This window comes from Rhodococcus yunnanensis NBRC 103083 (assembly GCF_001895005.1).
GTDB lineage: Bacteria > Actinomycetota > Actinomycetes > Mycobacteriales > Mycobacteriaceae > Rhodococcoides > Rhodococcoides yunnanense.
The window spans coordinates 1-114,784 of sequence record NZ_BCXH01000013.1 but is presented as its reverse complement, the minus strand read 5'-3'; the positions used below and the strand labels follow the sequence as shown (position 1 = coordinate 114,784).

Below are 114,784 nucleotides of genomic sequence, written 5' to 3'. Positions count from 1 at the left end.
ATTGCAACGGCAAGACCGACGAGAGCGTCAATTCCGACGGCGCACGGACCTCGCCGCTCGAGATCGGATCCGTCTACCAAGAGATTCGAGACCTCGCGGCGATCTTCGACGTCCGTGACCGAGGCGAGCAGTTCATCGGCGAACTCCAGAATCGGTTCGAGAAGGCATCGTCGGCGGTCGAGGCGTCCGGTACCTCGCTCGTGTACTGGTTCGCCGACACGGCCACGCCGTACATGGCAGGCTGCTGCGGTTCGTCGGGCATCATCACCGACTCGGTCGGTGCCGAGAACATCTACTCCGACACCACCGACGAGTGGCCGCAGGTGAGCTGGGAGTCCGTCGCGGACCGCAACCCGACCGCGTTCGTGCTGGCCGATCTGAGCCGTCGCACACTGGCAGGGGACGCGCTCGAGAGCAAGATCGAGTTTCTAGAGAACAATCCGGTGACGCAGCGTCTGCAGGCAGTGGTGGACAAGCGCTACATCGTCGTCAACGGCGCCGATCTGAACCCGTCCATCAGGACCATCGACGGAGTGGAGAAGGTGGCGGCAGCGCTGCAGGGTTGGGATACGGCCAATTGAGTGCAGGTATCACCACCAGGGGCAGCATCCTTGCGCCGCTGTTGATCTTCGGGACGATCGTACTGACGCTGTCCATCGCGGTGGCGATCACGATCGGCCCGGCAGATCTGTCGGTGCCGGATGTGTACCGGGTGATACTCGAGCACCTCGGGTTGGGAAGTTCGGGTGTCAGCAGGATCGAAGACGGCATAGTGTGGGAGTTGCGTCTCCCTCGCACGCTTCTGGCCGCGATCTGCGGTGCCGGGCTGGCGCTGTGTGGAGCGATCATGCAGTCGCTGCTGCGCAATCCACTGGCGGATCCGTTCGTACTCGGAATTTCCTCGGGTGCTTCGACGGGTGCAGTGCTGGTGGCGGTACTCGGCATCGGTGGCGGGTTGTACTCGTTGTCGACCGGTGCGTTCGTCGGTGCAGTGCTGTCGTTCGTGTTGGTGATGTTGCTCGCAGCAGGAGCGGGTGGCGGCACCGATCGTGTAGTTCTTGCCGGAGTGGCTGGGACACAGTTATTTTCGGCGCTGACGTCGTTCATCGTTATCTCCTCGGCGGATGCAGAACAGACTCGAGGGGTTCTGTTCTGGCTGCTGGGGTCGCTCGGTGGTGCCGACTGGGCCGATGTCGCGCTGTGTGGATTCATCTGCGGCATCGGCATAGTCGTGTGCCTGCTGTACTCCTCGGCGCTCGACGCGTTCACATTCGGCAACGACGCCGCGGCCTCGCTCGGTGTCTCGGTGAAGTGGATCCGACTTCTTCTTCTCGTGATCACCGCACTCATCACCGCGACGCTCGTCAGTGCCGCAGGCGCAATCGGATTCGTCGGGCTCGTGCTGCCGCACGCAGCCCGGTTTCTCGTCGGATCACGCCACCGACGCCTGCTCCCGACGACGGTACTGGTCGGTGCGATCTTCATGGTGTGGGTCGACGCCGTCGCTCGAACGGTGTTCGCGCCGCAGGAAATACCGGTGGGCGTCGTGACCGCACTGATCGGTGTTCCGGCGTTCGCGGTGATTCTGTTTCGGATGCGGAGGACTCGATGACCATCCACGCCAACGGGATTCGATGGTCGAGGGGATCGACGTCGATTCTCGACGGGGTCGACTTCGAGCCCACGCCAGGGGAGACGGTCGGTTTGATCGGCCCGAACGGCTCGGGCAAGTCGTCGTTGCTGCGCATTCTCGCCGGCATCGTCGCCCCCGATGCGGGCACGGTGACGCTCGACGAGGTGCCCATGGCATCGATGCGTCGGCGCCGGATCGCGCGTCGCGTGGCCATGGTCGACCAGCATTCGGACACCGAGGTCGACATCTCGGTGCGCGACGTCGTTCGACTGGGCCGAATCCCGCACCAGGGCATGTTCGGCGGTGACTCGGGCGCCGACGACCGCGCGGTGTTGCGAGCACTGGGCGACACCGGGATGAGCACCAAATCGCATCGGATGTGGCACACGCTGTCCGGCGGCGAGCGTCAACGCACCCAGATCGCGCGGGCGCTGGCGCAGGAACCGACGGAACTGTTGCTCGACGAGCCGACCAACCACCTCGATATCGCGCACCAGCTCGACATCCTCGCGCTGGTCGCGGAGCTGCCGATGACCAGTTTCATCGCGCTGCACGATCTCAACCTCGCGTCGATGTTCTGCGATCGGATCGTGGTGCTGCGCGCCGGACTGGTCGTGGCAACCGGGACGCCTGCGGACGTGATCACCGAGGATCTCGTCAGAGTCGTCTACAACGTGCACGCCGACGTCGTACTGGACGAGACCGGTTCCTATCCGCAGGTGACGTACCGTCGGACCCGAACCGGTATCCCCAGTCCCAGTCCTCGGTAGTGCTAGTCCTGGGTGGTCCTAGTGCGGGGTAGTGCTAGTCCTCGGTCCGGCGCTGCTGGCGGCCCACCCGGCGCTGTTCCTCGGCGCGCGCGCGGCACTGACGGAGGAATTCTTCGTCGGAATCCGGGTTGGTCGCGACAGCTCGGCCGGGCCTGACGTCGTACTCGGGGTAGGCGGAGTTGCTGCGCCGCGGTGCGCCTGCACCGCCCCAGATACCGCCCCCGATGGGACGTCCGACCAGAAGCCAGACGATCGACCCGGCCAGGGGCACGAAGATCACCAGCAGCAGCCACAGCATCTTCGGCAGATGCCGGATTCCCGATTCATCCGCCGTGATGACGTCGATCAGGCAGAACACCCAGAGAATCATGATGATCAAACCCAGATACGGCACTTGCCTGTCCTCCCCAGTAAAGACCGGTCGGTCCTTTGCCTGGGAAACTTTACTGGTCGATCACGATTTCGCACAGTTCGGCCGGGTCGGCAGCCCGGCGAACCGATCGCGCATGAACGCCAGCCCGACGCCGAAATCGGCTGCCGCAGGCGCGAGGTGATTGATGCCGAACCCCCCGGGAATCGGTGGAATCTCGTCGACGTACAGCGACACGTCGGCGCCGCGCCCGCACCAGTCGGCGACCAGACGGCGGGACTGCTCGGTGGGGATGAAATCGTCGTTGGTGGCCGTGTTCACCAGCACCGGAGCATTCGGGGTTCGGTTGCCGATGCGTTGGTCGTCGAAGATGCGGCGGACGATCGGATCGGCACCGATCGCGTCGGCGAGCGTGCGCCCGTCCCTGGTCCACTCTGCTGTCGTCGTGCCTCCGAATTCCCGACGCGCCTCGATGAGGCACTGGCCGGACACACGAGCGAGAACCTCGCGTCCTCGGTCGTTCGCGGCCTCGTCGACGACGGCACGAAGCTCAGGGTAGCGAGCCAGGAAGCCGTTGATCGCGAATCCGATCGCCGCGGTCAGCCCGGTGCCGTCGATGTGCCGCAGCACCGCGTCCAGAGCGGCGGGCGGCGCGCTGGCGTACGTGCCCGCGACGTCGAGTTCCGGCGCGTACTCCCCGGCGAGTTCTGCCGCCGACGCGGCTGCACCGCCGCCCTGCGAATGCCCCCAGAAGCCGACGGGACCGTCCGATCCGGAGATCGCGAGAGCCGCACGGGCCCCGTCGATCATCGCGTGCCCCTCCTCGACCCGGTTCACGTACGTGTGAATCCCCGGTGTGCCGAGCCCGATGTAATCGGTCACGAACACGCGTATGCCCTGGGTCAGAAATGCAACCGCGAAGGCACCCTCGTAGTTGATCGACGTGCTGCCGGTAGCGGGGTCGTACTGTCCGCCGGTCGGGAACTGGCGCGAGGGCGCACACTGATCGCCCTGACCCTGGGTGCCGGGCCCGATCACGACGGTCGGCGTCGGGCCGCCTGCGTAGGGAACCGCTGGCTCCAGAAAGGTTCCCGTGACAGCGGCAGGTGATCCGTCGCCGAGCGTCGAGCTGTACTTCACGCGTTGGGCGGTGCCCGGCAGCGCGCCGACCTGGCCGAGAAACGAGATCGGTTCGGATGCGATGACCACACCCGGTTCCGCTGGGACAGAAGATGGTTCGGCATAGAAATCGGGTGAGGCCTGTGCAGGCACAGCGACGGTGGCCATCACCACCCCGATCCCCAGTGCAATCCGAAAACGCATGTGTCCCCCTACTTCTCGATCACCCGTGCCAAGAACTCGATCAACATTCTCGCGCTGACATCACGCGGAAGCAGTTCGACGCCCGCGAGTATCGACGCCATGTCCAACTCGCCGTCACCGGTGACGCCTGCAGCCTGCAACGCCGAGTAGATGTCCTCGGACGGTAGCGATACCGCCTGCTCGGGCGTGAGAACACCGTCGCCGAACAGGCGTGCGAGCTCGGCGAGTGCGGCAGGTGGTTCGGCAGGGGCCAGACCACGAACCTCGTCTGCCGCGGAGACGAGGGCCGCGACCAGTTCGCCTTGAACAACGGCAGTGGCCGGGGTGACGGTCAGATGCGTCGTGCGGGGCAGTGTCGTCCCGTCGGGTTGCTGCAACGACGGTTGCGCCTGCAGCGAGAAGCCGCGTCGTGCAACGGCATTGAGCCAGAGATGCGGATCGACCGGCTCGGGTGCGTCGGCGTCTGCTGCGACGGCCAGCAATGGCCCTGCCGGAGCCCCGACGACGCGGAGGCCGGGAATCGCACGGACCGCGGCGATCAGAGCCGTCGTGGAATCGTGCATCCGGCCGGTCAGTTCGGCGAATCCTGCCTCGCCGAGATACGTCACGATCGCCCATGCCGCAGCCATCGACGTGATGGATCTGGAGCCGAGGAGCGTCGGATTGACGACGGGATAACCCGGCCAGTCCGTCGTCCCGAAGTACTGATGCCGATGCCGGTCACGGCCACGCACGAGCAGCACCGACGCGCCCTTGGGTGCGTACCCGTACTTGTGCAGGTCGGCGGAGATGCTGGTGACGCCGGGAACGGCGAAGTCCCACGCGGGTAACTCGCCCCACCAGGGAAGTGCGAAGCCGCCGATGCACGCGTCGACGTGGAACGCGATGCCGCGGTCCGAGGTGATCGCAGCGATGTCGGCGATCGGGTCGAGTGTCGCGAACGGATAGCTGGGAGCCGATGCCACGACGAGCACGGTGTCGTCTCGAACGGCATCGGCGACACCGTGTGGACTCGGCAGCCCGGACACTGGATCGACCGGAACGACAATCGCTTCCAGGCCGAGGAGATGTGCGGCCTTGCGGAACGCTGCGTGCGCGGTGATCGGAAAGACGATCGACCCTGCCTTGGACGAACCCGCCGTCCCCGAGGCCGCATCTCGCGCGCCGAGCACGGCCAGGATGCAGCTCTCGGTGCCACCGGTGGTCACGTTGCCGACGACGGAGCCGTCCCCGTGAAAGAGGGTGCGCGCGAACTGGACCAGCTCACTCTCGATGACCCCGGCCGACGGGAACACGGTCGGGTCGAGGCCGTTGACCGCGTGGACCTCGCGTGCTGCTTGGGCGGCGAGTTCGTCCAGTTCGGCGACACCGCTGTCGTAGACGTAGGACAGGACCCTGCCACCGTGGGTCGGCGCGTCACCGGCACGCAGCGCGCGAAGCCGGGCCAGGATCTCCTTCGAGCGGGTCTTCACGTACCGACCTCCATCATGCGACTACCTGCTGTGGCACGCGAAATCCTCGCAGCAGCGCGATGCCGAGCACCACGAGAGCTGCGGGGACGATCGAGCATCCGAGGACGATACCCGGCACCACCGAATCGGGTTGCAGCACAGTGTCGTCGTCGGTGCTGGATCGGAAACCGACGCCGGCGAGAACGAGCAGGAAGATCGCTGGGCCGAGTGCCTGGCCACCAGTCTCCGCTGCGGTCCACACTCCGCTCAACGCGCCGGCTCGGGAACGGCCCGACAGTGCAGCGTCGTGTTCGATGGTGTCGGGGAGCAGTGCCAGAGGAAAAGCCTGCATGCCTGCGTACCCGATGCCCGCTAGTGCCGCAGACAGGTACACCCACGCGCCGGGGCTCCACAGCGCGCCGACGAACGAGAGTGCAGCGCACGCGAACACCCACGAGGACACCCGGAACCCGCGTGTTCGTCCGTACCGAAGTCCGAAGCGGTACCAGAGGGGCATGACCACGAGAGCCGGTCCGACGACGGCCGCGAACAGACCCGTCAGTGCAGCTTCGTTGCCGAGGACGTACGTCGCGAGATACTGGGCTCCGGCGAGCAGGATCGCGACGGCGAGTGCCTGAACGACGAAGACGCCGAGCAGGATTCGAAACGACGGCGTCGAGCGGAGGGCGCCGAGTCCTTCGCGGTACTGGGACCACACATCGCCTGCCGCGGCATCGGCTCGCGCGACGGACCTGCCGTGGGTGCCCCACACCGTCAGCACCATCCCGACGCACATGACGGTGGCAGCCGCGACCGCCATCACCAGATAACCGCGCGGTCCACCGCCCGCTGCGTCTCTGACCGCCGGGCCACCGCCGCCCACCAAAAGAATGGCTGCGGCGAGCACGGCGATGCGCACGGAGACGAGCTTGGTTCGAGCCTTCGGTTCGGAGTAGAGCTCGGTCGGCAGCGCGATGTACGGCACCTGGAAGAAGCTGTAGGCGGTGGCGCAGAGCAGGAAGAACACCAGCACCCACCACGCGGGCGAGACAGGCGGCGGGGTGAAGGTGAGTACGAACAGCACTGGCATCGCGAGTGCACCGAAGATCATCCCTGCGCTACGCGAACCGGTTCTGGCCGAGCGTCGATCGCTCAGCGCACCGACCAGCGGCCCCAACAGCACGTCCCAGATCTTCGGCACGACGAGAACCAACGACGCAACTCCTGCCGCGACACCGAGAGTGTCGGTCAGGTAATACGCCAGAACGAGCCCGGGCAGTGCGGCGAAACCGCCGGTGCCGATGCTGCCTGCGCCGTATCCGGCAATCACGGCTCGATCGGTCACTCGGTCAGACTAGAGGCAGATCACAGCTCTACCCACAGTTTCGATCACTGTGAATCATCCGATGCGGCCGAGAGCTCGTTCGATCGCGTCGACGCCTCGGTCGAGGTCGGCCTCGGTGACGGTCAGCGCGGGGCGGAAGCGGACGGCGCTGGTGCCGCAGCCGAGAACGAGTACGTGCTCGACGCCGCGGAGGTCCTCGACGAGACGATCCCGGGTGGCCGCGTCGGGAAGTGTGAAGGCGCACATCAGGCCACGTCCGCGAACCTCGGTGACAGCGCCGTGGCGAGATGCCATGTCGGTCAGCCGGTTCAGCAGATGGTCTCCGAGTGCGGACGCGCGTTCGATCAAGTCGTCCGACTCGACGATCTCGAGGATGCGTCGTGCACGCACCATGTCCGTGAGATTCCCACCCCAGGTGGAGTTGATCCGAGAGGAGACCGCGAAGACGTTGTCGCCCACCTCGTCGACTCGTCCGCCCGCCATGATCCCGCACACCTGGACCTTCTTGCCGAATGCGACGACGTCGGGCTCGAGGCCGAGTTGCTGGTAGGCCCACGTGGTTCCGGTCATGCCTGCACCGGTCTGCACTTCGTCGACGACGAACAGCGCGTCGAACGAATGACACAGATCCTGAAGCCGCTGCAGGAACTGTGGGCGGAAGTGATTGTCACCACCCTCGCCCTGGATCGGCTCCACGACGACGCACGCGATGTCGTGGACATCGGCTTCGAACGCGAGCCGTGCCGCGGCCAGCGCATCGGCCTCGAGTGCCTCCATGTCGGCGCCGCTGCGGATGAACGGCGAGGGGATGCGCGGCCAGTCGAACTTGGGGAATCGAGCCACCTTGTTCGGGTCGGTGTTGGTGAGCGACATCGTGTATCCGGTGCGGCCGTGGAAAGCGTGCTCGAGGTGCATGACCTGGGTGCCGAGATCCTGCGAGATGCCGTGCGCCTGGTTGAAGCGGCTCTTCCAGTCGAAGGCGACCTTGAGTGCGTTCTCCACCGCGAGGCCGCCGCCTTCGACGAAGAACAGGTGGGGCAGACGGGCGTCGCCGAGAACGCGGGCGAACGTGTCGACGAAGCGTGCCATCGCGACGGTGTAGATGTCGGAGTTGCTCGGCTTGTTCATCGCTGCCTGCAGCAGATCTGCGCGGAATCGTGTGTCGCCGCGCAGGCCCGGGTGGTTCATCCCGAGGGCCGAGGACGCGAAGAACGTGAAGAGATCGAGGTACTCGGTGCCGTCTCGGGCGTCGACCAGCGTGCTCCCGTGCGAGGCGTCGAGATCGAGGACCATCTCGAAGCCGTCGGCGAGCATGTGGCGACCGATGGTGGCGTGCACGTCGTCGGCGCAGAAGTCCGCGCGCTGCAATACCTGGGTCATGAATCTCAAGATACGCGAGAATATTCCGTAATCAAGCGGCGAATGCAGGAAAATTTACTGTGTTGTGTTGCTTGGACTAGATTGAATGCGTCGTCCCCCTGGCTTCGAAAGGTGCTGATCATGTCTTCCCCCGTCACGCACGACGAGTTGAGCGTCAGAACTCGCGCGATACTGGGACGCCTCGGTGTCGGTGCGGATCTCGACGTCCCACGGTCGACGCTTCCGATCGTGGCGCGCTCGCCCATCACCGGCGGGAATCTGGCGTCGCTGTATGCCGCGGACGCCTCCGACGTCGGCGCAGTGGTCGCCGACGCGAAGGCCGCGTTCACGGCATGGTCCGCGGTGCCTGCGCCGGTGCGCGGTGGGTTGATTCGCGAACTCGGCGAATTGCTGCGCGAACACAAGGACGATCTCGGAGCGCTGGTCTCGATCGAGGCGGGCAAGATCGTGTCCGAGGGCCTCGGCGAGGTGCAGGAAATGATCGACATCTGCGATTTCGGTGTCGGACTGTCGCGTCAGCTGTACGGCAACACCATCGCCACCGAGCGGCCCGGCCACCGGATGATGGAGCAGTGGCACCCCCTCGGCGTCGTCGGAGTCGTCACGGCATTCAATTTCCCTGTCGCAGTGTGGTCGTGGAACACCGTGCTCGCCTTGGTCGCGGGTGACACCGTGGTGTGGAAGCCGTCGGAGAAGACGCCGTTGACGGCACTCGGGGTGCAGGCGCTGTTCGAGCGTGCAGCCTCCAAGGCGGGAGTCGATCCGAAGGTCGCGCAGCTCGTCATCGGCGACCGGGTGGCAGGGGAAGCGCTCGTCGACGACCCGCGGGTCGCGTTGCTGTCGGCCACCGGTTCGACGCGGATGGGACGCACCGTCGCACCACGCGTCGCCGAGCGGTTCGGGCGCGTGTTGCTCGAGCTCGGCGGCAACAACGCCGCCATCGTGACCCCGTCCGCCGATCTGGATCTGACCACCCGCGGCATCGTGTTCTCGGCGGCAGGCACTGCCGGGCAACGATGTACCTCCTTGCGGCGCGTCATCGCGCACTCGTCCATCGCCGAGGAGCTCGTCGAGCGGATCTCGCGTGCATACGAATCCATGTCCATCGGTTCACCTCTCGATCCCGGAACGCTCGTGGGCCCTCTCATCGATGCGCCCGCATTCACCGGCTTCCAGAAGGCTCTCGATGCGGCGGTAGCCGACGGTGGCACGGTCCGAGCGGGAGGCGCCCGTGTCGACACCTTCGGTGAATACGCCTACTACGTCCAGCCGACCGTCGTCACGATGCCCGCGCAGACCGACATCGTCCGTCACGAGACGTTCGCGCCGATCCTCTACGTGCTCACCTACGACACCCTCGACGAGGCCATCTCCCTGCACAACGATGTGCCGCAGGGCCTTTCGTCGTCGATCTTCACCACCGACCTTCGCGAGGCCGAGAAGTTCCTGTCGGCCGCCGGCTCGGACTGCGGTATCGCCAACGTCAACATCGGGCCATCCGGCGCCGAGATCGGCGGCGCATTCGGTGGTGAGAAGGAAACCGGGGGCGGGCGTGAATCCGGTTCGGACGCATGGAAGTCCTACATGCGCCGGGCGACCAACACGATCAACTACTCGAACGAACTCCCGTTGGCTCAGGGAGTGAAGTTCACCTGACGAGCGGCTCGGAGGCACAGCACACCGAGCACTGAACGGAGGCAATCGTGCGTGAACTGGTCTACTACGTCGCTGTCAGTCTCGACGGCTACATCGCCGCACCGGACGACACGTTCGACGCCTTTCCCGTGGAGGGCGATCACATCGAGATGATCCTGCGCGACTACACGGACGCGCTGCCCACTCCGGGATTGGAGGCGCTCGGACTGACACCGGACCTGAGCCGGTTCGACACAGTGCTGATGGGCGCGAACACCTATGCGGCCGGCCTGCCCCACGGTGCCGTCAGTCCATACGCCCATCTGCGGCAATACGTGTTCTCGGGAACGCACACCGTCGCCGATCCCTCGGTGACGGTGACGAACGAGGACCCTGTCGGTCTGGTTCGTGAGCTGAAAAAGCACGCCGGAAGCGGCATCTACCTCTGCGGGGGCGGCATGCTCGCGTCGTCGCTCGTCGGGGAGATCGACCGACTGATCCTCAAGGTCAATCCGGTACTTCTCGGGTCGGGCAAGAAGTTGTTCGCCGAACGCGAGTACGCCCCGATCCGCACGCGATTGGTCGCAAGCACCCCGTACGAGTCGGGCATCGTCATCAACGAGTACACCGTCGAGCACTGACCGGTCAGTCGATCCGAATGCTGTGTGCTGCCAGGTCCTCGACGATGTCAGGAGTAGGCCACGACGACGCATGGAATCGGGCGGGGTCGAGCCCGAACACCGGCGCGATCCCGGTGATCCGGGCGACGTCCTCGAACTGGACGTAGAACGGTTCCGACGCGTGCCCGCAGAACGCGACGAGATCGGTTCGCGGCAGCACGGAATCGATCCCCTGGTCCCAGATGGTCACGGTGCGCGGACCGAACGGCGTCGTCTTCACCGACACCGTGCCGACCGTGCTGCGGACACCGTCGAGGTCGTATTGGTTTCGTAGCCAACCGGATTGGGCGTCGTACTCCCGTGCAATGTGCACGCACCGCGCTCGCTCGGTGCCGGGGTTCTCGGGGTGCAGAGTGTCGAAGGTGACGACTGTGCCATCGTCGTCGACGGTGTACGCCTGCGGCGACAGCCCGCGCGCAGTGTGCGTGTACTGCCGCTCGACGAGTTCGAAATGATGGGCCAGTACGCCCGGGTCATCGCTCGGAACCACGAAGACGGTATCGACGTCGGGAACGAAAGCGACCGGTGCGCAACCGAATCGACCTCGGTGCGAGGCGAGCCAACCCGGGTCGAGGAGCCAGGACGTGAAGTAGCTGCTGCCGCTGTCGACGAGCCGTTGCACTGCACGACCTTTCGACGGATCGGCGTGCACGGTGATGGTCGCGAGATTCGACCGGGCGGCGGAGAACACGGTCGCCGGGTCGACGCCCCAGGCAGCGATCGTTTCCCAGGACACCACCGTGCGTCTGCCGGGCGAGTCGACGGCGACCAGTTCGTCGACGAGCGGAAAGATTCGCCGCGAGACCAGCAGGCCCGACGGCGGCGCGCCGATCGTGTACGTCGACGGTTTCAGTATCGGGCGCAGACGAGGGAGCGCGGCGTCCCAGCTGCCGGGGTCGTCGTTGGCGGCGATGGTCGTGGCGACGAAATGTTCGACGTGCGCTGCCAGTTCGGTTTCGTCGCAGCCCGCTGTTTCCTCGAACAAATTGTCGAGGAACAGAACGTCGTCGTCGCCGTAGCGGACCGAGAAGTTCGCGGAGTCGTACACCGGGTCCGGTCCGCTTTCGATCCGAAGGCGTTCGAGGACGAGGTACGCAAGGCTCGTTCTCGGATCCACTTCGTTTGCCCCCATCCGGGAGATCGTAGCGGGCAGGAGTGGAGCCTGCGGAATGACCGGGAAATGCAGGAGTGGAGCCTGCGGAATGACCGGGATATGCAGGAGTGGAGCCTGCGGAATGACCGGGATATGCAGGAGTGGAACGTGCGCGTGGTCGGGGTTTGGTCCGACCACGCGCACGACGGGCGTCAGCTCAGGACTTTGTCCTGCTGGATCCAGCCGGCGAGGTCGGTCATGTAGGAGGCCTGGGAGGCGTAGTCCATCGGTGCCTGGTTGTACGGGTGGACCTGGCCTGCGTTCAGGGCGAGGTTTCCGGCGAGGGTGCGCTGGGCTTTGAGGTCGTCGACCTGGTAGCCGTCCTTGGCGAGCAGGATGACGTCGCCGCTGACTTCGGTGGCGTTCTCCCAGCTGTAGATACCCCAGTAGTAACCTTCCGGGGTCGGTTCGAAGAAGTTCACGCCGAAGGTCTTGTACAGCTGGAGTGTCGGTTCGTCGTCGGCCTTGTAGGTGTAGAGCCCGTCGGTGTCGGCGTAGATCGGGGTGACGACGAGTTCGCTGTTCGCGGCGGCGGTCTTCAGGGTTTCGCCCGCTGTGTCGAAGTCTTTCTTCGCTGCGTCGACGGTTCCCGAGTCGGCGCCGAGGGCGGTGCTGAGCTCGGCGATGCGGTCGAGGACCTTCTGGCCTTCGCCGCCGACGTAGATGGTGATGATCGGGGCGATCTTCTCCAGCTGCTCCTGCTGCGCGAGGTCCTTGAGGCCGTACCGCAGATTCCCCTCGGGCAGTGTGCCGTTCTCGTCCATCGGGTAGATGGTGGTGAGAATGACGTCGGGCTTGGCCAGTGCGAGCTCGTCGAGGTTTATCTCTCCGTACGACGTGCCGACCTCGGTGATGCCGGAGGTGTCGAAGTCGTCGAAGCGGCCGTCTTCTTCGAGTGAGAAGAACCCGAACGACGCGATGGGCGATGCGCCGTATTCCATCAGTGGGGCAAGCAGGTCGTTCTGACCGGCGATGGCCTCGGGAGTGTGATCGAGGGTGATCGTCTCACCGAGGTCGTCGGTGAAGGACCAGGATCGGTCGGCGGAGGTGTCGCTGTCGGTGGACGAACAGCCGGCGAGGACGACGGCGCTCGTTGCAGCGAGAGCGATCAACGCCCGCAGTGCAACTGGGGCGGCCTGGGACCGCGATCTGGTGAACATGATGTGCCTCACTGTGTGGTGGTGGAGAACTCGTCGTCCTCCTCGGGTACTACGAGGGGGGTGCCGGTGACCGGGTCGTCGATCACGCGGGCACGGAGGTCGAACGCCGCGTGCAGCAGTTGCGGCGTCAGAACGTCCGGGGGAGTGCCGTCGGCGAGTATCTTTCCGTCGGTCGACAGCACGACGAGCCGGTCGGAGAAGCGAGCAGCCAGCGAGATATCGTGCAGCACAAGCAGAACAGTGTTGCCCTGCCGACGGTTGAGTCGACGCAGCAGTCTCAGTACTTCGAGCTGGTGGTTGAGGTCGAGGAAGGTCGTGGGTTCGTCCAGCAACAGCGTGTCGGCCTGCTGTGCGACGATGAGCGCGATCCATGCACGTTGACGCTGGCCGCCGGAGAGCGTGAGGACGTCGCGATCGGCGACGTCGGTCAAACCCGTTGCAGCGATGGCAGCTTCGGCGATGTCCGCATCCTCGGACGACCATGGCCTCGCCCAACTCTGGTGCGGATTGCGTCCACGCATGACGAGATCGAATACCGTGGTTCCCGACGGCGCTACCGGATTCTGCGGCAGAATGGCGAGTTTCTTGGCGACGTCGCGGCCGTGCAGCGTGCGGATCGGTGTGCCGTCGAGCAGGACGACACCGTCGCTCGGGGTGAGTATTCGCCCGAATGCCTTGAGCAGCGTCGACTTTCCGCAACCGTTGGCGCCCAGCAGCGTCGTGATCGTTCCGGCGTGGATCTGCAGGTCGAGGCCGTCGAGGATGGTGCGTTTGTCGTAGGCCAAGCGCAGGCCTCGTGCCTCGAGAACCGGTGCCTCGAGAACCGGTGCCTCGAGAACCGGTGCTTGGTGGGCTTGTGCGTCAGGGGCTTGGGCTTTGCGGGCTTGGGCGTTCATGGTCTACGCGAGTTCCTTACGGTGCCGGACGAGAAGCCAGATGAGGTACGGCGCTCCCACCACGATGGTGATGATGCCGACGGGTACCTCCCACGGAAAGAGCGTGCGTGCGGCGGTGTCGCTCGCCAGAACCAGTGCCGCGCCGACGAGCCCCGACAGCAGCAGCGGTGGCCGATTTGTTCCTGCAAGGCGGACCGCGATCTGTGGAACGACGAACGCGACGAACCCGACCGGCCCGGCGGCTGCCACCGCGGCAGCGGTGAAGGCAACGGCGAGAGCGATGACGACGACGCGGTGTACCTGAATTCCCAGCCCCACGCCGCGTGCGACGTCGTCCCCGAGTTGCCCGACGGCCAGTGCTGAGGACACCGCCAGCGACAGTGGCAGTGCGATCGCAACCACCGTCAGCAGCGGAGTGACGCTCGACCAGGACACGGAGGACAGGCTCCCGACGAGCCATTGCGATGCGGCTGCTGCCTGCGAGATCTGTGCGCGGACCAGCATGTAACTGGTGACGGCGTCGAGTGTGGCACCGACGCCGATGCCGACGAGAATGATGCGGTAACTCTGGATCCCGCCGCGCCACCCGAGGCCGTAGACCACCGCGGCAGCGATGACGGCGCCGAGTGCGGCACACGCCGGAAGTCCCAGCGTCAGTAGGCCGTTGCCGACGGTGTAGCTGCCGCCGCCGATCACGATCGCGGTGACGGCTCCGACGGATGCACCCGACGTGACGCCCAGAATGTCCGGTGTGGCAAGGGGATTGCGAGCAAATGTCTGTGTCAGTGCACCTGCGATGCCCAGTGCCAGGCCGACGAGTGCGCCGACCAGTGTGCGAGGCAGACGCAGTTCGACGACGACGAATCGCTCGGGCGAGTCGCCGAGTCCCGCGAGTGCACGGACGACGGTCGCCGGTCCGAGTCCTCCCGCACCGATCGTGGTGCTGAACACGAAGAGTACGAGAACGACGACCAGCGCGGCCACGGTGGCGATCAGAGCGCGGGGCTTCCAGGACACTCCGAGGGGGCCGACGCGGACTCCGGCCGCCCATGGCTTGTCTGCGATCGAGGTTTTCACAACGTCACCAGGGACCTGCGGCGGGCGATCATGACGAACACCGGTCCGCCGAGAACCGCGAGGACGATGCCGACCTCGACTTCGGCGAAGCCGCCGATCAGTCGGCCGATGACGTCGGCCGCCAGGACGAGACTTGCCCCGATCAGCGCCGATGCTGGAAGGACAAGTCGGTGTCCCGAGCCGACGAACGCGCGCGCGACGTGCGGAACCGTCAGGCCGACGAAACCGATGGGCCCGGCAGCTGCGGTCGCTGCCGCGGTGAGCAGCGTGATCGCACCCAATCCGACGATTCGGGACCACACGATGTTCTCGCCGAGTCCCTGTGCCATCTCGGTGCCGAGCGAGAGGTTGTCGAGTGCGCGGGTGTTCACCGCCGCGAGCACGAACCCGACGATGGCGAACGGCAGTACCGCATAGACGATGTCGAGTTGGCGTCCGGTGAGCGATCCGACAACCCAGAGCCGGTAGGCCTCCAACGAACTGCGGTCGGTCAGAACGATGAACGACGTGCATGCGACGAGCAGGGCAGATACCGCGGACCCGGCGAGAGCGAGCGGAACCGGGCTGGCGGTGCCGCTGCCCGCGACGGTGATCGAGAAGACCGCGATCGTCGCCAGGAATGCCCCGACCAGGGAGAACCAGACGTAGCTGCTGGGATTGACGACACCGAACGCCGATACCCCCAGTACGACGAGGAAGCCTGCGCCCGCGGAGACTCCGAAGAGGCCGGGGTCGGCGAGCGGATTTCGGGTGTGACCCTGCATGAGCGCGCCTGCCACACCGAGGCAGGCACCGACCAGAAGTCCGACGACGGTACGCGGTACCCGCGACCCCCACACGACCGAGCCCTGGGTGGTGTCACCGCCGGTGAACAATCCGTCGAGGACGGCGTCGATGCTCAGACGGTTGCTACCCAGCAGCAGGCTGGCGACGCAGACAGCGACCAGCGCCAGCGTGAGCCCGAGTAGTACGCCTGAACCGCGAACGGTCGGGCGTGGGCGAGAGGGCGATGGCACTCGCAAGACTATAGGACATGCTTACCTAAATCACGTATTCTGTGGGGTTGCTGTGAGCTGCTACCTGCGACGTCACCCAGCCAGGGAATCGACGAACTCCGCGATGACCGTGTTGACCAGACTGGTCCGCTGTTCCATCAAACCGTGGCCTGCGCCCGGCACGACACAGAGTTGGCCCGACGGAATCGACGTCGCTATCAGCCTGCTGTGTTCGGCGCGGATCACATCACGGTCGCCGGCGATGACCAGCGTCGGAGCCGTGATCGCAGCCAGTGCCGACGGGTCGATGTCCGGTTCGCTCGTCCACAGGACCCGAAGCTTCTCGACGACGACATCCGCGTGCTCGGGCCCGTCGGGGGAGAAGGCTTCGTAGTGCGCGCGGGTGGAGTCGGTGTCCGGGGCGTCGGGATCGGGCGGCCAGTTGTCGGTGTCGTCGCCCACGAATCCCGACGGGTGAAGGTTCGCGCTGATCGCCACCAACGAGCGAATGCGTTCGGGGTAGTGCATCGCGATGAGCAGGCCGATGATGGCGCCGTCGCTGTACCCGACGACGTGCGCGTCCTTCAGGCCGACCGCGTCCATGTACGCGAGGGTGTCCGCCACGCTGGTGGTGTAGCCGAAGGGTTCATCGGTGTCGGGTGTGCGGCCGTGGCCGGGTCGCTCGGGGCCGTGCACCTGGTATCGCGGTGCGAGCGAATCGATCTGGGGACGCATCTGCTCTAGCGAGCAGAATCCGCCGTGGAGCAGCAGCACGGGTTCACCGGCGCCGTGTACCTCGTGATAGATCTCGGCGCCGTTGGCGTGGACTGTGGGCATGAGGGGTGACGATAGCGTGTGCGCCCGACAGTACTGTCGGGCAACCACGACACCGTGACTACTGCATGCTCACGATCTGGATCAGGTTGCCGCAGGTGTCGTCGAAGGTCGCGAGCGTCATCGTTCCCATGTCGGTCGGCTGTTGGGTGAATACGACTCCGAGGCCCGTGAGTCGCTCGTGTTCGGCGTTGACGTCGTCGACCATGAACGAGGTTGCCGGGATGCCGTCCTCCGTCAGGGCGTCCTTGAACGGCTTGACGGCGGGGTGTATATCGGGTTCCAGTGACACCTCGGGCCCGTCGGGATTCTCCGCGCTGACGATGGTGAGCCACTTGTACTCCCCCATGGGAATCTCGTGCTTGACCACGAAACCCAAAGTGTTGGTGTAGAAGTCGAGCGCCTTGTCCTGGTCGGGGACGAAGAGAGACGAGATGTAGATCTTCATGTGGACTCCTCGGAGGTGGGCCAGCGCTGCTGGATTCGGGAGAGCGGGCGTGTATCGACGTAGAGGAATTTGTAGCGGCCCTCGCGTTGCGCGCGAACGAGCTGCGCTGCGGCCAAGACATCGAGATGCTGTGAAATAGCTTGCCGTGACGAAGAATTGCCGTGGTTCATGATCAGGCGAGTGCACAATTCGAACAACGTCTGACCGTCACGCAGCACCAACTCGTCGAGAATGGTCCGACGGGTCGGGTCTGCGATCGCTTTGAACAGCTCGGCGTCGTCCGGCTGCTCCGTCACTCGTTCACGATAGGCAAGTCCGCACTTGCATGTCAATCGTCGAAGAACAGTTCAGCCCCCACCCGAGAAACTGGGTGGGGGCTGAATGTGGAGCGGGATCTAGCGAGCAGGCGCAACCGTCGTCGTCGGGGCCACTGCCGTCGGGGCAACTGCCGTCGTGACGGGCGCAGCGGTTGCCTGAGTGCTCGCGGCCGCCGAACCGGCAACCGAACCGTCTACCGGAGCGCCATCGACTGGAACGCCTTCGACTGGAACGCCGTCGACCGGTGCACCCTCGATGACGGCACCGTCCACCAGCACCTGGGGGGCGCCCTCTATCGGTGCCGGCGGCGCAGCGAGCGGCGCGACCTGGGCGGGTACCACAGGAGCAACCGCGACGGGGGATGTGGCCGTCGAGGTGGCAACCGCGGCGGTGGACGTGGTGGTCGCCGACTGCGCGACCAGGCGAGCCTGTTGCTGCACCTCGGCCGACTTGATCGGCTTACCTGCCTCGGCGTCCTTGGCCAACTGGGTCAACCATGCCGCGGCGTACTGCGCGGAGGTCAACGGCTTGCCGTTCGAGGCGTCCGAGTCGCGCCAGTAGTCGAAGTGCGCTCCCGAGCCGGGGCCGAGAGTCTGACCGTACGGATCGTTCATCAGCACGGGCACGGTGTCGGTGTTGGAACCGATGAACCCGATGATCTCCTTGGCGATCTTCGACGGAAGGTAGGCAAGGTTGACGGCACTCTCGGCGGGGAGAGGCTCGGTCTCGGTGCCGTCGTCGGTCTTCGCTGCGACCTTGGTCGTCGGATCGGCCGGGGTGTAGCCGGGCTCGGAGACCTTGATCAGAACCTGGAGGAAGGTTTCGTCACCGGCCAGCCAGTTGTCCTGCGAGGCGATGTCGTTGAACGCTGCCACGGCGATGCGTCCCAGAACGAGCGCCATCTCGGCACCGGTGGCAGGCGTCAGTGTGTTGTCGCGCTGGATGGCGTCGACGTCGAGCTGACGGCCGACATTGGCGGCCAGATGCAGCAGCGACGTGTTCTGCGGCATCGCGCAGGTCAGGTCCTTCTGCGAGCAGAACGAGGCGACCTTGCCGTCGAGTGCGCCGAAGCTCCCCGACGTCGCCGGGAGTGCGCCCGCGCCGGAGGGGCCGTTCGCGCTGTTCTGATATTTGGTGTCGAAGTTGTCGGGGTTGGTGCCGGACTGCGATCCGGGAAATGCGCTCTCACCCTCGGTGCGGCCCGCGTCGGCGAGGATCACGACGCCGACCACCTGCGAGGGGTCGACGATTGCATACTTGCCGTTGGCATCCGCGGTCTGATTACCGATTTCCATCGCGGCACGACGGGTGACGTCGGCGCCTTCGCTGTATCCGACGATCGCGAAGCGTGTGTCGGGGCACGAGGCGATGATGGCCTTCATGACGGTCTGGGAGTTGTCGACGCCGGTCTGCACGGCCGTCTCGTACGTATCCAGATTTGCCGGGTAATCGATGTAGACAGCCGCGTAGGAGCCCTGCTGCACTGCGCTGTTGGGTGCGCCGACCATCTGGTCGATCCAGTCGCTCTCGAAGTCGCCGGCAAGTGCGGCCGGAAGCGGCGTGCCGTCGGGGGTCGTGAGCATCTTCGTCGCGCTGTTGCTCGGGGTGTCACCGCGTCCGCCGATGGCGATGCTGACCATGTCGTAGCAGGTCGCCGTCGATGCGAGCTCGACCTGGGCATCGGAGGTGGACAATTTCGAGGTCGTCACTGCGGCGGCACCGATTGCCAGTGCTCCGAGCGAAACGAAGGCGACTGCGCTCGTGACGAGTCGTCGTGTGTTCGCAGGCCTGCGAGGCGAAACGCGAAAAGGCATGGTTCTTCCCAATCAATTGTCCCCGAACCGATTACCCGTCCGGCACTTCGCCGCGGGCTACTTGGGTTTCGCCTCGGGAACACCGCGCGTTACACCGTGATCGGATCGTGACGACCCCATACCCTAGGGGGGTATGGTAGAAACGAGAGAGGAAAGAGGTGCAGGACATTGGCGACATCGGTCAAGCTCGCAGGATTCGTGCTCGGAATAACAATGGTGTTCTTTGCTGCGTATTTCATCGGCACCGCGGTGGGGCCAACGGGTGAACCACCTGCTCAGACGTACGAGCACGCCCACACGAGCCAACAATGAGCACACAGACCGAACTGGTACTGGGCGGCATGACATGCGCGTCGTGCGCCAACCGAATCGAGCGCAAGCTCAACAAACTCGACGGTGTCAGCGCGACGGTCAATTACGCGACGGAAAAAGCGCGCGTGACGAGTGACGGTGTGCCTACCGAGACTCTGATCAAGGCCGTCGAGGACGCGGGTTACACGGCGACGCTTCCGGCCGAGGAACCTCCGGACGCCCTGGAAGCCGATCCGATGAAGCAGCGTCTGCTGATCTCGGCGGTCCTGTCGGTCCCGGTGATCGCGATGGCGATGGTTCCGGCGTTGCAGTTCACGAACTGGCAGTGGCTGTCCTTGACATTGGCTGCTCCCGTCGTCGTCTGGGGTGCGTGGCCGTTCCACAAGGCTGCCTGGACGAACCTGCGGCACGGTACGTCGACGATGGACACGCTCGTATCGATGGGCACGCTCGCCGCGCTCGGTTGGTCGCTGTACGCATTGTTCTTCGGCACCGCGGGCACCCCGGGAATGAAGCATCCGTTCGAGCTGACGATCGCCCGGATGGACGGGTCGTCGAACATCTATCTCGAGGCCGCGGCAGGGGTGACGACCTTCATCCTCGCCGGGCGGTACTTCGAGTCCCGATCCAAGCGCCGGGCAGGCGCCGCACTTCGCGCGCTGCTCGATCTCGGGGCCAAGGACGTCACCGCGTTGCGCGACGGCGTCGAGACGCAGATTCCGATCGCAGATCTCGCGGTCGGGGACCTGTTTCTCGTGCGACCAGGGGAGAAGATCGCGACGGACGGCGTCGTGCGCTCCGGTGCTTCCGCCGTCGACGCGTCGATGTTGACGGGGGAATCCGTTCCCGTGGAGGTGTCCGAGGGCGATACGGTCGTCGGCGCCACGGTCAACGTCGGGGGCCGGCTCGTCGTCGAGGCAACACGTATCGGCTCCGACACCCAACTCGCGCAGATGGCCAAGCTCGTCGAGGACGCGCAGACCGGTAAAGCGCAGGCACAGAAGCTCGCCGACCGAATCTCCGGCATCTTCGTTCCGGTCGTCATCGCGATCGCTGTCGCGACTCTCGGGTTCTGGCTCGGCACAGGTGGTTCCGTCGCTGCGGCATTCACCGCTGCGGTCGCCGTGCTGATCATCGCCTGCCCGTGCGCGCTCGGGTTGGCGACGCCGACCGCTCTGATGGTCGGGACCGGCCGGGCCGCGCAACTCGGGATTCTGATCAAGGGACCCGAAATGCTCGAGTCGACGCGGCGCATCGACACCGTCGTCCTCGACAAGACCGGCACCGTCACCACCGGCGTGATGAGTCTGCTCGACGTTCATGCCGCCCCCGGCGAGGATGTCGACGAGGTCCTGCAGGTGGCCGGCTCGATCGAGGCCGGATCCGAGCATCCCATCGCACGGGCGATAGCTGACGGGGCAACGAACAAGCTGCCTGTCGACGAGTTCGCCAGCCAGGCGGGACTCGGGGTCACCGGAATGGTCGACGGGCGGGCCGTCGTGCTGGGCAGGGCGTCCTTGCTGGCCGATTGGTCGTTGGATCTCCCTGCGGAACTGGCGCGGGCGATATTCGACGCCGAACTGGGCGGCCGTACCGCGGTCGCCATCGGATGGGACGGACGAGCCCGCGGCGTGCTCGTCGTCGCCGACACGATCAAGCCGACGTCCAGGCAAGCCGTCGCCGAACTGCGTGAGCTCGGACTGACGCCCGTGATGCTGACCGGGGACAACGAGGCGGCGGCGAAGAAGATCGCCGCCGAGGTAGGAATCGACGACGTCATCGCGGGTGTCCTGCCGCAGGGAAAGGTCGACGCGATCGCCCGGCTCCAATCGGAGGGCAAGGTGGTCGCGATGGTCGGTGACGGCATCAACGACGCGGCCGCGTTAGCCACGGCCGATCTGGGCCTCTCGATGGGAACCGGCACCGACGTGGCGATCGAGGCCAGTGACCTGACCCTCGTGCGCGGTGATCTGCGGGCTGTCGGTGACGCGATCCGGTTGTCCCGGCGGACGCTGACGACTATCAAGGGCAACCTGTTCTGGGCGTTCGCCTACAACGTCGCGGCTATACCCCTCGCTGCCGCCGGTCTGCTCAATCCGATGCTGGCGGGCGCGGCGATGGCGTTCTCGTCGGTGTTCGTCGTCAGCAACAGCCTGCGCCTACGGCGTTTTCAGGCCTCGTAGTACAAGATGGAGGCATGGCTGATGTAGTGGATGTTCCTATCCGTGACGAATCGATCCGACTGGGGCAGTTCCTCAAGCTCGCGAATCTCATCGAGTCCGGCGCGGAGGCGAAGGTTTTCATCGCCGACGGTCAGGTCAGTGTCAACGGTGAGGTCGACGTCCGGCGTGGTCGGCAGCTGCATCAGGGCGATGTCGTCTCGATCGAAGGCGGTCCGTCCGCGCGCGTGGCCGGCGAGTCCGAGCTGTGAGCAAGTACGGCCTTCCTCGGTCCGAGGTTCCCAGCGCATTCGATCAGGACGCGACGTCCTACGACCGGCTTGTCGGGGCAAACCCCGGATACCATGATCACCTCGCCAAATCGGCAGAGCGGCTACGGCTTCCCGGTCTCGGTGACGGACTGGTTCTGCTCGACATCGGTTGTGGCACAGGCGCATCGACGGCAGCTCTGCTTGCAGCGGCACCGCATGCGCAGATCATCGCGGCCGACGCGTCATCGGAGATGCTCGAGGTCGCACGGAGCAAGAAGTGGCCGTCGAACGTGACGTTCGTGCACAGCCGCGTCGAGGACCTGGCTGCGAACGGCGTCGACGGTCCGTTCGACGCGATCCTCGCGGCGTATCTCATCAGGAACGTCGCCGACCCGGACAAGGAACTGGCCTCGCTGCTGTCGCTGCTGAAGCCCGGATCGTCGATCGCATTCCACGAGTACTCCGTCAGGGATTCGCTGCGGACAAGGGCGGTGTGGACCTCGGTGTGCTGGGCGATCATCATTCCGCTCGGCTACGTCGTCACGCGTGACATCACTCTCTACAAGCATTTGTGGCGCAGCGTCGCCAGTTTCGATGGCGTGAAAGCATTTTCGAGGCGCATGCAGCGTGCTGGCTTCACCTCGCTCGACACCGAAACGATGACGGGATGGCAGAACGGCGTCGCACACACCTTCCTCGGAGCGCGACCGAATGGGTGATCGGCGGCGCGTCGTACACAGCGCCTCTCCGGGATATGCGGACGTTTTTTCGCTGGCTTCGGTCCCCCGGGTCGCCGTCATCGGCGGCGGGATCGCCGGGCTTTCTGCGGCAACGGCTTTGGCGGAGCGGGGTGTGTCCGTCACGGTCTTCGAGAAGGAGTCGTACCTGGGTGGCCGCGTCGGTGGTTGGTCGACGACGCTGGACGACGGCTCGACGGCAACCATGAGCCGCGGGTTCCACGCGTTCTTCCGGCAGTACTACAACCTACGAAATCTATTGCGGCGTACCGATCCCGCGTTGGCGCGGTTGCACGAGGTCGAGGACTATCCGCTCATCGACGGCGACGGCCGCGTCGACGGCTTCAAGGGTTTGCCATCGACGCCTGGTTTGAATGCATTCGCATTCGTCGGTCGAAGTCCGACATTCAAGGTCCGGGACCTGTTCAAGCTGAACGGTATTGCGGCGCTGCCGCTGATGACGGTCAGTGTTCCGGGCATCTACGACCAGCTCGACGACGTCCCTGCCGCGGAGTTCCTGCGGCGTATCAACTTTCCCGAGCCCGCGCGCCATCTCGCGTTCGGTGTCTTCTCGCGTAGCTTCTTCGCCGATCCGGAGGAAATGTCCGCAGCCGAGCTCGCGATGATGTTCCACCTGTACTTCCTCGGGTCGTCGGAGGGGCTGGTATTCGACGTGCCCGTCGGTCCGTACCCGCAGACGCTGTGGGATCCGTTGGGAGAGTACTTGACCGGGCTCGGAGTCGATCTTCGATTGGGTGTTGCGGTCAAGGACATTTCGCCGGGATTCTCCGTCGACGGTGAAAAGTTCGACGCCGTGGTGCTGGCATGCGATGTTGCGGGGTTGCAGCGGCTGACGGGATCGCTGGGTACTGCGGAGTGGCGCTCGCAGGTGTCAGATCTGCAGAACACACCGCCGTTCCTCGTGCACCGAGCGTGGCTCGATAAGCCCGTGAACGCCGACCGTCCCGCCTTCATCGGCACCGGCGGAATGCCGCCGATCGACAACATCAGCGTGCTGGAGAGGTTCGAGGACGAGGCTTTTTCCTGGTCTCAGCGTACCGGCGGCTCGGTTGTCGAGTTGCATGCTTATGCGGCAACGGAATCCGAGGACGTCACTCGGGAGCAGTTGATTGCGCGGATGCACCAGATCTATCCGGAAACTCGGGCTGCTGCTGTAGTGGCGGAGCGTTCGGAATGGCGGAACGACTGCCCCATGTTCGGTCTCGGGCATTTCGCCTCACGCCCGACCGTGCGCACCCCGGAACCGGGTCTCGTGCTCGCGGGCGACGGCATTCGCATCGACCTGCCCGTCGCACTAATGGAACGTGCCGCGACGACAGGCCTTTCGGCTGCCAACACCCTTCTGGCCGGCTGGGGTGTCGCGGGTCATGACATCGAGACCGTCCCTGTCCGCGGGAGGTACCGGGTGTTCGATAAGCTCGCCAGCCTCCGCCGCTAGCCCACGCTAGCCCGACGCTAGCCCCCACCCCGCACCCCGCCCTCTACGCAAACGCACGTGCGTTTGCGTGGGGTGGGGTGGTTGGCCTGGGGTTGTGCCCGCCCATCTCGCAAATGCACGTGCGTTTGCGTGGGGTGGGGTGGTTGGCCTGGGGTTGTGCCCGCCCATCTCGCAAATGCACGTGCGTTTGCGTGGGGTGGGGTGGTTGGCCTGGGGTTGTGTCCGCCGGTCCCGCAAATGCACGTGCGTTTGCGTGGGGTGGGGTGGTTGGCCTGCAGTTTTGCCCGCCCATCTCGCAAATGCACGTGCGTTTGCGTGGGGTGGGGTGGTTGGCCTGGGGTTTTGCCCGCCCATCTCGCAAATGCACGTGCGTTTGCGTGGGGTGGGGTGGAATATGTCACTCAATGGTTGAAGCGACTGGTCGGTTTCGTTACCGTTGATTTCGTTACGCAACGAAAGGATCGAAAAGGCACCATCACATTGGGGGGGTAACTAATGCGAAAACTGCTGACAACAATTGCAGGTATTGCTCTGACCGGCGCAGCGGCGGCATTGATTGGATCGGGAACCGCACACGCCGGGGAAGCGGAGTTCTCGCCACCGGAGCCTCCGGCTTTTTCCGGAGCGCCTATCGCGAGCCCAGCGGCACCACTTTTGCGCTTGGTGGGGTGGCAAGACTGCGTGAACGGAATCGGAGGGGGAATCGGCAAAGGCGCATTAACCGGTGGAGTGGCTAGCATCGAGGCCGGAGGTGCTGGTGCCCTGCCAGGAGGTATAGCCGGCGGTATTATTGGTGGTATCGACAATTGCTAGCCGGATCAACGAAGAGGAGGCGCAGTATGAATTCAACAGCCAGGGCAGCTCTGAGCCCGGTAGTCGGAATAATTGTTGCACTCGCGTTGGTTTGGGGATTGGCAGCGGATATGCCGCTGTGGAAGATAGTTTTAACTGCGGTGGTTGGCGCTGTGGTCACGTTCGGATTGAACTACTTATGGGAATCAAATCCGTGGGTTGATCGATCTTCATCCGAGCACCACGAACCGGAGTCATAGCCGAATCTCGCGGTCGGATGGGTTCCCTGCTCGGGTCGAGCGGGGGATTTATCTATTGCCGCGTCTACCCAGAAGCGATTTCTCACCACAATCAATTCGGCCCGCTACTCGACCGTAGGTGAGCAGACCACGTGGATGCACTCTTGTCACGCAAGTTCGGTTGGAAGCCGACAGCGGCGCCAGTCAATTCGGGTGCATTTCTTGCAGACTGCGAATTCTGTCCGCCCACTACACAAACGCACGTGCGTTTGCGTGGGGTGGGGGGGGTTGGCCTGGGGTTGTGTCCGCCGGTCCCGCAAATGCACGTGCGTTTGCGTGGGGTGGGGGGTGCGGGGGCTGGGGGCGGTGGCGCTAGAGCCCCTTCGACCGCAGGTGGTACCGGCGCTCGGCGTAGTCGAGGTCGTCCTTCCACAACCGTGCTGCCGTCCATCCCATCGGCGGGCGCAAGAGCGGCGCGACGCGTCGGGCAATCTTGAATCCCTTGCGATCGGAACTCGCGACTGTTGCCTCGATGACCGCGGTACGCGGCTTGCCGTCGGGACCGAGGCCGAGCGGCGTCGCATGGGTTTCGACGACGCTACCCGCGCCCTCGCCTTCGAGGATGCGCATGATGATCGTGCGTGGGCCCGGGCAAACGAATTCCGCTCGCACCGGCACGCCGGCGCCGCGGCTGACGCGGAAGGTGACGTCGACGAGGAAGCGGTCGTCCTCCTCGGGGACGTCGATGTCGGTGGGTGCGTCGACGACTTTCAGCCGCGCGAACGAGTACGGGTGAAACCACGCGCCGTGCCACGGGTCGAGGCGGTTGGCGACGACGTCGTCGGTCTCGCAGATGCCGGTCAGGGTGATGACGGCGTCGATACTCGTCGCGGCGGGAGGCCGGAGAGGGACGATCGGAACCTCCGTGGGTTCCTCGCCGCCGAGGTCGTCGAGTCGAACCCACACCAGAATTCCGTCGTCGAACGCGGGAAGAGGTCGCCACCCCGGCCTGCCGGTGGGGCCGAGCGGCATGCCGTGCCACAGGCAGATGAGGGTGTCGCATTCGATCTTCGCTTTGTCGAGGGGTGCCCCGAGGTGAGGGCACGAGCCGGGGGCGATGTGAATGCCGCCGTCCTCACCGCGCCACGCGACGAGTTCGAGACCGCCGATGTCTCGGCCGAACGGTGTGTCGTGGCCGATGTCTCGGCTGGCGGCGAAGACGAACCAGTTCCCGGTGGGTCTGGTTTTCGCTCGTTTGAGGGCGGATTCGATGACCTGCGGGTTGGCGCCCTTCCAGGTCGGCTCCTGCTTGGCCCACGACTCGGACGGTAACGGCTGCAGTGGAAGGCTCTTGGGCCAGCGACGGCGAAGTGCATCGAGTGAAGCCATGGGTCCAGTATGCGGAAATTGCAGCGGAGCCGCACTTAGGTTCGCCTAACCGAACCGGTATGCTGCCCCGGTGAGCTATCCGACGAAGGACGTGCCGGTGGGCCGGGCCGTGCCGCTGCCGTTCTCGATGACGACGTCGACGATCTGCCGTCAGGACGCTCGCTTCTACGGACTCCACACCCACGAGGAGCACAACCTGCTGTGGGGCGCGACGGGAGATCTGCGTGCGATCGTCGACGGCGTCCGGTGGCTCGTGCCGCCGACCGTAGGGTTGTGGATACCGGCGGGTGCCGTCCACGAGGTGACAGCGGGGCCGAGCACGGAATTCTTCTCCACTTACTTCCGACCGGAGGTCTTCCCTCATCCCTGGGCCGAGGCGGGCTTTCTCGCGGTCAGCGGTGTACTCCGCGAAGTGATACTCCATCTGCATCGCCGCGCCATGCCCGAGGCGGCGAGGTTACGCGCAGAGCAGGTGGTGTTCGACACCCTCACCCCGCTCGATGTCGTTGCCATCGACATTCCGATGCCCGAGGACGCGCGTGCTCTCGTCGTCGCGCAGGCACTGGTCGCCAACCCGGCCGATCCGCGGAGTCTGTCCGAATGGGCGCAGACCGTCGGTGGCAGCGTTCGAACACTCACCCGGGTGTTCGCGCAAGGTACCGGAATGTCGTTTGCGCAGTTCCGAATTCACGTTCGCGTGCGAGCGTCCATGACCTATCTGGCTGCGGGCGTTCCCGTTGCAGTGGTGAGCAGGCGTGTCGGCTACGACGCACCGAGTGCCTTCGTCGCCGTGTTCCGTCGTGTCACCGGACGCACCCCTGCCAGCTACTTTGCCGTTGCACCGGACCTCGCGGATCCGGCGTGGTCACTCACCGACTCTGCCTGACGCGTCCCACCGACCACGCCTCCCACAGCGCGGCATACGTGCCGCCCATGGCGAGAAGGTCTGTGTGCGAACCCTGCTCGACGAGACGGCCGGCTTCCATGACGACGATCAGCTCGGCGCGCTCGGCCTGCGACAGGCGATGAGCGATGGTGACGGTGGTCCTGCCGGTCGCGAGCCGCGTGGCCGCGTCGTCCAAGTCCTGTGCACCTGCGCTTCCGGCTTCGGCGGTGGCCTCGTCGAGCAGCAGTATGTCCGGGTCGAGAAGAGCCACTCGCGCCAATGCCAACTGCTGCGCCGCGGCCGACGTCAGTGCATGCCCACCGGAGCCGACGACGGTGTCGAGCCCGTGCGGCAGTGCCTCGACCCAATCGAGCGCGCCCGCCGTGGCAAGCGCGTCGAGCACTCGACTGTCGTCGGCATCGGGATCGACGAGCCGGAGGTCCTGGCGGACCGTACCGGCGAACACGTGCACTTCCTGGGTGACCAACGCGATGGACAGGTTCGAGGGTGAAATGTTTTCTCGCGCAACGCCGCCGATGCGTATGGTCCCGGCCTGCGGGTCGTGCACGCCTGCCACCAGCCTCGCGAGCGTCGATTTTCCGGCACCACTGGAGCCGACGATCGCCACGTGCGAACCGGCAGGAATGGACAAGGTGACCTTCTCGACTGCACGGGTGTCGTCGTAACCGAACGAGACATCGTCGAATGTGATCGAACTGTCCGACGGTGTCATGGGATCCGCGGTCGGGGCAGGTCGGGGAATCTGGGTCACCCCGACCAGGCGCGCCAGACCGATCCCGCCTTCCTGCAGTTGGTCGAAGACACCGAGAACCGCGCCGATGGGATCGAAGAGGCGATAGAAGTACAGTGCTGCCGCCGTCGCTGCGCCGAGCGATACTTCCCCGCGCCTGACGAGAACGAAGGCGACGACGAGGACCGCCGACAACCCGACGAACTCGGCGAGATTCAGTCTGCCGAAGAAGCGTGTCCGTAACCGGGTCGCGAGCAGGCTCAACCGGGCCGCGGCGAGGGATCTCTCCTCGATGTGGCCGAGATGTGCTGCGCTGAGCCGGAACGCGAAGACGGTGTCGCTGTTGCCGATCGAGTCGATCGTCTGCTGAGCACGTTCTCCTTCGGCTTCGCGTTCCTGACGGTAGATCGGTTCGGACCTCTTCAAGTACCACTGCAGCCCGCGAATCTGGATGGGAGCTGCGATCAGCGCGGCCACCGCGAACCGCCAATCCAACGCGCCGAGACCGACAATGGTCAGCGCTATCGTCAACGCGGCACTCGCGAAGACCGGAATCGCCTCGCCGACAGCGCGAGTCACGAGTCTGACGTCGCTCGTGATCCGCGAGACGATATCGCCGCGGCCGGAGCGTTCCAGCATGGACTGGGGTAGGTCGAGAGCGCGATGCATCACGCGTTCGCGCAGATCGGCCACGGTGGATTCACCGACCTGGGCGACGAAGAAGTTGCTCACCGCCCCGAGAACCGACTGGCCGACGGCGACGCCGACCAGTACCAGCGCCAGAATCGTGACGCGGCGCTGGGCGTCACCGCCGCCGTCGGTGACGACGTTCACCATCGCCCCGAGCACTGCCGGGGTTGCCAGGCCCACCGTCGTCGACGCCACGAGAGCGAGAACGGCGCCAAGAGTGGCCCACCGTCTCGTCGAAATCAATCCTGCTGCAGCTCTTCGTGTTTCCGGCCAGCTGGCGGTGGGAAGTAGTTCGGCACTTGTCACAGGGTCACTACCTTCGTGCACGTGGCGAGCAACGTCGGGTTCGATGTGATCAGAACGGTGATGCGGCCGAATCGAACATCGGCGATACCCGACGCGATGGCCGCTTCGGTGACGGAGTCGACTGCTGTCGTCGGATCGTGCAGGACGAGGACGTCGGGGTCGGCGGCGAGTGCCCGCGCCAACGCTATTCGTTGTCGTTGGCCGCCGGAGAGCGACAGCCCGTCCTGGGTCACGCGGGTGTCGAGGCCGTGGGGCAGCGTCGCGACGACCTCGTCCGCCGCACTCGCGACCAACGCACGTTCGATGCGCGGCCCTGGCACGTTGTCCCGAATCGAGCCGAGGAACAACACACTGTCGTGGGGCACGACGAGCATGACCCGTCGCAGACTGTCGAGCGCGATGGTGTCGATATCTCTGCCGTTCACGAGAACCGACCCGTTCGACGCGGTTCTTCGCGCCAGAAGGTTCATCAGCTCGAGGCTGTCGGCCGGGCCCGCGTGCACTCCGAGTATCTCGCCGGGGTGGACGGTCTCGCCCCGAATCTCGAGTACGTCCGCTGCGCGGATCTCGCCGGTCGGATCGTCGACGGCGAGAGGCGAGCCGAGAAACGCTGCGATCCGGCCGCCGGACGCACGCGCCCAGGCGAGGCCCTCACCGAAGTACACGATGTCGATCAACGGTCCGCTCAGAAACTGCGCGAGCCCGACGACCGCAATCAGTTCGCCGACGGTGATCGACCCCGACACCGCGAGGGTGGCTCCCACGCCGGCGATGACGGCAAGGAATCCTCGGGTCATCAGCACGTTCAGGGCCGAGTACAGCACCTGATATCGCTCGGCTCGCATCGTCGCGTCCAGCGACGATCGACTGGCCGTCGTATATCGGGTCCGTGCGTTCGATTGGGCTCCGATCCCGCCCAGTACTCGTAGACCGGACAGCAGATCCGTGGCCAGTGCGCCGGCGAGAGCCGCCTGGTGTTGATCGGCCTCACGTCTTCGCTCCAGCGGCCGTCCGAGCCGCAACATGATCGCCAACACCGGTGGCGTCCCCAGCACCACCAGCAGACCGAGTGGGATCGAGATGACGAACAACGCGGTCGCGGCGGTCAACACCCCGAACACGGCAGCGAGTTTGGTGGACAGCGTACGAGCGAAGTTCGATACCCCGCCCGCATCGGCGGTCGCGATCGAGTACAACTCACCTGGCATCCGGCGGGTCGCGAGACCGCGGGGATCCAGGGCGAGCCGGACCACGGACATCCGCAGCGCATGCGCGCCGTACTCGACGACCGATTCGCACAGCCGCGCGCCGACGCGCCAGCTGAGCAGGAGGCCGGTGAAGACGAGACCGAGGATCAGGATCCAACGCCCCAGTGCCGCGGAGTCACCCGTCGCGACGGCTCTGTCGATGACGGCCCCGATCACGACGGGTACCAGCGCCTCACCGATCTGGTGGCCGGTGAAGCCGGCCGCGGCGAAGGAGAGGCGTCGGCCGCGGCCGTCGGCAGCTATGGCGTACTCGACGACGGAACGGGTCGTTGGTGTGCTGTGGTCCACCACGAGACCGTACGGTCCGGAGTAGTCGTTGCGGGAGTGCGACTTCGGCCAACTCGTGTGCCGTTCGCGCCATGGCCGAATCGATCGATCTGTTGGCCGTTTCGGTGAACCCGCGCCCGCAGCCGTCCGATAATCTCAGGTGAGCCTTGCCTACGTAGAGGCTGGCAGAGATCGGAGAAACGAATACCCATGTCCATCATTGCATCGGATGTCAGTCGTCGACGCTTCGGATTCGGTTTGGCCGCAGCCGGTCTCGGCGCAGCCTTGGCCGCCTGTTCCACCGATGAGGCGTCCTCGGCGCCTGACATCGACGACCGATTCGCGTTCGGATACAGCCAGGACTCCGTCGACATCCCGCGAGATCCGCAGCGTGTCGTCTCCATCCAGGGCCGCGCAGATCTGGAGTTCGGCCTGCTCGCCGGGTATCCGATGGTGGCCAGTGGCGCATCGTTCCTGCCCACCGAGCCCGTCGGGGTGCAGTTCGGTTCGCTCGTGCGCGAGGAACTTCCGCGTCTGGGTCTCGGGGATGGCACCGAGGTCGACTACGAGCAGCTCCTGAAGCTCGAACCCGATCTGATTCTGGTGCCGAGTTACGGATACGAGGTGGACTGGTACGGCAACGATCGCCTGCGGCAGATCGCGCCGATTGCCCCGATCTCGGACAACTTCATCGGCTGGCGCGAGGATCTCACCGCTCAGCTCGCCACCCTCGGACGCCCAGGGGTCGGTCCCGAGCTCTTCGCCGAGTACAACGCCGACGTCACGTCCATTCGCAGTGAGCTCTCCGGTGTGTTGAGCGGTAAGCGACTGGCGATCGCTGCGGCAGGCGACGGCTTCCTCGGATTGCAGCACAACGGTATTCAGGTCAGTACCGCGATGGACGTCGGCTTCGTCGTGCCCAACTTCGACCCTACGGTCGACGGCGGTCTCGAACTCGCTCCCGAGAACTTCGAGCGACTCGCCGATATCGACCTGATGATCCTGCAGGTCAACGACGGCTCCGGGAAGGTACCCGATCTCGGCCCGACATGGGACCTGCTGCCATTCGTGCGTGCGGGTCACGTCCATGTGGTCGACGGCCGATTCAACCAGGGGTTCGTCGTCACGGCCAGAAACCATCTGAACGAAATCCGCACCGCGGCAGCTCTTCTCTCCTAGAAAGTTTCTCGATGAACACCACGATCGACCTGGACATCTCCCGCCGGCGCTTCGGGATGGGGCTCGGCGCCGCCGGGATCGCCGCGTTCCTGGCGAGCTGCAGTAGCGACGACCGCGGTTCCGCGACCGCCGAAACCAAGACCGTGACGACCCCGCTCGGTACCTACGACATTCCGATCGAACCCAAGCGAGTGGTCGCGATCGATTCACGCCTCGATCTGGAACCCGCTGTGGCGCTCGAACTTCCCGTGATCGGCTACACGTACGCCGAGGCGACGCCGTGGGTTCCGGTCGGTGCCGACGCCGAGTACCTGTCCGAGATCCCGAACCGAGAGCAGATTCTCGCTCTGGAACCGGACCTGATCATCTGCCTCAACAGTGACAGCGAGTGGTGGCCGGTGAACGATCTCGCGACCATCGCACCGGTGCTCACCACCGAGTTCGACGAGACGTGGCGCACCAATCTCGACAATCTGGCGGGCTGGCTCGGGCGCACGCCGACCCTGGACAAGCTGATCCTCGACTACGATTCCCTCGTCGACGACATCAGAACCCGTCACGAGGCCATGATCGCGTCGAGAACCGTTGCGAGCGTGTCGTTCCTGCCGGACACGAACATGCTGTACGTCACCAGCATCCGCACTTCGCAGAAGGGCGACAAGCCCTCGGACATGACGTTGACGGACCTCGGCGGTACGACGCTGAGCATGGGCGGTCTCGACGGTGAAGGCGGCATCGCGATCGAGAACGTCGACCGACTCGCAGGCGTCGACGGGTTCATGGTGACCGACGAGCCGGACAGCGCCGAGTACAGGGCATTGTCGGAGAGCACACTGTGGCAACGTCTTCCGGCTGTGCAAGCCGGCAATGTCACGACCCTGGGCGGCTCGACGTACTACGGTTCGATCTACACGGTGTCCTACATGATCAAGGGATGGGACGCCCTCTACTCGAAGATGGTGTGAGCATGAGCACTGACGCGATCCGCATCGGTACCGTCGTCGAAAGGCGTTATCTCACAGCGGGAATGATCCGAGTCGTGTTCGGGGGCGAGGACCTGAAGACGTCGAGTCCGCGGCCGATGTCGAGTTCGTGTGGCTGCACGGGTGCGGCAACGGCGTCGGGCCTTCACGTCTGCTCGACGCGCTGAGGTCGGGACCGTTGCCGGAGGGTCCGGGATACGTTTGGGTGGCAGGCGAAACCGCGATGCAGCGCGGCGTACGCCGGTACCTTCGCCAGGATCTGTCGCTTCCCGGCTCGGCGTACAAGGTCATCGGCTACTGGACCGACAACGGTGAAGAGTGCGCCAGTCGGTGGGCAGCTCTGTCGGACGAGACGAAGCAGAGGTTGGAGGAGATCTGGGCGACGGACGGGGGCGGCGAGGAGGTCAAACGTGACCGGTACGAGCACGCGCTCGAAGAAGTCGGTCTGTAACCCGTAGTGGACAACCGCGGGTCGACGCGACCACAGTTGTGGTCATGAGCGACAGTCATGCATCCACCCGTGTCAGCCCTGGCACTCGCACTCTGACCTACGTTGCGTTCGCCTTTGTCGTCATCGTCTATCTGGCGATCATTCAACTCGGCGGACTTCTGGTGAACAGTGCATCCGGCGAGGACTCCATCACGTCCGTGCGCGGGGTGGTGTTCACGCTGATCGTTCCGCTCGGTGTGGCACTGCTGTTCACCTTCGCGGTGATCACGTATCTCGGGTGGTGGCGGCCGGTGATGACCGACGATCGTCCGGTCCGAAAGTGGCTCTGGGTGATTCCGGCCGTGTTCGTGGTGGCGATCCTCCTCGGGATCGACTACAGCGCACTGGGTAGTAAGGGCATCTGGTTCATCGTTCTTCTGCTGTTCGCAACGCAGCTCGTGGGGTGGGGCGAGGAGGCGATGTTCCGCGGCGTCGGAGTGACGGTGCTTCGGCAGCATGGGCTGACCGAAGGCCGAGTTGCACTGTGGTCCAGTCTGATCTTCGGAGCCGTGCATCTGACCAACGCGATCGGTCATGGGGTCTCGGCCGTTCCGCAGGCGGTGGCCGTCAGTCTCGCCGGATACTTCTTCTATCTCATCCGGCGTGTGTCGGGCTCCAATGCGTTGAACTCGGTCATTCACGGTCTGTTCGACTTCTCTCTGCTCACTGCCGCGGCCATCGTCGTCGGCCAGAGCGGGTACGTCGGATCGTTCGCAGCCATCGCGCTCTATCCCATCCTGGCGATCGTGTTGCTCCTCAATCGACGCAGGATCGAGAAGCCTGCATCTTGACAGTGTGCTGTCATCTTTATACAGTGACAGCACACTGTCAATCAGGAGGTAGCTGTGAAGACCATCGCTCTCTATGCAACCGACACCATGGCCGACTGGGAATACGGATACCTCGTTGCGGGCATCGCGATGGCCCGAGCGCAGGGGTCGGACAGGTACCAGCTCAGGGTCGTCTCCGACGGCGGTGGTGAGGTCACCACGCTCGGCGGCATTCGGCTTCTTCCCGACGGCGACCTCACCGGTCTCGACGACCTCGCGGCGCTGATTCTCCCCGGGGGCGATACATGGGGCGACGGGCACGCACGGATTCTCGACTCGGCCGTCGACCTGTTGAAGCGAGGCGCCATCTGCGGGGCGACGCTCGGGCTGGCCCGGGCCGGGGTGCTGAATGCGCGCCCACACACCAGCAATGCTCCCGAATTTCTCTCGCAGGCAACCGAATATACCGGCAGCGCTCTGTACCGAGACGAGCGCGCGGTCGCTGACGGCACCCTCGTGACCGCACCGGGGACGGCCCCGCTCGAATTCACGAAGGCACTCTTCGAGACCCTGGAGGTCTTCCCTCAACCCGTCGTCGACGCCTGGTACGGGCTCTACTCGACGGGTGAGCGGAAGTATTTCGATCAGCTTCAGGGGCAATAGTGCGAACACCCGCGGGTGACGCGCTGACATCCCTCGTCCTGCCTGCGTTCGAGCTCAACGGCGAATTCTTGTCTGCTGCCAAGGACATTGCCGAACCTGCAGGTCTCACGCCCGCGGGGTGGCAGGTCCTCGGTGCGACGCTCGACCAGCCACTGGCGGTCGCCGAGATTGCCCGCCGCGTCGGCCTCGGTCTGGCACGCCAAAGCGTTCAGCGCACCGCTGACATCCTCGTCGAGAAGGGCTGGGCCGAATACACCGACAACCCGAAACACCGTCGCGCCAAGCTGTTGCAGCCGACGCAGGAAGGGCGCCTCACCGTCGAGAAACTGCGCGACGACCAACATGCGTGGGCCGACGCCGTCGGCAACGACGTCGGTGAGGACGAGATACGCCGCGTGCTCGAAGGAATTCGGAGAATCAACGCGGCGTCAAGACGCTACCGTGCCGACAGGGACGCGTAGTACACCTGCTGGGACGGGAAATAGTCGTCGAAACTCGGTTTCGGAGTTCCGTCGCGGGAGGCGAGGAGATTGTCGAGGTAGTACTCCCACCCCGGCCCGATTTCACCGACGCCCTCGGTGTTGTCCAGGTGATGGATCAGCGTGAGGGTGGTGTCGTCGGTGAGGACCACTTCCAGCCGCCAGCCACCGTTCGACGACACGGCAAGTCGGTTGGGCGACTCGCAGGCGTCGACGGTCATCTCCATCCACGGCGCACCTTCTTCGAAGGTCATCTGAACGCGAATCTCGCTGTCCGACAATCGCTCCCACGGACCGAACCAGAGGGCCGTGCGATCGGACTCGGTGAGGGTGGACCAGACGTCTTCTCGGGACGCGCCGATCGTACGAGAGATCTCGAGGTCGACACCGGTCTCGGTGCTCCGAAGAATGCCGCTGGGGTTCATCGCACGATTATGCAACGCCGACCCAGCGAAGAGCCGCGGTGGTGGCAGCCGCCGCAACGACGATCGCCACGAACGGCGCCCTCCTCCAGGCGAGAACGGCTGCGACGAGTACGCCCGCTGGAAGTGCGAACCCGCCGAACTGCTTGCCGACGACCAGCGCCGACGTGGCGATCAGGGCGGTGAAGATGACCGCGACACCGACGTCACCGATTCGTTCGACGCGTGGCGAGATGGTGAGTCTGGACCGAAGCATCGGTCCGAGTAGGCGGAAGGCGAACGTGCCGATCGACAGGGCGATCATCGGGAGGAGCAGATTCATGCGTCGTCCTCTGCTGTGGAGAGTCTCTTTGCTGCGAATGCCGGGATGACACCGAGGAGTGCGAACAGAACCGGAAGCCCTGGGGGAAGGACGAACGCCGCTGCCACTGCGATACATGCGCCGAGTGCTGCGGCCTTCTTCGTCACCGCATCGCGCAGCGCGGGCGCGACGAGTGCGATGAGCACGGCGGGAAACGCGGCATCGAGTCCGAGGGCGGCGGTGTCGGTGACCTTTCCGCCGAGAAACGCACCGACGACGACTCCGATGTTCCAGGCCAAGAACAGCCCGATTCCACACTGCCAGAACGCTGTTCGACGGTTGTGACGGTCTTTTCCGAGTGCAGTGAACGCCACCGCTTCATCGGTGATGAGGTGCGAACCGACGAGCCGGCGGAACCAGGATTGTCCGTCGAAGGTGTCGCCGACCGAGAATCCGAGCGGGATCAATCGGGTGTTGACCAGTAGAGCGCTCGCGACGGCGGCCAGTGGGTTTCCGCCCGCTGCGAGCACGCCGATGAGGATGAATTGTGCTGCGCCGGCGAAGACGAAGATCGACATCGCGATCGGAAGCCAGATTGGCAGTCCCGTACCGACGGCAATTGCACCGAACGACGCACCGACGAGACCGTCGGCCAAGCACACGAGTGCGATGTCGCGGAGCGCAGGTGTTCGCCAGATCGAACGCATGGCCGTAATAATGGACGATCGATCGATCGGTCGTTCGTCAAGGCGAACGATGGACCGATACAATGAACAGCATGTCTCAACCCAGCGCGCCCATCGCTGCCATCGCCGCGTCGCTGCATCGTGAACGGAAGCGAGCCGGACTGTCCTTGGCCGAGGTCGCGCGGCGTGCGGGCATCGCCAAGTCGACGCTGTCGCAACTCGAGTCAGGGACGGGTAATCCCAGCGTGGAGACACTGTGGGCACTGAGTGTGACACTCGATGTGCCGTTCGCTCAGCTGGTCGAACCCGTGAAGCCGCGAGTGCAGTTGATTCGTGCAGGCGAGGGTCCTGCCATCGCCTCGGATACCGCGGACTACGTCGCCACGCTGCTCGCGTCGTGTCCACCGAACGCTCGCCGGGACATTTATCTGATCAACGCGCAGGTAGGGGAGCCGCGATCGGCCGACCCGCACTCACCCGGCGTGATCGAACATGTGGTTCTGTCCGCGGGTCGTGCGTTGGTCGGGCCGACCGAGGAACCGATCGAACTGCTGCCGGGGGACTACATCTGCTACCCGGGCGACTTGCCGCACACGTTCGAGGCGTTGGAAGCGAACACGTCGGCCGTCCTGGTCTCGGAACACGTCTGAAGGCAGCTGACCACCAGGTCAGACGACGACGTTCGTTTTCGATGCAGTGGTGAGCCGTGTCCGGACGACGAAGAGCAGTGCCACCGACATCGCCATGAACGCGCCGACCACCCAGAGTCCGGCCTTGGAGCTGCCGGTCGTGTCGAGGAGCCAGCCGGTCAGGTAGGGCGCAGCGAGGCCTGCGGACGCACCGATGGTGTTGACCAGTGCGATTCCGGCTGCAGCACCGGAACCAGTCAGGAAGGTCGTCGGCAGGTACCAGAAGATCGGGAGCGCCGAGAAGATGCCGACTGCAGTGACCGTGATGACGGCCATCGTGAGGAACGGTGAGTTCATGTACATCGCGATCGGCACGCTGACGGTGGCCAGTGCGGTCGGGGCGATGAGGTGCCACATGCGCTCACGGAGCCGGTCGGATCGACGAGTCCACAGGATCATCGCGACCGAGGCGACCAGGAACGGCACGGCGACGATGAGGCCGTTCTCGGCGATGGAGAACTTCGTGTCGAACTGCTCGGCGAACCCGGCGACGATCGTCGGTAGGAAGAAGCTGATGGCGAACAGTCCGTAGCCGATGCCGAAGTAGGTGAACCCGAGCAGCCACACCACGGGGTTGCGGAGGGATTCACGGGCGGTGCCGTGACCGGAATCAGCCGTTTCGGCGTGTTCGGTCTCCATGCGACGGTCCAGCCAGGTGCGCTCCTCGGAGGTGAGCCACTTGGCCTGACGGGGACGGTCCGTCAGGTAGAACCATGCTGCTATGCCCAGCAGGATCGTCGGGATGCCCTCGACGAGGAACATCACGCGCCAGCCTTCGAGGCCGAGCAGCCCGTGCCAGTACTGGATGATGGCGCCGGAGATGGGCGCCCCGAGTGCGCTCGAGAGCGGCAACGCAACCATGAACACGCCGACGAGGCGGACACGGACTGCGCGCGGGAACCAGAAGGTCAGGTACAGCATGATGCCGGGGAAGAAGCCGGCCTCGGCGATACCGAGTGCAACACGGGCGATGTTCAGCCATGTCGCGTTGGGTACGAACGCCATGAGTGCAGCGATCAAGCCCCAGGAGACCAGAATGCGCGCGATCCAGCGGCGGGCACCGAACTTGTGCAGCGCCAGGTTGCTCGGCACTTCGAGAAGGATGTAGCCGACGAAGAACAACCCGCTGGCCAGACCGTACATCGTGTCGGTCAGACCGAGGTCCTCGCTCATCGTCAGCTTCGCGAACGCGATGTTGGTGCGGTCGATGTAGTTCAGGAAGTACGCCAGCCCCAGAAACGGGATCAGGCGAAGGGCCACCTTGCGCATGACGCGGTTGGCCATCTGATTCTCCGGCACGCCCGTGTCGGGTAGTTGCGTGCGTGACGCCATTCTCTCGCTCCAGTCTCTTCTGCGAAGCCCTGCATGTTGTGCGTGGGCTCACACACTTTGCGCCGTGAGTGACCTCAGTCACGACTGCTGGGTGACGAAGCTTCACGAGCAAGTTTCCTCTATTTGTCGAACCGACGCTCACGACGTCGGAAAATACCACCGATAATGCTGGGTACGATCAGCTCATGTCGCGAGACGCCATTCAAGCTGTCGTCGACCGTTTTGCCGACGAGCTCGGAAGATCGGTCGTGGTCAACGACCCCGAAGTGCGAATGCTGTTCGCCAGCCGCCACTTCGGCGACGAGGATCCGGTCCGGATCAGAGCCATGTTGAACCGCGACGCAGGCAGCGAAGCCATCGGATACATGTTGTCCAGCGGCATCGCCCAGTGGACGCGTCCCGGCCGAATTCCCGGATCGGAGACGCTCGGCCTTCACGCACGTGCAGGCGTTCCCATCAGTTGGCGCGGTGAGATCCTCGGCATGATTCTGGTGATGGACGCAGTCGGCACGGTCACCGACACCGACCTCGCACGGATCGGCGAGGTCGCCAACGAGATTGCACCGCTGATGGTCGGCGACCGGACGCCAAGCGATTCGGCTCGCTCGGAGGCGCTGGTGAAGGACCTGCTCTCGCCCGACGTCGTCGTTCGAGAGCCTGCACTCGCGGAGTCCAAGGCCGTCCCAGGGGCGGTCCGAGTGGTAACCCTCGCGCTCCAGCACGGCAAGGATCCCGAGCTGACGGCGATTGCACTGCGCCACGCCCTGGTCGCAGCGCACTCACGAAGCCGCGGCGGCGCACTGCACACGGTGGTGGGCGACAAGGGTCACCTGGTGTATCAGGCAACTGCGGCTCGCGACCTCGACACCGTGGTCGCGGAGGCACGCAGGATGGCGCGAGATGCGGGAGATGTCGCAGGCAAGGACGCGATCATCGAAGCAGGCGTCGGGGCGCCCGTCGACGGCCTGGGCGATGCCTGGATCTCGGCGCGGCAGGCGGGTCTGGCGGCGACCATTGCACGACGACTGGGGGATGACCCCGTCGTCGCGTGGGAGAGAGCCGGGGTGTTCGGGGTGCTCGCACGAGTGCCGAGGGCAGAACTCGACATCACTGCCGTGCCCGAGGAACTGCGGCGACTCGCCGAGACCGACCGCTCGGGGCGGTTGCTCGACACACTGCGCGCATTTCTCGATCACGCAGGCTCCGGCCCCAAAGCGGCGGACGCGCTGTTCATCCATCGAACGACGCTCTACTACCGACTCGACCGGATTCGTGACGCGATCGGCGTCGACCTCGATGATGGCGGGGTGCGGCTCCGCCTTCACCTGGGCCTTCGCGTCGCCGATCTCATGCGTGCCGAGGGAAACGACCCGTTACGTCGAGGTTGAGACAGCCTGCTCGGTTCGGTACTGGGCTGGGATGCCCTGCGGATACAACACCACTTTGCATGCGTCGCCGCTGAGCATCTCGATCGCGCTCGTGACGTCTTCGAGTTCCATGCGGTGCGAGATGAGGGACGACAGATCCACATGTCCTGACGCGACCAATCCGGCCAATTCGGTCCAGGAGTCCCAGATTCGTCGGCCGAAACTGCCCTTGAGTGTGAGTCCCCGGCTGATCAGGTGACGAGTCGCGCTCAGCTCGAGCGGTCGATTCGTCAGCCCGACGCTGACGACGGTGCCCTCGCGGCGAGTGACTTCCAGGCCGGCTTGGAGGGCGGGCAGAGCCCCGGAACACTCGAGCACCAGGTCGACGCCCTCGGCGGGGCCCGTCAGCTCGTGAACCCGGTCGACGAGGCCGGCACCGGCGGGTACCAGAACAGCGCCGAGTGCCTCGGCCATCGCGCCGCGGTGCGGATTCGGTTCGACGACGAGTACTTCCGCGCCCTTGGCGCGGGCGATCTGTAATGCGGCAAGTCCGATGGGCCCGGCTCCGCTCACCAGAACGTGTGTACCTGCGAGGTCGAACCCGCTGCGCTGCACCGCATGCATCGCGCTGCCTGCGGGCTCCAGCAGCGCTGCTGCCTCGATGCTGAGCTCGTCGGGAAGCCGGAAGCAGGTCGACGCCGGTACCACGACGCGTTCGGCGAACGCGCCGTCGATCGTCAGGCCCAACAGATCCATCCGCAGGCAGTTGTGGGCGTTGCCGCGGAGACACTGGAAGCACTCGAGGCAGGCGATGTGTGTTTCGACGGCCACACGATCGCCGACGCGTATGTTTTCGACGTCCGATGCAACTTCGACGACGATGCCCGCGCATTCGTGCCCGGTGACGACGGGAAGTCGCAGTCCCAGGTCTCGGACGGCGGGTCCGTATTCGAAGGTTTCCCGATCGGTGCCGCACACCGACACCGCTCCGACCTCGATGCGGACCTGACCACGCATCAGACCCTGTTCGCGGTGGTCGGTCACGATGTCGAAGCCCGGTGCAGGTTCTGTCTTGAGCACTGCGCGCACGTCATACCCCTCTGGTCGATCGGTGTCCGAACAGTCTGTGCGTGATGCCGATCACGGGGCATCGAGCCTGGAGAGAGGAAACACAACCCGCTTTCCTCCCGCTGTCGAAGAGAGGCGATTCGACAACGAGAGGAATTCGACTCGTGTCCTCTCGTCCGCCGACGGTGCAACTTCGACCCGGGCGGGACGACTATGACTGGTGTGGGGACGTGACCTGCCTCACGATATGAAGACGACGCAACACAGACGAGAGGACCTTCCCGTGACTGCACCGCACATCATCGGCTGGGCGCACACCCGATTCGGCAAGAGTGAGAGCCCGGACGTCGAGTCGCTGGTCGCCGAGGTGTCGATTGCCGCGCTCACGGATGCCGGACTCGATCCGGCCGACGTCGACGTCATCACCGTCGGGGTGTTCAACAACGGCTTCTCGAAGCAGGGATTCGAAGGTGCTCTGGTCGGCGCAGGGCAGCCCGGCCTGGCTCTCGTCCCGGCCACGCATGTGGAGAATGCATGCGCAACCGGATCTTCCGCCCTGTACACGGCACTCGATCACCTGCAGGCGGGCCGCGGCCGCGTCGCACTCGTGGTCGGTGCCGAGAAGATGACCGCGACGCCGAACGACGAGATCAACGACATCCTCCTCGCCGGCGCGCACCGGGCGACCGAAGCGAGCGCCGGAAGTTTCGCCGGCGTCTTCGCCGGTCTCGCGGACCAGTACGCCGAGCGCTACGAGGACCCGCGTGATGCGATGGCGCGTATCGCGGCCAAGAACCACCGCAACGGCGTCGACAACCCGTACGCGCATCTGCGCCGCGATCTCGGTTACGAGTTCTGTTCCACCGTGTCTGCGAAGAACCCTGTCGTCGTGGGTCGTCTCCGCCGTACCGACTGCTCGCTTGTCTCGGACGGCGCGGCTGCGATGGTCGTCGCACTGCCCGACGTCGCCGCCAGCGCACGGCGATCGGTGCGCATCACCGGCCGCGCCCACGCCAACGATCACCTGGCCATCGCGAAGCGAGCCGACGCACTGGCGTTCGACGGTGCCGCCCGTGCATTCCGCAGCGCTCTCCGCGAGGCAGGGGTCACCCTCGACGATCTCGATCTGCTCGAGACTCACGACTGCTTCACCATCGCCGAGCTCCTCCAGTACGAGGCCTTCGGTCTGGCCGCACCGGGCAAGGGCGCCGAGGTGCTCGCGGAAGGGCGAACCGAGCGCGACGGCATTCTGCCCGTCAACCGGTCCGGTGGGCTGAAATCCAAGGGGCACCCCCTCGGCGCCACCGGCGTCTCGCAGCACGTCATGGCTGCGATGCAGTTGACCGGTGAAGCCGGCGACATGCAGCTGCCGTCGCCTCGGCGTGCCGCTGTCTTCAACATGGGCGGCGCAGCCGTCGCCAACTACGCCACGATTCTGGAGACACAGGAATGAGCGCGACGCGCAGAGCAGCCAATCTCGCCGAGGTCCTGCGACAGACGGCTCGCCGCCTGCCGGGTGACACTGCGGTGGTGCACGGCAGCACGCGGTGGACCTGGAAGGATCTCGACCGCCGCGTCGACGCCCTGGCCGCCGATCTGCAGCGTCGGGGAATCGGCAAGGGTGACGTCGTCATGCTCGACAGCCCCAACCACCCCGAGTTCATTCAGGCGATGTACGCGACGTGGAGGGTCGGAGCCGTTGTGGCGCCGGTCAATTCGCGACTGCACGACGACGACGTCGCCGTCATCGCCGGTGTCTGTCGCCCGAGCGTCATGATCGCGCATCCGTCGACGGCATCGCACGTCGAGGCCGTACGCACGGCCGGCGGGCTCACCGGCGGCGTCCTGTGGATCGACGGTGGCGACGCCGATGCTGTTGCAGCGGTGCCGGATTCGCAGGTCCCGACGCGTATCGATACCTACGTGGGCGAGCATGCCTGGTACTTCTTCACCTCGGGCACGAGCGGCACACCGAAGGCAGCGATCCTCACGCACGACCAACTGGGATTCGTCGTCAACAATCATCTGGCCGACTTGATGCCGACGACCGATCGCCACCACGTCTCACTCGTCGTGGCGCCGCTCTCGCACGGCGCGGGAGTGCACATGCTGCCGCAGGTGGCCAGAGGTGCTGCCACGGTGCTGCCGCCGTCGGCGAGTCTGGTGCCCGCCGAGGTGTGGGGGCTGGTCGAGGCAGAGCGTGTGACCAACGTGTTCACGGTGCCGACGATCCTGAAGGTACTCGTCGACGATCCCTCGGTCGAGGAGCACGATCACTCCTCGCTGCAGCACGTCGTGTATGCGGGCGCACCGATGTACGCCACGGATCAGAAGCGGGCGCGGGAGACTCTCGGCGATGTGCTCGTGCAGTACTACGGGCTCGCCGAGGTGACCGGCAACATCACCGTGTTGCCGAGCGCCGAGCACGGACGTCCTGTGCCGGAAGGCCTTTCGGCCGGTACCTGCGGGTATCCCCGCACCGGCATGCTCGTGAGCGTCCAGGACGACACCGGCGCCGAGCTTCCGGTCGGCGAGATCGGCGAGTTGTGCGTGGCAGGGCCTGCGGTGTTCGCCGGTTACCTCCACAACGACAAGGCGAACGCCGACGCGTTCCGTGACGGCTGGTTCCGCACAGGCGATCTGGGTGTCATGGACGAGGACGGTTTCGTGTATGTCACGGGCCGTTCGTCGGACATGTACATCTCGGGCGGCTCCAACATTCATCCGCGTGACATCGAGGAGAAGATTCTCACCCACGACGCCATCGACGAGGTCGCGGTCCTGGGTGTGCCCGACCCGAAATGGGGTGAAGTGGGTGTTGCGGTGTGCGTTCGGAAGGTCGGCGCCGATGTGAGCGCCGAGGAGCTGACGACGTGGCTCGGTGAGCGGATGGCGCGGTACAAGTTGCCCCGCCACATCCTGTTCCGTGATGCTCTGCCCAAGTCCGGGTACGGCAAGATCGTCAAGCGCACCATTCGTGACGAGCTCGCCGAACAGGGGTGGGGGCCGTACGCACCCACGCTGGAGACCGTGTCGTGAGCGCCCCGACGGTGCTCGCGCCGCTGGTTCATCCTGGCCCGGCCGCCGACAGTCGTCTCGAATCCGTTTCCAGCGCAACGATTGTCGAGCGGTTGTCGCTGCCTCCTGGCAGCCGACTGGTCGACGCGATCGACGATGCGCTGTCGGGTCTGTCGCTCGACTCGGCACAGGTGGAGTTGTTGGGCGGTCCGCTGGCGCGGGTGTCGTACTGTGTGCCTGCGCTGTGCGAGGACGGATCGCGTGCAGCCTGGTACAGCGAGACGCTCGACGCTGCCGTGCCTGCGACCATCGTCGCAGGCAGTGCCACTGTCGGTAGGCGCGACGGTGAGCGGTTCATGCATTGCCATGCCGCCTGGTACGACGGCCACGGCGCACTGCGTGGTGGCCACCTGTGGCCGGACACCGTCGTGGGCGCAACTCCGGTCGAGGCCGTTCTGCACGCCTTCGACTCGGTCGAACTGCGGAGCGGCGTCGACGACGAGACACTGATGCCGGTGTTCACGCCGTCGAAGTCCCTCGGGTCGGCTGTGGGGCGTGGCCGTGCGGTCATGACTCGGGTGCGGCCGGGCATCGAAATCCACGAGGCGGTGCGGCAGGTGATGGTCGCGAGCGGAATACAGCGTGCATCGGTCCGGGGCAGCCTCGGCAGCCTGGTCGGTGCGACGTTGCTGCGCGACGGCGGCACCGTGGTCGCGCCGGGGCCCGCCACGGAGGTGGCGATGTCGGGACACGTGGTGCGCGACGGCGACAGCCTGAGCGAGGCACACTTGACCGTGTTCGCGATCGATCGCCACGGCGAGGTGCACACCGGTGAGCTCGCCGGTCGCGGCAATCTCGTCGCGGTGACGTTCGAGCTCCTCGTCGAGGAGATTCTCTCGTGACGGGCCGAGTGTCGGGTGAAGTTGCACCTGTCAGCGGTGCCGAATTCACAGGTGCGGAGCTCTCGGAGTCGGTCCGAGCGACGATCGAGACCCTGCCGCCCGAGATCGTCATCGTCGATCAGGACATCGTCGCGAGTTATGCGCGTGACCAGTCCAGGTTCACCGACAGCGCGCTTCCGGCTGCGGTATTCGCTCCTCGGACTACCGAGGAGGTCGCGGCGTGTATGGCTGCTGCACACCGCAACTCCGTCACGGTCGTGCCGCGCGGTGCGGGCAGTGGGCTCAGCGGCGCGGCCAATGCCGTCGCCGAGTGTGTCGTGCTGAGTCTGCACCGCATGACCGCGATTCGCGAGGTCGATGCGGTGAACCGAATTGCCGTCGTCGAGCCGGGTGTCGTCACCGCCGACCTCCGTGCGCGCGTTGCGGCGGACGGGCTGTTCTATCCACCGGACCCCGGCAGCGTCGAGTTCAGCACCATCGGTGGCAACGTCGCCACCAACGCCGGAGGCATGTGCTGCGTGAAGTACGGAGTCACCGGCGATTTCGTTCTCGGGCTTCAGGTCGTTCTCGCCGACGGACGAATCATGCGCACCGGCCGACGCACCGTCAAAGGTGTGGCCGGCTACGACTTGACGCATCTGATGGTCGGGTCCGAGGGCACGCTCGGAATCATCACCGAGATCACCGTGAAACTGCTCCCGGCGCCCAGGCCGGCGCAGACACTCGTCGCCTCGTTCCCCACGCTCGACGGTGCCGGGCGGACCGTGTCGGAGATCGCACGCTCGGGTTCGATCCCCTCGATGCTCGAAATCCTGGACCGCACAACGGTGCAGGCGGTCGACGCCGCGTCGGGCATGGGTATCGGCAGCGATACGGCGGCACTGCTCATCGTGCAGAGCGACGACGTCGACGCCGATGCCGTCCTCGCACGCGTCGAATCGATCTGCAGGAACTTCGACGCCGAGGACGTCGTGCTCAGCTCCGACCCGATGGAGTCCGCAATGTTGCTCGAAGCGCGCAGACTCGCGCTACCTGCACTCGAGCGTCTCGGCGACTGGCTGCTCGACGACGTCGCCGTCCCGGTCTCACGGATCGCCGAACTGATCGAGTCCATCGAAACCATCGCGGCCGAACACGGCCTCACGATCGGTGTTTTCGGCCATGCAGGCGACGGCAACCTGCATCCGACGATCATCTACGACGAGTCCGATGCCGGCAGCCGCGAAGCTGCGATTTCGGCTTTCGACGCGATCACTCGCCGCGCGCTGGAACTCGGCGGCACGATCACGGGCGAACACGGCGTCGGGCGACTGAAGGCTCGTTGGCTCACCGTCGAGCACGACGAGACCTCGGCCGCGGTGCATCGCGCTGTCAAGACAGCCCTCGATCCGACCGGAATCCTCAACCCGGGGTCTGTACTGACGTCGTGACGTGTAGGTCAGGACGCCTTGATCAGCTCGATCTCGCCGACGCACTGGCAGCCACCGGTGATCTCCTCGCAGTCGAGGACGAGAAAGTGACGGACGTACTCGAGATCCACGCAGTCCGGCTCGGTGCATTCCGCGCCACCGACCGCGTGGATCACGAGGGTTCCTTCGCAGCTGTCGTGCATGAGCACTCCCTTCGGGGAATCGAGTCGATCGGCAGTCACCACGTGCGCTGCCTTCTCAATTCCTATCACCGGGTGCCGACAAGTTCGGGAGAACAACCGCGTGTTTCAGCTCAGTAGCGTCCGCCTGCTGGTTCGGGAAGCGCGTCGAGCGTTTCGATGTGGGCAGGAGTCAACGTCACCGATCCGGCCGCAGCGTTCTCCTCCAGACGTGAGCTCCGACGGGTGCCGGGGATCGGCACGACGTGCTCACCCTGCGCCAGCACCCAGGCGAGCGCTACCTGCGCCGGTGTCGAGCCCAGCTCCTCGGCCACCGAAGCGATCGCGTCGACGATCACGAGGTTCGCATCGAGGTTCTCCTGCTTGAACCGGGGTAGTTGGGCGCGGAAGTCGTCCTGCGCCGGGGCTGTTCCACGGAAATTGCCGGTCAGGAAGCCGCGCCCCAACGGTGAGAATGGAACGAACGCTGCGCCGTTGCGTTCGGTCCACGCGAGCGATGTCGCTCGGTGATCGCGCGTCCACAACGACAGCTCCGACTGCACGGCGGAGATGGGGTGCACCGACTGCGCTCGATCGAGCTGCTCGACGGTGAACTCCGAGACGCCCAGCGCTCGGACCTTCCCGGCCTCGACCATCTCGGCCATCGCGCCGATACTGTCCTCGACCGGCACCTTCGGGTCGGGGCGGTGCAGGTAGTAGAGGTCGACGTAGTCGACGCCCAACCTGCGGAGAGAGTCGTCGATGGCCTTCCGCAGATGATCCGGATGCCCGTTCGGGCCCGAGATGACCGGTTCGCCCGCGTCACCGATGTGGGAGACGAGGCCGCCTTTCGTGGCAAGAACTGCCTCGTCTCGCCTGGCGCCGAGAGCCTGTCCGACGACTTCTTCGTTGGTGAACGGACCGTACACGTCCGCGGTGTCGATGAAGTTCACACCGAGATCGAGTGCGTGACCGATGATTCTCGCCGGGCTCTCGGAGAGCTCGTCGGACTTGTAGGCCCATGTCATGCCCATGCAACCGAGTCCGATTGCGCCGACTGTCGGGCCGTTCTTCCACAGTGTCCTGGTCGAAGCCATCACTGGAGCCTACTGTGCCCATGACGGCCGTGCCTTGCTCATGACTGCCTGCCCTGCTCATGGCTGCGTGCCCAGCCATGACCGTGCCGCTAGCATCACACGCATGGCAATTCCACACGGCAAAGTATTCTTCGGGAACAGCATCGTCGATGCGCAGGACGCGACCCTCGGAGTTGCCACGTCGGCCGTTCTGTACGGCCTGAGCGTGTACACGGTGTTCCCCGTGCAGGTTTCGGCAGAAGGCCGGACGGCGTTCCGGCTGAGCGATCATTATCAGCGGCTCGTCGAGTCCTGCAAGATCATCGGGATCGACACATTCGCGACACAGTGGACATTCGAGCGGTTCGTCGAGGTGGTGCGCGAGGTCGTGGCCGCCAATGCTCCGGACCGTGAGGTGTACGCCCGGGCTACGGTGCACGTCGACGAATCGATCCCCGGTACCCGTGTGCGTGGGCTGAGCACCACGGTGTCGATCTTCCTCTACGACGCCGTGCCCATCGTCCCGCAGGACGGCATGCGCCTGAAGACCAGTGTGTGGCGTCGAATTCCGGACAATGCCATACCTTCTCGCGCCAAGGTCAACGGCGCGTACGTCAATTCGGTTCTGGCCAAACAGGATGCGATCGACAGCGGCTTCGACGATTGCATCTTCCTCGACATCAACGGGCATGTCTGCGAACTCAGCGCCGCGAACATCTTCCTGGTCCGCGGAGGCGTCCTGATCACACCCGACGTCACCAGCGACATCCTCGACGGAATCAACCGGCGCACCATTCTCACCCTCGCTCGCGAGGAGGGAATCACGGTGCAGGAACGCACAGTCGATCTGACCGAGCTCTACATCGCCGACGAGGTCTTCGTGTGCGGAACGTCGGCGGGCGTCGCCCCCGTGCACGAGATCGACGGCCGCGCAGTCGGTGAACGCCGAACCGGGGCAACGACATCCACGCTGCACAAGCGTCACCAGGCCGCATTGACCGGCGACGAGGTGCACGGGTGGGTGACGGTTCTCTGACGACCTAGGGCAGCAGTGCCACCGCTGCCGCGACCAGATCGGCGTTGCCGGTCGCAGGGGAGCCGTCGGGCAGAGTCAGGATGTCCTCGAGTCCGATTCGGGTGGCAAGGCCGAGCTCGACGGCGGTCCGCAGACTGTCCCAGCATGCATCGCCCTGGCCGTGCAGCAGAAGAGGGATGCCGGTGGTGGAGGTCAGTGCCACCAGTTCGGCCCCGACTTCGCTCGAATCGCCCGGTTGCACCTCCAGCAGCGCACGCAGGCACTTCTGCGTCAGGCCCGAACCGAGCCAGGCTTCAGCGGCCGCGGCATTCCACAGGCCTGCCTCGACGCCGACGCCTCGATCGAGCAATAGGCGTGCAACGTCCGATGCCCCTTCCTCGTGCCAGTTGACCGATGCGAAGTCCGGCAGGACGGTCCACGACGCGATGGCGTCCACTCTCGCACCCGGAGTCGGCGTACTCCACGCACCGGTGGTGACGCCGACGGGCACTCCTGCTTGCCGTGCGGCGTCGACGGCGATGGCCACGTGTTCTGCTTCGAGGGAGTCGGTGCCGTCCGGCCGTTTGGGGTGCACGTGGATGGCTTCGGCTCCGGCCTGCACTGCAGCGATGGACTCGGCCGCGATCTGCTCGCCGCTCACCGGAACGGCCGGGTGATCACGAGGTGTGCGAGGGCCGTTGATGCATGCTTTCAATTTCACGAACGAGCTCCTGCGTCGAGTAGGACAGTGGCAGCGTCTTTCGCTGCCAGGGCGGACTCGGGGGATTCCGAAATCGCCGCGGTCGTCTGAGCGCCTTCGGCGAGGAGTGCGATCTGTAAGCCCAGTTTTTCCGGACAGCCTGCCTCGACCGCCAATTCGGTTACGTAACTCACGAATTCACGCTTGTGGCGATGTGCGGCATCGGCGACCGCAGGCATTGTTGCGCCCAGCTCGCCGAACGAGTTGATGAACGCGCACCCGCGGAAGTTGTCCTCGCGGAACCACATGTCGAGAAAGTCGAAGATGGAGAGCAGTTTTTCCCGTGGGTCGGTGTACGTCGATGCCTGGGCCAGTATGCGCTCGTTCCACACCGTTGTCCGTCCTTCGAGCACTCGCGTGACGATGTCGGATTTGGACGGGAACAGCGAGTACATGCGTTTGAGTGAAATCCCGGCTGCGGTCCGTAGTTCGTCCATCCCGACGGCCTGGACTCCGCGGGCGTAGAACAACTCGTCCGCGGCCTTCAGCACGGCCTCTCTGGAGGCGTCCGTCTCCATCTTCATCAACTCCTTGCGCAGAGAACCAACGTTCTCTAGTGTAGTTCACGGCGGGAGAACGTACGTTCTCCCGCGCGCCCCGTCTTCGAGGAAAGGCAACATCCATGGCTTTCATCAACGTAGGAACCGAGAACAGCACCCCGGTCGACGTCTACTACGAGGACCACGGCAGTGGCCAGGCAGTGGTGTTGATCCACGGTTACCCGCTCGACGGCAACTCATGGGAGCGGCAGTCGGCCGCACTGCTGAAGGCGGGCTACCGCGTCGTCACGTACGACCGTCGCGGATTCGGACAGTCGAGCAAGCCCACCGTCGGCTACGACTACGACACGTTCGCATCGGATCTGAATGCGGTTCTGACGGCACTCGATCTGAATGACGTCATCCTCGTCGGTTTCTCGATGGGCACCGGTGAACTGGCTCGATACGCGGCGAAGTACGGCACCGACCGAGTCGCGAAGTTCGCCTTCCTGGCTTCGCTCGAACCCTTCCTCTTGCAGACCGACGACAACCCGACCGGTGTCCCGCAGTCGGTGTTCGACGGTATCGAGGCAACGGCCCGCGAGGATCGTTTCGCCTGGTTCGACAACTTCTACAAGGACTTCTACAACCTCGCCGACAATCTCGGGACCCGCATCAGCGAAGCGGCCGTTCGCAACAGCTGGAATGTCGCCGCCGCAAGTGCTCCGGTGGCAGCACATGCCGTTGTACCGACGTGGATCGAGGACTTCCGCGCCGATGTTCAGAAAGTTCGTGAATCCGGCAAGCCCACGCTGATCCTCCATGGCACGGCCGACAACATCCTGCCGATCGATTCGACGGGACGCGAGTTTCACAAGGTGTTCCCCGAGGCGGGGTACATCGAGGTCGAGGGCGCCCCGCACGGACTGCTGTGGACGCACTTTCAGGAAGTCAACGACGCCCTGCTCGACTTCGTGAAGTAGCAGTTCAGGGAATTACCCTGCGACGCCGGAGATCCGAGAAGATGTCGGTGAACATCTTCTCGGTCTCGACGTACCGGTGGAAGCCGAAGCGTCTGGCCTTGGATCCGTCGGCGAAGAAGTCGTAGTCCCATCCGAACACGAAGTCGCCGAACGGCCACGCCGCGACGTCGGCGTATGCAGTCGGGGCGAGGTCGTATCGGTCCACCATGCTGTTCCACAGGGACTCCTTGTCGGCCATGGTGTCCGACAACGACATGTGCAGCGGCGCCGCCACGGGCAGGTCGAAGTACGCAGCGATTCGGGGCCACATCGTCTCCCAACGGAACAGATCCCCGTTGTTGATGTTGAACGCCTGGCCCGCGCACTCGGGAGTGGTTGCCGCCCATACCGTCGCCTCGGCCAGCAACCCTGCATCGGTCATCTCGAGCAGTGACGAATACGCACCCCTCGCCCCGGGGAATCGCAGCGGAACTCCGAGTTCCTTGGACATCGAGGCGTAGACGGCGATGACCGTCGCAAGATTCATCGGATTGCCCAATCTGTATCCGCAGACCACCGACGGTCGGATAGCCGTCCAGTTCCATCGTGCGCCGACACTGCGGGTTTCGAGGAACGTCTGTTGATCGACGTTGAACTCCGGTGGCATGTGGCCCGGATCCGACTCTCGTGCAGGCGTTTCGAACGGACCGAGGTGCGCGCCGTACACCTTGTAACCCTGCATGAGGCTGATGTGTTCGAGATTGTCGGATGCGGCCTCCAGCGCGTCGACGACATTGGTCAGCATGGCCAGATTGGGCGGGACGAGCTCGGCCCACGTCGGCCGGTCCTGATATGCGGCGTAGAAGACATGCGTGACGTCGTGCAACGAGGCAAGTTTCTCGTAGGTGTCCTTGGTGTCGAGCAAGTCGACGGCGATGTGTCGCACTCGGCCGTCGTCGACACCACCTCGTCTGGACAATCCGACGATGTCCCAGCCGCCGGTCTCCTTCAGGTGCTCGACGAGTTTTCCTCCGATCACCCCGTGTGCCCCGACGACCACCGCTACCCGTCTGCGCTCCATTGCCATCCTCCTGATCGATATATCGCAATTTTACGATGAACAAAGTGAACCACACACATCGGGAAATCGCGATATGGCGGTAGAGTGGCGGTGTGTCTGCGACCACGACCGAAGAAGACCTCGCGCTCGTCTTCAAAGCGCTGTCGAATCCCACGCGGGTGGCGATCCTTCGATGGCTCAAGGACCCGTCGGATTTTCCGCCGCAGCTCGAACCTGCCGAAGACGTCGGCGTGTGCCTCAAACACATACAGGCCAGGGCCGGTGTCTCGCAGTCCACGGCGTCGCAGTACATGGCAACTCTGCAGGGTGCGGGACTGGTGGCCAGCACACGCGTCGGGCAGTGGACGCATTACAAGCGTCGGGAAGACCGGATTCAGGAGCTGGCGAAGAACATCATGGGGGAACTCTAGGATGCCCGATCGACCCACTGTGGTGACGTCCGAGTCCGTGCGTCTCGGTGTGTTGCTCGCCGCAGTCGGTGGGTTCGTGGACGTGTACACCTTCATGACACGCGACGGTGTGTTCGCCAATGCTCAGACGGCCAACGTGGTGCTCTTCGGCATCGACATCGCCAAGGGCGACTGGCGATCCGCGGTGAGCTACCTGCCGCCGCTGGTGGCGTTCGTCTGTGGTGTGTTCGTCGCCGAGGCGATCACGAGACCCGCGATTGCACGGATCGTGCGAAAGCCCGTTCGAGCCGTCCTCGTCATGGAGATTCTGGTACTCGCCGTGGTGGGCTTCATTCCATCGACGGTGCCGAATGCCGTTGTGACGATCTCGATTTCGTTCGTCGCCGCTCTGCAGGTCACCACGTTTCGGGTCCTCGTCGATCAAGCTTTCAGTACGACGATGACGACCGGAAACCTGCGGAGCTTCTCCCAGGCGTTGTTCCGGCGAGTCACGACAGGGGACGCGGCTGCAGGCGTCCGAGCTCTGAACTTCGGAACCGTCATCGCGGGGTTCCTCGGCGGCGCGATCGTCGGCGCGTTGATGGTGCGGATGCTCGACGAAGGCGCCGCCTGGATCGCGGCGGGAATGCTGGTGATCGCGTTGGCGCTGTTCATGTTCGACGAATGGCGAGGTGTACCGCGGGTGCGGAACCCGCGCACATGAACGGTGCACCACGATTCGAGCACCGAGTCAGACGACGACGACCCCGTCCGAGTCGCTGTAGACGATCTCACCGGGGTTGAAGGTGATTCCGCCGATCTCGACGGGCACGTTCTTCTCACCGGACCCGGTCTGTGTGCTCTTGCGCGGGTTGGTGCCGAGCGCTTTGACGCCGATGTCCAGCGTGCGCAGAATCGCGGAGTCCCTGATGGCACCGTTGACGATCACTCCGGCCCACCCGTTGGCGACGCCTTTGCCTGCGATGATGTCGCCGACCAGCGCCGTGTGAATACTCGCTTCGCCGTCGACGACCAGCACGCCGCCGTTGCCCGGCTCACCGAGAGTCTGCTTGACCAGTAGGTTGTCCTGGAAGCACTTGATCGTCGTGATCGGACCGGCGAACTCCGCATGCTTACCGAACTGGATGAATTGTGTGTCGCAGCTGCGGATCTCGGGACCGATCTCGTCGGCCAGATCAGCAGTCGCCTTGAATTCGACGGAAGTCATGGTGCCCAGCATAAAGGTCACGCCGCAGGCCTGACTCCTGCCCGGGTATGGGTCGTTCCGCAGGCTCCACTCCTGGCCTGATGGTCGTTCCGCAGGCTCCACTCCTGGCCTGATGGTCGTTCCGCAGGCTCCACTCCTGCCCACGTATGGGTCGTTCCGCGGGCTCCACTCCTGGCCTGATGGTCGTTCCGCAGGCTCCACTCCTGCCCAGCTCAGTCGAGCCGGCCGTGACGCCTCTCGTACTCCTCGCGGGTGCGGTCGATCTTGCGCTGCGTGTTGGCGTTGAGCAGCTGCGGATCCAGATCGTGCACCAGCAGTCGATGACGGCGGTAGACGTTCATCAGCGCGATCGCGAAGTAGACGAGCGGGATGAACAGCAACGCCATCATCGCCAGCCCTATCCACAGTGGCCCAGGGACCAGAAGGAACAGACACAGCAGCGGAATGACCGGCAGCGTGAACCTGATCAGGTAGCGGGCCTGAGCACCGTTGCCGACGAGGTCCTTTTCCACCCAGTCCCGCATCGACGGCGGCAGTACTCGGCCGAACTGATAGCCCACGTACTGCCAGGGGTTCGGTTTCACACAGCGGACTTTACGCCAGGACCTCGCGTAGAACCGCTGCCCCGACAGCGAGCGCAACGACGTCCTCGACTGCCGCGGCGGCGAGCGGCGGGATCTTCGTCGATGCCCATCCTCGGTATGCATGACCTGCGTAGGAACCGGCGATCGCCGTGAGTCCGCCGACGACGGCCGCAGGGATCGGAGCCTCGCCGGTCTTGCGTGCGATGACGTAGGCGGCTCCGGTTCCAGCGGCAATCCTCCCACCGAGCGGCGCGGGATCCAGGCGTGACGGCGTCGACGGCAACTTGTCGCCGATGAATTCGCCGACCGTCGCGACGGCCGATCCGGCCGCTGCCAGGCGTTGGTACTTGGTGCCGTGGAACCATGCGAGTAGACCGACGCTGATCCCGACCGAACTGCGGAAGCCACTTGCCTTTCCGATCGAGGCGGACAGAAGTGCAGATCTGAGCGTAAGAGTCATCCGTCCAGTATTCGCCTGCGCCCGTGTTCCGGGGATCGGAACTGTCCTTCGGCCGTGTTAGCGTGTGGCGACTTCGGGGGGAGTAGTAGTGGGCGTGAGGGTGCAGTTGCTGCGCGTTGCAGCGTTGATCGGGTTGTTGTTCTTGGCGGGATTCCTGTTGCCCAAGCTGGGTCCGGAAGCTCCAGGCGCATACGAGGGAGTCGTCGCAGCTCCGACGTCCCCACGTCTCACCGGGGCGCCGACGCCGACCACAACCGTTCCCGGACCGCCCCCCGGATTTCCGTCGATGGAATACGCTCCACCCGAGATCGAGGTACCGGACGGGGACCCGATTCCCATCGACACCAAATACGGCATCAGCTACACGGTGCCGGGCGACTGGCGCAACGACTCGAGAGCCGTCGCTGGTTGGGGCGGGTCCGGGGGTTCGGTGACGTACGGCGCGATCGCGATATACGGCTACGACTACTGCCCGGAACACCACGACGGCGCCAGGAAGGCAATGTCTGGAATGACCGGCCGGAACGGCGTCGATGTGGCCACAGCAGCGTTCGAGGCAAGTCGGCAGGCGGAGATCATCTTCAGGGACCAGCCCGATGATGCCGTCCGGATCGACTATTCGGGTCCAGTCGAGTTCGAGATCGATGGAGCTCCGTCGGTTCGATACTCGGTGCGCGCGAGCAATATCGCGCAGAAATTCGATTGCGATCCCACTGAGGCAACCTTCGATGTCGTGGCAACGCAGGGTTACTCGAATGCGACCGTCGCCGTCTTCATTGTGCAAACCGATCAGCGAATACAGGGCGCGCTCGCGCGGAGTGTCGTAGATCAAGTGATTTCCACCCTCCGGCGGAAAAACTGAGATGGAGAGTCTCGATGGATGAAGTCTTCCTTGCAGAACCAAGTGAAGTTCCGGCCTCGGCCGCCTGACGTCGGAGATCGGTGTGCAGACGCTGACGTCCTACAAGTATTTCAACGCGCACAGCGGTTTTATCAGGACGACGGTCTGATTGCGAACCCCAATCGTTCGCCAGGTATCCCGAATTTTGAAAAGGTAAAGGAGTGCACGACGTTTGGGCTGCCGTCGCGGCAAGGCACCGACCCGGCCACTTTTGGGAAGGGTTCCCCATAGGCATGATCAACCAGCAGCGGGACCTTCTTCGTCTCTGCGATACGCAACAGCTCGTCGAACTCGGTAGTAGTCAAGCTGTCACCAGTGGGATTACGCGGATCGGACAGCAATAACGCGTCTACATCCGTGCGGGCATTCACCGCGTCTGTATCGGGTGTATACCGAAACATGTTGTTGGACAACAGGAATATCTCCGGAGCAATGCCAACTACTCCGCTTACGTCCAACTCGAGTCCCTGGTAGCCGGTGTAGTCGGGCAGGCAAGGCAACACCCGCACCTTGTGGCCGGGCCGGTGAAGACCGTAGTAGCCGCGAAAAGGAGCATCTGACTACCAGGTCCGACCACGATGTTGTTTCGAACCAACGACCATCCGAATCGGGAACCGTGTTAGCGTGTGGCGACTTCGGGGGGAGTAGCAGTGGGGGTGAGGGTGCAGTTGCTGCGCGTTGCAGCGTTGATCGGGTTGTTGTTCTTGGCGGGATTCCTGTTGCCCAAGCTGGGGCCGGAAGCTCCAGGCGCATACGAGGGAGTCGTCGCAGCTCCGACGTCCCCACGTCTCACCGGGGCGCCGACGCCGACCACAACCGTTCCCGGACCGCCCCCCGGATTTCCGTCGATGGAATACGCTCCACCCGAGATCGAGGTACCGGACGGGGACCCGATTCCCATCGACACCAAATACGGCATCAGCTACACGGTGCCGGGCGACTGGCGCTTTCTCCGAGGTGGTGTCGTGGGCTGGGAGAGTGCTGAGGGATCGGTCAGGTTCGGCGATATCGCCGATTACGGCTACGACTATTGTCCGGAATCTCGTGACGGGGCAACAAAGGCGGACGCCGGAATCACCGGTCGAAATGGAGTGGACGAGCAGACGGCAGCATTCGAGGTCAGTCGAGCGGCGGAATTGATCTTTCGGGACGAACCCGGTGATTCGGTGGCTATCGACTACTCGGATCCGATCGAATTCGAGATCGACGGTGCTCCCGCAGTTCGATACACGGTGAAGGCATCGAACCTGCCTCGGAAGCATGACTGCGACCCGACCGAAGGAACTCTCGATATCGTTGCAACTCAGGGATATTCGAACGCAACGGTCGCGGTGTTCATGATCGTTTCGGGCGGCCGGATCGACGGAGCTCTGCCACGAGAAACGATCGACCAGATTGTGTCCACACTTCGTCGTACGTGAGTGAAGAGGGAAGCGTATGCGCTGCGCGTCAGCTCCGGTGAATGCGCCTGGGACGAGATCGAATCGATGTGCTCGCCCGTGCCGCGCGAAGTCGCCGAACTGCAAGGGCGACCCGTCGGTGATCTGGTTCCCGACACGTCCGCCGCCTCCCGGGGACGAGGAGCCGTACGTGATTCGGTGGCAGTGAATCCGCGAATCGACTACTTGCCCTCGGCATTTGCGACGATAGCGTCGCGCAGATATTGGGCGAGCCCGGGCGCGACGTCGTCGTAATGCTTGGTGAAGCGCTCGTCGGCGATGTACATCTCACCGAGGCACACGTGCATCTCGTAACTGCAGTCGTAGTAGCGCTCGATACTCGCACGGTGACGTTCGGCCAGTACCGCCGCTTCGTCGGAGTCCACAGGCACTCCTTTGCCGAGCGCAGTCGCGAAATCTGCTTCGAGAGCGTCGGTTTCGGCCTTGACTCGCGTCCAGTCCTCCTTGGTGAAAGACGCGGTCCGCGACTGTGATTGCGTCCACGCCTCGCTCTGCCCCCACCGCTCCTCGGCCTCGGCGGAGTACTCCTCGCCGAGCCAGTCGTCGCCGAACACCTCGCGTTGTTCGTCCGGGGTCAACTGAATTCCCATCTTCCTCGCCTCCATCATCTTGTCCACTGCCGCAGCCATCCGGTGCAAGCGATCGATCTGTGCGTCCAACAGCTCGCGCTGACGCACCAGGTGCGCCATCGCATCGACGGATGGATCGTCGAGAAGGGCTGCGATGTCCTCCAGCACGAACCCGAGTTCGCGGTAGGTCAACACCTGGTGCAGTCGCTCCACGTCCGCCGCCGAGTAGCTTCGGTAGCCCTTGGGAGTTCGGCCGGACGGCACCACCAACGAGATCTCGTCGTAGTGGTGCAAAGTCCGGACACTGATCCCGACGAGCCGGGCGACCTCGCCCACCAACATCGATTCCGAATCGCTCACAGAAGACACTGTGCAACCTCCCGCAGCGTGAGGGTCAAGCTAACGAATCACTCGTTCGCATCCACCGGTAGGCGCTCCGGCCAGACGTTGAGACAACCAGTCGAATGCGCCGGGCCTACCGCCACCCTCGGCCGCCGTGTGATCACCGGGCACTTCCTCCAGGTGGACCGATGCACCCGCCGCGCACCACTGATCCTGCACGGCTTCGGCGCCTTCCTTCGGGATCAAGAAGTCCTGAATGCCCTGGTAGATGTACACCGGGGCCTCGGGCTTGATCTGTCCCATCCGGTTCTCCTCGACCACCGCGCGGGTGATGGGGTGGTCGAACACGTTCGGAACGTTGGACAGATTTTGCTGATCGAAGAGCAACAGACCGCTGTAGGACAGCACGTCGACGCATTGATCCTTCTGGATCAGGGCAAGGCGTTTGCCGTTGTCGTTGGCGAGTGAGCGCATTTCCGGGTACTCCCGGCTCAGCCCGATCGTCGCCGCGGTGAACAATCCGGACCCGATCCCGCCGTTGAGTGAGCGTTGCAGAATCGTGTAATCGGTGGGCGGCCCGCCGAACGCGACGCCGACGATGTCGAGTTCCGGGGCGTACGACGGGGCGAGCTGCGCCGCCCATCCCGACGCGATTGCTCCACCCGAGTAGCCGGTGATCCCTATCGGCGCATCGTCGGCAATCCCGGAGGCACGAAGACCGTCGAGGACGGTATGACCGGCGACGATGCCCGCCGAGTAGGCCTGGCGTGGGCCCTGATAATCGGTGACGACAACGGAGTATCCCCGGCCGAGGAGGTCGTCGACGCGGTCGATCTCCTTGTTGGTACCCCGTGGCAGGGTGTACGACGGTGCGCACGCGTTACCGAGTGAATCGGTCGCTTCGTTGTACGCGACCACAGGCCTCGGTCCGTCGCCCGTCCACGGCGCGTCGGGCACGATGACCGTCGTCGCCGCGGCAATGGGGTTGTTCTTCGAGTCGGTGGATCGGAACAGCACCTGCGTCGACGTCGTACCTGGTTGTACCGCAACACCTCTGGTACTCAGGACCGCACCGGGTTTCTCTGCTTCGAAGCCGGCAGGCGGAGTGAAGAACGGATCGCCGAGCGGCGCGGGGAGATAGGCGTCGGGGTTGCTGGGTGGGGCGACGAGGTCTCCCAGGGGATCCGCGTGAGCAGTCGGAGCCGACAACAACGCTGCCGCGGCGACGAGAACGAGAGCTGTGCGCACAGTGATCCCCACCCTGATTCGTTCCGAGCGCCCCGACGCCTAGGAAAGACCGCGTCCCATGGTGCCACAAGGTTGCCCGGTCGTCGCGCATGCGCACTGTGGTCGTCGCGCGTGCGCACTGTGATCGGAGCCACCGAGGAGGTAGGTTATGTGTAACTCCAAGAACTACTCACCAGTAGGGGTGCACAATGCCAGCTCCGAGCGCTGCGACCTTCTCACGGCTCGCCGACCTGATCGCCATCGCGGACGTCGATGCCAGGCCGACGAAGTCCATCACGGAGGTGTTCACGGGAAAGGAACTCGCCACCATCCCCGTGGGTACCGCCGATGACGTCACTGCGGCGATTGCCCGCGCTCGTCTCGCGCAGAAGGCGTGGGCCAAGCGACCCGTCGCTGAGCGCGCCGAGATCTTTCATCGCTACCGCGACCTCGTCCTCGCTCATCGCGACGAACTGATGGACATGGCGCAGGCCGAGACCGGTAAGTCACGTGCCGCAGCGCAGGAGGAGGTGCTCGACATCTCGATGACTGCGCGACACTACGCGCGCACGGCCGCGAAGCTGCTCTCGCCCAAGCGGGTCACCGGCATGCTTCCGGTCCTGACTAAGACGACCGTTCGATACCAGCCGAAGGGCATCGTCGGGATCATTTCGCCGTGGAACTACCCGATGACTCTCGCGGTGTCCGACGCCATCGCCGCGTTGCTCGCGGGCAACGGTGTCGTTCTGAAGCCGGATTCCCAGACTCCCTACTGCGCGCTCGCCGTCGTCGAACTGCTCTACAAAGCCGGACTGCCTCGTGATCTGTTCGCGGTCGTACCGGGACCGGGCTCGGTCGTGGGCACGGCCATCGTCGAGAACACCGAGTACGTCATGTTCACCGGATCCACCGCGACGGGCCAGTTGCTCGCCGAGCAGGCCGGCCGTCGCCTCATCGGTTTCTCCGCCGAACTCGGCGGCAAGAACGCGATGATCGTCGCGCGTGGGGCGAACCTGAGGGAAGTGTCCGACGCCGCAGTGCGCGCCTGCTTCTCCAACTCGGGCCAGCTGTGTATCTCGATCGAACGTATCTATGTCGAGCGATCGATCGCCGACGAGTTCACCGCCAAGTTCGGGCAGCGGGTCCGCGACATGTCTCTCGGCGCGCAGTACGAGTTCGGCATCGAAATGGGCAGCCTCATCTCCGAGGACCAGATCAAAACCGTCACTGCACACGTCGACGACGCGAAGGTCAAGGGTGCCAAAGTTATTGCGGGCGGTAACGCGCGTCCGGACATCGGACCGTTGTTCTACGAACCAACCGTACTGACGAATGTCCCCGAGGATGCGGAGTGCGCGGCCAACGAAACGTTCGGGCCGTTGGTGTCCATCTACCCGGTGGCCGACATCGAGGAAGCCATCGCCAAGGCGAACGACACCGAGTACGGTCTCAACGCCAGCGTCTGGGCGAGGACCAAGGCGGAGGGTGAAGCCATTGCCGCCAGGCTGCACTCGGGAACGGTCAACGTCGACGAAGGGTACGCACCCGCATGGGGCACCACCGGTGCTCCGATGGGCGGCATGGGCGTCTCGGGCATGGGTCGACGCCACGGACCCGACGGGCTCCTCAAGTACACCGAATCGCAGACCATCGCGACAACGCGGCTGCTGAACCTCGGCGGCCCCCGCGGACTGTCGCCGAAACTGTGGGCGAAGATCATGCCTCCGTTCGTGAAGGCGCTCAAGTACCTGCCGGGTCGGTAGTTTCGGGGGTTTCGGGGGTTTTCGGTTGACCGTGGGTGACCGAATGTCACATTCGCTCCGCTCGCAGGTGACCGAATGTCACATTCGGTGTGGTTGCGGTGTGCGAGGGCGGCATTCGGTCACTCTGCGTGTGCGAGGGCGGCATTCGGTCACTCTGAGTGTGCGGCGGTGACATTCGCTCACCCCGGGGTGACCAAAGGTGACATTCGCTCCGCTCGCAGGTGACCGAATGTCACATTCGGTGTTGTTGCGGTGTGCGAGGGCGACATTCGGTCACTCTGAGTGTGCGAGGGCGGCATTCGGTCACTCAGAGTGCGCGAGGGTGACATTCGGTCACCCTGGGTCGGTCACCCGGGGGGGTCACCCTGGCGGTCACCATGGGGCGGGCGGGGGACGGGTGGGAACACGGAAAAGGCCCGCACACCCATGGTGTGCGGGCCTTCTACGTACGCGAACCTAGTTGACGCTGTGACCGTTGAGGTCGGAGTGCGCGTAGGGCCGCTGGTGCGGATCGGGGACGTGGGAGTCTCCGAGTACGCGGGCGATCTGGTCTTCGCTGAGTCCGAGGCGACGGAGTCGCTCGCAGACGGCGTCGAAGCTCAGCATCTTGGCATCGAGTTCCTGTTGGAGCGCGATGACCTCGGCGCGGACGACCTCGGCTTCGTCGAGAGCCTCCAACGTTTCCTTCGGCTGGGGCAGGAGCAGGCTCAACAGTCGGTCGCGGGCGTCGGTGGACAGTCCCTCGAACGGCGCGGATCCTGGGTGTGCCTCGTGGCGTCCGGCGAGTTCGAGTTCGTGATCCTCGATGCTCGGATCGGAGGGCACGTACTCGCGGGTGGAGCCGAAGGATGGGATCTCGGCGACCTGTTCGCCTGCCTCGGGAGCCTGAGCGAAGTCGATCGTCTTGCGCAGCGGCCGGTTCGGGATCAATGCGACCGCGATGAGTGTGACGATTGCGATGAAACCTGCGACGAGGAAGATCCGTCCTGTTGCATCGCCGTACGCGGTGCGGATGACCGCTGCGATCGGCGCAGGCAGAGCTGCGAGGTCGAGTGAACCGCCCGAGCTTCCTGCGGAGTCGACGCCGAGCTGGGCGAGACCGCTTGCCGACTTCTCGGCCACACGGCTTGCGAGGATCGATCCGAGAACCGAGACTCCGACTGCTCCGCCGAAGGTGCGGAAGAAGGCGACAGTCGACGACGCTGCGCCGATGTTGTGCACGCTCACTGTGTTCTGTACGGCGAGAACGAGATTCTGCATCAGCATGCCGGTTCCGAGACCGACGACGGTGATGAAGATGCCGACCGTCCACAGGCTGGTCTCGTGATCGATGGTTCCGAGGAGAAGGAATCCGATGACCAGCAGGATCGAGCCGGTGACGATGAAGCCCTTCCACTTTCCGAACTTGGTGATCAGCTGACCCGACCCGACGGACGCGACGAGCATGCCGAATACCAGTGGGATGGTGAGCAGTCCGGCCTCGGTGGGTGAGAATCCGCGAGCGGTCTGGAAGTACTGGCCGAGGAAGGTCGTTGCGCCGAAGAGGCCGACACCGACTGCGATGGATCCGATGATTGCCAGCCCGGTGGTCCGCTCGGTGACGATCTTGAGCGGGAGGATCGGGGACTTGGCCTTGGTCTCGACGAAGAGCATCAGGACCAGGAGCAGGACGCCGCCGCCGACGAGGAGTGCGGTCTCACGTGAGAACCAAGCGTAGTAGTCGGTCTTGCCTGCGAACGAAACCCACACGAGCAGAACGGAAACGCCTGCGGTGAGCAGGAGTGCACCGAGCCAGTCGATGGACACCTTCTCCGTACGCTTCTCGGTGGCGATGTGCAGAGTCTTCTGCAGCAGTCCGAGGGCGATGACGGCCAGTGGGATGCAGACGAAGAAGCACCAGCGCCAGCCGAGGGGGCTGTCGACGATGACGCCGCCGAGGATCGGGCCTCCGGACATCGAGACTGCCATGATGGCGCCGGTGTATCCGGAGTAGCGGCCACGATCACGTGGGGAGACGATCGTTCCGATGATGGCGATGACCAATGCGGTCAGTCCGCCCATGCCGATGCCCTGAACGACGCGTGCTGCCAACAGGATCGGGACGTTGTGCGCGAAGCCTGCCATGATCGATCCGACGACGAAGATGACGATCGCCGTTTGAACGAGCACCTTCTTGTTGAAGAGGTCGGCCAGTTTGCCCCAGATGGGGGTGGATGCCGCGTTGGCGAGCAGCGCGGTGGTGATGACCCACGAGTACGCGGTCTGCGAACCTTCGAGATCGGCGATGATGGTCGGCAGCGCTGTGGAGACGATGGTGGTGCTGAGTAGTGCTGTGAACAGTGCGGCGAGCAGGCCGGTGAGGGCTTCGAGGATCTGCCGGTGGGACATTGCCTCCGGTTCGGCCTCGGCCCTGTTGGGCGGAGCGTCGAGTGTCGATGTCATAGTGTTATCTCGCAATCAATTTCAAGTGCGCTAGGTCGTGCTGAGCGAGCGCGTCTTCGGTAAACGTGGTGTTGAGGCGCCGGATGGAATCGAGTGCGCCCTGTGCTTCGGTTTCGCTCCAGTCACTGAGCAGTTCCCGAAGCCGTCTGGCCCGGCAATCCCAGATCATGGACAATTTCTCTCGGCCCTTGTCCGAGACCCGCACGCGGGAGGCCCGTTTGTCGTCCGGGTCGGGAGTTCGGTCGATGTACCCGAGTTCGACCAGGTCTGCGATCTGCCGACTGAGGGCGGACTGACTGACGCACAGCCGGTTGGCGAGGTCGGTCTGTCTGCATTCACCTTCGGTCGCGAGCGTGGCCAGAACTCCGGTCAGCGCCTGCGGCAGGGATGAATTCTCATCTTCGGTGGTCACGGCCCATCGCAGTGATCGCCCGAAGAGGAAAACTTCCTCCACCAGCGACTCTGCTGTGGTTGTTCGTACTGCCATGAGAGCTCCAACGGTCAACTTTCATTTACTTGCTGTCCGCAACCATATATCCAGATAGATGCAGACAGCAACTAATTAAGTTGTCTCGTGGCTCACAGTCCTTCGAAATCCGATGTCAGGCCGTCGTCGCCAGGGCTGCGGCGAGTCCGAAGGCGCTGGTGAGGACGCAGATGTGAGCGGCTGCCCGCACGACGGACTCGTCCACCTTGGCCCGGTGTGCGGCGACGGCGACGAGCCAGTCCGATCGCAACTTCCTTGCGAGCAGCACGAGAATCACCAGCAGGAGAGTCTTCGCCAGCACGATCCGGCCGTATCCGGTGTCGACGAGCCCGCCGAGCCCGCCCACCTTGACTGCGGCGTCGATCGTTCCGCTGACGGCCAGGATCCACACCGACCACCATGCGAGACGCGAGTAGACCGGCAACGCGAGCGCCCAGGCACCCTTGGCGCGAAGCGTCAGCGCCATGCCTGCGAGGACTCCGAGCCATACGGCAGCGGCGACGACGTGGACTGCGACGAACAACGCGCCGAACGGTTGCTGGGACATGTGGCCGGTGATCGGGCGTGCCACCAGCGCGACGACGGCCAGTACGGCCACGGGAACCGTCGTGACCTCGCGGCTGCCGCGGAAGGCGACGAGTCCGTAGACGCACACTCCTGCGGTACACAGCACCGAGACGATCCCGAGCTGCCCGACGGTGATGTCGGTGAGAAAACTGCCGAACGAGGACATGGGCAGCGTGCCGATGCCGCCGCCGTACGACTCTGCTGCTGCGGCGACGACCAACGCGGACTCGGCGACCGTCCACAGCCCGCCGATCACGGCCGTCGTGCGCCATATCGGTGGCCTGCTGCGCACCGGAAACAAGTCGGTGCGCAGCAGTGCCAGGCCGAGCGCCGTCGCGCCGAGACAATCGGCGAGGACCCTCAGCACGGACGACGGGTCGGGCCCGTCGGGGCGGGCGAGCAACCATGCTGCGCCCACCCCGACGAGGCCCGTAGTGCCGGCGGCGACGAACCACCACCGGCGAAAGAGGATCAGCCGGCGTCCTTCGGCTTGCGCAGGGCAAAGGCCAGCGCACCACCGAACACGAGGACTCCGACGACGAGGAACGGCCACAGTGGGACGCCGCTGTCGTCGGACTCCGCACCGGCCGACGCATCCGCTGAGGCGCCTGCCGTGCCCGAACCTTCCTCGGTCAACGTGAAGGTCCGCGTCCCGCTGATCGGATGGCCGTCGGCCGAGGTGACTCGGTACGCGAGCGTGTACTCGCCAACGGGTCCGAGCTCCCCGACGTCGACGACGATGCTCTGCCCCTCGATCCGTGGATCGCCCTTCGACCAGAGGTTGCCGTCCGGTCCGACGACGTTCAGAGTCGCGAACTGAGACTGCGGAACCTCGTTGAACGTGACCGACACCTGGTCAGGCCCCTGCGCGAGGGAAGATCCGTCTTCGGGGCTCGACCCGGTGACGATCGAGTGCGCCGACGCGGCCGGTGCCCCGACGACGAGTGCCCCGAATGCAAGAAGGGCGACGAGCAGCGCTCTCATGACCTGCGACCGCGCACGACTGCTCCGATGCCGAGTGCAGCTCCCAGTGCGCCGAGGACGAGGGCGGCTCCGGCCAACCAGCGCGCGGTGTTGTCCGACTCGGACGTGGTGGTTGCCTCGGACGTCACCGTCGCCTGACCGTGTCCCTCGTCGGAGCTGCCTGCGGCCGCGAGTGACAGCGACGGCGCTGGATGCTCGGGCTCGCTGGCGTCGTCGAGAGCCTCTTCGGTCCACTCGACGACCTGGCCGTCGTTGTAGGTCTGGACGGCGGGGAACGAGACGGTCTCCTCCTCGGGCAGCGGGCCCGCAGAGAGCAGGAACTGCTGGAACTGTCCCGGCAGCACCTCGGCGCCGGGCTCGGCCGTCCATGTGACCGAGGTGGCGAGGCCTTCGGCGTTCTTCTCGACCGTCGATGTCCATCCCGGAACCGGTTGGGTACGAGCAGAATTGAGGCCAGGAAGTTCCACCTGCACGGATGTGGTTGCGGCAGTGTCCGATTCGGTCGGAACGCGGAACGTCAGGACGGTGTAGCCGCCCTGTTCCGCCCCTGGCGCCGACACCGAGACATGGGCTGACGCCGCACCCGCGCCGACGACGAGTGCGAGGGACGTGGCTCCGGCAAGTACGCAGGCACGACGAATGAAGCTGTTCATGATTTTTCCTTCTCGAAAGTTCAGTGGAATGACGGGGTCAGATCCACACGGCGGGTGGGCCACGCCTCGAGAGGGACGTCGTGAAGACACGGAGAGGGAACCGCTGCGGCGACGCGGTGTCGATCCGGCCTGGGGCCGAGGCGTCGGGCAGGGGGAGCGGGGGACTCAGGACGGCGCGGACGACCCTGGTGATCGGCCCGTACAGACGTTCGGATGCGTAGACGAGGATTCCGCCCGCCGCCACTGCGAACAGGTGGAAAACCATCATCGACGCGCTGGGGACGAACGAGTGGGCGTGTGCCATCTCGTGCGGACTTCCGACGACGAGCGCGACGTGCGCGGCGCTCTGGCCGAGCGCCAGTCCGCCGAACAGCAGCGTCAGGTGAGCGCGGTGGTCAGCGGGTCTCGGCCCCGCCAGGAGTGCACCGATTCCAGCCGCGACGACGAGTAGGAACACCAGCGACGACCCGGCCGGATAACCGCCGCCTGCGAACCCGTGGGCGGCGACGGCGGTGGCGACGACGAGTGCACCGACAGCTCCGCCGCGAAGGGAGGCGGCAGGTGCTGTCATCGGTCGGGTGGGTCAGCGAACGCCGAGGCGAGCGAGAAGATCGGCTTCGATGCCGTCCAACTCGGCGGAGATTGCGTGGTGAGCGGCCTTGCGCCGCGGCGCGGGCATCTGCTCGGACGCACGAACTGCCGTACCGAGATCGGTGAGGCGCTGGCTGATGGCGTCGGCGAACTTGGTGGTCTCGGCGTCGGCGGACTGTGATGCCGTGACCTTGGCCAGGGACTTCTCGGCACCCGAGATACGCGCACTCAGTTTTGCGCCGTAACCGGTGAACTCGCCGAGCTCGGCGGGGCTGACCCCGAGCTTGGTGGCCCTACGGTCGTCGAGACGGGCCCGAAGAACTGCAGCGCCGCGGTAGACGATCGGCGTCAACACCGGGACGAGCACGCGGGCGATCGAGATGTACTTGCGGACCTGCGCCGCGGTGAAGGTGCCCTGGGCGGCCGCCTTCTGCTGCGCCTTCAGCGTCGCTACCTGTGCCTTCTCGACGTTCCTCTGCGACTTGGACTCGACAGCGTTCAGCTTGCGTTGAGCCTTGGCGATCGACTTGAGCTGTTTGCGATCGTTCTTCGCACCGAGCTTGGCCTCCAGCGTTGCCTTGTGCTTGAGCGCCTTGGCTTCGGCCTTGCGGGTGGCACGCCCCTTGCGCTTACCGAACAAACCCATCGACGAGGCCCCTTACGTCAGCTCTTCTGCGGTTCGGCGCGGCTAGCGCGCAACTCGTGCACAGCCTATCCGTAGCGATAGCAGGCCGACATCTTCACCCGTCGCAGGGTGGCTTCGTCCCTGGTGTCGGTGCATGGACATAGGCTCGGGGCTGTGAACAGTCGACGCACCGCACCCACCGAGGCATCGGTACTCATCGATGCCGGGTCGCTGACGCGGTGCAGGCATCGGCTGTATCTCGACACCGCGTACTCGGCCCTGCTGCGGCGCGAGCCGGAGAACCCGGGCGTCCGGCAGCGCCGAGAGGCAGCTCAGGCGCATCGTGATGCCATCAGGGCGGAGTTGTCCGCCGAACTCGACGGCTGGGTCGACATCGTCGCGCCCGACGCCAGGACGGCGGCGGATCTGACCATGGCCGCATGCCGGTCCGGGGCTCGATGGATCTGGAACGCAGTACTGCCGATCGAACGCGCTCCCGGTCGGCGCGGCCGCAGCGAGATGCTCATGCTCGATCCGGTCGGCGGTGGATACATTCCGATCATCGTCGTCAATCACAAGGTCACCGATCCTGGCTCGGGTGCGACGACGACGTCTCTGACGGAGTGGGCACCTGCCGTCGACGAGACGCGGAAGGTGCGCAGTCAGCTTCGAGATCAGCTCAGACTCGCGCATCTGTATCGAATGCTCGACTTCGAGGGTCTCGCGAGCCCGAGCGCTTCGGGCGGGGCGATCGGCTATCGGGCCGAGTGCATTCTCGTCCATGACCTGACGCCGGTTCTCGCCGAGTACGACGCGCGGTTCGCCGACCGTCTCGCAGTCGCGCGAGGGGAGCTTTTCACGACGCCGTCGCAGGTCAGTGAGTGTCGATCCTGCCCGTGGTGGACCGATTGTCGACCTCAGCTCGTTGCCACCCGAGATGTCAGCCTCGTCGCCTCGGGAATGCGCGCCGACGCGTTGCGTGAGCGCGGAGTCTTCACCATCGACGAACTCGCCGATTGGGAAGGCCCCGAGCCGTCGAGCTGGCCGTTCGGCAGTTTCGACGACGCGGTCTCCGCGGCGATGGCCTGGCGAGCGGATGTTCCGCTGCTGCGGCGCACCGAGCGAATCGAGGTGCATCGCGCGGACGTCGAGGTCGACGTCGACATGGAGAGCTACCAGGAGCACGGCGCCTACCTCTGGGGCACGTTGCTGACCGAGCGCGGCGGGCCCGAGCCGGTCTATCGCGGCTTCGTCACGTGGGATCCGCTCCCGACGGTCGACGAGGGCCGTTCCTTCGCCGAATTCTGGACTTGGCTGATGGGTAGACGCGCCGACGCGGCAGCTCGCGGCAAAACCTTTGCGGCGTACTGCTATTCGCGTCAGGCGGAGGACAAGTGGCTACTCGACTCGGCTCGGCGATTCGGCGACATCCCCGGTGTGCCGACCGAAGCGGAAATACGGGAGTTCATCGACAGTGAGCAGTGGGTCGACATCTACCAGGCCGTGAGCGATCAGTTCATCTGTCCGAACGGCAAAGGGCTCAAGAAGATTGCACCCATCGCCGGTTTCGAGTGGCGGGACGCCGAAGCGGGCGGCGAGGCATCGATGGGGTGGTACCGCGAGGCCGTCGGCTACGACGTCGAACCGGATCTTTCGCAGCGTAAGAGATTGCTGGTGTACAACGAGGACGACGTCCAAGCCACCAAGGTGCTGCGTGAGTGGATGAGCGATCGTGCAGAGATCGAGATCCCGACGATCGACTCGCTCCGCGCCCCCGCGTGAACGCTCCGGTGTGAATGCTCCTGTGTGAATGACCCGGTGTGAACGACCCGCACACCACGGCTCCCCTCGAGCCGGAACAGCGTGAGCAGTTCGGCTTTCGGGGAGCAGTGGTGTGGAACGGGCTGTTTCGATCGATGCGGAAAATCCCTAGCGAGGCTGCATCCGGATCGCGCCGTCCATGCGGATGGTTTCGCCGTTGAGGTAGTCGTGCTCGGCGATGAGCTGGACCAGCTGCGCGTACTCGGCGGGCTGGGCGAGCCGTGACGGGAACGGAACGCTGGCTTCGAGGCCCTTGCGGTACTCCTCGGTGACGCCCGCGAGCATCGGTGTGTCGACGATGCCGGGTGCGATCGTGTTGACGCGGATGCCGAACTGCGCGAGGTCGCGAGCTGCGGTGATCGTCATGGCATGGACGCCGCCCTTGGAGGCGGTGTAGGCGATCTGACCGATCTGGCCCTCGAATGCCGCGACCGATGCGGTGTTGATCACGACGCCGCGCTGGCCCGAGTCGTCGACCGTGGGCAGCGACTGGATTCGGTTGGCGGCAAGGCGCATGACGTTGAACGTTCCGAGGAGGTTGATCGTGATGACCGTGCGGAAGAGTTCGAGATCGTGCGGGCCCTTCTTCGACAGGATTCGGCCGGCCCAGCCGACGCCCGCGCAGTTCACCACGAGTCGCAGTGGGACGCCGGATGCCGTGATCGTGTCGAGCGCTGCCTCGACCTCTGCCTCGCTGGTCACGTCCGCCGGGATGAGTGTGACGCCGTCGGGGACGCTGTCACCTGCGCGTTCGATGGACTGCTGCAGATCGAGGCCGAACACCGTCACCCCTGCGTCCGCCAACCGCTTTGCCGTTGCTGCTCCCAGTCCTGATGCGCTTCCTGTGACCAGGGCTGCTGTTCCCGAAATCTCCACTGACGAATTCCCTTCGTTGTTCTCTGTCCGTTGTCCGGATATGGACCCCGTAACTCGTCTTGCACCATAACCGGGTGACATCGGGTGGTCTGAGCTGGATATGTCGTAGTTCGCACAGTCGGCCGCAAAACATGGTGCACATCACAGAAGCGCTATGGGCTGCTCGACGAGCCGTCGTGGGCATATTCGACGCGATAGGTCTCGTGTGCGTCGACGAGAATCGTCGCCAACACGGGGCGGTCGGCAGGCAGGAGCCGCACAGTGGCCGAACCGCTGACGATCCCGTCGACGTGTTCTGCCGCCGAGGCGATGATGCGCGAGCGGACATTCGCCGGGAGCTCGACGCCTGCACGGTCGTCGAGCAGAACCACACCTACCCCTCGCCTGCGCGCAGCGCGAACCGATTCCTGGAGAACCGGATCGACGAGGCCTCGGGCGCGAAGAGTGTCGCGCAGATCTGCTTCGAGGAGGATGCAGGCCATGGCGTCGTCCGGGGTCAGGTCGGGACCGAAGACGGTCCGCTCGAGCATCGGCCGTGCCAGTGCGTCGAGGCGGGCGAGTTGCGAATCTCGCTCGTCGAGGACTGCCGCTGCGGCTGCCTCGGTCGCGGTCTGCGCGGTTGCCTGTCTGCGGAGTTCGAAGATGGACCGGCCGAGCGGACGGATGGTGAAGGCGAAGAACGTCGACATCAACAACGGTGCAGCGTTGACCAGGCTGAACGACAGGCCGTACGCGGCCCCCTGTCCCGTCAGCGCAGCCCAGAGCACTGCGATCGCGATCGACGAACCGAGGCCGATCCAGGCCATCAACGTCCGTCCTCGGACGCACATGAACGTGTAGATCGCCACCGACATCCCGAGCGGCCACGTCTGCAACGGGCTGGTCAGTGGGACGGGAACCGCCGAGAAGACCAAGCCGCACGTGATCGGTCCGACCGTGGTCAGAGCCATTGCCCACCGCCGGTGAAGCGGATCGCCCGGCGCGGTGACCACCGCTATCGCGGCGGCTGCGGTGGCACAGACCGCTACCGGAATCGGCCACACGGGATCGACGCCGTCCAATGTCGACAGCGCACAGGTCGCGGCTGCGAGGATATAGAAACCGACGATCCAATACGCTGCGCGAGAACGCATTCCGAGGAGATCTCGAATGTTCTCACCTTGATCCGCGCTCACTGCGGCTCCGACCACGAGAGTCGAACGGTGGTTCCCGATCCGACGGTGGACTCGAGAAGGGAGGCGCCGCCCGGCAATCCGCGCATCCGGCCGTGGATGCTCACCGCCACGCCAAGTCGGTGCGGGGGAATGCTCGCGGGATCGAACCCGGAACCGTTGTCCTGCATGACGATATCGAGGTCGGACGTTCCGAGATGAATGGTCGCGATGCGGGTGGCGTCGACGCCGCCGTGCCGCACACTGTTGCGCACTGCCTCCGACAATGCTGCCCCCAGTGTCCTGACGACGTCGGCGGGATAGCCGGTTTCGGATGTCGTGTCGATCTCGACCGCGATGTGTTCGTCTACGCTCGTCGCCGCCGAGCGTAGGTGGGCCGCGGTTTCACCCGCGTCGAACGCGGTGACGTCGGAGTGCGAGCGTAGCGAATCGAGCTGTGCCAGCGTCTGTCCCGCCTGTTGGATCACTCCGTCGGTGCGGCCCTGACGCGCGACTGCGAGCAAGGTGGACAGGACGCCGTCGTGGATCAGAGCATCGAACCGTTCGCGCTCGATGGTGCGTGCGCCGACTGCGGCGGTGATCGATGCCTGCCGTGTGGCGTCGTCGATCGTCTCATCCAGGATCCGAGCAGTCCGAAACGCGCCGATAGCAGCAGCGAGGAAGACCGTGCAGAACACCAACGCGAACGTCATCTCCGCGAAGAGCGGTGAGTCGACGAGCGGACCGCGGAGCGCGGCCAGACTCAGTTGCACCGAGACGACGATGGTGGCCAGGTAGGTGAAGGCGAGCCATCCCGGTAGAACACATCCAGCGGCGAGGCCCGCGACACCGGGGAAAGTGGACAGTGGCAATCCGTTGGCGTCGAACGCGTCTCCACCCCATGCCGTCCACCATGTCAGCGCAGCCACGAGGTACGTCGCTGCGGCGATGGCCGCGCTGTAGCGCACCCACTTGGTATCGCCCAGGAACGACACGACACCCATCGAGAGCCCGGTCCCGAACACCGCCACAGTCATGACGGGCGCCCACCAGGCGTCGGTGAGCGGTGCCGTCCTGACAATTTCAGGAAACAGCATGACCAGATAGATCAGATATCCCGCGGCGATGAAGCGGGCGAACATCCGAAGCAAACGGTCGGAGGAGGAGTGCTCGCCCGTGTCGTCGCCGTCGATCGCCATGCGTTCCTGCCCCTCGTATCAGGGCAGGATTCTACGGCGCTACTTACTTCTCGTTCAACACATTCGGCTGTTCGAATGACGGCTGTGCGCGCTGCTTCCTGCGTCGCACAACGGCGATCGACGTCCAGACGATCACGGAGATCGACAAGACGCTCGCGGCGCCGATGACCGCCGCTGCCGTGCCCGGTGCGATGCCGTCCAGGAACAGCGAAACACCGAAGACGAAGAAGAGAACGGCTGCGCCGTACTGGATGACGCGTTCGGGCAGGTGCTTGCCCAGCACCGCGCCGAGGACGATCGCCAGCGCGTCCGCGGCCACCATGCCGACGGTCGAACCGATCCACACACCGACCCAGTTGTTGTCGGTCGCCAATGTGACCGTTGCGAGCATCGTCTTGTCGCCCAACTCGGCGAGGAAGAATGCGGATGCGATGGCGATGAACGCCGAGCGCGTGACCTTCGACGCCTTGGCGCCCTCGTCCTCGGACAGGCTGTCACCGCGAAGGGTCCACAGGCCGAAGATCACGAAGGCGAGCCCGCCGACGATCGAGATCAGCTCTGTCGGTATCGACAGGCCGAGAAAGTGACCGACGGCGACGGAGACCAGATGAACCACCGTGGTCGCGACGGTGATGCCGCCGATGACTATGTACCACTTGTAGCGCAGCGCGAAGGTCATGGCCATCAGCTGCGATTTGTCGCCCAGCTCGGCAACGAAGATGACTGCGAAACTCAGCAGTAGGGCGGACAGCACGGGTGGAGACTCCTTCGGTCGGGTGCATGACCGAAGGTCTCGCCCACCGCATCTCGTCGCTCGCGACAATGCGGTTCACTGTGCCGGGCCTCTTCGCGCGGGGCGGACAGGCCAGTATGTCGACACAGCAATTGGGGGCTACTCCCCTTCGCTGTGTCCAAGATTATGGCCGAGTTGCCGAAAAGTCCAATGCGCCAATAAGTTTGGCTCACCGAAACCCGTTGTACGGGTGCAGGTCACGATGCGAGGAGCATCGCCAAAACAGCAGTGTCGGGATCACTGATCGGATCGAGACCGACCCTGCTGATCAACGACGTGACGGTCCCGTCGGATTCGGCTTCCACCCAGGCTGCGCGATGGTCGAGGCCCAGGTGCGGCAACCCGGGAAGCAGGACGCACCCCGAGGCGGCACCCGCGCATTCGGGAAGGCTCGGCGTGGTTTCCGACGGCGGATGCAGCATCAGAAGGGCCGCCGGTTGATGGTCGGCGAAACGACCGGGTGTGACGGCCATCTCACCGATGACCGGTCCTTCGGAGACGACGAGCCCCACGGTTCCGGGCTCCGGGTCGTCGGGCAGCTCCTCGCGCACACCGAAGACGGTCGAGGTGACGAGCAGGCCTGGCATCGACGCAACACGTACGGCCAGCGTGAGGAATTGTGCCCATTCCTTCGTGGTGTCCGGCCACCGACCGGATATGACGAATCCGCGGAGAAGTCCAGCGGCATGGAAAGGGGAAACACCGATCAGATCGCGATCGTTCATCTCGTACTCCTCGCTCGCCCAGAAGAAAACTGGTACGCGACGTTGGGTACGCCTAAGAATGGATCAGAACTGTGCTGGCACACAAGACGGTACGAGTGCCAGCTGGTCCGGTGGCTTGTTTCGACCGCCCAGATCGCTTGAATGGTCCATTCATACGAACAGATAGCGTCGATGTGACTTTCAAGCGGACCGTCATCGGCAACGCCGGGCCCGGAACGCGCCGATGGGCCACGGCAACCTGCCGTGGCCCATCGATGTGAAGAACAGTGCGAAGAAAAGAAAGAACTACGGGAAGATGAGACCCGGAGTCTTCGACGTCGCAGCTTCGTAGCGTGCCTGAACGTCTGCCCAGTTCACGACATTCCAGACTGCCTTGACGTAATCGGCCTTGACGTTCTTGTACTGCAGGTAGAACGCGTGCTCCCACAGGTCGACCTGGAGGAGCGGGATGACGCCGAGTGGCACGTTCGCCTGCTGATCGTAGAGCTGGAAGGTGAGGAGCTTCTTGCCGAGCGAGTCGTAACCGAGGACTGCCCAGCCGGATCCCTGCAGGCCGTTCGCTGCTGCGGTGAACTGTGCACGGAACTTGTCGAACGAACCGAACTGGTCGTCGATGGCAGCTGCGAGCTCACCCTCGGGCTTGTCGCCACCGTTGGGGGACAGGTTCTTCCACCAGATGGAGTGGTTGACGTGGCCGCCGAGGTGGAACGCGAGGTTCTTCTCCAGGAGGAAGATGTTGCCGTGATCCTCGGCGTCGCGAGCGGCAGCGAGCTTCTCGACTGCCGTGTTCGCGCCCGCGACGTAGGTGGCGTGGTGCTTGGAGTGGTGCAGTTCGTTGATCTCGCCCGAGATGTGTGGCTCGAGGGCGGAGTAATCGAAATCAAGGTCGGGCAGTGTGTACTCGGACACGTGTTTCCCTTCTCTATCGACGACGCGTCTACCGTGATGCCGACGCGTTCGTCCTAACTGCGGATCGTCTCTCGGGTTCAACCCAATCTCATTACTACCCCCAGTGCAACAGTTGTACTCGAGATGCATTTCTCGGAATAAAAACACGCATGCGCGACGCATGAAGGAATGGCCGCTGACCACGCGTGCGCGGGAATCGATAGGTCACGGGGAGGTCACAGCTCGGTGTCTCGATTCGTCCGGCAGATGAACAAGAATCTAGAGTGACGCGGGTGGCCCCCCTGCGAAGGTCGAGCGATCACGCCGACGCACCCGCAGAATCGCCACAAGTCCACGCGCCTCGGGTCCAACTGGCCGGCGCCAACCTGCTCAGAACGATCGCAGTTCTCGCAGTGCTGTACTCCCACATCTCCTTCTACCTGATCGACGATCGCGGTGAGGGGTGGTGGGTGATCGACGTCGTGTATCGCATCTTCATCGAGGAGGCAGGTCTCAACCAGCACCTGTCCTTCGTCGGCGTCGCGATCTTCATGCTGTTGACAGGTCTGCTCGTCACGAGATCGGCCATCAGGCAATCGCGGAAGGACTTCGCGATCAGCAGGCTGTCACGGTTGATTCCGGCGCTGTGGGTGACCGTCGCCATGGCCGTCCTGCTGGTCAGGTTGGGTATCAACGGCATGTTCAGCGGACAGAGCGGTATCAGCAACGGTGAGGCCGCGCTGAGTTTCGTCCTCGGAGGCTTCTTCCTGAAACCGGAGGTGGCGGTACTCGGCGTGACGTGGACGTTGACCGTGCAGCTCATCTTCTACCTCTACTGCACGGCTGCGCGCGGACTGCTGCGCCGCCGCCCGATCGTCGTGCCCATCGCGGGAGCGATCCTGTGCGCGGTGGTGCTGATCTACAACCTCTACATCCCGCAGCCGTGGGCCGTGCCGATGCTCTCGAAGATCGCCGCCACACTTCCGACGCTGTTCCTCGGGCAGATCATCTACCTCGGATGGGCCAAGATCATCGGCTGGCGTTGGGTCGTCGTCGGCGTCATCGCGCAGGCCGAGGTGGTGCGACTGGCGACCGATGTCCACGCGTACTGGGCCGGTGACCAGTATCTGTGGACCATCGTCGTCGTCACCGGTGCCGTGCTGCTGCTCGCCCGATACGACGGCCGATTCGCGCACTGGCGGATCGTGCACTGGACCGGCACCCGCAGTTACGCGATCTATCTCGTACACACGTTGATCCTGTATCGGGTCTACGAGAACGTCGTGCCGTACACCGGGCCCACCGGAGCCGTTGTCGCGTTTCTCGGCGTCACGGCTGCGGTGTCCGAGGCTTTGTACCGATGGGTCGAGGTACCCGCAGCACGGTGGCTGAAAGTGCGGACCGTGGGTCAGCGCAGCTGACTCATCACCTCGGACGCGACGAGCCCCAGATGGTCGAGATCGCTCAGGTCGAGGGTCTGCAGGTACACCCGCGACGCGCCCAGCTCGCCGAAGCGTCCGATCTTGTCGACGAGCTCGGCCGGTGAGCCCGCGGCGCCGTTCTCGCGCAGGTCGGACACGTCGCGGCCGATCGCCGCGGCCCGGCGAGCCACCTCGTCCTCGGTTTTCCCGCAGCACAGGACCAACGCCGTCGAGTATGCGAGCGAGGCAGGATCGCGGCCGACGGACGTGCACGCCGCGCGGACGCGGTCGAACTGCGTGCGCGTGTCCGCGAGCGAGGCGAACGGAATGTTGAACTCGTCGGCGTACTTCGCGGCGAGAGCAGGCGTCCGTTTCTTGCCGCCGCCGCCGATCAGAATCGGCGGACGAGGGCTCTGCACCGGTTTGGGAAGTGCAGGCGAATCGGAGATGGGATAGTGCGTGCCGTCGTACGAGAATCTTTGTCCGACAGGCGTTTCCCACAGGCCGGTGATCACCGCCAACGATTCTTCGAGCCGGTCGAATCGCTCGCCCAACGGCGGGAACGGAATTCCGTACGCCGCGTGTTCGGCCTCGAACCACCCGGCGCCGAGGCCGAGCTCGACGCGGCCGCCGCTCATCGCGTCGACCTGCGCGACGCTGATCGCGAGCGGTCCCGGGTACCGGAACGTCGCCGAGGTGACGAGGGTGCCGAGTCGGATCGTCGAGGTCTCCCGTGCGATTCCGGCGAGTGTGATCCACGCGTCGGTCGGTCCGGGGAGCCCGTCGGAATTCATTGCCAGATAGTGGTCGGAGCGAAAGAATGCGCCGAATCCGAGTTGCTCCGCGGCCTGGGCCACACGGACGAGGTCGTCGTAGGTCGCGCCCTGCTGAGGTTCGGTGAAAATTCTGAGTTCGATGTCGGCCATGGACCGAATCCTATGAGTTTCGGCGCGGGCAAGCCTGTGGATGAAAACCGGTGCATGTCCGAATTCTGTGGAGTGGCCTGTGGATAATGTGGATAACTATCTTCGTGGGTGGCAGGGCTCGGCTCACGCGTGACAAGATCGGGGAGTGTCTGCTTCGGGTCTGCCCTCCGTGTCCGCCGCCGAACTGCCGTCCGATCTCTCGGAGCCGGTGATTCTGCTCGACGTCCGAGAGAACGACGAATGGGAGCAGGGCCATGCGCCGGGTGCCGTGCACATCCCGATGAGCGAGGTGCCGTCCCGGCTCGCCGAGGTCGACATCGACGCTCGGCTGTACGTGGTGTGCAAGGCAGGCGGCAGGTCTGCTCGCGTCGTCGAATATCTCAACCAGATCGGGTACGACGCCATCAACGTCGACGGTGGTATGTCGGCGTGGCAGCACTCCGGCCGTCCCCTCGTGCGTGACGACGGCGCCGAGGCGAGAATCCTCTAGTGCCCGCATTCCAGGTCTGCGCGCGCTGCGCCACGCGGTGGCCGGTGGGGAACCTCCCTGCGGTGTGGTGTCCGCGCTGCCATGGGGTTCTGCTGTCGCCTGTGTCCGTGCAGGCTCCCGCGCAGGGTGTTCGAAATTTCCGCTGGGTGGCCCGTAAGCCCAAGAGCAGAACGCCGGTTGCCGCCCGATCGCCGATACCGCGGCAACCGCGAACGAGACCGCACTACGACGAGATCCCGCGCTGGGGGCTCGTCGATCGGCCTGTGCGCCGCGACGAGGGGCGTCCGCCGCGACTCGATCGATGGGCCGCATCCGCATCGGGTCTTCTGGTTCTCACCGGGGTTCTGCTTCTGCTCGCCTCCGTGGCCGAGTTCGTCCGGTACGGAATTCTGCTGTACAACCGGACGTGGCTCGTCAGCCGCACGGCGCTCGTCGCCTCGGACGCACTCGTGTTGTTCGCGCAGATCGCCTCGATCGTCATCGGCGTGGCCGCGGCGGTGGCGTCGACGTGCTGGCTCGTCCGAAGCAGACGTGAATTCTTCGAACGTTCGGGTGCCTGTGAACCTCGGACGTCACGGACGCTGTTCCTCGGCTGTCTGCTTCCCGTCGTCTCGCTCGTGCTTCCGGGAGTGTTCCTCACCGAGTTGGTCGACGTTCGTGGCCGAAGCGACCGCCCCAGGCTGACAGTGCTCGTGCGGATCTGGTGGGCATGCTGGGTCGTGAACTGGTTGCTCGTGCTCGCCGCGATCCTGTGGCGTACACGCGAGACCCTGCAGGCCAGGGCCGACGGAGTTCTGTTCTCGGCCGTACTGGCGCTCGTCGCGGCCGGGGTTGCATTCCTGACGCTGCGGGTGATGCGCGACGTCGAGAGTCGGAGCCTGCGCGGTACCGATCGACCCGCGCCCACGCGCTGGGTGATCGCAGCCAACCGACCCGCGCCCGAACCTGCCGGTTCCGAGCCCACCACATCCGTGCCTGCCGAAGAAGGGGCGACGACGCCATGAGCACCGACCGGCGTGGGCCGTTCGTCGTCGCGCATCGAGGGGCGTCGGCGGAGAAGAAGGAACACACGCTCGCCGCATACGATCTGGCGTTGCGGGAAGGCGCCGACGGGCTCGAATGCGATGTTCGGCTCACCAGGGACGGCCACATCGTGTGCGTCCACGACCGCCGCGTCGACCGAACGTCGTCCGGTACCGGCATCGTCAGTGAACTGTCCTACGACACACTCAAGACGTTCGATTACGGCGACGACACCGAGCCCGCCGAACTGCTGACTCTCGCGGACCTGATCGAGTTGGTACTCAGCTGGAACAGCAAACCCACCAAACTGTTCATCGAGACCAAGCACCCGGTGCGCTACGGAAGCCTGATCGAGAGCAAGGTCCTCGCGGAGTTGCATCGGTTCGGCATCGCACAGCCCGCCTCCGCGGACCATTCGCGTGCGGTCATCATGTCCTTCGCGCCCACGGCGGTGTGGCGGATCCGGCGTTCGGCGCCGCTGCTGCCGACGGTGTTGCTCGGGGACTCGTCGTACTACCTCGGCGGGGGCGCGGCGACGACGGTGGGAGCCACTGCCGTCGGGCCGTCGATCCGCAGTCTGCGGGAACATCCGACCATCGTCGACAGGGCAGCCGCGTCGGGACGTGCGACGTATTGCTGGACGGTCGACGAGAAGCAAGACGTGGAACTGTGTCGCGATCTGGGTGTCGGATGGATCGCGACGAACAATCCTGGGCGAACGCGGGCGTGGCTGTCCAGCGTGTAGGTTTCGGTCGTGGGTAAGAGCAAAAGAAACAGTGGTCCGAAGCAGGACAGCAACCGAGCGGCGAAGCTGGCGCTGCGGGAAGCCGAGCGGGAGAGCCTGCAGGCTGCGCCGGTACGTCCGTTCCATGGTGTGAAGGCCGAGTGCGATCTTGTCGCACTGCGTGAGTTCGTGCCCTCGGCGACGGCGCCCGTGGAGATCGGTGGCCGGGCGGTGACCATCGCGACGGTGCTTCCCGGTGCCGTAGCGGCGTTGGTGCGCGAGGAGGGCGGTGTCGAACGAGGGTTCGCCGGTCTGCAGGTGCAGGCGCATTCGCCGAATCCGGCTGCCGATCTGAGCAGCGCACTGCGGTGGGCGTCGACGTCGCAGCCGGGTGAGTCGCTCGACGCGGCCAATCCCGACGGCAATACGGCCGCACTCGCGGAGGTTCTCGATCCGGCCGTGGAGCTGGACATCACCGTGCATCAGGATTTCAACTGGTGGCTGCCCGAAAACGTCGATCCTGCACCGGATGTCGCGGCTACCGTGGAGCGGGCGAACCAGGCGATCATGCCGTCGGCGCGGCTCGAGGGCGACGGTCTCGTCGCCGCGTGGTGGGTCGACGCCGGGGACAAGGCGCATCTGCGATGGGTGCGGCCGGAGAGCGAGGACGAGCTGATGCTCGCGCTGGCACGGCTGCATGCCGCAGGAGATCTCACGTTGGGGGAGGGCTCGCGGTACGCGGGTTCGTTCCGCACGCACGGACTTCTGGTGCCGGTGTTCGACTTGGATCCGGAGTTGCATCCCACCGAATGGGCAACGCCCACAAGCGAATTCGGTGTCAAGCTGGCGGAGGCGCTCGCCGTGGATGCGCCGCTGACGTCGGAGCAACGACGCTCGCGTGACGGCCTACGCGGCCGTCAGGTCACACTGCGCTGAATAACCAGGTGGCACGGGGCTGACAAGCCAGGTGGCACGGCCCCGTCGGGGTCGTGCCACCTGTGAGCGCAGCGGGCGTGCTAGATGGAACCGCCGGCAGCGTGCGGTGCACCTGCGTCGGCAGCGGCTGCGCCGGAGAACTCTCGGGCGACGAACTCTTCGAGATCGAACAGGTTGTGTCCTGCGCGGTCGGCGATGTTGAGCAGCGTCTTCATGCTGGCAACTTCCTCGACCTGCTCCTTGAGGAACCACTGCATGAACTGCTCGCCCAGGTAGTCGCCCTCTTCGCGGGCCGTGCTCGCGAGGGTGATGATCTGATCGGTGACGGTCTCTTCCTGTGCCAGAGCCAGGGCGATCGGCTCGCGCGCATCGGTGAAGACGGACTTCGACGGGTCGACTCCGGTGAGTTCGACGGTGATGTCGCGGTCCAGGAAGTACTGAACGATCATCATCGCGTGGTTACGCTCTTCGACGGCCTGCGCGTAGAAGTGCTTGGCCAACTGCGGCAGGTCGACGTTGTCGAAATACACCGCAGTTGCGATGTACTGATGCGACGCATTGAATTCGTTGCGAATCTGGTCGCGGAGAAGTGCGTGGAACTTCGAATGTGTGGTTTCTTTGATGTCTGCGCTCATGAAGAAGAGAATATGCTGGTCAGAGCACATTGTCATCCAAGCGCGTCCTTATTGAGGCGAAGGTTGCCTAAATAAGATTCGCCTAATTCTTTACTTCCACCAGGGGAAATGTTCAGATGATTCCCGCTTGTTTGGGTGCGTTTGTGGTCCGGTTCACCCGCGCCGTCGTTTCGCGAGCGACGTATTCCTCTACATCGAACAGTTCTCCGCCTGCGCGGTGCACGATATTGAGCAGCCTGCGCACGCTCGCAACTTCCTCGACCTGTTCCTGGAGAAACCACTGCACGAAGCGTTCGCCGATGTAGTCGCCCGACTCTCGTGCAGTGCGGGCGAGTGCGGTGATCTGCTCGGTGACCGTCTTCTCTTGGCTCAGGGCGAGTTCCACGGGTTCGGCGATTTTCGCGAACTCGGTGACGACGTCCGGCACGCCGGGAACGGCGACGGTGACGTCCTTGTCGATCAGGTACTGCACCATCATCATTGCGTGACCGCGTTCCTCGCTCGCCTGCGCGTAGAAGCGTCGGGCAAGTTGTGGCAAGTCGTTGCTGTGGAACCAGACTGCGATTGCGATGTATTGCTGTGAGGCCGCGAACTCGTGTCCGATCTGTGCTCGCAGGAGATCGTGGAACGCACTGTCGTTCTCGGTCGACGTCATGGAGATCAGATTACCGCTCGAACTTCGTTGTCAGGGGCCGGAAGTCCGGAGTTCTTCGGGGATTTGACGGTCGTCGGCCAGGGCGCCGAAGAATTGCGACGCGCGGTCGTCGTCCCATATCAGAACGTTCCCCACGTCGGTGTCCTCGAACCCGGCCACCGGCACGGTCGTGGTGATGAGATCGCCGCGCATGGCCCACGCCAACGCCCCGAGATTCCAGATGTGATCGCCGGAATCGACACTGAGGGAGTTCACGGTGTCCTTGACGAGCGGCCACACCCGCAACGGATTGAGGAAGGTGGCAGGGCTTGTGGCTTTCGCGAGCAACGCAGACATGAATTGCCGCTGGTTGTTCATGCGGTCGAGGTCGGCGAGCGCCGTCGCGCGAGAGCGGACGAACCCGAGTGCCTCCGAGCCCGCCAACTCCTGGCATCCTGCCGGGAGGTCGATTCCTGCCAACGGGTCGCTGATGGCGTTGTTCAAGCAGACGTCGACGCCGCCGATTGCGTCGACGATGCCGGCGAACCCGCCGAACCCGATCTCCGCGTAGTGGTCCACGCGTAGTCCCGTTGCGCCTTCGACTGTCTGGACCAGCAGCGGGGCGCCGCCGAACGCGAACGACGCATTGAGTTTGTCCTCGCCGTACCCGGGGATCGACACGTACGAATCGCGCGGGAGGCTGACCATCGTCGCAGGCCCGCTGCCTTCGGGCATGTGGATGAGGATGATCGTGTCGGTGCGGGACGGCCCCGTCTCGCCGCCCGTCGCCAGCGCAGCTTCCTGCTCGGGAGTCAGGCCGGTACGACTGTCGGATCCCACCAGCAGCCAGTTGGTGCCCGGTGTGTCGGCGATTCGGCCGTCGTAGTTGCTCAGGGCGTCGACACGCGTGAGCGAGCTGTCGACGTAGTAGAGGAGGCCGCCGAAGACGAGCAGTAGCGCGAGGAAGGTCACCCCGAACCGTCGTCCCCAATGCCGCTTCCTGCGGGCGCGCGGAGGTGTCGGTGGTTCGGGTCGACGAAGTGGCCGCTGAGGCGGCGGTGGGTCGCGGCGTGGTGGCTGCCGACGCGGAGGTTCCTCGGTGTACGGCTGCGGATTCTGCCGTGGCGCGTACTGGATGCGATCCTGTTCACCCCGCCGTTCTTCCGAGCGCCGGTTACTCGGATAGTGCTGGGTCGGGTTCGGTCCCCGCGAGAGGGAACCCGGTTCGGGAGCCTGTGACCAGGCCTGTGGCCCGTGTGGACCCGGCTGCGGCGGCCCCGACGGGCGACCGTCACGGCGGATGACCTGGGTGCCTTCCGGTGGTGGCACATCCGGCCTGCGCGGCGGAGGTGGCCGAGTGCCCGGCGGCGGTCGATAGCCGGGTGGCGGCGGAACACGGCGCGGCGGGTGCGGTGGGCCCTGCCTGGGGATCCCCCGATTCCGCTGGTCGTCGTTCACGCATCGACTGTACCCAGCAGTCGGCCCTCAGTGCCCTACGGCAGCCACGACAGATGGTCGCGAAGTGCTGTGTAGCCGACGAAAGCGACGATGTCGATCAACGCGTGCGCGAGCAGCAACGGCCACAACCGACCGGTCTTCTGCCAGTAGCGGCCGAAGACCAGCCCCATCACGACATTGCCGATCCCGCCGCCGAGCCCCTGGTAGAGGTGGTACGAGCCTCGAAGAAGCGCCGAGGCCAGCAACGATGTGTTCTCGCTGAGACCGAGGCGTCGCAGCCGCGAGATCAGATACGCGACGACGATGATCTCCTCGGCACCCGAGTTCGCGAATGCGTACAGGACGAGGGCAGGAACGCGCCACCAGTGGTCGTCGATGGCACTGGGCACGACCGTCAGGTTGAAGCCGAGAGCGTTCGCGACGAGGTACAGGACCAATCCGGGAAGCCCGATGAGCGCGGCGAGGCCGACGCCCTGCAGCCCGTCGGTCCGCCAGCGTGGCCTCGCGAGACCGACGAGTCGTGGGCCGAGCCCCGCCCGCCACAGTAGGTACAGCCCGAGCGCGCCCCACGCACACAAACGGAGAATGCGGAGAAGCTGATACAGCAGGTCGATGAGGCCGAGACTGGAACTCGACGTGTTCAGCGCGACGGTCTGATCCGACAGGCTGCCGGCCAGCAGCGCGTCCTCGACGAGCGAGAGGATGCTGCTCAGCCCGCTCAACCCGAACGTGACGAGCAGAACGATGGCGATCTCGATCTTGATCGCACGCCGCTCGGCAGGATCGATCGGTGGGCCGGTTTCGGGTGAGGGCGGGTTCAACCAGGTCTTCGCATCGATCACCTCACGAGTATGAGGGCTAGCCCCGTGCGCGCAGTCCGTTGAGGAACGGGCAGCCGGCGAGTACGCGCAGCGCGCGGCTCAGTGAGGCCATGTCGTCGACGGGTTCCGCGAAGCCGAGCCGGACGTCGTTGTCGCCGTAGTCGCTCTCGATTCGCAGGCGAATGCCGTAGCGGTCGATGCCCAACGGACGAATGCGACCTTGTCGCAGCGACGGCGGGAGGCGTCGCGCAAGCTGGTTGACGAGGTCTGCGTGATCCTCGTCGAGATGCTGCAGCCAGCTGGTTTCCATCTCCCAGAACGGATCGGGTTCGGCCGCGAGCAGATCGTCGATGGCGACCGGCTCGGCGCCCGTGCTGTCGGCGACGACGGCGGAGGACAGGATCAGACGAAGAAGAACCGTGCTGTGCCCGACATCGAGCAGGGACGGGTGGGGATGCTCGGAGGCGACCGCGCCTGCCATCGGCCGCATGAGGGACTCCGGGACCGGTCGAAGATCGCCGCGCAACCACACGAGCGAACGAACCGGTTCACGCAGCGCAAGCGGCGCGTGATCGGTCAGCTCGAGCACCGCGGGAACCCCTGCGCGCGACGACTGCCACGCGATGGCGCCCAGGGTCGAATCCATCGGCACCGCGAGGATCACCTCGCCGTTGGATCGCAAGTGGTGCAGCGCGGTCACGATGGGCTCACTGCCCTCGATCGCCAGTGCTGCACCGTCCGCGCGCGAACATGCGCTGCGAACTCGTTCGGCGGTCGATGGTCCAGTGGTGGTAGCGCCGATCATGGGCTCCTCCGATGCGATGGTTGCTGTAGGTGAGGCAAACCTAAGTTAGTTCACGCTTCCCGGTATCGCAAGTGCTGGGACCCATTTCTTCCCGACTACCGTGTAACGGTGTCCATTCCCTTGACTCTCGGCGTGCCGCACCGACCCGACCCGCACGCGCTCGTCACCGGTCTCCTGCAGCAGCGATACTCCGCCCCCGACGGGTTGGCGAAGACGATCACCTCGGGCCCGACGGTGCTCGCGGCCTCGACTCTGCTGGAACTGGACGAGGCGACCGACCTCGGACGCGTCGTCGTCGAACTCGATGTGGATCCCGCCGAACTGCACGGCCGCACCCGTGCGAGCTACGAAGTGGTCCGATATCACGTGAACGTCCGTGAAGACACGCTGAGCGAGGCAATCGAGCTGCGTCTGCCGTCCCCCGTGGTCGTCTTTCCCGAGCTCGGTGAAGGGTCGGTGCTCGACACCGTCACCACCATCGTCGAGGCGCACCGCACACCGGGATTCGCAGCGTGGGATTCGCCTCGCGCCATCGCCGATGTGCTTGCCGTCGTCGCACACTCGGACGTCGGGTTCACCGCCCGAGCTCGAACAGGCGATGAGGTCATTTCCGTCATCGCTGCCACCGTGGCGGCGCTGCGAGGCGACGACATTCTCGCGGCGTTCGCATCGCCGAACCTCGCGGCACTGACCGCACTGCGTCCCGAGGCAGCGGATGCTGTCCGCACGGTACTGCTCGGAATCGAGATCGGCGACGCCACAGCAGCACACCGAGATCTCGTCGCGGCGGGTTTGGTCCCTGCCGAGTCGTCGACGACGTAACCTGAAAATCGTGCCCAGAATCGCGTACTTCGGTCCATCGGGAACATTCACCGAAATGGCGGTCGGCCAGTTGGAGTCCGACGGCGTGTTCGCGTCACTCGGATTCGACGACCACATCGAGCGCGTTCCCCTCAGCAGTCCACCGGCGTCGCTGCAGGCGGTCCGTGACGGCGACGTGGACGCGGCCGTGGTGCCGATAGAGAGTTCGGTGGAGGGGTCCGTACCGCCGACGCTCGATGCCCTGGCCGCGTCGAGCAGGCTTCAGATCCTTGCCGAGACCGAAATCGACATCGCGTTCTCCATTCTGGGGCGACCGGGTATCGCCGCGGAGGACGTTCGTTCGATCCGGGCGTATCCGATTGCCGCGGCGCAGGTTCGGCTGTGGCTCGAGGCCAACCTTCCCCGTGCGGAGGTGCAGTTCGCCTCGTCCAATGCCGGTGCAGCCGAGGACGTCGCCGCTGGGCTCGCCGACGCCGCTGTGTCCACGCCTCTCGCCGGCGTTCGGCTCCACCTTCCGGCACTGGCCACTGGAGTCGCCGACATCGAGACCGCCCGAACCAGGTTCGTCCTCGTCGGCACACCGAGAAAGGCGCCTGCTCCCACCGGGGCCGATCGCACCGCGCTGGTTTTGATGCCCGACAATCAGCCCGGAGCGCTTCTGGCTGCGCTGGCGGAGTTCGGCATCCGTGACATCGACCTCACACGTATCGAATCACGGCCGACCCGAACAGAATTCGGCACCTATCGCTTCTACGTGGACTGCGTCGGCCACATCGACGACCCGGCAGTGGCCGAAGCGCTCGGCGCGTTGCATCGAAAGATGAAACTCCGGTATCTCGGATCCTGGCCCGTCGCGACGGGAACAGGACGGACACCACCGTCGTTGGAGGAGGAGATCGACTGGTTGGCGGGGCTGCGTGAGGGCAGATCCGACAGATGAAGAGCAAGGCGGGCAGATGACGGGCAAGTTGGTACTGGTGCGGCACGGTCAGACGTTCGCGAACGTCGACAAGAGGCTCGACACCCTCCCGCCCGGCGCTGCACTGACCGATCTCGGCCACGAGCAGGCCACGCGATTCGGCAAATCCATCGCTGCGACCCCGCCGAGCGTGCTCGTGTCCTCGGTGGCGCTGCGTGCTCGGCAGACCGCCGAGCACATCGCCGTGGCCACTGCCGTTCTCGCGCAGGAGCGGGACGGGCTACAGGAAACCTTCGTCGGTGACTGGGAGGACCGTAGCGACGAGGAAGCCCACGCGGGTTTCACTGCCGTGTACGGCAAATGGCAATCGGGGGATCTCGATGCGCACGCGCCGGGCGGTGAGAGCGGCCGAGCGATTCTCGATCGGTACGTCCCTGTCCTCGACGAGTTGCGCGCCGAATTCCTGACCGCGCGGGATGTCGCGGATGTCGTGGTCGTCAGTCATGGTGCCGCGATCCGCCTGGTCGCCGCAGTTCTCGGTGGCGTGGACGGTGAGTTCGCCGCCGACAATCACCTGGACAACACCGAGACCGTCGAACTGGTTCCCACGGCGGACGGCGGATGGACATGCGTTCGATGGGGGACGTTCGAGCCTCCTTTCGAAGGCAAGGGCAGCCGCGTGGCGGACAACCCGATCAGCTGACGCGCGCCCGCTCCACCAGCTCCGCCAGAGCGCCTCTAACCCGTGCATCGTGACCGGGAGACAACGTTGTCCACTGCCGTCCGTCCGTTGCCGTACTCGACGTCGCGACGAGACGTCCGCGGTGAGTGTCGAAGACAGCAACCGGATGACGGCCCGGCGCCCTGGCTCCGAATGTGGTTGTGACCGAGGTTATCTCGGCGTGCGAGAAACAGAGTGCCATGGCAGCGGCGACCTCGGCTGCGTCGGATGGGTCGATTCCGAGATGCGCGAGCCGATCGGTCGTCGCACTGTGATCCGTCGGTGACGCATCGAGTGCCTCGGCCAGATCGTCGGTCGGCGCCGAGATGCTGCGAAAGTCGTGCGCTGCGCACATTCCGAGGGTGTCGAGGAGTTCGCGGGACGGGTCGACGGACGTTGCCCTGATCGTGATCCGACGTCCCGTCCGCACGGCGATCACCGAGCCGTCCTCGTTCGACGCGAAACAGGCCCTGGTGGCCGGGCCGTTCTCGGTGACGGGCCGCGGAACGAGTCGGGCCGCGACATACCAGTCGGGTTGCTCGAGGATCCGCATCCACGCGGCCATGGCCGGGTGGATGCGCCCGTCCGGAAGCAGTCCGTCTGCGACGAGTCCGTCATGGCCTCGCTGCAGCGACAGTAGGTGTTTCGATACGTCGTCGAAACGCGGGTGTACGTCGAGTACGACGGGTAGTTCGGCGATGTCGAGTGCGTCGACCAGGTAGTCGATTCGGTCGGCGTCGAGCACTGCGTACGGCAGATCGTGGCCCTGTGGTCGAGTTCCCAAGTCGATCAACGGTCGTTCCACGTCGGGTCGGCACCTATGACCGACGGTGCGACGGTGCGGCCGTCGGAGAAGTGTTCGAACTGCTTGAGGTACCCGGGTGTCACATGTTCCTCGTCGCCGTCGCCGGGTCGTGTTCCGGACATCGGCGCACCGCCGTTGGTGCCTCGGGTGGCTGCGGCGCCATCGGCCGGGCCTGCGCCGATCGTTCCGGAAGTGTTGGGACCGAACGGAGTTCGGTTGGCATCGATCACCGTGTGGGCGGGCGGTCCCAACGTCGATCCGGGAAGGCCGAGCGTCCCCGCCAGCCGCGCCCCGACAGCCGAGGGCCCGTTCGCCCCGGTCGAGACCGCCCGTGTCGCGGTGAGGCCGGGTGCGGCGGAATCCCCACGCACCGCACCGAGCGTGTGTGCCGATTGTTGTGGAGTGCTCTGTGTGCTCATCAGGGTCGATACCGCGGACCCGCCGAGGTTGGTGACCGCCGACGCGACGGTCGTGACCGAGGATCCCGCGACCGTGCCTGCCGAGCTCGCGAACTGCCCGACCGCCCCGGTGACCGCAGGATTCTGCACTGCGGCACTGATTGCGGCGATGGCAGCCTGCGCAGGGCTCGTCCGTGCCCCGAATCCGAAGACACCGGTGTCGCCGTCGGATCCGGCAGCCTGTGAACCGGCCCCGAACGAGGTGGCGTCGTCGATCGATCCGGTCGATCCGGCAGACGCGCCTGCGTCGTTCACGATCTCGGGTGGTCGGTCGAACGAGACCGGGAACGCGAGGGGGGTCGTTGCGGCTTCGTACGCATCCATGACGATCCCGGCGCGAACGTCGAGAGCCTGCGACACCGTCTCGAGCGCCTGGGCGCTGCCGTTGAGTGCGCCGCCCGATGTCCAGACCGCCGTCCTCGCCGCCTGGACCATGCCGATCTCGACCGGATTCGGCATCGCGATCGATGCGGTGGTGTAGGCGGCGGCCTCACTCGCCGCGTGCACGGCGATGTCCGCTGCTTTGCCGGCGGAAGCCTGGGTCCAACCGAGGAACGCGCCGAGCCTGGCCTGCGCTGCATTCGCGGCCTCGCCCTCCCACCCGGCGGCGAGAACCGCCATCACACGGGTGATGGTCACCGACGTATCGGTGTACGCGGCGGCGACCGACTGCCATGCCCCCGACGCCGTGGCCAAGGGCGCAGGGCCTGCACCGGCCAGCAGTGCCGTCGAATTGACCATTGCCGTGCGTGGCAACCACACGACTCCTGTGACTCCCAGCGTCATTTTTCATTACCCCCGTCGGTGTGATGCATGGTGCCGGTTCAGATGTCGAGTGCGCGGCTGTGTTCCAGATCGACGTCGCGGTACGCCGCGGCCTGCACACGCAACGCAGCCGCCGTGTCGATCAACTCGTTCACAGCCTGCTGGGCGGCGGGAGTGAACGAGCCTGCCGCATGCGTGAAGTAGCGATTGGCCAGCAGGGATACTTCCTCGCTGCCGGAGGGCAGCGCCTGGATCGGCAACGACACACTCGTCAGATTCGCCTGCAGCCGAGCTGCCGCCGCGTCCAGATCCGCCGCCGCGGCTTCGAGAGCAGCGGGGTCCACGCGCACTTGTCCTGGCATCTGCACTCCTCGACTGTTGCGGCAGGCGGGCGCACGAGATTCCCGCCCTCGTGAAGTTTGACGTCGAGCACCCGGTGATCGGTTCCATGCGCCAGTAAAAAAAGCTCAGGTGATTTTTTCGGCCACGCTGCGAAGGGTCCACCGGCCACCGCGGAAGTTGACGCTGGTCAGCGACAGCGGCGGAATGTCGACCCGCCAGAACGACGACGGGGGTGCGTCGAGCGTGCGAATCACCACGGCCCTGATGAGCGCCGGATGTGTGACGGCCAGAATCCGTCGATGTTCGGAACCGACCCGATTCATCCAATTGCCCACGCGAGTCGACAGTGCGTCGATGGACTCACCGTTCGGCGGAGTGGTGGTGGTATCGGTCAGCCAGCCCAGCATCTCCTTCTCGCTCAGATCCTCGATGGCCGATCCGGTCCAGTCGCCGAGTCGGATATCGGACAGGTCGGCGACGAGTGCGCCCTGCAGTCCCAGCGCGGCTGCAGTCTGTCTGGTCCGACGTTCGGGGGCGATCAGAACCGACTCGGCGCGGGTGGTGAACTCGATCGCCTCGATCTGTCGCAGTCCGCCCGAATCGACCGGTTCGTCCGAAGGGAATCGGGCACGACGAACCGCGTCGGTCGTGGCGTGGCTGAGCAGCGAGAGCCGAGTCACCGGTGATGGCATCGAGCGCTCCTCATCCGGCACACTCTAGTTCCGATTGACAGCGCACTGAGATCGGTGCCACAGTTCGCTGGTAAGTGCGATGTGTGCAGGTAATCCGGTGCAAAATCCGGAGCGGTTGCGCCACTGTGATCGAACCGATGGGTTCGAGAGCCAGAAAACTCACTCATCGCTGGAGGTTTCGACGGGACGCATGAATCCCATGGAGGCAAAACCGAAGATGGCTACAGTCCATACCCCCAGCAACACCACGGAGTCGGCGGCACTCGCCCTCGCCGTGGCCGCGGTGATTCTGCTCGCGTTCCTCGTGCTCTACCTGGTCGGCTTCGACCAAGGTGCCATCTCGCGCAGCGGGATGTACATGCACGAGTTGATGCACGACGGACGCCACCTGCTGGGCCTGCCATGCCACTGACTCTTCAGGGCACATTCGTTCAACTACTGGTCAGAGGACTGCTCGCGGGATTGATCGCGGGTCTGCTCGCCGGCGCAGTGGCATTCACCCTCGGTGAGCCGCACATCGACTCGGCCATCGCGATCGAAGAATCGGCGGGTGAGCACTCCCACGAGGCCGCCACGCCGGCCGCGCACTCGCACGACGACGACGAAGCACTTGTCAGCCGCGACGGCCAGCGAGCCGGACTCTTCCTGGCCACCGGACTCGCCGGTCTGGCCCTCGGAGCGATCTTCGCGACGGTCCTGCACTACGCACGGCGGTTCACCCGTCTTCCCGGTGCGGTTCTCGCCCTCGTGGCCGGGATACTCGGCTGGGTTGCCATCGAGGCCGTGCCGTTCTTCAAGTACCCGGCGAACCCGCCCGCCGTCGGCGACCCGGACACCATCGATCAGCGCACCTGGCTGTGGCTGGCAACGGTCGTTCTCGGACTCGCCGCCGTCGCCGTCGGCATCTACGTGGCGAAGGTCGTCGCCGCGCAGCAGTCGGTTGCAGTGCGCGTCGCTGCCCCGCTCGCGGCATTCGGTGTCGTCGTCGGCGTCGGATATGCCCTTCTCCCGGGTATCGACGAGGTGGGAGCCGATTTCCCGGCCACCCTGCTCTGGGATTTCCGGTTGTCGTCGCTCGCCACTCAGGCGACACTCTGGATCGCACTCGGCCTGGTCTTCGCGTTCCTCACCGACCGGGCGTCGTCGAAGGCTCGGGAGTCCGTCGCGGCCTAGTTTTCATCGCTTGAATGGTCCATTCATACGTTCAGATAGCTTGAACGGTTCATTCAAGCGGTGAGCGCACGGGCCAGAAATCAGCCGAACCCCAACTCGTGCAACCGCTCGTCGTCGATTCCGAAATGATGGCCCACCTCGTGGGCGACGGTGATGGCGATTTCGCGGCGGGCGGTGTCGCCGTCGTCGACCATCTCGAGGATCGGTCGCCGGTAGATGGTGATGACGTCGGGCAGGTGGCCGCTGTATTCGTAGCGGTCGGTGAGTGCGACGCCCTCGTACAACCCGAGGATGTCCTCGGTGGGGTGCTCTTCCTCGACGAGGACGACGACGTTGTCCATTCGGTCGATGATGTCCGGCGGCAGTGTGTCCAGGGCGTCGCCGACGGCGTTCTCGAAGTCCGCGCGACTCATGCTGAATGGAATGTCACCCTCCCGGGGTGATCGGGGCTGCGCCGGGCAGCGGGGTCGGAAGGGCGCGGCCGTCGGGCGTCGACGGCGGTGGAACGGGCGGCTGACCGTTGATCAGGATGTCCCCTTGTGCGGTGCCGGTGATGGTGGCGAATCCGCCCTCGTCGAGTTCCTTGCCGACCGAGCAGCTGACCTGCCGGCTTCCGGCGAGCCAGCTGGTGACGTCGATCGTGTTCCAGAACAGGGTCAGGGTCTTGTCGCGCAGGGCGGTGTCGGAACCGAGGTAGGTGTTGACGGCGGTGGTGCACGCCGGTTCGAGGTAGGCGTCCTGATCGGCCTCGCTCGGGATTCCGCTCGGGAACTGTTGTTGCAGGTCGACGACCGATGCGACCTCGAAAGCGTGAGCCTGACTGCAGTCCACCGGATCGGACGGGACGTTCTGAGTGATACCGATGCAGGTGCCGACGTCCCACACGTTCGATTGATCCTGATCGAGCACCGATCCCGCCATCTCCTGCGGAATGCCGGTGTTCGACGACTGCTGGATTCCGCATCGCAACGTCCGCTCGCCCGACGCCCACCCCGCCTGGCTGGGGAACATCAAACCGACGCTGAACTTGCCGTTCGGATCGAATTTGGTACCGAGGTAGTCGTCGACGGCATCGACGCAGTGTTCGTCGCGTAGTTGGCCGAATCGGAGGGCTCCCGGGTACGCCGAGCCCGGAGCGAACTCGATGCCGGGGTACGCCGACATGTCGATGTCCTTCGCGACTTCGAATCGGTGTGGTTCGGCGCAGGAGACCTCGGCGAGATCCTGCCGGTCCGTTTCGGGGTCGTCGGTGGGCGTCCACTGCAGACAATCACCTGGCGCGGCCGAGCCGAAGGTCTTTCCCGACACTGCTCCGGTGGTTGCGGGCCCGGCAGCGGAGTGCGTCGTGATCTTCTCCGGCTGCGAGAAGCCCCCGGAGAAATACAGGGTCACGACGGCGGCAGCAACGGCGCCGATGGCGACCAAGGCGAGGCCACGACGCGCAACCGGCGCAGTCACTGTGCGCTGGTCGCGTCGCGGCGTCGGATTCCCAGGCTTACCCGGATCGCTGGAGGACATCACCGTCCATCATGCCCGAGTATGTTCGTCTCTCATGACGGCACCACAGAATGACGCTGACGTCGCCGAGCTCGCGGGCCGGCTCTTCACCATGGCCCGCACCGGTGACACGGAAGCGTTGGCCGGGTACCTGGACGCGGGTGTCCCGGTGGACCTGAACAACGAGGCAGGCGACACACTCGTCATGTTGGCGGCCTATCACGGCCACGCGGCGACGGTCGAGCTGCTGGTGAGTAGAGGTGCCGACGTCGACCGTCCCAACGACAAGGGCCAGACCCCGCTCGCCGGGGCCGTGTTCAAAGGGGAGGACGACGTCGTGAAGGCGCTCGTCGAGGGTGGGGCCGATCCGCTCGGTGGGCATCCGTCCGCGGTCGACGCAGCTCGTATGTTCGGCCGCGAGGACTACCTGGGGTTGCTCGGTCAGTGAAGGACGGCGGACGCAAGAACCGCCGTGGGTTGCGGGACAAGTAAGGTTTCGTAGCGTGATCGACCTCAAGTTCCTCCGCGAGAACCCTGATGTTGTCCGAGCCTCGCAGCGCACCCGTGGTGAAGACCCCGGACTCGTCGATGTGCTGTTGGAGGCAGATTCCTCTCGCCGCGCCGCCGTGTTGGCCGGGGATCAGTTGCGTGCCGAGCAGAAGGCGCTGGGTAAGAAGGTCGGCAAAGCGTCCCCCGACGAGCGGCCTGCGCTGCTGGCGGGCGCCTCCGAGCTGGCGGCGAAGGTCAAGGCAGCCGAGGCGACACAGCACGACACCGACGCGGCACTCGACCTCGCCCAGCGGGCGATCGCCAATATCGTCGAGGACGGCGCACCGGCAGGCGGCGAGGACGACTTCGTACTGCTCGAGACCGTCGGAGAGATTCCGACGTTCGACTTCGAGCCGAAGGACCACCTCGAACTCGGCGAATCGCTCAACTTGATCGACATGGAACGCGGCGCGAAGGTCTCGGGCTCACGGTTCTACTTCATGACCGGATACGGTGCGCTGCTGCAGCAGGGCATGCTGCAGCTCGCGGCGCAGAAGGCCGTCAAGAACGGCTTCACGATGATGATTCCGCCGGTGCTGGTGCGGCCGGAGATCATGGCGGGCACCGGATTCCTCGGTGCACACGCAGACGAGATCTACCGCCTCGAAGCCGACGACCTCTACCTCGTCGGGACGTCGGAAGTCGCGCTGGCGGGCTATCACTCGGGCGAGATCATCGACCTGTCCGACGGCCCGAAGCGCTACGCCGGTTGGTCGTCGTGCTTCCGTCGTGAGGCGGGCAGCTACGGCAAGGACACACGCGGGATCATCCGCGTCCACCAGTTCGACAAGATCGAGATGTTCTCCTACATCAAGCCCGAGGACGCGGCGGCCGAACACAAGAAGCTGCTCGAGTTCGAGCGGGAAATGCTTGCGGCCGTTGAGCTTCCGTACCGCATCATCGACGTCGCGGGCGGGGACCTCGGTTCCTCGGCTGCGCGCAAGTACGACTGCGAGGCATGGGTCCCCACCCAGAACGCCTACCGCGAACTGACGTCCACGTCGAACTGCACGACGTTCCAGGCCAGGCGCCTCGGCGTGCGATACCGCGACGAGGCAGGCAAGCCACAGATCGCCGCGACACTGAACGGGACGTTGGCGACGACGCGGTGGATCGTGGCGATCCTCGAGAACCATCAGCAGGCAGACGGCACCGTCCGAGTCCCCGAGGCTCTTGTTCCGTTCGTGGGGACGGACGTACTGCGCTGAGTAGCCGCCTCAGATCGTCGGCTTGACGTCGTCGGCCCACGCGATCCGCTTCGGATCTCCGTGGCACTCGACGATTGCCGAGTGATCGCTGTCGAAGTAGTCCCACGCCCAGGAGAGGAAGGCGTCGACCTTGCTGTGCGCGCCGCTGAGCAGGGCGGCGTGGACGCCGAGCCATGCCGCGAATGCCAAGGGGCCCTCGACTTCGTGTCGGTGTGCACCCACCTCGGCGACGGCGGCGCCGCGGCCGATCATCGCCATGATGCCCTTGTCGCGGTAGGCGAACGGCTTCTTGGGCTTCCCCTTGATGGTCCGCAGGATGTTCTCGGCCGCCCACAATCCGGCCTGCTGGGCGACGGAACCCAACTGCGGTAGTGCCTTCCCGTCGGCGCCGGGGATGTTCGAGACATCGCCGACGGCGTAGACCTCGTCGAAGTTCGCGACGGTGAGGTCGGCGAGAACATCGATCCTGCCGCCGCGTCCCGGCGTGGTGTCTGCCGTCGCGGCGATCGGGGACGCCGATTCGCCGCCCGCCCAGATCACCGTGCGTGAGGCGATGCGCGTTCCATCGCTCAGCGCCACACCTTCGGCGTCGACGGACGTCACGCCGACCCCGAGACGAACCTTTGCGCCGTGTTCGACGAGCTTGTCGTGCGCGTAGGTGTGTGACTTGTCGCTGAACGGAGCCAACAGATCAGGTCCGTGATTGATCAGCCAGGCCTCGCCGCGGCCTCCTGGATGGTCCATCTTGCGCAGTGCGCGGAACAGCTCGGCGAACGCCCCTGCCGTCTCGACCCCTGTTGGACCGCCCCCGACGATGACGACGTCCAGCGGGTCGTGCGCGCCTCCCAGGAGGTCGCTGACGTGGTGGCGGAGCTTCTCCGCGTCGACCACCGAGTAGAGCGGATACGAGAACTCCTCGGCGCCGGGCGTTCCGAAGAAATTCGCCGTCGCCCCTGCAGCCACCACCAGGTGATCACCTGTGATCGTCTCGCCTGCCGCCACGAGGGAACGGGCCTCGAAATCGAGGTCGGTGATCTCGGCCTGAATCACCCGAACCGAGTCGAGCGACCGGAAGATCGACGCCAGCGGCCGTGCCACGTCCACGGCAGGCAGCTGCGACGTCGCGACCTGATAGAGAAGCGGCTGAAACTGGTGGTAGTCGTTGCGATCCACCAGGGTGACGTCGACGCCCTTCTTTCCGAGTTCGTGTGCGCAAGCAATTCCAGCGAGACCGGCTCCGGCCACCACCACGTGAGTCATGGGTTCAACAGTAGTTCTGCTCGCGAAGGTTCGACAGGTTTACGCTCTGCTGATGGTGCGTCTGCGGTCGTGGCTTCTCAGTGACATCACCGAACAGCCGTCGGGCCACCTCGGTCCTTATCGCAAGCCGCGCACGGTCGAGCACACCCACCCGTGGTGGAAAGTGATGTGCCTGACGGGTGTCGACTACTTTTCGACGCTCGGGTATCAGCCGGGGATCGCAGCGCTCGCGGCGGGCACGTTGGCGCCGCTGGCCACGGTCGTGCTGATTCTGTTGACGCTCTTCGGTGCCCTCCCGGTGTACCGCCGCGTCGCCCGGGAGAGCCCGCACGGTGAAGGCTCGATCGCGATGCTCGAAAAACTCATGCCCAAATGGGGTGGGAAGATCTTCGTGCTCGTGTTGCTCGGATTCGCCGCGACCGACTTCCTGATCACGATGACACTGTCGGCGGCGGACGCGTCGGCGCACGTCGTCGAGAATCCTTTTGCGCCAACGGGTGTGGGCAGCGCACAGGTGATCATCACGCTTGTGCTGCTGGCGCTCCTGGCGGCGGTGTTCCTGAAGGGATTCACCGAGGCGATCGGGATCGCAGTGGCCTTGGTCGGGACGTTCCTCGCGTTGAACCTGGTGGTGATCTTCGTCGGATTCTGGGAGATCGCGCGGGCGCCGTCACTGGTGACCGACTGGCAACACGCGATGACGGCCGAGCATGGAAATCCGCTGATGATGATCGCCGTCGCCCTCGTCGTGTTCCCCAAACTGGCACTCGGGCTGTCCGGCTTCGAAACGGGCGTCGCGGTGATGCCGCAGATTCAGTCGGATTCGAAGGACGCGCTGGCCGGACGCATTCGAGGTGCGAAACGCCTGCTCACGACGGCTGCGCTCATCATGAGCGGATTCCTGCTGACGTCGAGCATCGTCACCACCGTCCTGATACCCCAGCAGGAATTCGAGAACGGCGGCCAAGCGAACGGACGTGCGCTCGCATACCTGGCGCACGAATACATGGGTAGTGCGTTCGGGACCGTGTACGACGTCAGTACCATCGCGATTCTCTGGTTCGCCGGGGCGTCGGCGATGGCAGGCCTGCTGAATCTGGTGCCGCGGTATCTGCCGAAGTACGGCATGGCGCCGGAATGGGCTCGGGCGGTTCGGCCGCTGGTGCTGGTGTTCTCGGTCATCGCGTTCGTCGTCACCGTGTACTTCGACGCGAGTGTGGACGCGCAGAGCGCCGCATATGCGACGGGTGTTCTCGTGCTCATCACATCGGCGTCCGTTGCGGTGACGCTCTCGGCTGCGCGCCGCGGCCAACGCGGCAAGATGTGGTTGTTCGCCACTGTGGCAACGATTTTCGTGTACACGACAGTCGCGAACATCTTCGAGCGTCCCGACGGGGTCAAAGTTGCATCGTTCTTCATCGTGGCGATTCTGGTGGTCTCGTTCTGGTCCAGGGTCACGCGTTCGTTCGAACTGCGTAGCACTTCCGTCGAATTCGACGAAGCTGCACTGGGATTCATCGAGGAAGCGGCATCGCAGGGCAGTATTCGGTTGGTGTGCCACGACTCTCGTCATCTGGACATGGAAGCCTACGCCGCAAAAGAGGCGCAGCAGCGGAAGGACAGCAACATCCCTGCGGGACAACCGATCCTGTTCCTGGAAGCCAACATCACGGATGCGTCGGAATTCTCGACCGATCTGCTCGTGCACGGCAGGCAACGCGGTGACTATCGGATCCTGTGGGTCGACGCGGCCGCTGTGCCCAACTCGATCGCCGCTGTGTTGTTGAAGATCCGCGACACGACGGGCGTGCGCCCCGACGCCTACTTCGAGTGGTCGGAAGGAAATCCGGTCGTCAACCTGTTGCGGTTCCTGTTCATCGGCGTCGGGGAGGTCGCTCCGGTGACGCGCGAGGTGATCCGCCGGGCCGAACCGGACGTCGAACGCAGGCCGAACGTGCATGTGGGCTGACGGATTTGCCGCTTGAATGTGCGCTTCAAGCTATCTGATCGTATGAATGGACTATTCAAGCGATCTTCCCAGCGTGGTGGGCGACTACGCGCGCAGTGCGTACCGCACGAACACCCGAGCCCCGGATTCGTCGTGCTGATACTCGACGGTCCCGTGGATTCCGACGAGCTCACCGGTTCCGGAGCCGGGCACGATATTGCCGAACGCGGCGGCGTCCTGCGCATCGCCGACGCCGCCGTGCTGCATCACGAAGCCTCCTGCGCGACCGTCGAGGCTGCCGTCGAACTCCTCGGTGGCGAGGTAACCGCGTCCGTCGCCCTGGCCGACGGTCATGAGCTGCGCGACGGATGTGCCGATCAGTGCACCGGTGAACGTCTTGCGGACAGTGGCTGTGGCGAGTTCCCTGCCCTCGGCGGCAAATGCGCTGTCGTAGGGGTGCTGGTCCCAGCCGGTGATCTCGAAATCGGCGCGTGTCTCTGTGGTCATGACACAACGATAGAAATTTTCGGTGGTCGGCTATTGAACATTCGTGCCAGGCTTGTCGCCATGACGGAACTACCGGCGCGGCGCCTGGATTCGGCCCGCGGCGTCCTGCACACGGCGCCCGACGGCGAATTCGACTTCCGGCGCTTCGATCCCCCGGAGGCGCTTGCTCCCTACGTGTCGTGGATCTGGATGGTGCGCTGGGACCGCGGCGATCGCGATGCGTATCTGCAATCGGTGCTGCCGCACCCAGCGGCGAACTTCGTCGTGGAAGGGGCCGGTGGTCAGCTGTGGGGACCGCAGCGATCTCGGTTCGATCGAAGCGTGGAGGGAGTCGGCCGCGCTATCGGGGTTCGATTCGAGCCGGGCGGGATCGCACCGTTCATCGACGGTCCCGTGAGTGGGATCGTCGACGCGCTCGTGCCCGGAATGTGGAACGACGTCGGCGAGCGGGTCGCTGCGACGGACGATCCTGCAGAGGCCGTCGGCCTGCTCGTCGCAGGCATCGAGCCACCGACCGAACTGGATCCGAACATAGCCGTCGTCGCCGACGCGGTGGCTCTGCTCGAGCGGGACAGATCCTTCACCCGCGCGACGCAGTTGGCCGAGCACCTCGACATGAGCGTGCGGTCCCTGCATCGGCTGTTCGCGGAGTACGTGGGTCTGGGACCGGCCTGGGTCATCCGGCGCTATCGACTGCACGAGGCGACCTCCAGGGCCACCGGAACCGTCGACTGGGCCGCGCTGGCAGCCGAACTCGACTACGCGACCAGGCCCATCTGGTCCGGGACTTCACGGCGATGGTCGGTATGTCGCCTGCGAGGTATGCGCTCCGCGCCCGGGTGTGACAGTGACGACGGGTGTGACAGTGACGACGGGTGGGTCAGGCCACGTCGCCGATGCAGTACCCGCTTCCCGCGAGGGTCAGAGTGAACACCTGGTTCTGCTCGAACCCCGTGACATCGGTGACGTCGGCGTACACGGTGGTGTACGCCGCGTTTGTGGCCGCGACGTAGACGCTGCCCGGGTTGTACGACGCGGACCCGGTGAGCCGGCCGGGATTGTTCGCCAGCGGCGGGATCGTCGGCGCTCCCGTGCCCTGTGGGTCCCAGGTAGCGCTGTTCGCGCAGACGAGCGGGTAGTCGCCTTCGAGGTCGGCGGGGGACACCGGTGTGCCCGTGAAGCGGCCGAGGTACCTCGCGACGGTGTACTCGGCGTCGGCGTCGGAGTACTGCGGCTCGGTTCCGGTCGGGCGGACGCGCGGGCAGGCGTATCCGGATGCGACGTCGCTGCGTGCGATCGATACCGTCGACACCGGGCCGGTCCAGGTGACGACGCTCTGGCCGTCGACCCCTGGCGTTGCCGCCGCATCCAGGATCGCCGACACGTCGGCGTACTGAAGCGGGAGCTCGGTCGGCGCAACGGTCCAGCACGTCGGCGTCACCGCGGGTACACCACCGGCTACGAGATCGCCGAGAAATGCTCGCAGCGCCGGTGCTGCCTGCGGGTTTCCGGGGACATCGCCGACGACAGGTCCAGGGGTAGGTGCGGCGGTGGTCGTCGGCAGCGGCATGCTGGTGGTGGTGGTCGTGGTTGTTTCAGGGGTGGTCGTCGAGGCTTTCGGGGGATCGGTGGGTATGCCCTGCTGGCCGTCGCCCTCACATGCGGTGAGCGTCAGAACTGCCCCCAGCAGTCCGACACCGGTGAAAGCGATACTGCGAAGCAAACTCATGTTCAGCGGACCTTCCCCAAGTACGTCTTCTCCCCGAGCTGTGGTTACGACTACGCTAGCCGACTGTGGAACCCGTCTACCGATCCGTCATCGGCATCGCCCGTGTGGTCTTCGCGTTCGAAGGTCTGAAATTCCAGGTCGAGGGCGAGGAGAACATCCCTGCTACCGGGGGCGCGGTCGTGGCTGTCAACCACACCGGCTACATGGACTTCACCTACGCGGGCCTTCCGCCGCGAAGGGTGAAGCGGTACATCCGCTTCATGGCCAAGAAGGAAGTGTTCGACAACACGATCTCCGGCCCCGTCATGCGCGCACTGAAGCACATTCCGGTCGATCGCGGTGCGGGCGCCGAGTCATACAAGGCGGCGGTGCAGTCGTTGCGCAAAGGCGAGCTCGTCGGCGTGTACCCCGAGGCGACCATCAGCCGAAGCTTCGAGATCAAGGAATTCAAGTCCGGTGCAGCGCGGATGGCCATCGAGGCGGGTGTGCCGATCATCCCGACGGTCATCTGGGGCGCGCAGCGAGTGTGGACCAAAGGCTTCCCGAAGCGGTTGGGCCGCACCAACACTCCGATTTCGATCGCCGTCGGAGCGCCCATCGATCCGGTCGGACCTCCGAGCGAGCTGACCGAGAAACTGCACTCGACGATGCAGCGGATGCTGCTGGAGCTTCAACAGGGTTACGAGCACGAGCCCGGCGCCTACTGGGTGCCCGCTCGTCTCGGCGGCAGCGCGCCGACGTTGGCAGCGGCCAATACGCTCGACGCGGAAGAGGCAGCGGCGAAAGCTGCAGCGAGACAGGCGAAGAAGGACAACTGACGATGTCGCGCGAGCCTGTGTATGCCGCTCTCAGCGGACTGGTTCGCGCCATCGCGTTCACGCAGGGCCTGCGCATCACCTACCGAGGCACCGAGAACATTCCGCGGGAGGGCGGCGCGGTCATCGCCGTCAACCACACCGGGTATCTCGATTTCATGCAGGTCGGACTCGTTGCGCGGCAAGGCAAACGACATGTCCGGTACATGATGAAGAAAGAGCTGGAACGCAACCCGATCGTCGGGTTTCTGATGCGGCACTGCAAGGCCATCGGTGTCGATCGCGAGGCGGGCGCCGAATCGTATGCCGCGGCCGTCGCGTCGTTGCGTGCAGGTGAGGTGGTGTGCGTCTACCCGGAGGCGACCATCAGCCGCAGTTTCGAACTCAAACGGTTCAAATCCGGCGCCGCCCGAATGGCGTTGGAGGCGAACGTCCCCATCGTGCCGGTCGCGATCTGGGGCGCGCAGCGCATCATGACCAAGGACATCCCGAAAGCCTTGGGAAGGAACAATTTTCCGATCCATATCACCGTCGGAACGCCGATCGGTCCACACGGCACTCCCGACGAACTGACGGTCGAGCTTCGCACCGCGATGGACGCCGCGTTGAAGTGCGCGCAGGACGGCTACGAGCATCCCCCGAGCGCACGGTGGGTACCGGCGCGGCTCGGCGGCACCGCGCCGACACCGGAGGCGGCGGCCGAGATCGAAGAAGCGGAGCTGGCGGCGCGTCGTGCCGCTCGCAAGAGTCGATGATCCTCGACGGCGACATCGTGCAGCTCGAGACGGTCTGTGAGGCTCACGTCGGCGATCTGAGGCGGATTCTGCACACCCCCGAGGTCCATGCGCGATGGGGTGACGACGACGCCGCCGAATCCTGGCCGTTCGACGACCCCGAGTCGGTGCGGCTGGCGATCGTGCTCCGCGGATCGGTCGTCGGGATGATCCAGTACGGCGAGGAGAGCGAACCGATGTACCGGCATGCGTCGATCGACATCTTCGTCGACCCCGAGGTACACGGTCAGGGGATCGGGCAGGATTCGGTGCGGACGCTGGCCCGGCACCTGATCGACGACCGTGGCCATCACCGCCTGGTCATCGATCCCGCTGCGGACAATGCCGCCGCCATCGCCTGCTACTCGGCGGTCGGATTTCAGCCGGTGGGCATCATGCGGGCCTACGAACGCGACGTCGGGGGCGACCGATTCCACGACGGCCTACTGATGGACCTGGTGGCAGACGAACTGCGCTGACGGTTACGAGACGGACGCGTGCCACACCAGTGCCGCTGCCAAGGCTCCGATGCCGTTGAGCGACCAGTGCAGCGCGATCGGAGCAATCAAACTGCCGCTACGACGCCGGAGCCACGTGAAGACGAAGCCGGCGGCCGCGGTGGCGAGAACGGCGGCGACGATACCGGCGACCTGGCCGAACAGGCCACCGCCCAGGAAGTTGCTCAGACCGGCGTTTCCAGCGGTAAGCCCGAGCGACGACGCGATGTGCCACAGCCCGAACAGCAGCGACCCGGCGGCGAAAACCCCGCGAGCACCGTAAATGCGTCCGAGCGTGCCGTGAAGTACGCCGCGGAATGCGAGTTCTTCGGGGATGACGGTCTGCAGCGGAATGACGATCATCGACGCCACGAGCGCGGCAGAGATGGTCGCGTACCGATCCGCCATGAAGAACGGCCTGGTCATCGGCAACAGAGCGCCGATGGCGACGACGGTCACCACCAGCCCGACGGCAGCGAGCGCGTACACCGACCCGGTCTTCCACTGTTTCGGTGACAGTCCCAGTTCTGCCCAACCCAGCCCGCGCCGACGCGTCAGGGCAACCAGGACGACGGCCGCGATGGGGACCGTGGCGATGCTGGCCCAGACCGTGGTGAAGTGAGCGATCAGATTGGTGCCGACAAGAACGACGATGACTACGGCGACGTCGAGATACGCGTGGAAGCCGCGCCAGCGGGCTGCCGTAGCGGCCTCCTTGGTCATGAGCATCCCGCCGAGTGTACGGACGATTCCTGAGAACGCCCGTCGGCCGCGAACGCTAGCGAGGTTGGGTGGCGCGCCGGAGACCGCGGTACGCAGGAACGACAGCGATCCCGAAGATGGCCGCTGACCAGGCTCCCGCCGCGGCGAGCGACGAGCCTGCAGGCTCACCCATCGCAATCGCCCGCATGGCTTCGATCGCGCAACTCATCGGCTGGTACTGAACGAGTGGCTGAATCCACGTGGGGTAGGCGGCGAGCGGCACGAAACCGGGATTGAGGAACATCGCGAGCGAGCACAGCAGCGAGACCGATTCGACGAGTGCCGTCTTGCCGAGGACGAACGACGCGGCGATGACTGCCGTCGCGAATGCGATACCGAAGACCACCGGAACCGCGACGAAGAGCACCGCCGAGTACCACTGGCCCTCGAATCCGAATCCGAGCAGAAAGCCGATGGCCGTGATGGCGGCCGTCGTGGACAGGATTCGGGCCGCCTCGGCCGCCGCTCTGGCCGTCAGTGACGACGCGCGGTGCACCGGCAGTACCCAGAACCGCGCGAGAATCCCGGCGTCCCATTCGCGGCCGAGGGTGACTGCGCCTGCGACGGATCCGAGCATGGCGCTGAGCAACGCGGTCATCGGTACTGTGCCGAACAGTGAGCTGGTACCGGAGAATGCGGAAACCTGCTGTCCGAGAACGATGTCGAGAATGACGAGCATCAGTGCCGGATAGACGATGGACTGCACGAGTGTCATCGGATCGCGGACGAGGTGGATCAGCAGTCTTTTGCTCTGGATCAGAGTCTGGGGAATCAGCAGGGCGGCGGAGTTCTCGCTCATGGGCGTCTCGTGTTCGCTCGAAGGGACAGGGGGACGATCAGAATCGACAGGCCGGCGAGCCAGAGCAGAGCCGGAAAGACAGTGGAGGGCACGGCGGATCCGTCGGCGAGGCCGCGCAGCGCCGCCGAGAACTGCGAGACGGGCTGATTGCGCACGAACGGCTGCACCCAGTGCGGGAACTGATCGACCGGCGCGAAGCCGCTGGAGAGCATGCCGAGAACCAGCTGCGGGAGGATGAGGATCTGCGTTGTCGCCTCGGGGCTCTTCGACAGTGTTCCGATCATGTCGGCCCCGGTGATCAACGTCGCGGCGATGAGCGCAACGAGCACGAAGAACAACGCCGAGTCGACGGTGTCGTCCGGCAGCCGGAATCCGATCACGTAGCCGCAGCCGAGCGCAGACGCCATGGAGATGGCGCATTTCGACATTCCCGTCGCGACGCGGGAAGCCAGCGGAACGGCAGGCGAAAGCGGCATCGACGCGAATCGGGTGTTGATACCGTCCACGGAGTCGGTGGCCGCGAGGAACGCCGAGGAGATGGCCGTGAATGCGATGGCCTGCAGCACGATCAGCGGCATCATGAACTGCCCGAAGTCGCTCACTCCGCTGCCGAATGCCGAGATCACCTTCTGCAGGGGCAGGAACAGCCCGACGGTGAACACCACGGGGGCTATCAGCGCGGTGATGAATTCACCTGTGCGCATGGATGTCCGGAGGGTTCGGGAGGTCAGCACCCACCACTGGATGCCCGGCGAGCGGGTCGGCGCGGTCACGACGCCACCATCTCGGGTGCGGGAGAGCCGGTGAGCGAGAGGAACACCTCGTCGAGTGACGGTCTGCGCAAGGCGATGTCGACCAATTCGAGGTTTTCCTCGTCGAGTCGGCGAAGCACTTCGGTGAGGGTCCGGGCGCCGTCGGGCGCGGGGACGGACACACGATCGGACGCCGGATCGAGGAGAAACCCACTGGGAAACATGCATCGCAGAACAGTGGCGACGGCAGGCAGATCGTGCGGATGCAGCGGGACCACCTCGCAGTAGCTTCCGCCCGTGCGCGCCTTGAGTTCCTCGGATGTTCCCTCGGCGACGACCGTTCCGTGGTCGATGACGACGATCCGGTCGCTCAGCACATCCGCCTCCTCCAGATACTGTGTGGTGAGCAGCGTGGTGATGCCGCGGCTCGACAACCCGGCGATCAAGTCCCACACTGCCTGACGACTGCGCGGATCGAGGCCGGTGGTCGGCTCGTCGAGGAACACCACCTCGGGAGGGACCACGAGGCCGCACGCGATGTCTATCCGTCTGCGCATACCGCCCGAGTACCGGCCGACGCGGCGATTCGCAGCATTCGTCAGACCGAACTCGTCGAGGAGGCCCTCGGCGCGGCGCTTGGCGGCATGCCGCCGCAGCCCCATCAGCCGGGCGAACATGACGAGATTCTCGTAACCGGTGAGGGTTTCGTCGAGTGTTGCGTGCTGGCCGGTCAACATGATCGACGCGCGGACCGAGGCAGGGTCACGAGCCACGTCGTGGCCCGCGACTCGTGCGGTCCCGCTGTCCGGGGTGACGAGAGTGGTGAGAACTCCGACGGTCGTCGTCTTTCCCGCGCCGTTCGGTCCGAGAACGGCCAGTACCTGCCCCTTCTCGGCGGCGAAGTCGATGCCGCGCAGTGCATGTACGTTGCCGAAGGACTTGCGAAGTCCGGATACTTCGATCGACAGGTCGCCTCTCATGTGAGGACTCCGTTTCGTAGGGTGGTCGATATCGAGTGCACTGCTGCGGGATTCATCATCGAGTCGTGCGTGGCATCGACCGGATGGTCGAAGACCCGGCCGGTGACGTACGGATTCCAACTGTCGGCCGCCCGTGAGGGTCCGTCCGTGCGCGCGCTGAAGAACTGGACGTCGCCGTCGAAGACTGCGGGTCGATAACCGGCGAGCGACCGCACTGCGTTGTCGTACGACGCCGCGAGCCGGTCGATGTGAACGGCCTCGACCATGTCGGTCTCGAACGTCTCGCGTACTCGCGCAGCCGCCTCGTCGGCGGTGATGTGCGGACCGACACCGTCGATGCCGAGGATCGGTGCGAACTGGTCGAAGAACTCGCCCGTACTCAGTGTCGCAGGCGGTTCCAGCTCGCACGAGTCCATGTTCGGGTCGAGCATCGCGAGCAGAGACACCTCCTCGCCGAGTTCTTGCAACCTCGCGGCGATGGCGTGTGCGACGAACCCGCCGTACGACCAGCCGAGCAGGTTGTACGGCCCATGCGGCTGTACTGTCCTGATCTCGTCGAGATACAGCTCCACGGCGTCGTGCAGCGACTGCGGAGCCGCAGGAGAGCCGGTCAGTCCCGGCGTCTGTATGCCGTACACGCGTGTGCCCGCGCCGAGGGCGGAGGCGAGGCCTGCGTAGCACCAGGCCAGCCCCGACGCCGGATGGACACAGAACAGCGGTGCCGAGTTCTCGTCGGTGCGCAGCGGAAGAAGCGAGTCGAAGGGACTCCGAGCCGGCCCGGTGCTGCCGCTTCCGTGCGCGTTCTCCGCTCGGGCCGCCAGCGCTGCCGCGGTGGGTGCCTCGAACAGATCACGCAGTGCCACAGCAGAACCCGAGTGCTGGTTGACGCGTGTCACCACCCGGGTCGCGACGAGCGAGTTGCCGCCCAGATCGAAGAACGAGTCGTCGATTCCGATGCCGTCGAGGGAGAGTACCTCGGTGAACGTATCGACGACGAGCGTCTCGAGGGGTGTCCGCGGGGCCCGATAGCGTCGGCGCCGATCTCCGAACTCGGGTGCGGGCAATGCTGCGCTGTCGAGCTTGCCGACGGCCGTCAGCGGGATCGAGTCGAGTATCTGGACGAGCGAGGGCACCATGTAACCGGGCAGTCGATCGGAAGCGTGCGTGCGCAGTCGCTCGGTGTCGAGCGTCGCGGCGTCCGTGGGTAGCACGTAGGACACCAGAACAGTGGTCCCCGAGGGCGCCTCGGTGCCGATGGTGACGGCGAAATCGACCTCGGGAACCTCGGTCAACACCGCGTCGATCTCACCGAGTTCGACGCGGAAGCCGCGGATCTTGACCTGGAAGTCGGCTCGGCCCAGGTACCGAAGGCGATCGCCGTCCCAGCGCACGATGTCGCCCGTCCGGTACATACGCGTACCGGGGCTGTCCGGATCCGCCACGAACCGAGTTGCCGTGAGTCCTGGGCGATTCTGGTACCCCCGCGCAACAGCAGGGCCCGAGAGGTACAGCTCGCCGGCAACTCCGTCGGTGACCGGTCGCAGCCAGCTGTCGAGGACGCGGGTCGTCGCGCCCCGCACGGGACGGCCGATGTCGATCGGGCCATCGGCGTCCAACGGCTCCGAACCGGTTGCCCAGATGGTGAATTCGGTCGGGCCGTAGTGATTGAGCATGATGCGATCTCGCGACCAGCGGTCGATCACCTCGTGGCCCGGTGCCTCGCCGGCGACGGCGAGGACGCGCACGCTGTCGATCGGGTCGACCGTCGAGAGCGCAGCCGGTGTGATGACCATGTGCGACACCTCTTCGGTAGTGAGCAGTTCGGCGAGCTCGTCACCTGCCGAGACCGAGGGCGGCGCGACCACGAGCGTGGCGCCGTTGGCGAATGCCATGAGCGACTCCGAGATCGACGCGTCGAAGCTCGGGGATGCGACGTGCAGGACGCGTGCGGCGGAATCGACACCGAACTGCTCCGCCTGTGCGGCAGCGAAGTTGGCCAGACCTCGGTGCGTGACTGCGACTCCCTTGGGTACTCCGGTGGATCCGGAGGTGAAGATCATGTACGCGAGGTTGTCCTGACGCGGTGTGGGCAGGGCGATGGACCGGGAGCAGTGCGGCGCAGTCGTGGCGTCGAACCACGTCACCCGATCGGGCGACGCAGGAGAGATGCCGTCGACGGTGAGGCCGAGCCGTGCACCGCAGTCGTCGAGCATCCGTTCGATGCGATCGGTAGGTAGATTCGGATCGATCGGGACGAATGCTGCGCCGGTCTTGGCGACAGCCCACATGGCGACGACCGATTCGATCGAACGCGGAATCGACAGTGCGACCATGGTTTCCGGACGCGCTCCGTGCATGATCAGCATGCGTGCCAACCGGTTCGACCGCTCGTCCAGCTCACCGTAGGTCACGTCGACGCCGCGGAATCGGACGGCGACCCGGCCTGGATGCTGCGACGCAGTGTCGGTGAATATCTCGGCGAGGGTGCGCGGTGCGACCGACGGCTCACCGTGTGCAGCGGCAGTGCCCGTTGCGGTCAGGGCGCGCACGCGTAGGTCGGGTTCGGCTGCGATGCGTTCCAACAGTTCGACGCACTGGTCGAGGACCCGTTCGGCACGCGGACCGTCGACGGCCTCCTCCAGATACTTCACGGTGAGCGAGAGTGACTCGCCGGGAATGATCAACAGGCTCAACGGGTACGGCGTCGCATCGGTGCCCTCGGCGTCCAGCACACGCATTCCGGCCAGATCGAGCGAGTGCGCAATGGCCGCGCGGTCCACCGGATAGGACTCCAATACCGTCATGGTGTCGAACAATTCGGGTAGACCGGCCAGTTCGTGTATCTCGCTGAGTCCGACGTACTGGTGGTCGAGCAACTGCGCCTGTTCCTGCTGCACGCGAGACATCAGTTCCGCGAGCGATTCTCGCGGGTCGAGCCGGACTCGGACCGGGACGGTGTTGATGAACAATCCGACCATCTCCTCGACGCCGGGCAACGCGGGTGGCCGTCCGGACACCGTGCCGCCGAACACCACGTCGGTGGATCCGGTGAGCGAGGAGAGCATGATCGACCATGCCGTCTGGATGGCGGTGTTGACGGTGAGTCCGTGCGTACGGGCGAGCGCATGCAGCGCGGCGGTCACGTCGGGTCCGAGTGACCGGGAGTGCTCTCCTGCCGCGGTATCCGCGGCGAGGCGGCCGGCAGACGAGACGAGCGTCGCCGAATCGACCCCGGCGAGCGCCTGCCTCCAGGCCATCCTGGACGCCCCTCGATCCTGGTCGGCAAGCCAACTCAGGTAGTCCCGGTAGGACCGTGCCTGGGGGAGCGCACCGACCCCGTCGAACACCGCGTACAGCGTGAGCAACTCCTGCACCAGAAGCGGCGTCGACCATCCGTCGAGCAGGATGTGGTGGTTGGTCATCAGCAGCCGATAGCCGTCGTCCGACGTCCGAATCAGGGCGAAGCGGATGAGCGGCGGGGTTGCCATGTCGAACCGCGTCATGCGATCGGTGCCGAGAATGTGCTCGACGGCGGCGTCGATGTTCGTCTCCTCGCGCAGATCGATTTCCGTCCAGCAGACATCGAGTTGATCGAGCACGATCTGACGCGGTCCCGAATCCAGCTCGCGGAACGCGACTCTCAGGCTGTCGTGGCGGTCGACGAGAGCTTGGGCTGCATCGTGTAACCGTGTTGCGTCGACGGTGCCCGCGAGCGTCAGAATCGACTGGACGATATAACTGTCGGGACCCTCGGCATCGAACACCGCGTGGAAGAGCAAACCCTCCTGCAGCGGCGAGAGCGGCCACACTTCAGTGAGCGCAGGGAACTGCGCCTCCCACGATTCGATCTCGCGCTGCGTCGTGGAAACGAGGGGGAAATCCGACGGTGTGTGCCGGGTGACGGTCTCGTCGGCGGTATGAGCTGCCAGCGCGGTGAGTGCATCGAGCCAGGCCGTCGCCAGGTCGTCGACGTCGTCGAACATGCCCGACGCGTAGGCGAAGGTCGCTACCAGCTGTGTGCTGGTGTCGGTCTGCTCGGCGATGACATCGATCTCGATGGCGGCCGACAGTGGCATCGACGAATCTGCGTGCGACGAAAATCGTCTCGGAATCCAGGGCGAGTTCGTCGCCGACTGCGCCCGGCCGAGGTAGTTGAACGAGATCTGCGGTGTCACAGCAAGTTCGGACGCGCCACCGATGTGCCGAAGCATGCCGTAACCGATCCCGTGGTCGGGGATCGCCGCCAGTTGCTCCTTGACGGCTTTGAGCGCCGATCCGGCTGCAGGCCCCGCGTCGAAGGCATCGACGGTGTCGATGTCGCTCAGGTCGAAAGCGACAGGGAAAACGGAGGTGAACCATCCGACGGTGCGGGTGAGGTCGGCACCCGGCACCGTGTGTTCCTCGCGGCCGTGCCCTTCGAGGTTCACCACCGCCGTCGGCCTGGACCGCCATCGTGTGACGGCGAGGGTGAGGGCGGCCAGCAGTGCGTCGTTCGGCCCGCATCCGAAGCGGTCGGGGACGGTGGTCAGTACGACATCGGTGACGGCGGTGGGCACCGTGACCGAGACGGATGCGCGTGAGCGGACGGTGTCGAGATCGGGATCGACACTGCGCTCGGACAGCAGCGGATCCTCGGTGGCCGCGATGGCAGCCCACAGTGGTAGCTCGTCCATGCGGTCGGCCACGTGCTCGGTGAGTCCGTGCGCCCAGCGCCGCATCGAAGTACCGATGGGCGACAGGGTTCCGCCCATCGCTGCGGTCGCGAAGTCCGGAAGCAGAATTCGCCACGACACGCCGTCGACGGCGATGTGGTGCAGCACTATCCACAGGGAGTTCTCGACTCGGGCGAGCTGGATCACGTTCCCGGTGCTCGGGTCGAGACGATCAGCGGCGGCGGCAAGCGCCGAATCCGGATCGTGTGGAGTCACGGTGAAGATCGCTGCGGCGTCGACAGATCCGACGGGAAGGATCTCATGGGTCCGTGCGATTCGCGAACGCAGTGCGTCGTGATGATCGATCAGCTGCGACGCCGCGGAGATCAGGGCTTCGTCGGTAACACCGTCCGGGACGGTGATCAGGGCGGCTTGGCTGTACGTGCGGAAGTTTCCTGCGGCCAGCATCTCGGCGACCACCGGGACGATCGGGACCTCGCCGATACCACCGCCGGCGAGCTCCGTCAGAACGGGAGCGGATGCCACGTCGGTTGCCGCTTCGGCGAGCCCGGCAACGGTTTTGCGCTCGAACACATCTCGCGCGGTGAAGACGAGACCAGCGGACTTGGCGCGTGAGACGAGTTGAATGGAGACGATGCTGTCACCACCGAGTGCGAAGAAGCTGTCGTCGGCACCGACCGAGTCGACGCCGAGGACCTCCTCGAACAACGCGGCGATGGCGACCTCACGTGGTGTGCTCGGGCGCCGGGACGTCGCCGCCGCGGTGAACACCGGTCGGGGGAGTGCGCGTCGGTCGACTTTGCCTGCCGGGGTGAGTGGGATGGAATCGAGCACCATGATCGACGACGGCACCATGTACGCGGGAAGTGTGCCCGTCAGATGCGCCGTCAGCCGCGCGACGTCCACGGGTACGTCGCCAGCGGGTTTGACATACGATACGAGAAGTGTTGCACCGGAATCAGTTCGATGCCCGACCGTGGTGACGAAGTCCAGGTTCGCTGCGGCGGAGAGTGCCGCGTCGACCTCGGCGAGTTCGATGCGAAAGCCGCGGATCTTCACCTGGAAGTCGCTGCGACCCATGTATTCCAGCTGTTCGTCCGGCGTCCATCGCACCAGATCACCGGTGCGGTAGAGGCGTTCGCCGGGGAAATACGGGCTGGCGACGAAGCGCGACGACGTCACTGCTGGGCGCTCGTGGTATCCGCGCGCCATGGAATCGCCTGCCAGGTAGAGCTCTCCGACACTTCCCACCGGGACCGGCCGCAACCAGCGGTCCAGTACTATCGCCGACGTGCCACCGATAGGGCCGCCGATCGTGACCGGACCGTCGACGCTCATCGGGGGGCTGTATGTGGACGTCACCGTCATCTCGGTCGGCCCGTACCCGTTGAACATCCGCCGGTCGCCTACCCACCGGGCGCGAAGCTCCGATGGGCAGGCGTCGCCACCGACGATTACATGGGTCAGCTGGGGCAGATCGGCGGGATCGAGGGTGCCGAGAACTGCGGGCGTCACGTCCACGTGCGTGACCCGATGTGTCCGAAGCAGATCGGCGAAATCGTTGCCTCCGTACGTTCCCGGGGGCACGACGACGACCGTCGCGGCCGCGCCGAACGCGAGCAGCAGTTCGGACAGGGACGCATCGAAGCTCGGCGAATAAGCGTGGGAGATCCGCGACGACTCGGTGATCGACAGACGCGCAATACCGTCGTCGACGAGGTCCGCGAGTCCGCCGTGGGTGACGACGACACCCTTGGGGAGCCCGGTCGACCCGGAGGTGTAGACGACGTACGCCGCAGTGCCGAAATGGATCGGTGCGGTTCGGTCTGCGTCGGTGATCGGCGCGGGAGAGTGCCCGGACAGGTCTGCGGTCACGGAGTCGACGTCCACGACGAGGTGGGCATGGGAATCGCCGAGTAGGTAGTCGATTCGGTCCGCCGGGTACGTCGGATCCACGGGCACGAATGCGGCACCGGTCTTGGCGACGGCCCACATCGCGACGATCGATTCGTAGGACCGTGAGATCGACACGGCAACAGAGGTTTCCGGTCCAGCACCGGCGTCGATGAGTGAGCGGGCCAGGCGGTTCGAATGCTCGTCGAGTTCGCGATACGTGAACGCGGACCCACTTGTCACGACTGCGATTCCAGTGGAATTCCGACGCGCAGCGCCTTCGAGAATCTCGGGAAACGTCTGTGCTGCGGCGGGTTCGGACCCGCTGTGCATCTCGTCGATCTCCGTCATGGCGAGCCCGATGACGGGTGCTGCCGGCTCGTCGAGGAAACGTTCGAGGAACGCAAGGAAGGCAGTGTGGTGGCGTTCGAGGTCGGCGGCTGTGTAGAGCTCTCGATTTCCCTGGAAGTCGATGTGCAAGTTCTCGCTGTCGCCGGAGTTCGCCTGGGGCGCTCCGTCCGCTGCACTGCCGGGGTAGACGTTGACGAACAAGTCGTCGATCATGCCCGAGGTCAGGACATGTAGCCGACCGACGAACTCGCCGAGCACGATTCGGGTATCGAACATCATCATGTTGACCGAGGGCCCGAATCCCGACGCCGGAGTACCGAGGTCACGCGCGATGTCCTCCTGACGGTACCGCTGCCTGCGCAGTGCACCGGTGAGTTCGAGCTGTGCGTCGCGGACCAGGTCGGCGACCGAGGTGGTCGAGTGCACACGCAACCGCAGCGGGACGACGTTGGCCACCATGCCGCCGGATCGACGCAGTACCGCGGTCGTCCGTGCCGAGACCGGCAGGCTCAGCGTCACTTCCGTGCTGTCGGTGGCGGCGGCAAGGTATGCCCCGAACGCTGCGACGGTGACCGGCGCGACGGTCGAATCGAGTGCAGAGGCAACAGCTTCGAGCCTCCGCGACAGTTCCGGGCCGAGCCCGCCGCGGTGCAGACGCGGGTGTCCGCCCGCCGGAGCCGCGCGACCGGCAAGACTGACCGGATCCGACAATCCCGCGAGGTGTTCGGTCCAGTAGGCGCGATCGGCCACGAATCGTTCCGAGGACCGATACTGCACGTCGGCGTCGACGATGGACGACAGCTTCTCGGCGCGGCCCGCAGGCGCGTCGGAGCCGAGGGTGTACAGCTCGGCGCACCGCTTGAGCAGCGTCATCGCGCCGTAGCCGTCGAGCGCGATGTGATGGATGCGGGTGTACCAGAAGGAATGCTCGTCGCTGACCCGCAATATCGCCATCGTGACGAGGCGATCGCGCGTCGGGTCGATAGGTGCGGAGTACTCGTCGTACATCCAGGCATGCGCGGCGGCGATCGGATCGGCTTCACCGCGAAGATCCAGATGCGGAAGCGAGTCGTCGACCTGAGGATCCACGGTCTGCATCGGGTGACCGTCGACCTCGACGATCCGCAGATAGCCGGTCCCGAATTCGCGGCCCGCGGCCATCGCGGCCGTGGTCAGCCTGTCGATGTCGAGGTTGCCGCGGATCTCGATGAACTGCGCGATGGAGATCGGCACATCGCTGTCCAGGTGCTGGGCGAACCAGATGCCGCGTTGCGCAGCCGAGAGCGGAAAGAGCGCCGGGGTTGTGGGCGCCGGGGGTGTGGGGACCTGGGATGTGGGTGCCGGGGAGAAATCCATGCACCTCACGTTCGTCCGGAATCGCGTCGTCGGACACGGACCCTCGAGGTGGCGCGCGCGCACCGAGGGTGAGCGTTTCCCCACCCTGGGTGGTATGCCAGGGCCGTACTGTCGGGTCGTTAGGGCACAATGACGACCGATGCCTGACACCAGCCGTACCAAGCCCCGCCTCGTCGCCAGTGATGTCGACGGCACCCTGCTCGACGATCATGAGAAGGTCACCGAGCGCACTCGACGGGCCGTGATCGCGATGGTGAAAGAGGGCACTCCGTTCGTGCTGTCCACGGGCAGGCCGCCGAGGTGGATCTCGCCCGTCGTCGAACAGCTCGGTTACGCCCCGATGTGCGTCTGCGCCAATGGTGCGGTGATCTACGACAGCGGAACCGATCGGATTCTCGACGCCCAGACGCTGTCGGCCGAGACACTGGGTCAGCTGGCAGAGATCGCATACGACGTTCTGCCCGGCTGCGGTCTCGCCGCCGAACGCGTCGGAGCCACCGCGCACGATGCGGCAACGCCTCAGTTCGTCAGCTCACCCGGCTACGAGCACGCGTGGCTCAACCCGGACAACACCGAGATGTCGTCCGAGGAGGTGCTCGACACCCCGGCGGTGAAGCTGCTGATCAGGCTGTCCCACGCCAGCAGCGGCGACATGGTGGCAGCGCTTGCGCCGCACATGGCCGGACGCGCCGACGTGACGTTCTCCACCGACAACGGTCTGATCGAACTGTCGGCGCCGGGTGTGACGAAGGCGTCGGGACTGCGCATCGTGGCCGAGCGGGTCAACGTCGCCCCTGCCGAGATCGCCGCGTTCGGAGACATGCCGAACGATGTACCGATGCTGGAAATGGTCGGCCTCGGGGTGGCGATGGGCAACGCGCACCCAGCGGCCCTCGCCGTCGCCGACGAAGTGACCGCCACCAACGCCGAAGACGGGGTCGCGCAGGTGCTCGAACGCTGGTGGTGACCCCCGCCGCTTCCCCGCAAACGCACGTGCATTTGCGTGCCACGGGGGCGTAAC

Annotated in this window: 115 protein-coding genes (1 of these 115 cut by a window edge); 49 read left to right on the top strand and 66 right to left on the bottom strand. The window is 65.1% G+C overall.

Annotation, left to right across the window (positions count from 1 at the left end; translation table 11 throughout):
• The 3 genes in view from RY1_RS19885 to RY1_RS19875 are tightly spaced (at most 8 nt apart) and all read left to right on the top strand, a layout consistent with a single transcriptional unit that may run on beyond the window.
• On the top strand, positions 1–581 hold the 3' portion of the coding sequence (locus RY1_RS19885; protein ID WP_072805762.1) for an ABC transporter substrate-binding protein. The gene continues 463 nt to the left of window position 1, outside the view; the window shows 581 of its 1,044 coding nt (coding positions 464–1,044); its start codon lies off the left edge, out of view; its stop codon occupies positions 579–581.
• A gap of 8 nt (positions 582–589) precedes the next feature.
• The gene (locus tag RY1_RS19880; RefSeq protein WP_072805832.1) at positions 590–1,612 is read left to right on the top strand and encodes a FecCD family ABC transporter permease; all 1,023 of its coding nucleotides are present in this window, start codon (positions 590–592) and stop codon (positions 1,610–1,612) included.
• Positions 1,609–2,403, top strand: coding sequence for an ABC transporter ATP-binding protein (locus RY1_RS19875; protein ID WP_072805761.1), 795 nt, complete (start codon positions 1,609–1,611; stop codon positions 2,401–2,403). Before RY1_RS19880 ends, RY1_RS19875 begins: the two co-directional genes overlap by 4 nt.
• A 34-nt stretch (positions 2,404–2,437) precedes the next feature.
• Here the strand turns inward: RY1_RS19875 and RY1_RS19870 are convergent, their stop codons facing one another.
• From RY1_RS19870 to lat, 5 genes are read right to left on the bottom strand one after another with little or no spacing between them, the layout of a single operon-like run.
• Entirely contained in the window at positions 2,438–2,797 is a 360-nt protein-coding gene (locus RY1_RS19870) for a PLDc N-terminal domain-containing protein (RefSeq protein WP_072805760.1), read from the bottom strand.
• 60 nt (positions 2,798–2,857) lie between these two features.
• Entirely contained in the window at positions 2,858–4,096 is a 1,239-nt protein-coding gene (locus tag RY1_RS19865; protein ID WP_072805759.1) for an alpha/beta fold hydrolase, read from the bottom strand.
• Between the two features lie 8 nt (positions 4,097–4,104).
• Positions 4,105–5,568, bottom strand: coding sequence for a pyridoxal phosphate-dependent decarboxylase family protein (locus RY1_RS19860; RefSeq protein ID WP_072805758.1), 1,464 nt, complete (start codon positions 5,566–5,568; stop codon positions 4,105–4,107).
• A gap of 13 nt (positions 5,569–5,581) precedes the next feature.
• Positions 5,582–6,892 (bottom strand): MFS transporter, encoded by a 1,311-nt coding sequence (locus RY1_RS19855; RefSeq protein ID WP_072805757.1) that lies wholly within the window; start codon positions 6,890–6,892, stop codon positions 5,582–5,584.
• A 54-nt stretch (positions 6,893–6,946) separates the two neighbouring features.
• Entirely contained in the window at positions 6,947–8,272 is a 1,326-nt protein-coding gene (gene lat, locus RY1_RS19850; protein WP_072805756.1) for an L-lysine 6-transaminase, read from the bottom strand.
• 120 nt (positions 8,273–8,392) lie between these two features.
• Between lat and amaB the strand changes: the two genes are divergently transcribed.
• Positions 8,393–9,928: an L-piperidine-6-carboxylate dehydrogenase gene (amaB, locus tag RY1_RS19845; protein WP_072805831.1), complete on the top strand. Its 1,536-nt coding sequence runs from the start codon at positions 8,393–8,395 to the stop codon at positions 9,926–9,928.
• Positions 9,929–9,975: 47 nt separating this feature from the next.
• Complete coding sequence (locus RY1_RS19840) at positions 9,976–10,548, top strand: dihydrofolate reductase family protein (protein ID WP_072805755.1); 573 nt, start codon at positions 9,976–9,978, stop codon at positions 10,546–10,548.
• Between the two features lie 4 nt (positions 10,549–10,552).
• On the opposite strand, the gene RY1_RS19835 is transcribed toward RY1_RS19840, so the two are convergent.
• The 9 genes from RY1_RS19835 to RY1_RS19790 all read right to left on the bottom strand — a co-directional run bounded on the left by RY1_RS19835 (position 10,553) and on the right by RY1_RS19790 (position 19,282).
• Entirely contained in the window at positions 10,553–11,719 is a 1,167-nt protein-coding gene (locus tag RY1_RS19835; protein WP_072805830.1) for a DUF1444 domain-containing protein, read from the bottom strand.
• A gap of 173 nt (positions 11,720–11,892) precedes the next feature.
• Positions 11,893–12,900 (bottom strand): ABC transporter substrate-binding protein, encoded by a 1,008-nt coding sequence (locus RY1_RS19825; protein WP_139279923.1) that lies wholly within the window; start codon positions 12,898–12,900, stop codon positions 11,893–11,895.
• Positions 12,901–12,908: 8 nt separating this feature from the next.
• Positions 12,909–13,796, bottom strand: a complete 888-nt coding sequence (locus tag RY1_RS19820) for an ABC transporter ATP-binding protein (protein WP_072805753.1) — start codon at positions 13,794–13,796, stop codon at positions 12,909–12,911.
• A gap of 3 nt (positions 13,797–13,799) precedes the next feature.
• The gene (locus RY1_RS19815; RefSeq protein WP_139279922.1) at positions 13,800–14,873 is read right to left on the bottom strand and encodes a FecCD family ABC transporter permease; all 1,074 of its coding nucleotides are present in this window, start codon (positions 14,871–14,873) and stop codon (positions 13,800–13,802) included.
• Positions 14,870–15,889, bottom strand: a complete 1,020-nt coding sequence (locus RY1_RS19810; RefSeq protein ID WP_218019825.1) for a FecCD family ABC transporter permease — start codon at positions 15,887–15,889, stop codon at positions 14,870–14,872. Before RY1_RS19810 ends, RY1_RS19815 begins: the two co-directional genes overlap by 4 nt.
• 72 nt (positions 15,890–15,961) lie before the next feature.
• Positions 15,962–16,705, bottom strand: coding sequence for an alpha/beta fold hydrolase (locus tag RY1_RS19805; protein WP_072805751.1), 744 nt, complete (start codon positions 16,703–16,705; stop codon positions 15,962–15,964).
• 58 nt (positions 16,706–16,763) lie between these two features.
• Entirely contained in the window at positions 16,764–17,150 is a 387-nt protein-coding gene (locus RY1_RS19800; protein ID WP_072805750.1) for a VOC family protein, read from the bottom strand.
• Positions 17,147–17,446 carry an ArsR/SmtB family transcription factor gene (locus RY1_RS19795; RefSeq protein ID WP_072805749.1) on the bottom strand — a complete coding sequence of 100 codons (300 nt, stop codon included), beginning with the start codon at positions 17,444–17,446 and terminating at the stop codon, positions 17,147–17,149. Before RY1_RS19795 ends, RY1_RS19800 begins: the two co-directional genes overlap by 4 nt.
• A 99-nt stretch (positions 17,447–17,545) precedes the next feature.
• Positions 17,546–19,282, bottom strand: a complete 1,737-nt coding sequence (locus RY1_RS19790; protein ID WP_072805748.1) for a cutinase family protein — start codon at positions 19,280–19,282, stop codon at positions 17,546–17,548.
• Positions 19,283–19,590: 308 nt separating this feature from the next.
• Between RY1_RS19790 and RY1_RS19785 the strand changes: the two genes are divergently transcribed.
• The 4 genes from RY1_RS19785 to RY1_RS19770 are packed head-to-tail and all read left to right on the top strand — an operon-like array spanning position 19,591 to position 24,221.
• Entirely contained in the window at positions 19,591–21,777 is a 2,187-nt protein-coding gene (locus RY1_RS19785; protein ID WP_072805747.1) for a heavy metal translocating P-type ATPase, read from the top strand.
• Positions 21,778–21,791: 14 nt separating this feature from the next.
• Positions 21,792–22,025: an RNA-binding S4 domain-containing protein gene (locus RY1_RS19780; protein ID WP_072805746.1), complete on the top strand. Its 234-nt coding sequence runs from the start codon at positions 21,792–21,794 to the stop codon at positions 22,023–22,025.
• The gene (locus tag RY1_RS19775; protein ID WP_072805745.1) at positions 22,022–22,744 is read left to right on the top strand and encodes a class I SAM-dependent methyltransferase; all 723 of its coding nucleotides are present in this window, start codon (positions 22,022–22,024) and stop codon (positions 22,742–22,744) included. Before RY1_RS19780 ends, RY1_RS19775 begins: the two co-directional genes overlap by 4 nt.
• The gene (locus tag RY1_RS19770; protein ID WP_072805744.1) at positions 22,737–24,221 is read left to right on the top strand and encodes a hydroxysqualene dehydroxylase; all 1,485 of its coding nucleotides are present in this window, start codon (positions 22,737–22,739) and stop codon (positions 24,219–24,221) included. The genes RY1_RS19775 and RY1_RS19770 overlap by 8 nt, the downstream gene beginning before the upstream one ends.
• Positions 24,222–25,624: 1,403 nt before the next feature.
• Here the strand turns inward: RY1_RS19770 and RY1_RS19765 are convergent.
• Complete coding sequence (locus RY1_RS19765) at positions 25,625–26,641, bottom strand: Rieske (2Fe-2S) protein (protein WP_072805743.1); 1,017 nt, start codon at positions 26,639–26,641, stop codon at positions 25,625–25,627.
• Between the two features lie 70 nt (positions 26,642–26,711).
• On the opposite strand from RY1_RS19765, the gene RY1_RS19760 reads away from it, so the two are divergent.
• Positions 26,712–27,527, top strand: a complete 816-nt coding sequence (locus tag RY1_RS19760) for a helix-turn-helix domain-containing protein (protein ID WP_072805742.1) — start codon at positions 26,712–26,714, stop codon at positions 27,525–27,527.
• Here RY1_RS19760 and RY1_RS19755 read toward each other — a convergent pair.
• Positions 27,511–29,274 (bottom strand): ABC transporter ATP-binding protein, encoded by a 1,764-nt coding sequence (locus tag RY1_RS19755; RefSeq protein ID WP_072805828.1) that lies wholly within the window; start codon positions 29,272–29,274, stop codon positions 27,511–27,513. The genes RY1_RS19760 and RY1_RS19755 overlap by 17 nt on opposite strands.
• Complete coding sequence (locus RY1_RS19750; protein ID WP_245819781.1) at positions 29,271–30,830, bottom strand: ABC transporter transmembrane domain-containing protein; 1,560 nt, start codon at positions 30,828–30,830, stop codon at positions 29,271–29,273. Before RY1_RS19750 ends, RY1_RS19755 begins: the two co-directional genes overlap by 4 nt.
• 189 nt (positions 30,831–31,019) lie before the next feature.
• Between RY1_RS19750 and RY1_RS19745 the strand changes: the two genes are divergently transcribed.
• From RY1_RS19745 to RY1_RS19720, 7 genes are read left to right on the top strand one after another with little or no spacing between them, the layout of a single operon-like run.
• On the top strand, positions 31,020–31,988 hold the full coding sequence (locus RY1_RS19745) for a TroA family protein (RefSeq protein ID WP_072805740.1): 969 nt from the start codon (positions 31,020–31,022) through the stop codon (positions 31,986–31,988).
• An 11-nt stretch (positions 31,989–31,999) separates the two neighbouring features.
• Complete coding sequence (locus RY1_RS19740) at positions 32,000–32,953, top strand: ABC transporter substrate-binding protein (RefSeq protein ID WP_072805739.1); 954 nt, start codon at positions 32,000–32,002, stop codon at positions 32,951–32,953.
• Positions 32,954–32,955: 2 nt separating this feature from the next.
• Positions 32,956–33,138, top strand: a complete 183-nt coding sequence (locus tag RY1_RS30175; protein WP_169914762.1) for a hypothetical protein — start codon at positions 32,956–32,958, stop codon at positions 33,136–33,138.
• Positions 33,081–33,422: an SIP domain-containing protein gene (locus RY1_RS19735; RefSeq protein WP_072805738.1), complete on the top strand. Its 342-nt coding sequence runs from the start codon at positions 33,081–33,083 to the stop codon at positions 33,420–33,422. Before RY1_RS30175 ends, RY1_RS19735 begins: the two co-directional genes overlap by 58 nt.
• A gap of 44 nt (positions 33,423–33,466) precedes the next feature.
• Complete coding sequence (locus tag RY1_RS19730) at positions 33,467–34,252, top strand: CPBP family intramembrane glutamic endopeptidase (RefSeq protein ID WP_072805827.1); 786 nt, start codon at positions 33,467–33,469, stop codon at positions 34,250–34,252.
• A 54-nt stretch (positions 34,253–34,306) separates the two neighbouring features.
• Positions 34,307–34,894 carry a DJ-1/PfpI family protein gene (locus tag RY1_RS19725; protein WP_072805737.1) on the top strand — a complete coding sequence of 196 codons (588 nt, stop codon included), beginning with the start codon at positions 34,307–34,309 and terminating at the stop codon, positions 34,892–34,894.
• A complete protein-coding gene (locus RY1_RS19720; RefSeq protein ID WP_245819780.1) occupies positions 34,894–35,355 on the top strand; it encodes a MarR family winged helix-turn-helix transcriptional regulator in 462 nt (153 codons plus the stop codon). Before RY1_RS19725 ends, RY1_RS19720 begins: the two co-directional genes overlap by 1 nt.
• Here the strand turns inward: RY1_RS19720 and RY1_RS19715 are convergent.
• From RY1_RS19715 to RY1_RS19705, 3 genes are read right to left on the bottom strand one after another with little or no spacing between them, the layout of a single operon-like run.
• Positions 35,331–35,798: an SRPBCC domain-containing protein gene (locus RY1_RS19715; RefSeq protein WP_072805735.1), complete on the bottom strand. Its 468-nt coding sequence runs from the start codon at positions 35,796–35,798 to the stop codon at positions 35,331–35,333. The two genes, RY1_RS19720 and RY1_RS19715, sit on opposite strands and share 25 nt — an antisense overlap.
• Before the next feature lie 7 nt (positions 35,799–35,805).
• The gene (locus RY1_RS19710) at positions 35,806–36,117 is read right to left on the bottom strand and encodes an AzlD domain-containing protein (protein ID WP_072805734.1); all 312 of its coding nucleotides are present in this window, start codon (positions 36,115–36,117) and stop codon (positions 35,806–35,808) included.
• Complete coding sequence (locus RY1_RS19705; protein ID WP_072805733.1) at positions 36,114–36,803, bottom strand: AzlC family ABC transporter permease; 690 nt, start codon at positions 36,801–36,803, stop codon at positions 36,114–36,116. The genes RY1_RS19710 and RY1_RS19705 overlap by 4 nt, the downstream gene beginning before the upstream one ends.
• Before the next feature lie 71 nt (positions 36,804–36,874).
• Between RY1_RS19705 and RY1_RS19700 the strand changes: the two genes are divergently transcribed.
• Positions 36,875–37,432: a helix-turn-helix domain-containing protein gene (locus tag RY1_RS19700; protein ID WP_072805826.1), complete on the top strand. Its 558-nt coding sequence runs from the start codon at positions 36,875–36,877 to the stop codon at positions 37,430–37,432.
• A gap of 18 nt (positions 37,433–37,450) precedes the next feature.
• Here RY1_RS19700 and RY1_RS19695 read toward each other — a convergent pair whose 3' ends face one another.
• On the bottom strand, positions 37,451–38,803 hold the full coding sequence (locus RY1_RS19695) for an MFS transporter (RefSeq protein WP_072805732.1): 1,353 nt from the start codon (positions 38,801–38,803) through the stop codon (positions 37,451–37,453).
• A gap of 185 nt (positions 38,804–38,988) precedes the next feature.
• On the opposite strand from RY1_RS19695, the gene RY1_RS19690 reads away from it, so the two are divergent.
• Positions 38,989–40,191: a PucR family transcriptional regulator gene (locus RY1_RS19690; RefSeq protein ID WP_072805731.1), complete on the top strand. Its 1,203-nt coding sequence runs from the start codon at positions 38,989–38,991 to the stop codon at positions 40,189–40,191.
• Here RY1_RS19690 and RY1_RS19685 read toward each other — a convergent pair.
• Positions 40,177–41,259: a zinc-dependent alcohol dehydrogenase gene (locus RY1_RS19685; RefSeq protein ID WP_072805730.1), complete on the bottom strand. Its 1,083-nt coding sequence runs from the start codon at positions 41,257–41,259 to the stop codon at positions 40,177–40,179. The two genes, RY1_RS19690 and RY1_RS19685, sit on opposite strands and share 15 nt — an antisense overlap.
• Positions 41,260–41,521: 262 nt before the next feature.
• Between RY1_RS19685 and RY1_RS19680 the strand changes: the two genes are divergently transcribed.
• From RY1_RS19680 to RY1_RS19665, 4 genes are all read left to right on the top strand, one after another.
• Entirely contained in the window at positions 41,522–42,691 is a 1,170-nt protein-coding gene (locus RY1_RS19680; protein ID WP_072805824.1) for a thiolase domain-containing protein, read from the top strand.
• Complete coding sequence (locus RY1_RS19675; RefSeq protein ID WP_072805729.1) at positions 42,688–44,277, top strand: AMP-binding protein; 1,590 nt, start codon at positions 42,688–42,690, stop codon at positions 44,275–44,277. Before RY1_RS19680 ends, RY1_RS19675 begins: the two co-directional genes overlap by 4 nt.
• A complete protein-coding gene (locus RY1_RS19670) occupies positions 44,274–45,158 on the top strand; it encodes a PCC domain-containing protein (protein ID WP_072805825.1) in 885 nt (294 codons plus the stop codon). Before RY1_RS19675 ends, RY1_RS19670 begins: the two co-directional genes overlap by 4 nt.
• Positions 45,159–45,241: 83 nt before the next feature.
• Positions 45,242–46,588 (top strand): FAD-binding oxidoreductase, encoded by a 1,347-nt coding sequence (locus RY1_RS19665; protein WP_072805823.1) that lies wholly within the window; start codon positions 45,242–45,244, stop codon positions 46,586–46,588.
• An 8-nt stretch (positions 46,589–46,596) separates the two neighbouring features.
• Here the strand turns inward: RY1_RS19665 and RY1_RS30170 are convergent, their stop codons facing one another.
• Positions 46,597–46,770 (bottom strand): hypothetical protein, encoded by a 174-nt coding sequence (locus RY1_RS30170; protein WP_169914766.1) that lies wholly within the window; start codon positions 46,768–46,770, stop codon positions 46,597–46,599.
• A 110-nt stretch (positions 46,771–46,880) separates the two neighbouring features.
• Positions 46,881–47,843 carry an aldo/keto reductase gene (locus tag RY1_RS19655; protein ID WP_072805727.1) on the bottom strand — a complete coding sequence of 321 codons (963 nt, stop codon included), beginning with the start codon at positions 47,841–47,843 and terminating at the stop codon, positions 46,881–46,883.
• Positions 47,844–47,946: 103 nt separating this feature from the next.
• On the opposite strand from RY1_RS19655, the gene RY1_RS19650 reads away from it, so the two are divergent.
• Positions 47,947–48,858: an aminotransferase class IV gene (locus RY1_RS19650; protein WP_072805726.1), complete on the top strand. Its 912-nt coding sequence runs from the start codon at positions 47,947–47,949 to the stop codon at positions 48,856–48,858.
• A 4-nt stretch (positions 48,859–48,862) separates the two neighbouring features.
• On the opposite strand, the gene RY1_RS19645 is transcribed toward RY1_RS19650, so the two are convergent.
• Both RY1_RS19645 and RY1_RS19640 read right to left on the bottom strand, forming a co-directional pair.
• Positions 48,863–49,558, bottom strand: coding sequence for a 3-keto-5-aminohexanoate cleavage protein (locus tag RY1_RS19645; protein WP_072805725.1), 696 nt, complete (start codon positions 49,556–49,558; stop codon positions 48,863–48,865).
• Positions 49,555–50,115, bottom strand: coding sequence for a TetR/AcrR family transcriptional regulator (locus tag RY1_RS19640; protein ID WP_218019827.1), 561 nt, complete (start codon positions 50,113–50,115; stop codon positions 49,555–49,557). Before RY1_RS19640 ends, RY1_RS19645 begins: the two co-directional genes overlap by 4 nt.
• Positions 50,116–50,219: 104 nt before the next feature.
• On the opposite strand from RY1_RS19640, the gene RY1_RS19635 reads away from it, so the two are divergent.
• Positions 50,220–51,059, top strand: a complete 840-nt coding sequence (locus tag RY1_RS19635) for an alpha/beta fold hydrolase (RefSeq protein WP_072805723.1) — start codon at positions 50,220–50,222, stop codon at positions 51,057–51,059.
• Between the two features lie 4 nt (positions 51,060–51,063).
• On the opposite strand, the gene RY1_RS19630 is transcribed toward RY1_RS19635, so the two are convergent.
• On the bottom strand, positions 51,064–52,119 hold the full coding sequence (locus tag RY1_RS19630) for an SDR family oxidoreductase (RefSeq protein ID WP_218019824.1): 1,056 nt from the start codon (positions 52,117–52,119) through the stop codon (positions 51,064–51,066).
• 92 nt (positions 52,120–52,211) lie between these two features.
• Between RY1_RS19630 and RY1_RS19625 the strand changes: the two genes are divergently transcribed.
• Together RY1_RS19625 and RY1_RS19620 are read left to right on the top strand one after the other, a co-directional pair.
• Entirely contained in the window at positions 52,212–52,529 is a 318-nt protein-coding gene (locus tag RY1_RS19625; protein ID WP_072805721.1) for an ArsR/SmtB family transcription factor, read from the top strand.
• Position 52,530: 1 nt separating this feature from the next.
• Positions 52,531–53,232 (top strand): YoaK family protein, encoded by a 702-nt coding sequence (locus RY1_RS19620; RefSeq protein ID WP_072805720.1) that lies wholly within the window; start codon positions 52,531–52,533, stop codon positions 53,230–53,232.
• A 27-nt stretch (positions 53,233–53,259) separates the two neighbouring features.
• Here the strand turns inward: RY1_RS19620 and rraA are convergent, their stop codons facing one another.
• The 3 genes from rraA to RY1_RS19605 all read right to left on the bottom strand — a co-directional run bounded on the left by rraA (position 53,260) and on the right by RY1_RS19605 (position 54,780).
• Positions 53,260–53,736 carry a ribonuclease E activity regulator RraA gene (rraA, locus tag RY1_RS19615; protein ID WP_245819778.1) on the bottom strand — a complete coding sequence of 159 codons (477 nt, stop codon included), beginning with the start codon at positions 53,734–53,736 and terminating at the stop codon, positions 53,260–53,262.
• A 212-nt stretch (positions 53,737–53,948) separates the two neighbouring features.
• On the bottom strand, positions 53,949–54,320 hold the full coding sequence (locus RY1_RS30685) for a DUF5313 family protein (RefSeq protein ID WP_072805719.1): 372 nt from the start codon (positions 54,318–54,320) through the stop codon (positions 53,949–53,951).
• A 10-nt stretch (positions 54,321–54,330) separates the two neighbouring features.
• Positions 54,331–54,780 carry a hypothetical protein gene (locus tag RY1_RS19605; protein WP_072805718.1) on the bottom strand — a complete coding sequence of 150 codons (450 nt, stop codon included), beginning with the start codon at positions 54,778–54,780 and terminating at the stop codon, positions 54,331–54,333.
• Between the two features lie 94 nt (positions 54,781–54,874).
• Here RY1_RS19605 and RY1_RS30680 point away from each other — a divergent pair, with 94 nt between their 5' ends.
• A complete protein-coding gene (locus RY1_RS30680) occupies positions 54,875–55,642 on the top strand; it encodes a DUF8017 domain-containing protein (RefSeq protein ID WP_245819776.1) in 768 nt (255 codons plus the stop codon).
• Between the two features lie 131 nt (positions 55,643–55,773).
• Here the strand turns inward: RY1_RS30680 and RY1_RS31045 are convergent, their stop codons facing one another.
• Positions 55,774–56,082 (bottom strand): aminotransferase class I/II-fold pyridoxal phosphate-dependent enzyme, encoded by a 309-nt coding sequence (locus tag RY1_RS31045; RefSeq protein WP_371829491.1) that lies wholly within the window; start codon positions 56,080–56,082, stop codon positions 55,774–55,776.
• A 255-nt stretch (positions 56,083–56,337) separates the two neighbouring features.
• Here RY1_RS31045 and RY1_RS30675 point away from each other — a divergent pair, with 255 nt between their 5' ends.
• On the top strand, positions 56,338–57,102 hold the full coding sequence (locus tag RY1_RS30675) for a DUF8017 domain-containing protein (protein WP_245819775.1): 765 nt from the start codon (positions 56,338–56,340) through the stop codon (positions 57,100–57,102).
• 200 nt (positions 57,103–57,302) lie between these two features.
• Here RY1_RS30675 and RY1_RS19575 read toward each other — a convergent pair whose 3' ends face one another.
• Together RY1_RS19575 and RY1_RS19570 are read right to left on the bottom strand one after the other, a co-directional pair.
• On the bottom strand, positions 57,303–58,052 hold the full coding sequence (locus RY1_RS19575; RefSeq protein ID WP_072805817.1) for a MerR family transcriptional regulator: 750 nt from the start codon (positions 58,050–58,052) through the stop codon (positions 57,303–57,305).
• Between the two features lie 57 nt (positions 58,053–58,109).
• Positions 58,110–59,300: a lipase family protein gene (locus RY1_RS19570; RefSeq protein ID WP_245819773.1), complete on the bottom strand. Its 1,191-nt coding sequence runs from the start codon at positions 59,298–59,300 to the stop codon at positions 58,110–58,112.
• Between the two features lie 188 nt (positions 59,301–59,488).
• On the opposite strand from RY1_RS19570, the gene RY1_RS19565 reads away from it, so the two are divergent.
• Complete coding sequence (locus RY1_RS19565) at positions 59,489–61,042, top strand: succinic semialdehyde dehydrogenase (RefSeq protein WP_072805715.1); 1,554 nt, start codon at positions 59,489–59,491, stop codon at positions 61,040–61,042.
• Positions 61,043–61,498: 456 nt separating this feature from the next.
• On the opposite strand, the gene RY1_RS19560 is transcribed toward RY1_RS19565, so the two are convergent.
• The 7 genes from RY1_RS19560 to RY1_RS19530 form a co-directional block, all read right to left on the bottom strand.
• Entirely contained in the window at positions 61,499–63,484 is a 1,986-nt protein-coding gene (locus RY1_RS19560) for an MDR family MFS transporter (RefSeq protein ID WP_072805714.1), read from the bottom strand.
• A gap of 4 nt (positions 63,485–63,488) precedes the next feature.
• Positions 63,489–63,971, bottom strand: a complete 483-nt coding sequence (locus RY1_RS19555; protein ID WP_072805713.1) for a MarR family winged helix-turn-helix transcriptional regulator — start codon at positions 63,969–63,971, stop codon at positions 63,489–63,491.
• A 115-nt stretch (positions 63,972–64,086) separates the two neighbouring features.
• The gene (locus RY1_RS19550; protein WP_245819771.1) at positions 64,087–64,956 is read right to left on the bottom strand and encodes a CopD family protein; all 870 of its coding nucleotides are present in this window, start codon (positions 64,954–64,956) and stop codon (positions 64,087–64,089) included.
• Between the two features lie 53 nt (positions 64,957–65,009).
• Complete coding sequence (locus RY1_RS19545; RefSeq protein WP_072805712.1) at positions 65,010–65,522, bottom strand: copper resistance CopC family protein; 513 nt, start codon at positions 65,520–65,522, stop codon at positions 65,010–65,012.
• Positions 65,519–66,175, bottom strand: a complete 657-nt coding sequence (locus RY1_RS19540; RefSeq protein ID WP_072805711.1) for a YcnI family copper-binding membrane protein — start codon at positions 66,173–66,175, stop codon at positions 65,519–65,521. The genes RY1_RS19545 and RY1_RS19540 overlap by 4 nt, the downstream gene beginning before the upstream one ends.
• Before the next feature lie 37 nt (positions 66,176–66,212).
• Positions 66,213–66,746 carry a hypothetical protein gene (locus RY1_RS19535; protein WP_072805710.1) on the bottom strand — a complete coding sequence of 178 codons (534 nt, stop codon included), beginning with the start codon at positions 66,744–66,746 and terminating at the stop codon, positions 66,213–66,215.
• Positions 66,747–66,758: 12 nt separating this feature from the next.
• A complete protein-coding gene (locus tag RY1_RS19530) occupies positions 66,759–67,412 on the bottom strand; it encodes a DUF6474 family protein (protein WP_072805709.1) in 654 nt (217 codons plus the stop codon).
• Between the two features lie 153 nt (positions 67,413–67,565).
• On the opposite strand from RY1_RS19530, the gene RY1_RS19525 reads away from it, so the two are divergent.
• Entirely contained in the window at positions 67,566–69,173 is a 1,608-nt protein-coding gene (locus RY1_RS19525) for a TM0106 family RecB-like putative nuclease (protein ID WP_072805708.1), read from the top strand.
• Positions 69,174–69,320: 147 nt separating this feature from the next.
• On the opposite strand, the gene RY1_RS19520 is transcribed toward RY1_RS19525, so the two are convergent.
• The 6 genes from RY1_RS19520 to RY1_RS19495 form a co-directional block, all read right to left on the bottom strand.
• Positions 69,321–70,088 (bottom strand): SDR family NAD(P)-dependent oxidoreductase, encoded by a 768-nt coding sequence (locus RY1_RS19520; protein ID WP_072805707.1) that lies wholly within the window; start codon positions 70,086–70,088, stop codon positions 69,321–69,323.
• Between the two features lie 152 nt (positions 70,089–70,240).
• The gene (locus RY1_RS19515) at positions 70,241–71,263 is read right to left on the bottom strand and encodes a DUF8320 family protein (protein WP_245819769.1); all 1,023 of its coding nucleotides are present in this window, start codon (positions 71,261–71,263) and stop codon (positions 70,241–70,243) included.
• The gene (locus RY1_RS19510; protein ID WP_072805705.1) at positions 71,260–72,438 is read right to left on the bottom strand and encodes a sensor histidine kinase; all 1,179 of its coding nucleotides are present in this window, start codon (positions 72,436–72,438) and stop codon (positions 71,260–71,262) included. Before RY1_RS19510 ends, RY1_RS19515 begins: the two co-directional genes overlap by 4 nt.
• A 43-nt stretch (positions 72,439–72,481) precedes the next feature.
• Positions 72,482–73,192 (bottom strand): TMEM165/GDT1 family protein, encoded by a 711-nt coding sequence (locus RY1_RS19505; protein WP_072805704.1) that lies wholly within the window; start codon positions 73,190–73,192, stop codon positions 72,482–72,484.
• 236 nt (positions 73,193–73,428) lie between these two features.
• Positions 73,429–73,956: a peptidase gene (locus tag RY1_RS19500; RefSeq protein ID WP_072805703.1), complete on the bottom strand. Its 528-nt coding sequence runs from the start codon at positions 73,954–73,956 to the stop codon at positions 73,429–73,431.
• Positions 73,957–74,241: 285 nt separating this feature from the next.
• The gene (locus tag RY1_RS19495; RefSeq protein WP_072805702.1) at positions 74,242–74,865 is read right to left on the bottom strand and encodes a superoxide dismutase; all 624 of its coding nucleotides are present in this window, start codon (positions 74,863–74,865) and stop codon (positions 74,242–74,244) included.
• A 272-nt stretch (positions 74,866–75,137) separates the two neighbouring features.
• Between RY1_RS19495 and RY1_RS19490 the strand changes: the two genes are divergently transcribed.
• Entirely contained in the window at positions 75,138–76,265 is a 1,128-nt protein-coding gene (locus RY1_RS19490; protein ID WP_072805815.1) for an acyltransferase family protein, read from the top strand.
• On the opposite strand, the gene RY1_RS19485 is transcribed toward RY1_RS19490, so the two are convergent.
• Positions 76,253–77,182 carry an LLM class F420-dependent oxidoreductase gene (locus RY1_RS19485; protein ID WP_174565434.1) on the bottom strand — a complete coding sequence of 310 codons (930 nt, stop codon included), beginning with the start codon at positions 77,180–77,182 and terminating at the stop codon, positions 76,253–76,255. The two genes, RY1_RS19490 and RY1_RS19485, sit on opposite strands and share 13 nt — an antisense overlap.
• Before the next feature lie 154 nt (positions 77,183–77,336).
• Between RY1_RS19485 and RY1_RS19480 the strand changes: the two genes are divergently transcribed.
• The 4 genes from RY1_RS19480 to RY1_RS19465 are packed head-to-tail and all read left to right on the top strand — an operon-like array spanning position 77,337 to position 80,364.
• Complete coding sequence (locus RY1_RS19480; RefSeq protein ID WP_245819767.1) at positions 77,337–77,681, top strand: rhodanese-like domain-containing protein; 345 nt, start codon at positions 77,337–77,339, stop codon at positions 77,679–77,681.
• Complete coding sequence (locus RY1_RS19475) at positions 77,681–78,685, top strand: DUF4328 domain-containing protein (protein WP_072805699.1); 1,005 nt, start codon at positions 77,681–77,683, stop codon at positions 78,683–78,685. Before RY1_RS19480 ends, RY1_RS19475 begins: the two co-directional genes overlap by 1 nt.
• A complete protein-coding gene (locus RY1_RS19470; RefSeq protein ID WP_072805698.1) occupies positions 78,682–79,449 on the top strand; it encodes a glycerophosphodiester phosphodiesterase in 768 nt (255 codons plus the stop codon). Before RY1_RS19475 ends, RY1_RS19470 begins: the two co-directional genes overlap by 4 nt.
• A 9-nt stretch (positions 79,450–79,458) precedes the next feature.
• Positions 79,459–80,364, top strand: coding sequence for a DUF5926 family protein (locus RY1_RS19465; protein ID WP_072805697.1), 906 nt, complete (start codon positions 79,459–79,461; stop codon positions 80,362–80,364).
• An 80-nt stretch (positions 80,365–80,444) separates the two neighbouring features.
• Here RY1_RS19465 and RY1_RS19460 read toward each other — a convergent pair whose 3' ends face one another.
• The 5 genes from RY1_RS19460 to RY1_RS19440 form a co-directional block, all read right to left on the bottom strand.
• Positions 80,445–80,999: a ferritin gene (locus RY1_RS19460; protein ID WP_072805814.1), complete on the bottom strand. Its 555-nt coding sequence runs from the start codon at positions 80,997–80,999 to the stop codon at positions 80,445–80,447.
• Positions 81,000–81,111: 112 nt separating this feature from the next.
• Entirely contained in the window at positions 81,112–81,654 is a 543-nt protein-coding gene (locus tag RY1_RS19455) for a ferritin (protein ID WP_072805696.1), read from the bottom strand.
• A 30-nt stretch (positions 81,655–81,684) separates the two neighbouring features.
• On the bottom strand, positions 81,685–82,935 hold the full coding sequence (locus RY1_RS19450; protein ID WP_245819788.1) for an LCP family protein: 1,251 nt from the start codon (positions 82,933–82,935) through the stop codon (positions 81,685–81,687).
• A 191-nt stretch (positions 82,936–83,126) separates the two neighbouring features.
• Positions 83,127–83,933, bottom strand: a complete 807-nt coding sequence (locus tag RY1_RS19445; RefSeq protein ID WP_072805694.1) for a CPBP family intramembrane glutamic endopeptidase — start codon at positions 83,931–83,933, stop codon at positions 83,127–83,129.
• A 16-nt stretch (positions 83,934–83,949) separates the two neighbouring features.
• Entirely contained in the window at positions 83,950–84,717 is a 768-nt protein-coding gene (locus RY1_RS19440; RefSeq protein WP_072805693.1) for a DUF2470 domain-containing protein, read from the bottom strand.
• 108 nt (positions 84,718–84,825) lie between these two features.
• Between RY1_RS19440 and RY1_RS19435 the strand changes: the two genes are divergently transcribed.
• From RY1_RS19435 to RY1_RS19425, 3 genes are read left to right on the top strand one after another with little or no spacing between them, the layout of a single operon-like run.
• Positions 84,826–85,539 carry a hypothetical protein gene (locus RY1_RS19435; RefSeq protein ID WP_072805692.1) on the top strand — a complete coding sequence of 238 codons (714 nt, stop codon included), beginning with the start codon at positions 84,826–84,828 and terminating at the stop codon, positions 85,537–85,539.
• 10 nt (positions 85,540–85,549) lie between these two features.
• Positions 85,550–86,479 carry a prephenate dehydratase gene (gene pheA / locus RY1_RS19430; RefSeq protein ID WP_072805691.1) on the top strand — a complete coding sequence of 310 codons (930 nt, stop codon included), beginning with the start codon at positions 85,550–85,552 and terminating at the stop codon, positions 86,477–86,479.
• 16 nt (positions 86,480–86,495) lie between these two features.
• A complete protein-coding gene (locus RY1_RS19425) occupies positions 86,496–87,161 on the top strand; it encodes a histidine phosphatase family protein (RefSeq protein ID WP_072805690.1) in 666 nt (221 codons plus the stop codon).
• Here RY1_RS19425 and RY1_RS19420 read toward each other — a convergent pair.
• The 4 genes from RY1_RS19420 to RY1_RS19405 all read right to left on the bottom strand — a co-directional run bounded on the left by RY1_RS19420 (position 87,154) and on the right by RY1_RS19405 (position 90,241).
• Positions 87,154–87,984, bottom strand: coding sequence for an ESX secretion-associated protein EspG (locus RY1_RS19420; RefSeq protein WP_245819765.1), 831 nt, complete (start codon positions 87,982–87,984; stop codon positions 87,154–87,156). The genes RY1_RS19425 and RY1_RS19420 overlap by 8 nt on opposite strands.
• Entirely contained in the window at positions 87,969–89,228 is a 1,260-nt protein-coding gene (locus RY1_RS19415; protein ID WP_072805689.1) for a PPE domain-containing protein, read from the bottom strand. The genes RY1_RS19420 and RY1_RS19415 overlap by 16 nt, the downstream gene beginning before the upstream one ends.
• Positions 89,229–89,266: 38 nt before the next feature.
• Positions 89,267–89,569, bottom strand: coding sequence for a PE domain-containing protein (locus RY1_RS19410; protein WP_072805812.1), 303 nt, complete (start codon positions 89,567–89,569; stop codon positions 89,267–89,269).
• Positions 89,570–89,674: 105 nt separating this feature from the next.
• Positions 89,675–90,241: a histidine phosphatase family protein gene (locus RY1_RS19405; protein WP_072805688.1), complete on the bottom strand. Its 567-nt coding sequence runs from the start codon at positions 90,239–90,241 to the stop codon at positions 89,675–89,677.
• A 217-nt stretch (positions 90,242–90,458) separates the two neighbouring features.
• On the opposite strand from RY1_RS19405, the gene RY1_RS19400 reads away from it, so the two are divergent.
• A complete protein-coding gene (locus RY1_RS19400; RefSeq protein ID WP_072805811.1) occupies positions 90,459–90,653 on the top strand; it encodes a CbtB domain-containing protein in 195 nt (64 codons plus the stop codon).
• Positions 90,644–91,414 carry a CbtA family protein gene (locus RY1_RS19395; RefSeq protein WP_072805687.1) on the top strand — a complete coding sequence of 257 codons (771 nt, stop codon included), beginning with the start codon at positions 90,644–90,646 and terminating at the stop codon, positions 91,412–91,414. Before RY1_RS19400 ends, RY1_RS19395 begins: the two co-directional genes overlap by 10 nt.
• 80 nt (positions 91,415–91,494) lie before the next feature.
• On the opposite strand, the gene RY1_RS19390 is transcribed toward RY1_RS19395, so the two are convergent.
• Entirely contained in the window at positions 91,495–91,827 is a 333-nt protein-coding gene (locus RY1_RS19390; protein ID WP_084727582.1) for a metallopeptidase family protein, read from the bottom strand.
• A gap of 13 nt (positions 91,828–91,840) precedes the next feature.
• On the bottom strand, positions 91,841–92,932 hold the full coding sequence (locus tag RY1_RS19385; protein WP_072805685.1) for a septum formation family protein: 1,092 nt from the start codon (positions 92,930–92,932) through the stop codon (positions 91,841–91,843).
• Positions 92,933–92,966: 34 nt separating this feature from the next.
• Between RY1_RS19385 and RY1_RS19380 the strand changes: the two genes are divergently transcribed.
• Together RY1_RS19380 and serS are read left to right on the top strand one after the other, a co-directional pair.
• Positions 92,967–93,359 (top strand): ankyrin repeat domain-containing protein, encoded by a 393-nt coding sequence (locus RY1_RS19380; protein WP_072805684.1) that lies wholly within the window; start codon positions 92,967–92,969, stop codon positions 93,357–93,359.
• 55 nt (positions 93,360–93,414) lie between these two features.
• Positions 93,415–94,668: a serine--tRNA ligase gene (gene serS / locus RY1_RS19375; RefSeq protein WP_072805683.1), complete on the top strand. Its 1,254-nt coding sequence runs from the start codon at positions 93,415–93,417 to the stop codon at positions 94,666–94,668.
• Between the two features lie 9 nt (positions 94,669–94,677).
• Here the strand turns inward: serS and RY1_RS19370 are convergent, their stop codons facing one another.
• Positions 94,678–95,928: an NAD(P)/FAD-dependent oxidoreductase gene (locus RY1_RS19370; protein ID WP_072805682.1), complete on the bottom strand. Its 1,251-nt coding sequence runs from the start codon at positions 95,926–95,928 to the stop codon at positions 94,678–94,680.
• Between the two features lie 52 nt (positions 95,929–95,980).
• Between RY1_RS19370 and RY1_RS19365 the strand changes: the two genes are divergently transcribed.
• Positions 95,981–97,897, top strand: a complete 1,917-nt coding sequence (locus tag RY1_RS19365; RefSeq protein WP_072805681.1) for an APC family permease — start codon at positions 95,981–95,983, stop codon at positions 97,895–97,897.
• Positions 97,898–97,981: 84 nt separating this feature from the next.
• Here RY1_RS19365 and RY1_RS19360 read toward each other — a convergent pair whose 3' ends face one another.
• Complete coding sequence (locus RY1_RS19360; RefSeq protein ID WP_072805680.1) at positions 97,982–98,383, bottom strand: DUF3224 domain-containing protein; 402 nt, start codon at positions 98,381–98,383, stop codon at positions 97,982–97,984.
• Between the two features lie 60 nt (positions 98,384–98,443).
• Here RY1_RS19360 and RY1_RS19355 point away from each other — a divergent pair, with 60 nt between their 5' ends.
• A complete protein-coding gene (locus tag RY1_RS19355; protein WP_084727580.1) occupies positions 98,444–99,313 on the top strand; it encodes a DUF6597 domain-containing transcriptional factor in 870 nt (289 codons plus the stop codon).
• Here the strand turns inward: RY1_RS19355 and RY1_RS19350 are convergent.
• The gene (locus RY1_RS19350) at positions 99,264–100,112 is read right to left on the bottom strand and encodes a hypothetical protein (protein ID WP_072805679.1); all 849 of its coding nucleotides are present in this window, start codon (positions 100,110–100,112) and stop codon (positions 99,264–99,266) included. The genes RY1_RS19355 and RY1_RS19350 overlap by 50 nt on opposite strands.
• Positions 100,113–100,177: 65 nt before the next feature.
• Here RY1_RS19350 and RY1_RS19345 point away from each other — a divergent pair, with 65 nt between their 5' ends.
• From RY1_RS19345 to RY1_RS19335, 3 genes are read left to right on the top strand one after another with little or no spacing between them, the layout of a single operon-like run.
• The gene (locus tag RY1_RS19345; protein WP_072805678.1) at positions 100,178–100,930 is read left to right on the top strand and encodes a lysophospholipid acyltransferase family protein; all 753 of its coding nucleotides are present in this window, start codon (positions 100,178–100,180) and stop codon (positions 100,928–100,930) included.
• Positions 100,931–100,932: 2 nt separating this feature from the next.
• On the top strand, positions 100,933–101,682 hold the full coding sequence (locus RY1_RS19340) for a lysophospholipid acyltransferase family protein (protein ID WP_072805677.1): 750 nt from the start codon (positions 100,933–100,935) through the stop codon (positions 101,680–101,682).
• On the top strand, positions 101,679–102,179 hold the full coding sequence (locus tag RY1_RS19335; RefSeq protein ID WP_072805676.1) for a GNAT family N-acetyltransferase: 501 nt from the start codon (positions 101,679–101,681) through the stop codon (positions 102,177–102,179). Before RY1_RS19340 ends, RY1_RS19335 begins: the two co-directional genes overlap by 4 nt.
• Before the next feature lie 3 nt (positions 102,180–102,182).
• On the opposite strand, the gene RY1_RS19330 is transcribed toward RY1_RS19335, so the two are convergent.
• The 5 genes from RY1_RS19330 to RY1_RS19310 are packed head-to-tail and all read right to left on the bottom strand — an operon-like array spanning position 102,183 to position 113,763.
• Positions 102,183–102,926, bottom strand: a complete 744-nt coding sequence (locus RY1_RS19330) for a CPBP family intramembrane glutamic endopeptidase (RefSeq protein ID WP_072805675.1) — start codon at positions 102,924–102,926, stop codon at positions 102,183–102,185.
• A gap of 49 nt (positions 102,927–102,975) precedes the next feature.
• Positions 102,976–103,758 carry an ABC transporter permease gene (locus RY1_RS19325; protein ID WP_072805674.1) on the bottom strand — a complete coding sequence of 261 codons (783 nt, stop codon included), beginning with the start codon at positions 103,756–103,758 and terminating at the stop codon, positions 102,976–102,978.
• Entirely contained in the window at positions 103,755–104,531 is a 777-nt protein-coding gene (locus tag RY1_RS19320; protein ID WP_072805673.1) for an ABC transporter permease, read from the bottom strand. Before RY1_RS19320 ends, RY1_RS19325 begins: the two co-directional genes overlap by 4 nt.
• Positions 104,528–105,490 carry an ATP-binding cassette domain-containing protein gene (locus tag RY1_RS19315; protein WP_072805672.1) on the bottom strand — a complete coding sequence of 321 codons (963 nt, stop codon included), beginning with the start codon at positions 105,488–105,490 and terminating at the stop codon, positions 104,528–104,530. Before RY1_RS19315 ends, RY1_RS19320 begins: the two co-directional genes overlap by 4 nt.
• A complete protein-coding gene (locus tag RY1_RS19310) occupies positions 105,487–113,763 on the bottom strand; it encodes a non-ribosomal peptide synthetase (RefSeq protein ID WP_072805671.1) in 8,277 nt (2,758 codons plus the stop codon). Before RY1_RS19310 ends, RY1_RS19315 begins: the two co-directional genes overlap by 4 nt.
• Before the next feature lie 139 nt (positions 113,764–113,902).
• Here RY1_RS19310 and RY1_RS19305 point away from each other — a divergent pair, with 139 nt between their 5' ends.
• A complete protein-coding gene (locus RY1_RS19305; RefSeq protein WP_072805670.1) occupies positions 113,903–114,730 on the top strand; it encodes a Cof-type HAD-IIB family hydrolase in 828 nt (275 codons plus the stop codon).
• Positions 114,731–114,784: the final 54 nt, after the last annotated feature.

Coding starts and splice junctions, on each gene's coding strand:
- RY1_RS19745 (WP_072805740.1), top strand. CDS start 31,020: ATGTCCATCATTGCATCGGATGTCAGTCGTCGACGCTTCGGATTCGGT.
- RY1_RS19335 (WP_072805676.1), top strand. CDS start 101,679: ATGATCCTCGACGGCGACATCGTGCAGCTCGAGACGGTCTGTGAGGCT.
- RY1_RS19545 (WP_072805712.1), bottom strand. CDS start 65,522: ATGAGAGCGCTGCTCGTCGCCCTTCTTGCATTCGGGGCACTCGTCGTC.
- RY1_RS19560 (WP_072805714.1), bottom strand. CDS start 63,484: ATGACATCGACACTCGACGCTCCGCCCAACAGGGCCGAGGCCGAACCG.
- RY1_RS19765 (WP_072805743.1), bottom strand. CDS start 26,641: ATGGCTTCACTCGATGCACTTCGCCGTCGCTGGCCCAAGAGCCTTCCA.
- RY1_RS19380 (WP_072805684.1), top strand. CDS start 92,967: ATGACGGCACCACAGAATGACGCTGACGTCGCCGAGCTCGCGGGCCGG.
- RY1_RS19325 (WP_072805674.1), bottom strand. CDS start 103,758: ATGAGCGAGAACTCCGCCGCCCTGCTGATTCCCCAGACTCTGATCCAG.
- RY1_RS19780 (WP_072805746.1), top strand. CDS start 21,792: ATGGCTGATGTAGTGGATGTTCCTATCCGTGACGAATCGATCCGACTG.
- RY1_RS19575 (WP_072805817.1), bottom strand. CDS start 58,052: ATGTTGGTGGGCGAGGTCGCCCGGCTCGTCGGGATCAGTGTCCGGACT.
- RY1_RS19730 (WP_072805827.1), top strand. CDS start 33,467: ATGAGCGACAGTCATGCATCCACCCGTGTCAGCCCTGGCACTCGCACT.
- RY1_RS19455 (WP_072805696.1), bottom strand. CDS start 81,654: ATGACGTCGACCGAGAACGACAGTGCGTTCCACGATCTCCTGCGAGCA.
- RY1_RS19500 (WP_072805703.1), bottom strand. CDS start 73,956: ATGAACGATCGCGATCTGATCGGTGTTTCCCCTTTCCATGCCGCTGGA.
- RY1_RS19695 (WP_072805732.1), bottom strand. CDS start 38,803: ATGGCGTCACGCACGCAACTACCCGACACGGGCGTGCCGGAGAATCAG.
- RY1_RS19630 (WP_218019824.1), bottom strand. CDS start 52,119: ATGGAGCGCAGACGGGTAGCGGTGGTCGTCGGGGCACACGGGGTGATC.
- RY1_RS19535 (WP_072805710.1), bottom strand. CDS start 66,746: ATGACAGCACCTGCCGCCTCCCTTCGCGGCGGAGCTGTCGGTGCACTC.
- RY1_RS19370 (WP_072805682.1), bottom strand. CDS start 95,928: ATGACTCACGTGGTGGTGGCCGGAGCCGGTCTCGCTGGAATTGCTTGC.
- RY1_RS19790 (WP_072805748.1), bottom strand. CDS start 19,282: ATGCCTTTTCGCGTTTCGCCTCGCAGGCCTGCGAACACACGACGACTC.
- RY1_RS19360 (WP_072805680.1), bottom strand. CDS start 98,383: ATGACCACAGAGACACGCGCCGATTTCGAGATCACCGGCTGGGACCAG.
- RY1_RS19365 (WP_072805681.1), top strand. CDS start 95,981: ATGGTGCGTCTGCGGTCGTGGCTTCTCAGTGACATCACCGAACAGCCG.
- RY1_RS30175 (WP_169914762.1), top strand. CDS start 32,956: ATGAGCACTGACGCGATCCGCATCGGTACCGTCGTCGAAAGGCGTTAT.
- rraA (WP_245819778.1), bottom strand. CDS start 53,736: ATGACTTCCGTCGAATTCAAGGCGACTGCTGATCTGGCCGACGAGATC.
- RY1_RS19650 (WP_072805726.1), top strand. CDS start 47,947: ATGGCAATTCCACACGGCAAAGTATTCTTCGGGAACAGCATCGTCGAT.
- RY1_RS19675 (WP_072805729.1), top strand. CDS start 42,688: ATGAGCGCGACGCGCAGAGCAGCCAATCTCGCCGAGGTCCTGCGACAG.
- RY1_RS19400 (WP_072805811.1), top strand. CDS start 90,459: ATGGCTACAGTCCATACCCCCAGCAACACCACGGAGTCGGCGGCACTC.
- RY1_RS19305 (WP_072805670.1), top strand. CDS start 113,903: ATGCCTGACACCAGCCGTACCAAGCCCCGCCTCGTCGCCAGTGATGTC.
- RY1_RS31045 (WP_371829491.1), bottom strand. CDS start 56,082: ATGTTTCGGTATACACCCGATACAGACGCGGTGAATGCCCGCACGGAT.
- RY1_RS19770 (WP_072805744.1), top strand. CDS start 22,737: ATGGGTGATCGGCGGCGCGTCGTACACAGCGCCTCTCCGGGATATGCG.
- RY1_RS19425 (WP_072805690.1), top strand. CDS start 86,496: ATGACGGGCAAGTTGGTACTGGTGCGGCACGGTCAGACGTTCGCGAAC.
- RY1_RS19395 (WP_072805687.1), top strand. CDS start 90,644: ATGCCACTGACTCTTCAGGGCACATTCGTTCAACTACTGGTCAGAGGA.
- RY1_RS19530 (WP_072805709.1), bottom strand. CDS start 67,412: ATGGGTTTGTTCGGTAAGCGCAAGGGGCGTGCCACCCGCAAGGCCGAA.
- RY1_RS19355 (WP_084727580.1), top strand. CDS start 98,444: ATGACGGAACTACCGGCGCGGCGCCTGGATTCGGCCCGCGGCGTCCTG.
- RY1_RS19555 (WP_072805713.1), bottom strand. CDS start 63,971: ATGGCAGTACGAACAACCACAGCAGAGTCGCTGGTGGAGGAAGTTTTC.
- RY1_RS30170 (WP_169914766.1), bottom strand. CDS start 46,770: ATGCACGACAGCTGCGAAGGAACCCTCGTGATCCACGCGGTCGGTGGC.
- RY1_RS19385 (WP_072805685.1), bottom strand. CDS start 92,932: ATGTCCTCCAGCGATCCGGGTAAGCCTGGGAATCCGACGCCGCGACGC.
- RY1_RS19700 (WP_072805826.1), top strand. CDS start 36,875: ATGTCTCAACCCAGCGCGCCCATCGCTGCCATCGCCGCGTCGCTGCAT.
- RY1_RS19350 (WP_072805679.1), bottom strand. CDS start 100,112: ATGAGTTTGCTTCGCAGTATCGCTTTCACCGGTGTCGGACTGCTGGGG.
- RY1_RS19805 (WP_072805751.1), bottom strand. CDS start 16,705: ATGCCCACAGTCCACGCCAACGGCGCCGAGATCTATCACGAGGTACAC.
- RY1_RS19310 (WP_072805671.1), bottom strand. CDS start 113,763: ATGGATTTCTCCCCGGCACCCACATCCCAGGTCCCCACACCCCCGGCG.
- RY1_RS19440 (WP_072805693.1), bottom strand. CDS start 84,717: ATGATCGGCGCTACCACCACTGGACCATCGACCGCCGAACGAGTTCGC.
- RY1_RS19800 (WP_072805750.1), bottom strand. CDS start 17,150: ATGAAGATCTACATCTCGTCTCTCTTCGTCCCCGACCAGGACAAGGCG.
- RY1_RS19390 (WP_084727582.1), bottom strand. CDS start 91,827: ATGAGTCGCGCGGACTTCGAGAACGCCGTCGGCGACGCCCTGGACACA.
- RY1_RS19655 (WP_072805727.1), bottom strand. CDS start 47,843: ATGGCTTCGACCAGGACACTGTGGAAGAACGGCCCGACAGTCGGCGCA.
- RY1_RS19565 (WP_072805715.1), top strand. CDS start 59,489: ATGCCAGCTCCGAGCGCTGCGACCTTCTCACGGCTCGCCGACCTGATC.
- RY1_RS19540 (WP_072805711.1), bottom strand. CDS start 66,175: ATGAACAGCTTCATTCGTCGTGCCTGCGTACTTGCCGGAGCCACGTCC.
- RY1_RS19820 (WP_072805753.1), bottom strand. CDS start 13,796: ATGAACGCCCAAGCCCGCAAAGCCCAAGCCCCTGACGCACAAGCCCAC.
- amaB (WP_072805831.1), top strand. CDS start 8,393: ATGTCTTCCCCCGTCACGCACGACGAGTTGAGCGTCAGAACTCGCGCG.
- RY1_RS19460 (WP_072805814.1), bottom strand. CDS start 80,999: ATGAGCGCAGACATCAAAGAAACCACACATTCGAAGTTCCACGCACTT.
- RY1_RS19330 (WP_072805675.1), bottom strand. CDS start 102,926: ATGCTCATGACCAAGGAGGCCGCTACGGCAGCCCGCTGGCGCGGCTTC.
- RY1_RS19825 (WP_139279923.1), bottom strand. CDS start 12,900: ATGTTCACCAGATCGCGGTCCCAGGCCGCCCCAGTTGCACTGCGGGCG.
- RY1_RS19315 (WP_072805672.1), bottom strand. CDS start 105,490: ATGAGAGGCGACCTGTCGATCGAAGTATCCGGACTTCGCAAGTCCTTC.
- RY1_RS19620 (WP_072805720.1), top strand. CDS start 52,531: ATGCCCGATCGACCCACTGTGGTGACGTCCGAGTCCGTGCGTCTCGGT.
- RY1_RS19715 (WP_072805735.1), bottom strand. CDS start 35,798: ATGAACCCCAGCGGCATTCTTCGGAGCACCGAGACCGGTGTCGACCTC.
- RY1_RS19785 (WP_072805747.1), top strand. CDS start 19,591: ATGAGCACACAGACCGAACTGGTACTGGGCGGCATGACATGCGCGTCG.
- RY1_RS19835 (WP_072805830.1), bottom strand. CDS start 11,719: ATGGGGGCAAACGAAGTGGATCCGAGAACGAGCCTTGCGTACCTCGTC.
- RY1_RS19865 (WP_072805759.1), bottom strand. CDS start 4,096: ATGCGTTTTCGGATTGCACTGGGGATCGGGGTGGTGATGGCCACCGTC.
- RY1_RS19705 (WP_072805733.1), bottom strand. CDS start 36,803: ATGCGTTCGATCTGGCGAACACCTGCGCTCCGCGACATCGCACTCGTG.
- RY1_RS19510 (WP_072805705.1), bottom strand. CDS start 72,438: ATGGCGATCGACGGCGACGACACGGGCGAGCACTCCTCCTCCGACCGT.
- RY1_RS19740 (WP_072805739.1), top strand. CDS start 32,000: ATGAACACCACGATCGACCTGGACATCTCCCGCCGGCGCTTCGGGATG.
- RY1_RS19605 (WP_072805718.1), bottom strand. CDS start 54,780: ATGACTCTTACGCTCAGATCTGCACTTCTGTCCGCCTCGATCGGAAAG.
- RY1_RS19405 (WP_072805688.1), bottom strand. CDS start 90,241: ATGCCATCACCGGTGACTCGGCTCTCGCTGCTCAGCCACGCCACGACC.
- RY1_RS19415 (WP_072805689.1), bottom strand. CDS start 89,228: ATGACGCTGGGAGTCACAGGAGTCGTGTGGTTGCCACGCACGGCAATG.
- RY1_RS19640 (WP_218019827.1), bottom strand. CDS start 50,115: ATGGAGACGGACGCCTCCAGAGAGGCCGTGCTGAAGGCCGCGGACGAG.
- RY1_RS19340 (WP_072805677.1), top strand. CDS start 100,933: ATGTCGCGCGAGCCTGTGTATGCCGCTCTCAGCGGACTGGTTCGCGCC.
- lat (WP_072805756.1), bottom strand. CDS start 8,272: ATGACCCAGGTATTGCAGCGCGCGGACTTCTGCGCCGACGACGTGCAC.
- RY1_RS19710 (WP_072805734.1), bottom strand. CDS start 36,117: ATGAATCTGCTCCTCCCGATGATCGCCCTGTCGATCGGCACGTTCGCC.
- RY1_RS19875 (WP_072805761.1), top strand. CDS start 1,609: ATGACCATCCACGCCAACGGGATTCGATGGTCGAGGGGATCGACGTCG.
- RY1_RS19410 (WP_072805812.1), bottom strand. CDS start 89,569: ATGCCAGGACAAGTGCGCGTGGACCCCGCTGCTCTCGAAGCCGCGGCG.
- RY1_RS19690 (WP_072805731.1), top strand. CDS start 38,989: ATGTCGCGAGACGCCATTCAAGCTGTCGTCGACCGTTTTGCCGACGAG.
- RY1_RS19470 (WP_072805698.1), top strand. CDS start 78,682: ATGAGCACCGACCGGCGTGGGCCGTTCGTCGTCGCGCATCGAGGGGCG.
- RY1_RS19635 (WP_072805723.1), top strand. CDS start 50,220: ATGGCTTTCATCAACGTAGGAACCGAGAACAGCACCCCGGTCGACGTC.